Here is a 111509-nt window from a genome sequence, read left to right as displayed (position 1 = left end):
CATCCTCGGGCAGGGGCAAGGACGTGTTCGCGACCAACTGCGCGGTGTGTCACGGCACCGATGGCAAGGGCAGCCGCCAGTTCGGCGCGCCGAACCTGACCGACGCGATCTGGCTCGACGGCAGCAGCCGCGACGAGGTGGTGGCCCAGATTTCACACCCGCACATGGGCGTCATGCCGGCCTGGGGCACCCGCCTCGATCCGGTGACGATCAAGATGCTGGCGGCCTACGTCCACTCGCTGGGCGGCGGCGAGGCCTTTGCCGCGCCTGAGCAGCCGCAAGACCCATGAACCGTCCCGGGCCCGTGAAGCCGGCGCCGGTGTCGCTCTACGCCCGGCGCGAGCCGGTGTTCAACAAGCGCATCGACGGCCGGTTCCGGCGGCTCAAGTGGGCGGTCATGGCGCTGTGCCTGGCGGTGTACTGGATCACGCCGTGGATCCGCTGGAACCGCGGGCCCTATGCGCCGGACCAGGCGGTGCTGGTCGATCTTGCCCATCGCCGATTCTACATGTTCGGCATCGAGATCTGGCCGCACGAGTTCTACTTTGTCGCCGGTCTGCTGATCATGGCGGGCATCGGCCTGTTCCTGGTGACTTCGGCGGTGGGCCGGGCGTGGTGCGGCTATGCCTGTCCGCAGACGGTCTGGACCGACCTGTTCCAGCATGTCGACCGGCTGATCGACGGCGATCGCAATGCCCGCCTGCGCCTCTACAAGGCGCCGTGGACCGGGGCCAAGATCGCCCGGCGGCTACTCAAATGGGCGATCTATCTCGTCATCAGCTTCGCCACCGGCGGCGCCTGGATCTTCTACTTCGCCGATGCGCCGACGCTCCAGCACGCGTTCTGGACCGGCAGCGCCGCGCCTGTCGCCTACGCCACCGTCGGTGTGCTGACCGCCACGACATTCGTGCTCGGCGGCTTCATGCGCGAGCAGGTCTGCATCTACATGTGTCCCTGGCCGCGCATCCAGACGGCGATGCTCGACGAGAAAAGCCTGACCGTCACCTACAAGGACTGGCGCGGCGAGCCGCGGGCCAGCCTCAAGAAGGCGCTGGCCCGGCCCGGCAGCTGCGGCGACTGTGTCGACTGCAACCAGTGCGTCGCGGTCTGCCCCACCGGGATCGACATCCGGCAGGGCCCGCAGGTCGGCTGCATCACCTGCGGGCTGTGCATCGATGCCTGTGACCGGGTGATGAGGGAGGTCGGCCGGCCGCGCGGGCTCATCGATTACGCCACGCTGGAAGATGCCGAGCGAGAGAAGGCCGGGCAGCCGCCGAGCCGTCATCTCAAGCTGATCTGGCGCCCGCGCACGATCGTCTACTTCACGGTCTGGGCGGGCATCGGCCTCGCGCTGCTGTTCCTGCTGGGCACCCGCGTGCACACCGGGCTGACTGTCGCCAAGGACCGCAACCCTTCGTACATCCTCCTCAGCGACGGTTCGGTGCGCAATGCCTATACTCTGCGCCTGCGCAACATGGAGGGCCGCCCTCGCCGCATGACGATCTCGATCGAGGGGCTGCCGGGCGCGCGGATGTGGAGCGACGACATGGCGCGCGTGGCTGCCGCACCGCGCCTCGTGCGCGAAGTGCCCGCCGACGAGACGCGCGTGCTGCGCCTCTATGTGGTCGCCCCTGCAACGTCCGCCGCGCAGGAATTCCGCTTCCACGTGCAGGCCGAGGCGCAGGCGCGCGAGCAGGCCGCGGCGCCCGCCCAGTTCGACAGCCCCGGAGGTGCCTCATGACCCCGCCCGCATCCCCTTTCACCGGCCGGCACATGGCGGCGATCCTTGTTGCCGGGTTCGGCGTGGTGATCGCGGTCAACTTCACCATGGCGCATCTGGCGCTCTCGACTTTCGGCGGCGAGGTGGTGGAGAATTCCTATGTCGCCAGCCAGGACTTCAACCGCTGGCTGGATGAAGCCGCGCGCGAGAAGGCGCTGGGCTGGACGCTGGCGGCCCGGCGCATGGGCGACGGCCATGTGCGGGCCGAACTGCGCGGGGTTCCCGCCGGAGCGCGCCTGCAGGCCCAGGCGCGGCATCCGCTCGGCCGTCTGCCCGATACCCCGCTGACCTTCGGCAGCGACGGCGGCGGGCGTTTCGTGAGCCGGGAAGTGCTGCCTGCCGGGCGCTGGACGCTGCGATTCGAGGTCGAGGTCGATGGCCGCCGCTGGCGCGTCGAGGAACCGGTGGCATGAACGCGCCGCTGCCCCGTCCCGAGCCCGCCGAGCCATGCATCGACAGCCGCTTCACGGTGCCCGGCATGCGCTGCGCGGGCTGCATCGGCAAAGTCGAGCGCGGGCTTGCGCTGGTGCCGGGGGTAGCTGCGGCGCGGGTCAATTTCTCGGCCAAGCGGGTTGCGGTCAGCCATGCGCCGGACCTGACCGGCGAGGCGATCATCGCCGAACTGCGCAAGCTCGGCTTCGAGGCCGAACGCGCCGCCGACAATCCGCTCGCCCGCGACGATGCGGAAACCAAGCGTCTGCTGCGCGCCCTGGCCGTTGCCGGGTTCGGCATGATGAACATCATGCTGCTCTCGGTCTCGGTCTGGTCGGGCGCGGATGCGCCGACGCGGGCACTGTTCCACTGGCTTTCGGCGCTGATCGCGGTGCCGGTGATCGCTTATGCAGGGCGGCCCTTCTTCGCTTCGGCGCTGATGGCGCTGCGGCACCGGCGCACCAACATGGACGTGCCGATCTCGATCGGGGTGGTCCTGGCGACCGTGCTCAGCCTCTACGAGACGGCGACGAACGGCCCGCATGCCTATTTCGACGGCGCCGTCATGCTGCTGTTCTTCCTGCTCGCGGGCCGCGCGCTCGACGCGATGATGCGCAGCCGGGCCCGCTCGGGGATCGCCGCGCTGCTGGGGCGGATGGGGCGCGGCGCGCAGATCGTCCAGCCCGACGGTTCGACGCTCTATGTCGAGGCGGAGCGCATCGTGCCCGGCATGGTCATGTTGGTGGCGGCGGGCGAGGCGCTGGCGGCCGATGGCACCGTGCTTGAAGGCCGCACGCTGGTCGATGCTACGATGCTGACCGGCGAGAGCGCGCCGAGGCCTGCGGTGGCGGGTGATCTCGTCCATGCGGGCATGGTCAACCTCGGCAATCCGGTGCGGCTGACGGTGGTGGCGGCCGCGCGCGACACCGCGCTGGCCGATATCGCCAGGCTCATGGACGAGGCGGGACAGTCGCGCTCGCGCTACGTGCGCATCGCCGACCGGGCGGCGCGGCTCTACGCCCCGGCGGTCCATAGCCTGGCTTTCCTGTCGTTCTGCGGATGGCTGCTGGCGGGGGCGGGTCTCCACCAGGCGCTGCTCATCGCGGTCGCCGTGCTGATCATCACCTGTCCTTGCGCGCTGGGCCTCGCGGTGCCGGCCGCGCAAGTCGTGGCGGCCGGTGCGCTGATGAAGCGGGGCCTGCTGATCAAGGACGGTTCGGCGCTGGAGCGTCTGGCCGAAGTCGACGAGGTGATCTTCGACAAGACCGGCACCCTGACGCTGGGGGAACCGCGCCCGGTGGACCTGTCGGGGCTGGGCGAGGAGGCGCGGCGGATCGCGCTGGCGCTGGCGCAGGAGAGCCGCCACCCGCTGAGCCGGGGGCTCGCCCGGGCGCTGCGGCAAGAGGGCGTCGAACCGGCGGTGCTTGACGGTGTCGAGGAAACCGCCGGGCAGGGCATGAGCGCGCGTTTCCAGGGCAGGCCGGTGGCGCTGCTCCGGCCGGAAAGCGAAGTCGCCGGGCTGGCCGCGGATCTGGTGATCGCGGGCAAGGCAGCGCGTATCGCTTTTGCCGATCCGCTGCGCCCGGACGTGCAGGCAACGCTGGCGGCGCTTTCCGGGCAGGGGCTGGCCTGTTCGATCGCCTCCGGGGACCGGCCCGAATCGGTCGCGGCGGTGGCGCGTGAACTGCACCTTTTCGCGGCGGCCGGAATGCGGCCCGCGGGCAAACTGGCCTTGCTGGAGCGCCGCAAGGCCTCGGGCCATCGTCCGCTGATGGTCGGCGACGGCCTCAACGACGGTCCGGCGCTGGCCGGTGCCCATGTCTCGATCGCGCCGGGCAGCGCCAGCGACGTCAGCCAGCAGGCAGCCGATGCCGTCTTTGTCGGTGAGCGGCTGATGCCGGTGGCACTGGCGGTGCGGGTCGCGCGGCGGACAATGGCGATTGTACGGCAGAATTTCACGCTGGCGGTGCTATACAATATGCTGGCGGTGCCACTGGCGATCTGCGGTTTCGTCACCCCGCTGGTGGCAGCGCTGGCGATGTCGGCCAGTTCGCTGCTGGTGGTCGGCAATTCGCTGCGGCTCGCCCGCAGTGCCGGGAAGGAGGGCGCATGAACATTGTCGGGGTCTTGATCCCGCTGGCCCTGGCGATGGGGCTGGCCGGGCTCGGCACGTTCTTCTGGGCGATGCGCAGCGGCCAGTTCGAGGATCTCGACGGTGCCGCCCAGCGCATCCTGATCGAGGAGGACAGCGACGGGGAAGGGGCGACGTGAAGGCGGCACTGGCCCTGTTCGGCACGCTGGCGATGGTGCCGGCCATGATCGGCCCGCTCGAGGCCGAGGCGCGTGCGCTCGCCGCGCCGCTGTGCGGGGGCGGCATGGCCTTGATTCCGGTGCAGCCCGTCGACGCGCCGCCAGGACCGCAGCAGGGCCCGTGCTGCGCCAAGGGCTGCCACACCGGTTCCTCGCGCAAGCGTCTTGATCGAGCGCAATGACGATTCCCGGCAGGTGAGTGATTCTCCCCTGCATGTGGACCTATCATCCCGAATTGCTGGCCGTTCCCGTGCCGCGCTACACCAGCTTCCCCACCGCTGCGGAGTTCGGCGAGGGCGTGGGGGCATCGCAACTGGTCTCCGCGCTGGAGGAGACGAAGGGCGAAGTCTCGCTCTACGTCCACATCCCCTTCTGCGAGAAGATCTGCTGGTATTGCGGCTGCAACACCAGCGTCGCCAATCTGTCCGACCGGGTGGCGAGCTATCTCGATGCGCTGCACCGCGAGATCGCGCTGGTTTCCGAACTGCTGCCCAAGACCGCGCGGATCGCCCGCATCGCCTTTGGCGGGGGCAGTCCCAACGGGATCTCGCCAGTTGCCTTCGTGCGGCTCGTCGATGAGCTGACTCTGCATTTTGCCGCATCCAGCCCGGTCATCTCGATCGAGCTCGACCCGCGCACGCTGACGCCGGAATGGGCTGAGGTGATCGCCTCTGTCGGCATCAGCCGCGCGAGCATGGGCGTGCAGACCTTTGCGCCCGCACTCCAGGCGGCGATCGGCCGCGTGCAGCCGGCCGCGATGATCGAGACGGGCACGGCGATGCTGCGCAGCGCGGGTGTCGGTTCGATCAACTTCGACCTGATGTACGGGTTGCCCGGCCAGACCCTTGCGGACCTGCGCGATTCGCTCGAACGCACGGTTGCCCTGGGTGCCGATCGTATCGCCCTGTTCGGATATGCCCATGTGCCGCACCTGATCGCGCGCCAGCGCAAGATCGATGCCGCCGACCTGCCCGATGCGGAAGTGCGCTTTGCCATGGCGGCGTTCGGTTACCTCTTCCTGGTCGAGGCGGGGTATGTTCCGATCGGCTTCGATCACTTCGCAAAGCCGGGCGATGCGATCGCACAGGCCGCGCTGTCGGGGCGGCTGCACCGCAATTTCCAGGGCTTCACCGAGGACCAGGCGCCGGTCCTCGTGGGCCTCGGCGCCTCGGCGATCAGCAGCTTCCCCGGGCTTCTGGTGCAGAACGAGAAGAACACCGGGCGCTATCGGATGATGCTGTCGCAGGACCGCCTGAGTGCGGACCGAGGCATTCTGCGCGGCGCCGAGGACCGGCGGCGCGGGAAGGTGATCGAGGATCTGCTGTGCCGTGGCCGCGCCCAAATCGACCAGGACCTGCGGCGTGAGGCCTGGCCCATGCTCGCACCCTATTTTGCCGCCGGCCTTTGCGAAGGGGATGGCGACGATCTGGTGATCGCGCCCGACGGTTTGCCTTATGCACGTTCGATCGCGGCGCGATTCGATCCCTATCGCAAGGATTCGCTGCGGCGCTTCAGTTCGGCGGTGTGACCCTCACGCCGCCGGCGTTTCGAACTCCACGCCGAACAGGTTGCCCTCGGCCCAGCGCACGAGGCCCCACAGCTCGCGCCCATCCTCCAGTTTTGCCCGCACCACTGCATTCAGCGCGGGCGCGTCCCGCAAGGCGGCAGCGCTCAGCCCGCGCGCGGAGATGTCGCGGACGATCACTTCGATCGGCTGCCCTTGCGAGTCGGTCAGGGTGAAGCGGGTGAGCTGCCCGCGCCGGCGCGCGCGGGGGACCGGTGTCGGCTTGAAACGATGGGCGTCCATAGGCGCGCAAGGACGGCGGTGACCCGCGGATTTTAAGAGCAGCGGTCGATAAATCGAAAGCGCTGCTCCAATTTGACCGCGATCAATGGCGAAATCCGGAATGCCTGCAAGAGAAATGCCTGCCGGTCTTGCACCACCCGCCACGGCGGATGGTGCGAACCGCTTCTCCCCAACTTACAGGGCGGTCTTTCGGGACCGCCCATTTTTTCGGCTTCCGGTTCCCGCGGGCAGGCCCTTTTTACGCCCAGGTGTCGGTCAGCTTCGTTGCGATCTCGATGTCGTTGAGGAAGTCGACTTCGGCCCAGTTCATGCCCTCGATCGAGTTGGTGCCGACCTTGCCGGTGGGCGCGATCGAATCGATCACCTTCAGATACCAGTGCTGAACGCCTTCGGGGGTGCGCATCGCCTGGCGTACGGTTTCGCGGAACAGGTCCGCCCCTTCGCCGCGGAAGGCAAGGAAGCCGATCGATTCGGAATTCGACTGCTCGGCGGTCAGCGTCTTGCCGATGTGGACGAGACGGCCGTCACCGGTGCGCTCCACCTTCATGTCGTCGCTGTCGTAGCCGTCCTGCTTGACGTCGACGGTGACCGCGATCGGCCAGAGATTGCCGTCCTTGTCGGTCGCGCCCTGCTGGACCTTGTGGACGATCTCTTCCGAAACCAGCGTGTCGCCGTTGAGGATCAGGAAGTCGCCGCGCATCGCCTCGCGGGCGATCCAGCATGAACCGAGGTTGTCCGCCACCTTGAAGAAGGGGTTGAAGCGCACGGTGATCTCGACGCGCGGGTCCTTGATCGACTGGAGGTGGTCTTCGAGCATGTCGGTCATGAAGCCGGTGACGACGTCGATGCGCTTGACGCCGCCGCGTGCGAGCATCTCGATCTGCCATTCGATCAGTGAGCGACCGGAAAAGTCGATCATGCACTTGGGGCGCTCGGCGGTGAGCGGAAGCAGGCGCGAGCCCTGGCCGGCGCTGAGAAGAATGGCGTGTTCGATCATCGGGTTCACATTCATGTTCACGGGGGAGATGGGTCAGCATCTAGTGATCGCGGGGCAAAAGGGAAAGGTGCGGCGTGAAGGGCCGGGGCAGGCAAGCCTGCGCGGTTTGCGCGGTTGACGTTCATGCAAGGGCAATCGGGATTAGGCGACTGGCTTGCAAGTCGCCTTCCCCTCGTCCAATGCAGGCTCAATGTCTCCCAAACGCCCACCCAAAGAGAGCAGCTCTCCACTGGGCCGGATCCTTCAGAACACCGCCTGGTTGCTGGGCGGCAAGGGGTTCGGCGCGGTATGCGGCATCGGTTATCTCGCCATCCTCACGCGTACGCTGGGGCTCAAGGATTTCGGGCACTTCTCGCTGATCTTCGGCACCGCGCAGGCGCTCATCGCGATTGCCGGTTTCCAGACCTGGCGTGTGGTCGTGCGGTACGGCAGCGAGCATGTCCACAACCAGGACTGGGGCAAGTTCGGGCGTCTCGGCATGCTGTGCGGGGTGCTCGATGCGCTGGGCGCGGTCATGGGCTGCGGGCTTGCCGCGATCCTGATCTACGGCTTTGCGCATATGCTGGAGCTCAATCCCCAGTACATGGACGTGGCCTTCTGGTTCTGCTGTGCCTCGCTATGGGCGCTGGTTTCGGCGCCGACCGGGATCGTGCGTGCGCTGCACCGCTTCGACATGGCCGTCTACGTCGAGGCGATCGTGCCCACCGGGCGTCTCATCGCCGCCGTGGTGATCTGGCTGACGGGTCCGACGGTGGGTCGCTTCCTGTTCGCCTGGGCGGCGATCGACCTGCTCGAGGCGCTGCTCTACTGGATCATGGCACGCCGGCTCGCGCCCGCGGCGGTGAACTGGCGCACGGCGCTGCAATGGCGCCAGGCGCTGGCCGAAAACCCCGGCATCGGCCGCTTCTTCATGGTCACCTATGTCGGCTCGACGCTTGATGCCGCGGTCAAGAACGGCCCGCTGCTGGTCGTCGGTGCCTGGGTCGGCACCAAGGCGGCGGGTCTCTACCGGCTGGCCTCGCAGCTGTCGCAGGCGCTCACCAAGCTGTCCTCGTTGCTGACCCGTTCGGTCTACGCCGAAGTGGCGCGCGCCCGCGTTTCCTCACAGGCCGACGAGTTCCGCAAGCTGGCGATGCAGACCAGCAAGATCGCCGGTATCGGCGGCGTCGTCGTGGTGACGGTGGCGATCCTGCTCGGCAAGGAACTGCTGGCAATCATCGGCGGCGACGTGTTCGAGCGCGGCGAGGCGATCCTCGTGCCGCTGACTGTGGGGGCCTGCTTCGATTTCGCCAGCGTGGCTTTCGAGCCGGTGCTGCACTCCACCGGCCGCGCGCAGCACTCGCTGATCGCGCGCCTGCTTTCGGTGGTCGCCCTGGCGCTGGGCATGGTGTTCTTCATTCCGCTCGGGCCCAGCGGTGCGGCCTGGGCCGTGGCGCTGGCGGGCGCGGTCTCCTACCTCGCGATGGGGGCGATGGCCTGGCACACGCTCAACCTCATCGATCGCAAGCAGATCAGCATCATCGATCCGCAAGCGGAGGAGGAAGCGGAAGCGGCAACGGGGGCGGGGGCGGGCGAACCCGGCTCGACAGCCGGCTAACCCGCGGTATCATGGCGGGATGTCTGCTGATCTCCTGACGCGTGAAGCCTCCCGCCTGTCCGACCGCATCGTTGCCCTGCGCCGTGCGGTTCATGCCGAGCCCGAGATCGGGCTGCACAACCCGAAAACGCGCGACAAGATCCGCGCAGCGCTGGCTCACCTGCCGCTCGAATGGCGCGAAGGGCCATCGACCACCGGCCTCGTCGCCACGCTGAAAGGCGGTGCGGGAGAAGGCGGAGCGGTCCTGCTGCGCGGCGATACCGACGCCCTGCCGATGCCGGAGGAAACCGGGCTGCCCTTCGCCTCGACCGTTCCCGGGGTGATGCACGCCTGCGGCCACGACACCCACGTCGCCATGCTGGCGGGGGCGGCCGAGATCCTTGCGGGACAGGCGGAGCGGCTGAAGGGCGAAGTGCGCTTCATGTTCCAGCCGGGCGAGGAAGGCCACCACGGTGCCCGCTTCATGCTCAACGACGGGCTGCTGGGCGGCGAAGGGCTGGACCGTCCGCTGCCCGGTGCCGCTTTTGCGCTGCACATCATGCCCAATGCGCCGCATGGTCTGGTCGCCGGGCGCGCCGGGCCGCTGATGGCGGCGGCCGACGAACTGCGCATCACCGTCACCGGGCGCGGCGGCCATGCCTCGATGCCGCATGACACGGCCGATCCGGTGCCGGTCGCCTGCGAGATCGTGATGGCCATCCAGACCATGGTGGCGCGTCGTTACAGCGTGTTCGACCCGGTCGTGGTGACTATCGCGAAGATCGAGGCGGGCAGCGCCCACAACGTCATTCCCGATAGTGCAAGGCTCACCGGCACGATGCGCACGCTCTCGGCGGACACCCGCGCGCGACTGAAGGAGGAGCTGCCCCGGCTCGTCTCCGGCATCGCGGCGGCGCACGGCCTAACCGGGGAAGTGACCATCCGCGAAGGTTTCCCGGTGACCATGTGCGATCCCCGCGCGGTGACTTTCGGGGAAGGCGTGGCGCAGGCACTGTTCGGGCCGAGCGCGTTCCGCCGTCTGCCCGATCCGATCATGGGCGCGGAGGACTTTGCCTACGTGCTTGAAAAGGTGCCCGGCGCGATGTTTTTCCTTGGCGTCGCGCATGAGGGGGCCGACTGGCAGCATTGCTGCGGCATCCACTCGACCAAGATGATGGTCGACGAATCCGTGCTGCCGCGCGGCGCGGCCTTCCTGGCAGGTCTGGCGCAGAACTGGCTGGAGCGCGGTTTCGGCTGAGGCACTTTTGGCCTTCCCTCATGGCGCCCCCGCCGTCATGAAGCGGGGCCATGAGCACATGGCAATTCTGGGTCGATCGTGGTGGCACCTTTACCGACGTCGTGGCACGCGCGCCCGATGGACGGTTCGAGCGGCTGAAGCTGCTCTCCGAAGACCCCGGCCGTTATGACGATGCCGCCGTCGAGGCGATGCGGCGGCTGACCGGCACCGGCAAGGGCGCGCTTCCCGAATCCGAACTGCGCCTTGGCACGACCGTTGCCACCAATGCCCTGCTCGAAGGCAAGGGCGAGCCGGTGCTGCTGGCGATCACGCGCGGCTTTGGCGATGCGCTGAAGATCGGCACGCAGGAGCGGCCCGACATTTTCGCGCGCCATATCGTCCTGCCGCAGCCGCTCAATTCTGCGGTGCTGGAAATCGACGAGCGCGTCGGAGCCGATGGTACCGTCCACCGCCCGCTCGATCTGGACGCCGCGCGTGCGGGCCTGCAACGCCACTTCGACGCGGGTCTGCGCGCCGTGGCCGTGGTGCTGATGCACGGCTATCGCCACAAGGCGCATGAGGCGGCGCTGGCCGATCTCGCGCGGGAGATCGGTTTCACCCAGGTCTCGGTGAGTCACGAAGTCGCCCCGCTGATCAAGTTGATCGCGCGCGGCGACACCACGGTGGTGGACGCCAACCTCTCGCCGGTGCTCGCCCGCTATGTCGCCGGGCTGGAGGCGGGGCTGGGGCCCAAGGTCTCCGCGCTCTACATGCAGTCGAGCGGCGGGCTGACCACGGGGGACGCCTTTGCCGGCAAGGACGCGATCCTCTCCGGCCCGGCGGGTGGCATCGTCGGCATGGCGGCCATTGCCAAGGAGGCCGGGTTCGATCACGTGCTGGGCTTCGACATGGGCGGCACCTCTACCGACGTATCGCACTATGCCGGCGCCTATGAGCGCGACAGCGAGACGCGCGTGGCTGGCGCCCGCGTGCGCGTGCCGATGATGCGGATCGAGACGGTGGCGGCGGGCGGCGGATCGATCTGCCGCTTCGACGGCGCGCGCTTTCTCGTCGGACCGGAGAGCGCCGGCGCGGTGCCCGGCCCGGCCTGCTACCGGCGCGGCGGCCCGCTGGCGGTGACCGACTGCAACCTGCTGCTCGGCAAGCTGCGTCCCGAACATTTTCCGCATGTCTTCGGCCCTGAAGGCAACGAACCGCTCGATCTTGCCGCGGCCGAGGCGCGGATGGACGAAGTCCTGGCCGAAGTCCGCGCCGCTACGGGGCGCGAACTGACGCGCGAGCAGGCGGCGGAAGGGTTCCTCGAAATTGCCGTCGCCAACATGGCTAATGCGATCAAGACCGTCTCGCTGCGGCGCGGTCACGACATGACCCGCGCGGCGCTCGTGACGTTCGGGGGCGCGGGCGGCCAGCACGCGTGCAAGGTGGCCGATGCGCTGGGCGTGACCAGCGTGCTGTGCCACCCGCTCGCCTCGGTGCTGTCTGCCTATGGCATGGGCCTTGCGGACCGGCGGATGCTGCGTCAGCGCACTTTGGCGCTGCCGCTGGAGGGTGACGCCATGACGTCACTCGATGGCGCCGTTGCGGCGCTGGGCGATGAGGCACGGGCGGCGCTGGCCGCGCAGGGCATCGCTCCGGAGGAAATCGCGATCGAGGCGGCCCTCGCCGTGCGTCCCAAGGGCAGCGACAATGCCATCGAAGTGCCGGTCGGCCCGCTCGATGCCATGCGGGAGGCCTTCCGCGCCGGCTGGCACCAGCGCTTCGGCTTCGGCGCGGGGGAGCAGCTCATCGGCGAAACGCTGCGGGTGGAGGCGGTCCATGCGGGGCATTCGGGTGGCGGCGCGACGCTGGTTCTTCCCGCAGAGTCCTCGCCTGCGGCCGAACAGGTCGATCTCTGGACGCAGGGCGCACACCACCGCGTGCCGCTCTATCTGCGCGAGGGACTGGCCGAGGGATTCGAGGCCGATGGCCCGCTCCTGGTGGTGGATGACGTCTCCACCACCGTCGTCGAGCCCGGCTGGCGGGTGCGTGTCGATCATGTCGGCAATCTCATACTTACTCGCGATGTGCCGCAGCAGGTGCAGGCCGATCTTTCGACCGAATGCGATCCGGTGCGCCTCGAAATCATGGGCGCGCTGTTCATGGCGATTGCCGAGGAAATGGGCGCCGCGCTCCAGCACTCGGCCAGTTCGGTGAACATTCGCGAGCGGCTGGATTTCTCCTGCGCGCTGTTCGACCGTGAGGGCAATCTCGTCGCCAATGCGCCGCATATGCCGGTGCATCTGGGCTCGATGGGCGAGAGTGTGCGCACGATCCTCCAGCGGCGCGGCGATGCGAAGGATGGACGCGGTATCCTGTCCGGAGATGCCTACGTTTTGAACGCGCCTTACGATGGCGGTACGCACCTGCCTGATATTACCGTGGTCATGCCCGTCTTTATCGAGGGCGAGACGGTTCCGGCGTGGTTCGTCGCCGCGCGTGGGCACCATGCCGACATCGGCGGGATCAGCCCCGGCTCGATGCCGCCGGGTTCGCGCTCTCTCGATGAGGAAGGCGTGCTGATCGACAACGTGCTGCTGGTCGATCGCGGTACGCTGCAGGAAGCGCCGCTGCGCGATCTGCTGGCCTCCGGCCCACACCCCTCGCGGGCCATCGAGCAGAACCTTGCCGACTTGCGCGCCCAGCTTGCCGCCTGCCAGCGCGGCGCCTCCGAGCTGCGGCGCGTCGCGCGCGAGCAGGGGCGCGAGGTGGTGGACGCCTACATGGCCCACGCGCAGGCCCATGCCGAACAGGCCGTTCGCGCGCTGATCGAGCGGCTTCAGGAAGGCCATTTCCGCGTGCCGATGGATAATGGCGCCGAGATCGCGGTTTCGGTCACCATCGACCGCGCCGCACGCGGAGCGACCATCGACTTCGCGGGCACCAGCGCCCAGCTTCCCGACAATTTCAACGCTCCGCTGCCGGTCGTGCGCGCGGCCGTGCTCTATGTCGTGCGTACGCTGATCGACGATGCGGTGCCGATGAACGAGGGGTGCCTGCGGCCGATCACCTTGCGCGTGCCGGAAGGCTCGATGCTCTATCCCAAGGCTCCGGCCGCTGTGGTTGCGGGCAATGTCGAGACGAGTCAGGCGATTACCGATGCGCTGTTCGGCGCGTTGGGCGCCATGGCCGCTTCGCAGGGGACGATGAACAACTTCACCTTCGGCAATGCCCGCTATCAGTATTACGAGACGATCTCGGGCGGTTCCGGCGCGGGGCCGGATTTTGACGGCACGCCGGTGGTGCAGACCCATATGACCAACAGCCGCCTCACCGATCCCGAAGTGCTGGAAACCAATTATCCGGTGCTGCTGGAGGAGTTCTCGATCCGGCGCGGCTCGGGCGGTTCGGGCGCGCACAAGGGCGGCGATGGCGCCACCCGGCGTGTGCGCTTTCTGGAGCCGATGCAGGCGGGCATCCTCTCGCAGCGGCGCAAGACTTCGCCTTTCGGCCTTTCGGGCGGTGCGGATGGCGAGCCGGGACGGAACCGGATCGAGCGGGCCGACGGCTCGGTCGAGGAACTGGGCGCGACTGCCACGGCGCAGTTGGGGCCGGGGGATGTGTTTGTGATCGAGACGCCGGGCGGCGGGGGATTTGGGCGAGGGCAGTAAATCCGGGCCCCACTCTCCCCACCCCTACCTCGTCATCCCCGCGAAGGCGGGGATCCCGCTTGTTCTTTCAGGCCGCGCACAGGGAAAGCGGGGCCCCCGCCTTCGCGGGGGCGACGGGACTTTGGCGGGGAACGGTAGCGTTGACGCGCCTCAGGCCTTCACATCCGCCCACTCGGGGTGCCGTTTGAACGCGGCGGCGACATAGCTGCACGAAGGGCCGATCCTGAAGTGGTTCTCCCGTGCGTCGGCCACCATCGCCTCGACCAGCCGCGCGGCCACGCCGCGTCCGCCGATCGCGGGCGGCACCAGCGTATGCTCGGCATAGCGAATGCCGTCGCGTTGCGCCCATACAAGGCGCCCGGTGGCATCGCTGTCGGCGACGTGGGCGACATACTCGCCGGAATTTCCGTTTTCATGCGCAGTGATAGTCACGCCGACCATATGTGAGGGCTCCTGAAAAGGTCTGCTTGACGGCAAGTGTGTCCGCTCTAGGGCATATGGCCATGAAGTTCCTTTCCGACAACGCCGCACGGGTCCACCCGAGGGTCTGGGATGCCATGAAGGCTGCCGACGAGCCTGATTCGCCTTACGATGGCGACGGTCTCAGCAAGGCGCTGGACGCGCGCTTTTCCGCGCTGTTCGGGCATGACTGCGCGGCGCTCTGGGTGGCGACGGGCACGGCGGCGAACTGTCTGGCGCTTTCGGCCATGGTCGAGCCGCATGGCGCGGTGATCTGCCACCGGGAGGCGCATATCGAGATGGACGAAGGCGGCGCGCCCGGCTTCTATCTTCACGGCGCCAAGCTGCTGCTGGCCGATGGTGAGAGCGCGAAGATCACGCCCGAGGCGATTGCCCGCGTGATCGACCCGATCCGCGACGGCGTGCATCAGGTGCAGCCGCATGCCGTCTCGACTACGCAGGCCAGCGAATATGGCTGCGTCTATCGGCCCGAGGAATTGGCCGCGCTCTCCGCCTTCGTGAAGGGCAAGGGGCTCGGTCTGCATATGGACGGCGCGCGCTTCGGCAATGCCGTGGCGTTCCTCGGCGGCAGCGCGGCGGATGCGGCGCTGGGCGTCGATGCGCTGAGCTTCGGCATGGTCAAGAACGGGGCGATGAGCGCCGAGGCCATCGTTTTCTTCGACCCGGCGATGGCCGACAAGGTCCGCTTCCGCCGCAAGCGCGCTGGGCATCTGCAATCGAAGGGGCGTTATCTCGCCGCGCAGATTCTGGCGATGCTGGAAGGCGACCTCTGGCTAGGCAATGCGCGCGCCGCCAATGCTGCCGCTTCCGAGATCGCCGCCGCCGCTGGCACGCGCCTGCTGCACCCGGTCGAGGCGAACGAGATTTTCCTCACTTCCACCGCGGCCGAACGTGCGGCGCTGCGGGCGCAGGGCTTCGAGTTCTACGACTGGGGTGATGATGCGGCCCGGCTCGTGACCGCTTGGGATGCCCGCGAAGAGCACGTCTGTGCACTCGCCCGCGCGATTGCCGCGCTGTGAGCGGTGCCGATACCGCGCCGAGCTTCCTCAAGCCGGCGGTGGCGCTGCCGTTCCTGTTGGTGGCGCTGATCTGGGGATCGACGTGGTTCGTCATCACCGGGCAGATCGGCACGGTGCCGGCCAGCTGGTCGGTGGCGTGGCGCTTTGCACTGGCGACGCCGGCGATGTTCCTTGTGGCGATTGCCATGCGCAAGAGCCTGAAGCTGGGCAAGGCCGGGCAATTGCTGGCTTTCGCGGTCGGTCTCACGCAGTTCTGCGGCAATTACAACTTTGTCTACCGGGCGGAGATGCACCTGACTTCGGGCATCGTCGCGGTCATGATCGGGCTGCTGCTGGTGCCCAACGCAATTCTCGCGCGGGTGTTGCTGAAGCAGCCGATCACCTTGCGCTTCGCCGTCGGCAGTCTGATCGCCATTGGGGGGCTCGCGCTGCTGCTGCTGCACGAGGCGCATGAGGCGCCGCTGGGCGGCAAGGTGGTGCTGGGCACCGTCTTTGCGCTGATCGCGATGATGTGCGCCTCGGTCTCGAACGTGATTCAGGCGAACGATACCGGCAGGGCGCTGCCGATGGTAAGCCTGCTGTCCTGGGCGATGCTCTACGGCACGATCTGCGACGTGCTTCTGGCGCTCGTCTTCGCCGGCCCGCCGGTGATCCCGCACGATGCGCGCTACTGGATGGGCACGGCCTATCTCGCCATTCTCGGCTCGGTGGTGACGTTCCCGCTCTACTACACGCTGATCCGCCAGCTTGGGGCGGGCAAGGCGGCCTACAACGGCGTGGCGGTGATCGTGATCGCCATGTTCATCTCGACGCTGTTCGAGGGCTACCGCTGGTCGCCGCTGGCAATTGCCGGAGCCGGGCTGGCAACGGTGGGGCTGGTGGTGGCGCTGATGTCGCGCAGCCCTTCGCGGTAAGTCGCAAAGCGCGGTTTCCAGCCGAGTACCCGCCGCGCCTTGCCATTGGCGACGCGGCGGTTCTCCGCATAGAACGCCCGCGCCATCGGGGAGAGCGCGGCTTCTTCCAGCGTCTGCAAAGGGGGCAGCGGCGCGCCGGTGAGGCGGCAGGCTTCCTCCACCACCCGGTTCTGGGCGCAGGGCAGGTCGTCGGCGAGGTTGTAGGCTCCTGCGGGGCCCTGAAGCCCCGCGATCACGCCCGAGGCGATGTCCGACACGTGCACGCGGCTGAACACCTGCCCGGGCAGGTCGATGCGATGCGCCCGGCCCTCGCGCACGCGGTCGAGCATGGAGCGGCCCGGGCCGTAGATCCCGGGTAGCCGGTAGACCCGCGCACCCAGCGAGAACCATTCGTGGTCCGCCTGCGCCCGCGCGGTACGGCGGCCTGTGCCGATGGGGGCGCTCTCGTCCACCCAGGCGCCGCCGGCATCACCATAGACGCCGGTGGAGGACAGGTAGGACAGCGCCTTGCCCTTCAGCGCGTCGCCATAACGCTCCAGCACCGGATCGAGCGGTTCGCCGCGCCCTTCGCTTCCCGGAGGGACCGAGGAGAGCACATGATCGGCATCGGCCAGCGCGAGCCGCACATTGCCCTCGTCCTCGAAGGAAAGTGTGCCGTCGCGGCCGGTGGAGATCACTTCCCAGCCCATGCGGGACAGCCGCGCGGCCACCACAGAGGCGGTATAGCCAAGGCCGAAGATGAACAGGCGGGGCGGCATCGCTTTTGCTTTCTCTCAAAAATCGCCGCGGATTCGTAGCGGCACGGCTGGCAATCGCAAGGCGGGGGGCTTAACTCGATGCTTATGGACATCGCCAGCAACGCCGCCCACCCCGAAGCTGCTCCCGCCATCACGGCACCGCCCGTGATCCGCCGCGAGGATTACCGGCCGCCCGAATGGCTGGTGCCGCAGATCGCGCTGGACTTCCGGCTGGGCATCGATGCCACGCATGTGACTGCGAAGCTCTCGGTAACGCGTAATCCGGCCGGCGAGGGCAGTTCGACTCTGCGCCTCAACGGCGACCAGATCGCCCCGCTTGCCGTGCGGGTCGACGGCGAGGCGGTGAACGACTGGCGGCTCGACGGTCCCGACCTGCTGGTGGCGCTTTCGGGCGAGGCGCACGAGGTCGAAGTCGAAACGGCAATGAACCCGGCGGGCAACAGCCAGCTCATGGGCCTCTATGCGTCGAACGGCATGCTCTGCACCCAGTGCGAGGCCGAGGGTTTCCGCCGCATCACCTTTTTCCCCGATCGCCCCGACGTGCTCTCGACCTATTCGGTGCACATGGCGGGCGACAAGGCGCAGTTCCCGATCCTGCTTTCCAACGGCAACTGCACCGCCACGGGCGAGAATGCCGACGGCACGCACTGGGCGGAATGGCACGATCCCTGGCCCAAGCCGAGCTATCTTTTCGCGCTGGTGGCGGGCGACCTGGTGGCCAACCATGCGCAGTTCATCACGCAGTCCGGCCGCAAGGTCGATCTCAACATCTGGGTCCGCGCGGGCGACGAGCAGCGCACGCAGCATGCGATGGATTCGCTGATCGCCTCGATGAAGTGGGATGAAGAGGCCTTCGGGCGCGAATACGACCTTGACCTGTTCAATGTCGTTGCCGTGTCGGACTTCAACATGGGGGCGATGGAGAACAAGGGCCTCAACGTCTTCAACACCCGCTACGTCCTCGCCGAGCCGGAAACCGCCACCGATGCCGATTACGACGGGATCGAGAGCGTGATCGGCCACGAATACTTCCACAACTGGTCGGGCAACCGCGTGACCTGCCGCGACTGGTTCCAGCTTTCGCTGAAGGAGGGCTTCACGGTCCTGCGCGACCAGCTGTTCAGTGCCGACATGGGCAGCGAGCCGGTCAAGCGGATCGAGGATGTGCGCACCCTGCGGGGCGGCCAGTTCCCCGAGGATTCGGGCCCGCTCGCCCATCCGATCCGCCCGGATTCCTATCAGGAAATCAGCAATTTCTACACGGCGACCGTCTACAACAAGGGCGCCGAGGTGATCCGCATGATGCGGACGATGGCAGGCACCGAACGGTTCCGGCAGGGCACCGACCTCTACTTCGACCGCCACGACGGCGAGGCGGCGACGTGCGAGGACTTCGTCAAGGCGATCGAGCAGGGCGCCGGGCTGGACCTTACGCAGTTCCGCCTGTGGTATTCGCAGGCCGGCACACCGCAAGTCGCGGTCTCGCTCACCCACGAGGGCGATGTGGCGACGCTGACCCTGGCGCAGACCGTCCCCGCCACGCCGGGGCAGCCGGACAAGCAGCCAATGCCGATCCCGCTGCGCATCGCGCTCTATGACCGCGATACCGGCACCCATGCGGGCGAGCGGCTGATCGTGCTCGACAAGGCCGAGGACAGCTTCACGTTCGAAGGTTTCGCGCGCCTGCCGGTGCTGTCGATCAACCGCGGCTTCTCGGCCCCTGTCGCCATCGAGTTCGAACGCGATGCCGAGGATCTGGTGTTCCTCGCCGCGCGCGATGACGATCCCTTTGCCCGCTACGAGGCCATGCAGAGCCTGGTCGTCCAGCACCTTGTCGCGGCCGTGGGCGGCGGGCTGGCGGATGCCGACCGGGCCGCCGGGCGCGCGGCCATCGGCAAGGCCTTTGCCGCGATCATCGCCGACGAGGCGCTCGACGACCTGATGCGCGGCGAACTGATGATGCTGCCGACCGTCGCCTACCTGTCCGAGCAGGTGCTGGTGGCCGATCCTTACGCGATCCACGAGGAGCGCGAGGCGCTCAAGCACTGGCTGGGCGGCGAACTGGCAAGCGAACTCAAGGCGCTGCACGACCGCGTTTCGGCAGTATCCTATGGCCGCGATGCGGCAGCACGCGGGGCCCGCAAGGCCAAGGCGCAGGCGCTGATCCTGATCGCCTCGGGGGATGCCGCCGAGGGCGCGGCCCGCGCCATCGCCCAGTACCGCGCGGCCGACAACATGACCGACCGCCAGTCTGCGCTCACCGTCCTGTGCAACCTCGAGGGTCCCGAGCGGGACGAGGCCCTCGCCGACTTCCACCAGCGTTATCAGGGCAATGCCCTGGTGATCGACAAGTGGTTCCAGCTTCAGGCAAGCTGCTTCCACCCGCAGGTCCTGGACCATGTGAAGGCCTTGGCCGGGCATCCCGATTTCACGCTGTCCAACCCCAACCGGGTGCGGGCTCTGTTCATGTCGCTGGCGCTCAATCCCAAGGGTTTCCATGATGTGAGCGGCGAGGGCTACCGCCTGATCGGTGACCTGATCCGCCGCCTCGACCCGCTCAACCCGCAGACGACTGCGCGGTTCGTTCCGCATCTCGGCCGCTGGCGCCGGATCGAACCGGTGCGCGCGGCGATGATGCGCGCCGAACTGGAAGAGATCATGGCGCAGGGCGAACTCTCGCGCGATGTGCGCGAACAGGTGGGCAAGAGCCTTGGCTGAGCCCGCCCCGTTCCAATCCGTCGAAGTCCATCGCGCCGGGCTGCTCGAAGGTCTGCCGCACGGTTTCCTCGGCCGCCGCGGCGGGGTGAGCCTTGGGGAGGTTTCCGGGCTCAACGTCGGCCTCGGCTCGGGTGACGATCCGGAGGCGATTGCCGAGAACCGCCGCCGTGCGGTCGAAGCGGTACTGCCGGGCGGGCGGCTGGCGAGCCTCTACCAGGTCCATTCGCCCGATTGCGTGGTGGTGGAGGCAGATCCCTGGAGCGATGCCGAGCGGCCGCATGCCGATGCCCTCGTCACCGACCGTCCCGGCGTGGTGCTGGGGGTGCTGACGGCGGACTGCGCACCGGTCCTGCTGGCCGACCGCGAGGCGGGCGTGGTCGGTGCCGCCCACGCCGGCTGGAAAGGAGCGGTCGCGGGGGTGACGGACCGGACGATTGCGGCGATGGTGGCGCTTGGCGCGGAACCGTCACGCATCGTGGCCGCTGTCGGCCCCTGTATCGCTGCGGTTTCCTATGAGGTGGACGATGGGTTTCGCGCGCGTTTCCTGTCTGAGGCCGCCCGCAACGATGCCTTTTTTGCCGAAGGGCGGGCCGGGCACTGGCAGTTCGATCTCGAGGCCTATGTCGCCGCGCGTCTGCGCGCAGCCGGAATCTCCGGGGTCGAGTGTCTTGGCCTCGATACTTATGCGCAGCCGGAGCGATTCTATTCGTTTCGCCGCGCGACGCACCGCCATGAAGCGAGCTACGGGCGGCAGTTCTCGCTGATCGCTGCGGCCTGATCGCCCCGGGGATCGATGCCGCCTGCGCGAGGTTGCGGTGCGTTCCCCGAGTCGCCGGATTTTCGCGCCTGCTCGCCGCAGTGCCGATCGGCGGGCCCGGTTCGTGCCATCGTCGTGCCAAAAAGGCGATTGGCTTGCTGGATTTTCGTGTATATCAGCCCAATTAGGTCGGTATTCGATCCGGGGCAGGCACAGCGATGTGTCCGGATATCCAGACCCTCTGCGGGGGATACCAGACTAGAAAACAGAATGTGGTCAGGATCTGGGCTCGTTTTCCGGATTATGCCGGGGCGGGTTGTCGATAAGAACAAGTCAATAACGTAGGGCAAGGGCAAACATGGCTGAGGCAGACGGCGTGCGCCGGCGCGATTTCATCAATATCGCCGCAGTAAGCGCGGCGGGAGTTGCAGGCGTCGGGGTGGTCGTTCCGCTCGTCAGCCAGATGTCCGCTTCGGCAGACGTGCTTGCCGCAAGCTCCACGGAAGTCGACATTTCCTCGATCCAGCCGGGACAGGCGATCAAGGCGATCTTTCGCAAGCAGCCGGTCTTCGTGCGCAACCTCACCCCTCGCGAGATCGAGGAAGCCAACAAGGTCGACGTCTCCAGCCTGCGCGATCCGCAAACGCTGGAAGAGCGGACCAAGGAAGGCAAGGAGAACTGGCTGATCACCATGGGGGTCTGCACCCATCTGGGCTGTGTGCCGCTGGGCGCCGGGGAGGGGGAGCCGCGCGGCGAATTCGGCGGCTACTTCTGCCCCTGCCACGGCTCTTCCTACGATACCGCCGCCCGTATCCGTAAGGGCCCCGCGCCCAAGAACCTCGAGGTTCCGGCATACGAATTCTCCACTGACACGGTCGTCAAGATCGGCTGAGGCGAAGCGAGAGGATAACGAAAATGAGCTTTCCCTGGGCCAAGCAGTACACGCCAAGCCACCCCTTCATGCAGTGGATGGATGAAAAGCTTCCCATCCCCCGCCTCGTCTACAACGCGGTCGGTGGCGGCTACGAGGTCCCACGCAACCTCAACTATTTCTGGAACTTCGGTTTCCTTGCGGGGCTTTGCCTCGTGCTGCAGATCGTCACCGGTGTCGTCATGGCCATGCACTATGCGGCCAACACCGCCGTGGCCTTCGACACCATCGAGCAGACCATGCGCGACGTGAACTGGGGCTGGCTGATGCGCTATGCCCATGCCAACGGCGCCTCGGCCTTCTTTGTGGTCATCTACATCCACATCTTCCGCGGCTTCTTCTACGGTTCGTACAAGGCCCCGCGCGAGATGGTGTGGCTCCTGGGCGTGGTGATCTTCCTCTTGATGATGGCCACCGCTTTCATGGGCTACGTGCTGCCGTGGGGCCAGATGAGCTTCTGGGGCGCCAAGGTCATCACCGGCCTGTTCAGCGCCATTCCCTTCATCGGCGAGCCGCTCCAGCAGTGGCTGCTCGGCGGTTTCGCGCCGGACAACGCCGCGCTCAACCGCTTCTTCTCGCTCCACTTCCTGCTGCCCTTCGTGATCCTGGGCGTGGTGATCCTGCACATCTGGGCCCTGCACATTCCCGGCTCGTCGAACCCGACCGGCGTCGAGGTGAAGAGCAAGAGCGACACGGTTCCCTTCTATCCCTACTACGTCGCCAAGGACGGCTGGGCGATCGGCGCTTTTGCGATCCTGTTCTGCGCGGCGGTGTTCTTCTTCCCGAACTACCTCGGCCACCCGGACAACTACATTCCGGCCAACCCGATGAGCACGCCGGCACACATCGTCCCCGAATGGTACTTCTGGCCATTCTACGCGATCCTGCGCGCCTTCACCCAGGACTTCCTGTTCATCCCGGCCAAGCTGATGGGCGTGCTGGCGATGTTCGGCGCGATCATCGTGTGGTTCTTCCTGCCCTGGCTGGACAAGTCGCCGGTGCGTTCGGGGGCCTACCGCCCGCTCTACCGCAAGTTCTTCTGGATCCTGGTGCTGGACATGCTGGTGCTGTTCAAGTGCGGCGGCGCCCCGGCGGCGGAGCCCTACGTCATGATCAGCCAGCTTGCGGCGCTCTACTACTTCGCGCACTTCCTGATCATCATCCCGATCGTCTCGGCCATCGAGAAGCCGGATCCGCTGCCCTTCTCCATCACCGAGGCCGTTCTCGGCGCGGATGAAGAAGCCAAGCTCGCTCCCGCCGCCGCGCCGGAAGCCTGATCAACAGCTGGAACGAAAGACGAAAGACATGGCACGCATTCTCTCGATCCTCGTCGGGCTGTTCTTCACGGTGGCTCTGGCCTGGTCCTTCGGTGTGGGGTTCTACACCTGGGCCACCGAGCCGCCGGCGCCCACCGCCGAGCATGAATTCCACATCAAGCCCGAGGAATTCCATTTCGCCAGCGATGGGCCCTTCGGCAAGTTCGATCGCCAGCAGCTCCAGCGCGGCTTCCAGGTTTACAAGGAAGTCTGCTCGGTCTGCCACGCGCTGCGCCACGTTGCCTTCCGCGATCTTGCCGCGCTCGGCTACAACGAGGCGGAAGTGAAGGCGATCGCCAAGGGTTTCCAGGTTCCGGTCTACAACCCGGCGACCGGTGAAGTGGCGACGCGCGAAGGCACGGCGACCGATTACTTCCCGCCGGTGGTCTATGGCGGCCAGGGCAGCCCGCCGGATCTCTCGCTGATCGCCAAGGCCCGCGAGGAAGGTCCGCAATATGTCCGCTCGCTGCTCAACGGCTATCGCGACCAGCCGGCCGAGCTTCTGAAGCAGTTCCCGGATTCCAGGACTCCGGACGGCCTGCACTACAACCCGTACTTCGCGAACCTCAATCTCGCGATGCCGCCGCCGCTGACCGCCGATGGCCAGGTGACCTATTCGGATGGTACCAAGGCGACCAAGGAGCAGATGGCAACCGATGTGGCCGCCTTCCTGATCTGGACCGCCGAACCCAAACTGGAGAAGCGCAGGCAGACCGGTTGGGCGGTGCTGGGTTTCCTGCTCTTCGCTACCGTGCTGGGCTACATGTCCTACCGGAACATCTGGGCCGGCAAGAAGCACTGACGGCCCGGCCGCGCCATCAAATCGAAGGCCCCGCCTCCCCTTGGGACGGCGGGGCCTTTTGTTTGTCACGTATAGGGGGTAGGGGCCGGGGCCATGACACTCGATGAGATCAAGGCGATCGTCCGCACCGTTCCGGACTTTCCCAAGCCCGGCATCCTGTTCCGCGACGTGACAACGCTGGTCGGCAACGGACCAGGTTTTGCCGCTGCGGTCGAACTGATGGCCGAGCGGGCCCGTGCCGTCGGGGCCGAGGCCATCGCCGGGATCGAGGCGCGGGGCTTCATCTTCGGCGCCGCGATTGCCTCACGCCTGGGCTTGGGCTTTGTCTCGGTGCGCAAGCCGGGCAAGCTGCCGGTACCGGTGCTCGCCATCGATTACGCACTGGAATACGGTACCGACACGCTGGAGGTCGATCCCGAGGCGGTGGCGGAGGGGCAGCATGTCGTCCTGGTCGACGATCTGCTGGCGACCGGGGGCACGGCGCTGGCGGCAGTCGAACTGCTGCGCAAGGCGGGCGCACGGGTTGACCATGCGCTGTTCGCCATCGATCTGTTTGAACTGGGCGGCGGCGAACGGCTGAAGCGAGCGGGTGTCGCGGCCGATGGGCTGCTCGCCTTCGAGGGCCACTGACCCTCATTCACGAAATTTCACAAGAGAAGCGTTGACGAGCCGCCGCTTCTCGTGGCAAGCGCCTGCCTCTGGCGGCGCAAGCCCCATCGGCAGGTTCCGAGCGGGCGGGTATAGCTTAGTGGTAAAGCTCCAGCCTTCCAAGCTGGCTATGCGGGTTCGATTCCCGCTACCCGCTCCAGCCGCCCTTTACGACATCCTGGTTTTACTCCGGCGGCAGGGCCGCGGCAGTGATCACCATGCGCCCGAGGAACACCGGCTTGTCCGCACCGACCACGATTGGCTGGCCGGGCTGCGGGAGTGTGTCCTTGCGCTCCAGTCCGGGGGCAATGCCGTAAGCCAGCGAAGAGGATGCGGCGATGGCGGCGGCGGTCTGGAACAGGCGGAACATCCGGAAAAGCCCTTTGCGAACTGGCGACGTCTTTCCTTGTGAGGGGCAGCTGTCGCAGGGCTATGTTCGGTCCGCATCACTTTGTGTAAAAGTGTCTCCGTCCCGCGACCATGGCGAAAGCGCCTCGCAGTTTCAGTCGGCCTTGAGGCGATAATATGTTTTGGTGCGGCTTTCATTTACGAAACTGGGCATAGTGACGGGATGAATTCCAGCGCCTGGGCGGAATTCCGTGCGAATGCACGAAGTGTCGTTTTCCGATTGAGCATAATCCTGTAAGCGTTCGTTCCGTAAATCGTGTGGAGGATCGCCTTGGACAGTCAGGAGCCGCTTTTGCAGCCGCTGCGTATCGGTGAAAGGATGCCGCGTTTCGTGGCACGCAGCACGCAAGGGCCCTTCGATCTTGATGCCTATCGCGGGGAGTGGCTGATCCTGTTTTCCCACCCCGCCGACTTCACCCCTGTCTGCACCAGCGAAGTGCTGGCGCTTGCGCGTGCGGCGCCGCGATTCGAGGCGCTGGGCTGTCGACTGGCCGGGCTTTCTGTCGATAGCCTCTATTCGCATCTCGCCTGGATTCGCCTCATGCGAGACACGACGGGAGTGGCGATCAATTTCCCCATCATCGAGGATCCGACGATGGAGATCGCCCGGGGGTTCGGCATGGTCGGGGCGGGCGCGCATGATTCCGCGACGGTGCGGATGACCTATTTCATCGATCCGGACGGGGTGCTGCAGGCGCTCAACAGCTATCCGCTGACGGTCGGGCGTTCGATCCCGGAAATGCTGCGGCTGCTGACCGCGCTGCAAGGCGTGGGTGAGGGCGCGGGGCTGGCGCCGGCGGACTGGCAGCCGGGAGACGCCTTGTGGCCGGTTCCCGCCGAGACGGCGGAAGCAGCGCTGGCCAGCGCAGGGCCCGCAACCTGGTTCTACGCCCCTCAAGACAAGGGCCGCTGACATGGGGGCGCAAGGCGTACCGCCAGGCGGGGAGAGAATGGCGCTCGAACACATCGCCGAATTGCTGAGGGCGCTTGCCCATCCGCTGCGTTTGCAGATTCTGGATGCAGTATGCGAAGCGGAACTGTCGGTTGGGGAGATCGAGGAGGTCACGGGCATTGGCCAGCCGGGCCTTTCGCAGCAGCTGGCCGTGCTGCGGAAGGCGGAGCTGGTGGTGACCCAGCGGACCGGCAAGCAGGTGTTCTACCGCGTCGATGGTGAGCGCATGCAGGCACTCGCGCACTATCTCGGAGGGCGGCTGGGAGGCGCCGGTCCGGCGCTTCCAGCCGGTGGCGACTCGGCGGTGGCAGGCGAGACGGCGGTCACCGTGAGGGGCGGCGCGGCAGGCTTTGCGCGGGTCCTGAGGTGATCCAGACGGCGGACCACCCGTCCCACGCCGCCTAGCAGAGTGCGCGAACCTCGATCCGCGAATCACACAGGACAAGCGGTGCAGGGCGGTGCGAAACGAGGACAAGGCCCGTTTCCGACTGTGCCAGCCAAGAGGACAGGGCCGTTACCAGCGCCGCTTCCGTCTGTCCGTCAAGCCCTTCGGTCGGTTCGTCCAGCAGCAGCCAGGGGCGATTTGCCAGCAGCGCGCGCGCGAGCGACAGGCGTTTGCGTTCGCCGCCTGACAGGATTCCGCCTGCCTCGCCGATGGGGGTGGCAAGGCCGTGTTCGCTGCGTGCGACGCGGTCCTTGAGCTGGGCCACATCGAGCGCGGCCCACATTTCCGCCTCGCTCACGCCGGGGCGGGCCAGTCGCAGGTTGTCGGCGATCGTGCCGATCAGTAGCGGCGCATCCTGCGGCGCCAGCGCGAACTGGGCGGAAAGGCGGCGCGCCGCGCACTGGTCGACCGGGGTGCCGTCCACGCTCAGCGGTACGGTTGACGCGCGCATTCCTGCCAGGGCCAGCAGCACCCGGGTCTTGCCCGAGCCGGAAGGGCCCGTGAGGGCGATTCGCGAGCGTGCGGGAAAGTCGTGATGGCCGATGCCTAGCATCGCGGGCGGTGCCGATTCCTGCGGAGCCAGCACCGGGTCGAGCGCGTTGATCGCGGCAATCCGGTTCAGTCCGGCGTGGAGCGAGGCGCGGCGCAGCAGGCTGCGGGCAAAACCTCCCATGGCCTCGACCGCGGCGGCGGTTGCCAGCATGGCCAGTGCGACAATCGGGGCAGGCGCTGTTGCGAGCAGCAGGAGACCTGCCATCGCGAGGGCGCCGTAGAGTGTCATAAGCCCGCCTTGCAGCGCTTCGGCGCGAAACAGCGCGCTGCGGGCGCGATCGAGCTTGCGGGCCAGCGGCTCCAGCTCTCCGAACGCTCTTTCCGCGAGCCCGTAAGCGGTGATTTCGGCGCGCGAGGCGGCAAGCTCGATGTATCGGCTGCGCAAGTCGCCAAGCGCTTCGGCGGCCTGTTGTGCCGGTGCCCGGGTGAGTGCTGCCGAGATGCGGCCGAACAGCAGCGGCAGCAGGCCTAGCGCGGCCAGGAGGAACAGCAGGGCGGGAAGACCGGCAAGGCTTGCCGCGACGAGTCCCACGGCCGCCGACACAAGCGCCGCGTGGCGCGCCGGCTCACGGATGACGAGGTCTTCCAGCGCGGCGACATCGTCGATGAGGCGGGAGGCGGCCTCGCCAGGAGAAGCATCGGCAGCCTTGCGGCTGTCTTGTGCGGCCAGTTTGTCGAACAGCGATCCGCGCAGGTCCGCCATGCTTTCGAGGGCGACCTTGTGCGAGAGCAGCCGTTCTCCATAACGGGCCAGCGTGCGCACGATCGCCATCAGGCGAATGAGGGCGCTCGGGATCAGGTAGTTGAAGGCGGCCACGGCGAGGGTGCCTGCCGACCCGGCCAGGGCTGCTCCGGTCAGGAACCACCCCGAAACCCCCAGGAGGCCGATCGCCGCCACGGTCGCAAATCCGGCGCAGAGGCTGGCGAAGAGCAGCCGCCGGCGGGGCAGGCCGGCAATGGCGAGAGGATTTTCGGACGAGGCGGAAACGGAGGCGTTCACAGCGCGATCTCCTGCCGGGCGGCGGCGGTCATGGCGGGGTCATGGGTGGCCACGAGGATGCAGCGGCGACGTGACAGGTCGCTCAGCAGGGCGACGATGGCGGCGGCGGAGGCGGTGTCGAGGTCGGCGGTGGGCTCGTCGCAGAGCAGCAGTGGACGGTCCGAGAGGATCGCGCGGGCGAGGCCGATGCGGCGCCGCTCGCCGCCAGAGAGACCTGAGCCGTTATGGTCGATCGCCATGTCGAGGCCGCCGCGCCGGGCCAGCATGGCGCCGAGGCCGACACGTTCGGCCACCGCGAGGATCTCCTCGCGGGGGGCATCGGGGGCCGCCAGCGCCAGGTTTTCGCCCAGCGTTCCCGTCAGCAGCAGCGGCCGCTGGGCGGCCCAGGCGATCTGGCTGCTGACCAGCGGGGCACCGACCCGGTCGCATATCTGCCCGGAGTTGGGGGCGACCTGTCCGGCGATGGCGGCCAGCGTGCTGGTCTTGCCGCTGCCGGTGGGGCCGGTCAGCGCGACAAGGTCGTGACGGGACAGGCTGAAATCGAGGGGGCCGACGCTGATGCCGGGGAAGGCCAATGTCAGGTCCGCGACGCGCAGGCCGCTGAAAGGGGCGGGGGCGTTGCCCGGAAGGGGGCTGGCCGGCAAGGCATCGCGCAGCGGCTCGAGCGCCGTTTCGGCGGCCTCGCCCAGCTGCTTCTCGTGATAGGCGGCGGCGAGGCGGCGCATCGGCAGGTAGAATTCCGGGGCCATGGCCAGAACAAAAAAGGCGGGCACCAGCGTCAGCGTTTCCGGCGCGCGGAACGGCAGCAGGCCGAGCAGCGAGAAACCGCAATAGACCGCCACCAGCGCGATCGAGAGCGCGGAGAAGAACTCCAGCACGGCGTTGGAGAGGAAGGCGGCGCGCAGGACGGAAACCGTGCGGTCCGCAACTTCGTGGGTGGCATCGCGGACCTGGCGCGAGATGCGGGCTTCGGCGCCGAAATGGCGGATCAGCGGGAGATGCGTGAGACGGTCGACAAACAGGCCGGACAGTGCGGCGAGGGCTGCCAGTTGCCGCTCGGACGCCCGGCGCGCGGCGGTGCCGGCAAGGATCGAGCCCAGCACGAAGGGCAGCAGCGTTGCCAGCATGATCAGCGCGGCGACCCAGCTTGCGGGGGCGACGATCGCCGCCACCACCAGCGGGCCGATCACGGCATTGAGCCGCACAGGCGAAAAACGGACGTCGCGATTCTCGATCGCCATGGTATGGTCCAAGGCAAGTGTGGCGCTTTCTCCGATGCTTAGCGGCTTTGAAAGGCGCGATCCAAGGAGGGAAGTCCACAAGCCGCGACGGCGCTCGCGGCTGTTTGCCTGCGCGGCAGCCACGGCGTGGCGGTCAAGAGCGAAGGCGGAAATGGCGCGCAGGCACGCCCCTCCCAGGATGAGCGCGGCCGGTGCGAGCAGCGGGGCCTGCGTCGCGACGTGTCCAACGCCGCTGGCGAGACCCCAGGAGAGGACGGCGGCCCCGGCAATATCAAGCAGCCAGGGTACAGCCAATTTGACATAGATCAAATTAAAGAAACCATGTAAGTATCGTTTGACAGCCCTCTTGGGCGGGCCTAACGCGACCCTACGAAACCAACCTGCCCGAGGCAACCTCTCTCTCCCTCTCGGGCCGCTAAAAAGGCGGGATTCGACATGATCGACATGGCAGTTGTTGAATTGTCCCGGCTACAGTTCGCCCTCACGGCGCTGTACCATTTTCTCTTTGTACCCTTGACCCTCGGGCTTTCCTTCATTCTCGTAATTATGGAAAGTGTTTATGTGATTACGGACCGTCCCATCTGGCGGGACGTGACCCGTTTCTGGGGCAAGCTTTTCGGCATCAATTTTGTCCTCGGCGTGGCCACCGGCCTCACCATGGAGTTCGAGTTCGGCACCAACTGGGCCTACTACTCGCACTACGTCGGCGACATCTTCGGCGCTCCGCTGGCGATCGAGGGCCTGATGGCCTTCTTCCTCGAGGCGACTTTCGTGGGCCTGATGTTCTTCGGCTGGGACCGGCTTTCCAAGCGCGGCCACTTGCTGACGACCTTCATGGTTGCGCTCGGCTCGAATCTGTCGGCGCTCTGGATTCTCGTCGCCAACGGCTGGATGCAGCATCCTGCGGGTGCGGTGTTCAACCCCGAGACGATGCGCATGGAAGTCTCGAACTTCAAGGACGTGATCTTCAATCCGGTCGCGCAGGCGAAGTTCGTGCATACCGTGAGCGCAGGCTATGTCTGCGCCAGCCTCTTTGTGCTGGGTGTCTCGGCCTATTACCTGCTGCGTGGACGTCATCTGGAGCTTGCCAAGCGCAGCTTCACGGTGGCGGCGGCCTTCGGCCTTGCCTCCTCGCTCTCGGTCGTCGTGCTGGGTGACGAAAGCGGTTATGCCGTTTCCGACAACCAGAAGATGAAGATGGCGGCGATGGAGGCCATGTGGGAGACCGAAAAGGCTCCTGCCGGGCTCACGCTGGTCGGCTTGCCGTCGAACGAGAAGCACGAGACCGCTTACGAGATCCAGGTCCCCTATGTTCTCGGCCTGATCGCCACGCGCAGTCTGTCGGGCGAAGTGACCGGCATCATCCCGCTGGTCGAGCGCGCCGAACAGCGCATGCGCACCGGTATCGTTGCCTATGACGCGGTCGAGAAGCTCAAGGTCAACCGTAACGACCTTGCCGCGCGCGAAGCATGGGAGCGCAACAAGGACGATCTCGGTTACGCCCTGCTGCTCAAGCGCTTTGTCGCCGATCCGCGCCTGGCCGACGAGGCGACCATCACCAAGGCAGCCTGGACCACGGTTCCCAACGTGCCCGCGCTGTTCTGGATGTTCCGCGTGATGGCGGGGCTGGGCTTCTTCTTCATCGCCTTCTTCGCCACCGCTTTCGCCTTCTCGGTGCGCCGCCGGTTCAACGCCAGGTGGTTCCTGCGCGCCGCGGTGCTGGTCATGCCGCTGCCGTGGATCGCGATCGAAGTGGGCTGGCTGGTTGCCGAACTCGGGCGTCAGCCCTGGGCGGTGGACGGGGTGCTGCCGACGTTCCTGGCCGCATCGAGCCTGACCGTGCCGCAGATCTGGACCACCATCATCGGGTTCACGCTGCTCTATGGCACCATGGCGGTGATCGAGGTGAAGCTGATGCTGGCGACGATCCGCAAGGGTCCGGAAGTCTACGAGGGCCATGAAGGCGCGCCGGTTCGCGAACGCGCACCTGCCAGCACCTTCACTGCCATCCCGGCCGAGTAAGCAGGAGGCAAGAATGTCCATTCCCTTCGACTATGAAACGATGCGGGTGATCTGGTGGCTGCTGATGGGCGTGCTGCTCATCGGCTTCGCCCTCACCGACGGTTTCGACCTGGGCTCGGCTTCGCTCCTGCCCTTCGTCGGCCGCAGCGATGCCGAGCGCCGCATGGTGATCAATGCCATCGGTCCGACCTGGGAAGGCAACCAGGTCTGGTTCATCCTGGGTGGCGGCGCGATCTTCGCGGCATGGCCTTACGTCTATGCCGTCAGCTTCTCGGGCTTCTACATCGCGATGTTCCTGGTGCTGGCGGCCTTCATCCTGCGGCCCGTGGGCTTCAAGTACCGTTCGAAGAAGCCCGATCCGGCCTGGCGTTCGCGCTGGGACTGGGCGCTGTTTGTCGGCGGTTTCCTGCCTTCGCTCGTGTTCGGTGTGGCGGTCGGCAACGTGCTGCTGGGCGTACCCTTCCGGCTCGATAGCGACATGCGCAGCTTCTACGAAGGCACGCTGCTGGGCCTGTTCACGCCCTTCGCGCTGCTCTGCGGCGTGGTGTCGGTGGCGATGATCGTGCTGCACGGTGCCGGCTGGCTGACGCTCAAGCTCGAGCAGGGGCCGGCGCGTGACCGTGCGCAGCGTTATGGCCAGGTCGCGGCGCTGGTGGCCTTTGTGCTCTACGCCCTTGGCGGCGTCTGGCTGGCGATGGGCGATCTTGGCTACCAGTTGGTCGGCGCCGTCGATCCGCAAGGGCCGTCGAACCCGCGCTTTGCCGAAAGCGCCCACGTTGCCGGAGCATGGCTGGCCAATTACGCCGCCCATCCCTGGATGATCCTGGCCCCGGCGCTGGGCCTGGCCGGGCCGCTGGTGGCACTGGCGGGCATTCGCGGGCGCAAGGACACGCTGGTCTTTGCGGGCTCCTCGCTGGCGAACCTGGGCATCATCGCCTCGGTCGGCCTGTCGATGTTCCCCTTCATCCTGCCCAGTTCGATCGATGCGCGCTCCAGCCTGCTGGTGTGGAACGCCTCGTCCAGCCACACGACTCTGTTCATCATGCTGCTGGTGACGGTGATCTTCCTGCCGCTGGTGCTGACCTACACGGCCTGGGCCTACAAGGTCATGTTCGGCCGCGTGACCGAGCGTGAAGTGGGCATGAATCCCGACTTCTATTGAGGAACCGACTATGTGGTACTTTTCCTGGATCCTTGGCGTCGGCCTGGCGGTCGGCTTCGGTATCATCAACGGGGTGTGGCACGAGTTCCACACCGATCCGGCCGAAGAGAAGACGGTCCTCGACTGACGTCATGACAGCGGCGGCGCTCCACCAGGGAGTGCCGCCGTTTTCCTATCGGCGCGCCAGCCCATCCATGCACCAGGTCCGGGGCGATGCCGCAAGCGCCAGATGAGTCCGGAAAACGTGCCGAAAAATGTGGCTACGCTCCCGGCTTCCCCCGTCAATCGACCACGAGGTAGTAGTTCGCCAGATACTGGCCGCCGTTGTGGACCTCGATCCGGTAGCGCTGGGTGAACAGCGGCACCCAGTTGCAGGCCGGACCGTCCTTGCCGGACTGGCAGACGATACGCTTGTCGCCGTCGGTCACGCGCAGGCTGACGGGCTTGCCGCCTTGCGTGGCGACCGAGACGCTGGCCTTACGGCCGGAGAGGAACACCTGTTCGAAACTATCGCTCTGGCCGGCCGGGACTTTGCCGAGCCGGTAGCCGGGGCCGAGCGGGCTGCCGCGCAGCGGCGAACCGGCGGGGGCGACGGTGCTGCGCCATTCGGGCACGGGGTCGGCGCCGGTCCAGCCATCCAGCGGATGGGCGCCGGACCGATCGATCACGCCGAGCGCGCGGGCCAGGGTCTCGCTGTCGCCGCCGTCGCGGGCGGCCTGCGCCTGGGCCAGTGCCTCCGCCACGCGCTGTCCGCTAGTGGGGGCGGCGGCATAGGCGCTGGGCGCTAGTGACGTCATGGCGGCAACGCTGCCCATCAGGCTGCCCACCAGTCTGCCCATCAGGCTGACGGCCAGACAATCGCCAACAGGCAGGCAGAAACGCAGGTAACCGGTCTTGCTCACGGGCTATCGCCTGGCTTGCGGGGCTACCTTGAAGCAGGCGCCGCGCGTGGAGGGCAGGAGGGTGATTTCAAGCTGGTGGCGCTCGGCAATCGCCCGGCACAGCGCCAGCCCGAGGCCCGCGCCGTCCTGCGTTCCGGGCTCGCTGCCGCGGGCGAATTTGTCAAATATCTTTTCGCGATCGGCCAGGGGTACACCGGGACCGTCGTCGCAGACCGTCAGGCTGGGGCCGGGCGCGAGCCGAAGTTCGACGGTGCCGCCGACCGGTACGAACTTGAAGGCATTGTCGAGCAGGTTGGTGATGAGGCGGGTGATCTGCATTTCCTCCCCCTCGATCATGACGTCGGGGGCGATCGCCAGTTTCAGGGTGTGGCCCGATTCCTCCGCGCTGTCCGCGTAGAGTTCGCCGAGCCGGAGCGCGAGGGCACTGAGATCGACGGGGGCAAGGCCGTGGCGGTCGCCGCGGCGGGCCTGGCTGGCGGCAATGTCCAGCAGCGATTCGAGCATGCGCACGATGTGGCGGATCTCCTGCCTGGCATCGGCGATCCGCGCCGCGGTTTCCGCCTCCGGTGCGGCGGCCAGTGCCTTTACCAGCCGGTTGTCGAGATGCATCAGCGGGGTGCGCATCTCGTGGGCAAGCTGATCGGTCGTCTCGCGCTGGGCGCCCGCGAGGCGGCCCAGCCGGGCCAGTGCTTCGCTGGAATGGCGGGTCAGTTCGTCGATCTCGTCACGGTCGAGCGAGCCCTTTTCAAGCCGGGCCAGCGCTTCGTCGTCGGGATGGCGGAAGGCGGCATTGATGCGCTCGATCCGCGTGCGCAGCCGGTGCGCGGCGGTCATCCCGATCAGCGCCACCGCCAGCGTCGCCAGCAGGCCGCCGGTCACGTAGACCAGCGCCACTTGCCGGCGCAGCGCGTGGATGTCGTGGTCCTCGTGGGCTACCAGCAGCCTGAGGTCCGGGCCAAGCTGGGTGGCACGCGCAAAGGCGCTGCCGCCACCGGGAAGGGCAATCGGACCCGATTCCGAAACCCCGGCATGAAGCCCGGGCCACTGGCGCAGGTCGCCCGCCAGGCGCCGACCTGCCGTGTCGGCCAGCAGGTAATGCGCCAGCTGGCCGTCGCGCGGTTGCAGGGCGAGGCGATCGGCGATCCGCCGCGCCAGTTCCTCGCGTCCGCCGCTGGCGTGGATATCGACCATGCCGGCAAGATCGAGGTCGACCGCACGTTCCAGCGCGATCTGGTTGGTATTGCGGATGGTCGCGTCGGTCAGCAGCCAGAGACAGGCGGTGATGGCGGCGGCAATGATGATTGCCCAGAGCACGGTCCGCGCGAAGATCGAGCGGTGGAAGCGGGTCGGCGGCGAGGTGGACTGGTGCGGCACGCGCTTATCGGCGGCCGTCGAGCAGGCGATAGCCCGAGCCCCAGATGGTTTCGAGGGCAGGCCCGTCGAAGCCTTCCTCCAGTTTGCGGCGCAGACGGCCGATGTTGACGTCCACCACGTTGGTCTGCGGGTCGAAGTTCATCTTCCACACGTCGCGCAGCAGCATCTCGCGGGTCAGGACTTCACCGGCATTTTCCATGAAGTAGCGGAACAGCTCGAATTCCTTGGGGCTGAGCGCAAGGTGGCGGTTCTCGCGAAAGGCGGTGCGGGCCTTCACATGGCATTCGAAGGCGCCGTAGAGGATCACCGCGCTATGCGTGCGGCCCGAGGCCCGCCGGTGCAGCGCGCGCAGGCGGGCGAGCAGTTCCTCGGCCTCGAAGGGCTTGGCCAGATAGTCGTCGGCACCGCCATCGAGCCCTTCGGCGCGGTCGGAGCTGCGCCCAAGCGCGGAGAGCATCAGCACCGGCGTGCCGACCCCCGATTCGCGCAGGCGTTCGAGGATCGTCAGTCCCTCCAGATCGGGCAGCATGCGGTCGAGGATGATGACGTCGAAACGCTCCACCCCGGCGAGCTTGAGCCCGTCCTGCCCATTGGCCGCCCAGGTCAGTGCCAGGCCTGCTGTTTCGACGACTTCGCGCACCTGCCGGGCGGCGCGGGCATCGTCTTCGATGTAGAGGATGCGTGCGGCGCTCATGATCCCGTGCGCCGTGCCTGTGATGCCGAATTGCCTGTCAAAACCTGAGCCCCGTGATGACGGGGCCCCGGCATGGGCCGGGCCCCCGATCAGATAGCCATTGGCGGATGGGATTTCCGCTGACAATGCCTGTTATAGCACGAAATTTCAGGATGTTACTTCGCTGGTGGGGCTGCTGCCGAGGCGTTTTCGGGAAGCCCGCCGAGCTGGCTGACCAGCTTGGTATAGGCATCGAGGTAGGCGAGCACGATGATCTGGCCGATCTGGGTGTTCTGGTAGCCACCCCCGCCGACGCCGCCGAAGGTGCCCCCGAAGAAGCCGCCGCCGCCCGCGCCGAAGCTGACGTCGGACTTGCGGGCATAGCCCTCTGTCAGCGCCTCCTCGACCGTGGTGCGCGAATTGACGATCGAGAGGGTGACGTTGGCCTCGCCCTTCTTGATGTTGAGTCCGCCGGCGATCGCGCCGACGCCGTGGCCGAACAGACCGCCCACCCCGCCCAGCACGCCGCCGATGCCGCCGCCGCCGGAATTGTTGTTGGTCGAGACGATGTCCGGCTGGAGGAAGTAGTCCGCTGCCTTGATCTGGCCCTTGCCGATGTTGGAGCCGCCCTGCAGCTCGCCTTGTTCGGCCAGCGCGCGTTCCATCGCGCTGTTCTGGAGCGAGCGGCCGCGATTGACGAGGGTGAAGCAGCGCGACTGCTGCACGAAGACGCGCAGGATCGCCTCGGGACTGCCGAGGTTGAACTCGCGCCACCACTGGTTGTCAGGCTCGATGATGGCGACGGTGCCGAGATTTTTGCGGCAGACGGGAATCTGCCGGGTGCCATTGTCCTGGGCCTTGCGGGCCGATGACCGGTCTTCCGCAAAAGCTGCAGGAGCACTTGCCACGATGGCAAGCGCGGCGAGCGCGCATGCGAACGTTTTCATCGTTCTGGTCCCTCCGTTACGCCGCTCGGGCAATTGCCGCTGCGGCGATCTGGTCTCCGGCCGGTACACGGCCGGTATTTGGCCGTTTCACTGGAATAGTGTCGGCGCCAGACCTTAAGATGGAATCGATTGTGGGCAAATGACTAATTCTGTCAGATTCGATCCTTGAGGCCGGTGTCCATGCACCGAAGGGAGCATCAGCGCGGGGCGACCGCCATGTTGTCGATCAGGCGGGCCTTGCCGATCCGGGCGGCAACCAGCAGCCGCATCGGCCGGTCGGAGCGGGCATCGAGCAGGGCGAGATCGTCCGCGTCGCGCAGCTCGGCATAGTCGAGCGAGGCGAACCCACCGGAAAGCAGGGCCTTTTCGAGGTCCGCGAGCGCATCGGCAACGCGGGTGTCGCTTTCGATGGCGGCGATGGCGGCCTTCATCGCGGTGGGCAGGGTGACTGCGGCGGCGCGCTGCTCGGCGGTGAGGTAGGCATTGCGCGAGGACCGGGCGAGGCCGTCCGTCTCGCGCACGGTCTCGACGCCGATGATGGCACCGGCATGCGGCTGGGTCAGGTCGAGGTCACGTGCCATGCGGCGGATCACCGCGAGCTGCTGCCAGTCCTTGTCGCCGAACAGGGCGACGTCGGGCAGCACCTGGTGGAACAGCTTGCACACGACCGTGGCAACGCCGTCGAAATGGCCGGGGCGGGCGGCGCCGCACAGGCCTTCGGACACACCCGTCACCGAGATGTTGGTGGCAAAGCCCTGCGGGTACATTGCCTCCACGGTGGGCGCCCAGATCAGCGCCACGCCTTCGGGTTCCAGCAGGGCGCTGTCGCGCTCCAGCTGGCGCGGATAGGCGTCGAGATCCTCGTTGGCGCCGAACTGCAGCGGGTTCACGAAGATCGAGACGACCACGTGATCGGCGTGCTTGCGGGCCTCGCGCACCAGCGTCAAATGGCCTTCATGAAGCGCGCCCATGGTCGGCACCAGCGCCACGGTCCCGGTCTCTCGCAAGGTCGCGACGGCACGCCGCAGTGGATCAAGGCTGTGGACGGTTTGCATTGGGGGTGGCTGCTCCGTTAGAATGGACTTGACCGGTTCTCGCGCCCGCCCTTAGCGCCGGCGTGCCCCGGGCGGCAATTGATATCCGCTTCCGGTGGAAGCAGATCGGTATTCGCCAGTCAGGCAGGACCGGCGGCAACAGGGAAAGCGACAGGGTCCGTGACAACGCATCGCATCGTCTTCGCCAATGAAAAGGGCGGCACCGGCAAGTCCACGACGGCGGTCCATGTCGCCATCGCACTGGCCTATCAGGGCGCCAAGGTGGCCGCGATCGATCTCGATCCGCGCCAGCGCACGCTCTACCGCTATCTCGAGAACCGCATGGAGACCGAGCGCCAGCGCGAGATCGCGCTGCCCGGTGCCCGTTTCGCGGTCTACGACGGCGAGGATATCGACGAACTCGACGATCTTGCCGAGCAGATCGCCGAGGGCTACGATTTCCTGATCTTCGACACCCCCGGCCGCGACGACCAGTTCGCGCGCCACGTCGCCGCCACCGCCGACACGCTGGTGACGCCGCTCAACGACAGCTTTGTCGACTTCGACCTGATCGGCCAGGTGGAGAGCGATACCTTCCGGGTGAAGAAGCTCTCGTTCTATGCCGAACTCATGTGGGAAACCCGCAAGAAGCGCGGCCTCAAGACGATCAACGAAGGCCGCCGCGAACTGGACTGGGTGGTGGTGCGCAACCGTGTCCAGCACGTCGAGGCCAAGAACATGCGTCGCCTCGAAGGCGCGCTCAAGGAACTGTCGAAGCGCGTGGGCTTCCGCATCTCGCCGGGGCTTTCGGAACGCGTCATCTTCCGCGAGCTGTTCCCCTCGGGGCTGACCCTTCTCGACAAGGGCCACCTTGGCGAACTGGGCACCAGCCATCTGGTCGCCCGCCAGGAACTGCGCGGCCTCGTGGCCGGGCTTAACCTGCCGATGCCCGCGCGCCGCGAAGCGCAGCTCGCACTGAGCGACGAGGGCTGACGCTGCCGCCATGAAGCTGATCTGGCTCATCGCGCTGGGCTGCATTGCCTGCAAGATGCTGACGGGCCGCTGGCCTTGGAACTATCTGGGCTACGACTGGCCGGCGTCCGGGCGGCGCAAGCAGGGGGGCTTTGCCCGGATCCACGCCGAGGCGCAGGCGCGGGCTCTGCTGGGCCTGTCCGAAGGCGCCAGCCGCGAGGCGATCCTCGAGGCGCATCGCCGGCGGGTGGTCCAGGTCCATCCCGATCGCGGCGGCTCGAACGAGAAAGTCCACGAGGCCAATGCCGCGCGCGACCTGCTGATCGGCGCGCTGGATCAGGACACAGGATCCTGAGCGGCAGCGTACAGCGCGGTGAACTGCAGGGCTACCGCATCGACCCGACGATCCTGCGCGAATACGACATTCGCGGTGTGGTCGGCGAGAAGCCGGGAGGCAACCTTGGAGCCGGGGATGCCCGTGCCATCGGCCGCAGCTTCGCTACGCTGGTGCGGGCGCAAGGCGGCGGCAAGGTCGTGGTCGGGCGCGATGGCCGGCTCAGTTCGCCGATACTGGAAGCGGCTCTGGTCGAAGGGCTGACCGCCAGCGGCGTCGACGTCGTGCGGATCGGGATTTCGAGCAGCCCGATGCTCTATTTCGCCGAACTGTCAGCCGAAGATGTGCAGGGCGGCATTCAGATAACTGGCAGCCACAATCCCGCCGATCAGAATGGCTTCAAGATGGTAATGGCGGGTCGGCCCTTTTACGGGGCGGCGATCCAGCGGCTGGGGGAACTGGCCGCCGCCGGGGAATGGAGCCGCGGTGCCGGCCGCGTCGAAGACCGCAGCGTCATCGATGCCTATGTCGAGGGCATGCTGGGCGCACTTGCCGACTTGCCCGCCGACCGTCTTGCGGCGCTGAAGATCGGTTGGGATGCGGGTAACGGTGCCGCCGGTCCCGTGCTGGAACGATTGACCGCGCGATTGCCTGGCGAGCATCATCTTCTCCACACCGACGTTGACGGGACCTTCCCCAACCATCACCCGGATCCGAGCGAGGAGGCCAATCTTGCAGACCTGCGCGCGCTCGTCGCGGCGAAGAAGCTCGATTTCGGAGTGGCCTTCGATGGTGACGCCGATCGTATCGGGGTGATCGACGGGCAGGGGCGGGCATTGGCCGGGGATCAGTTGCTGCTGATCTATGCCGAGGATGTCTTACGCAAAAACCCGGGGGCGCGGGTGATCGCCGACGTGAAGGCCTCGCGCGTGCTGTTCGATCGGGTCGCGGCGCTGGGCGGGGTGCCGGACATGTGGAAGACCGGGCATGCGCTGATCAAGTCCAGAATGAAGCAGACCGGCGCCGTGCTGGCGGGTGAGATGACCGGGCACATGTTCTTCGCGGACGACTATCACGGCTTCGACGATGCCTTCTACGCGGCGCTGCGCCTGATGGCGGCCATCTTGCGGCTGGATCGCAGCGTCGCCGAGTTCCATGACGCCATGCCGCAACTTGTCTCCACGCCCGAACTGCGCTTCGCGGTTGGGGAAAGCCGCAAGTTCGCGGCCGTCGAGGAAGTGCGGGGACGACTGGCCGAGGCGGGCGCCGAGGTGGTCGCGGTCGACGGAGTGCGGGTGACGACGGCGGACGGCTGGTGGCTGCTGCGTGCGTCGAACACCCAGGCCATGCTGGTCGCACGGGCGGAAAGCGAAACGCCCGAAGGTCTGGCCCGGCTGGTCGGCGAGATCGACCGGCAACTCGCGGCCTCGGGGCTGTCGCGCTGATCGCACGCGACGATGACGTCAGGTCAGGGGAGGGCCAGCGCGGCGATGCCGATCCCGGCGGCGCTGGCGATGAGCGGCAAGGCCGCGGCCCGCCCCTGCTGCCATCCCGCCAGGCTGATCGATAAACCTGCCTTGAACAGGGTGTTGAGCGCGACGGGAACGGCCAGGACCAGTCCTGCCGTTCGCGCGTCGAGCGACTGTCCGGCAAGACCGCCCATAGTGATGATCGCGGAATCGACATCGACGCTTCCCGATATCGCCAGCACGACCGCAAGGCCGCGTTCCCCGAAGGTGTTCAGAACCCAGAGCGAGGCGACCGTCAGGACCATGACGAGGCCGGCCAGCACCAGCGCCGGTCCGATGTCGAAGGGATTGCGCACCGGCATGTCGCTCGCTGCCGGGGTGGGCGCCGGCGGTGCGGGCAATTGGAGGGCCGGAGATGGGAAGGCTGGAGATGGGGAGGCTGTAGATGGGGAGGCTGGCGCGGCCTTGCGGGTGCGGTGCAGCAACAAGGCCGCAGCGACCAGCGCGATCACCAGGCCCGGGACGACCAGCCGTGCGAACGTCGGCAAGGCGGCGGGGGCGAGGGCACTTGCCAGTAGCAGGACACGCACGAACATGATGGCCGAGGCGCAGGCGATCCCTGCCGGCAGCGCCGCATCGGCGTCGCCGGCCTGTTTCATCCGGCTGGCGAGCGAGGCGGTCACCGCGGTCGAGGAGACCAGCGATCCGGCGGCGGCGGTGGCGATCACGCCGCGCGTGGCACCCAGCAGGCGGGCGGCAAAATAGCCGGCGAAGGAGAAGCCGGAGACCAGCACGACGATCAGCCACAGCTTGCGGGGGTTCCAGGCCTGATAGGGGCCGAACGGCTGGTCCGGCAGGAGCGGCAGGATGACCAGCGCGATCAGCGCGAAGCGGGCGATCGACAGCACTTCGCGCTGGCTCAGCCGGTCGATCCAGCCATGGAGCTGATCGCGCAAGGTCAGCAGCAGCACCATCACCACGGCAATGGCCGTGCCGGTCAGCCGCTGGCCGAGGCCGACATAGAAGCCACTCGCCAGGGTCAGCAGTGCGACCAGGGCGCCGGTGCCGCTGACCGTCGCATTGATCCGGCTGTCCTTGAGATAGCCGATCAGCACAAGCAGCGCGGCGGCGGCAAGGACGACCGTGGACGGCCCGGGGGCCTGGATAAAAAGCTGACCGGAAATGCCGCCGCTCAGGCCCATCAGCGCGAATGTGCGCACGCCTGCAAAGCGGGTGCCGGCAGCCTGTTCGCGCAGTACCCAGCCGCGCTGGATGCCGACCAGCAGACCCAGCGCCAGCGATACGGCCAGCAGGGCGAGATGGGATTGGGCAAGATCGGTCGGCATGATCGGTCGGCGGGGGCCTTGCCTTTCGTGACACGGAAACGGTCATCGTGGCGGCAACGGGCGGCCCAGGCAACTCTTCGTTTCGGCGGGCTTTTCTCGGCGTGCGGGCTATGCTCCAAGGGACGGGTGATGGTTGTGAGACAAACCTGGCGATGACACCCGCGCTGCCCGCCGAGATTGCCGCTTGGTTCGCCGCGCGTGGCTGGCGCGTGCGGCGCCACCAGGCCGAGATGCTGGCGGCCTCCGATCGCGGCAACCACGTGCTGCTGGTCGCCGATACCGGTGCGGGCAAGACGCTGGCGGGGTTCCTGCCGACGCTGGCCGATTTCTGTCCCTCGCGGCTGGACGGTGGCTCGCCGCCCGAGGGCCTGCACACCATCTACGTCTCGCCGCTCAAGGCGCTGGCGCACGATGTGCAGCGCAACCTCTTGGCGCCGGTCGAGGAGATGGGCCTGCCGGTCCGCATCGAGACGCGCAGCGGCGATACCCCGTCCGACCGCAAGGCCCGCCAGCGCGCACGGCCTCCGCATGTCCTGCTGACGACGCCGGAATCGCTTTCGCTGCTGTTGACCTATCCCGAGGCGGGAGAGCTGTTCTCAGGGCTCAAGCGGATCGTCGTCGACGAGATCCACGCTTTCGCCACCGGCAAGCGCGGCGATCTGCTGGCCCTGTCGATGGCGCGGTTGCAGGCCTTGTCGCCGGGGCTCCGGCGGGTGGGACTGTCGGCGACCCTTGCCGATCCCGACGGGTTCCGCGGCTGGCTGGCGCCCTGGGGCGACATCGAGGCGGTGGAACTGGTCGAGGGCGAGGAGGGGGCCGAACCCGACGTCTCGATCCTGCTGCCGCAGCAGGAACGTATCCCATGGAGCGGTCATGCCGCGACCTGGGCGATCCCGCAGCTCATCGCGCAGATCGCGGCGCACCGCACGACGCTGATCTTCACCAACACCCGCTTCCTGGCCGAATATATCTTCCAGGAACTCTGGAACGCCAACGAGGACAACCTGCCGATCGGCATCCATCACGGCTCGCTGTCCCGGGAAGCGCGGCGCAAGGTGGAAGGCGCGATGGCCGAGGGGCGGCTTAGGGCGCTCGTGTGTACCGCCAGCCTCGATCTAGGTGTCGATTGGGGGGACATCGATCTGGTGGTGCAGATGGGGGCGCCCAAGGGCTCCTCGCGCCTGCTCCAGCGCATCGGGCGTGCCAATCACCGGCTGGACCAGCCGAGCAAGGCCATGCTGGTGCCGGGCAACCGCTTCGAGTTTCTCGAGGCTTTCGCCGCGCAGGAAGCGCTCCGCGAGGGGCAGCGCGACGGGGAACCGTTCCGACCGGGCGGTCTCGACGTCCTGGCGCAGCATGTGATGGGAAGCGCCTGTGCGGGGCCGTTCCGGGAAGCGGAACTGGCGGCGCAAGTGCGGTCCTGCTCGGCCTATGCCTGGGTGGACGACGCCAGATTCGCGCGGGTCCTCGAATTCGTCGCGACCGGGGGCTACGCCCTGCGCTCCTATGACCGGTTCCGGCGCATCGTGCGGGAAAAGGACGGTGCATTGGGCTGGCGCTGGCGGCTCACCCATCCCGAACACGCCGCCCGTCACCGCCTCAATGCCGGGATCATCGTGGATGCCGAGATGCTGGAGGTGCGCTTCCGCAATGGCCGCTCGCTGGGCAAGGTCGAGGAAGGTTTCGGTGCCAGCCTGAAGGCGGGCGATACCTTCCGCTTTGCGGGCATGGACCTGGAGGTCGAGGCGCTGCGGGAACTGGAACTGATCGTGCGGGCCGCCAGACGCTCGGCAACGATCCCCAGCTACATGGGCCAGCGCATGCCGATCTCGACCCATCTTGCCGACCGGGTAAGGGCGATGCTGTGCGATCGCGCGGGCTGGGCGCGGTTCCCGGACGACGTGCGCGAATGGCTGGAAGTGCAGGACTGGCGTTCGCACCTGCCGGCACCGGGACGGTTGCTGGTGGAGAGCTTCCCGCATCAGGGCTGCGCCTATACCACGTATTATACGTTCGAGGGCTGGCCGGCGAACCAGTCGCTCGGCATGCTGATTACCCGGCGCATGGAAGAGCGCGGGCTGGGGCCGCTCGGCTTTGTCGCCACCGACTATGCGCTGGTGGTATGGGGGCTGCGGCCGGTGGAGGACCCCGCCGCGCTGCTCTCGCCCGATATCCTGACCCACGAATTTGTCGACTGGGTTGAGCAGTCCTACCTGCTGCGCCGTGCCTTTCGGGAGGTGGCGGTGATTTCCGGTCTTGTCGAGCGCCAGCAGCCCGGCACCCGCAAGTCGGGCCGGCAGGTCACGTTCTCGACTGACCTGATCTACGACGTGCTGTGCAAGTACGAGCCGGATCACCTGTTGATCGAGGCGGCCTGGGCAGATGCCCGCGCGCGCATGACCGACGTTGCCCGTGTCGCCGATGTGCTTGATCGGGCGGCCAGGGAGGTGGACCATGTCCGTCTGGACCGGATCAGCCCGCTGTCGGTGCCGGCCCTGTCGATGATCGGGCGCGAATCGCTGCCGGCAGGATCGGCGGACGAGGATCTGCTGATGGAGGCGGAGAGCCTGGCCTCGCTGGCGATGCGGGTCGATCCGCCCGCCAGCAAGGACTGAGCGTCTTGCAACGGCCGGCTATTGTTCGAAGTGGCCGAAACGATCGTTGTCGACGAAGCCGAAATTGGTCACCCCCGATGCCTTGATGGCGGCGAGCACTTGTGCGGCGCGGTCGTAGCTGGCGCCGGCGTCGGGCCGGAAACGGAGTTGCGGTTCGGTCGGCATCCGGGTGGTGCTGTAGAGCAGTTTGGCCAGGTCGGCGCTTTCCACCGCCTCGCCGTTCCAGCGTATCGTTCCATTGGCGTCGAGAGAGACGGTGTTCTGCAGCGGCTGCACCACCTGGGTGGTCAGGCCCGAAGGCAGGTCGATGGGAACAGAGTTGGTGGCAACCGGGATGGTGATCACGAACATGATCAGCAGCACCAGCATGACATCGATCAGCGGGGTGGTGTTGATGGTGCTGATCGGGGTTTCTGAAACGGCCTCTCCAGTGGTCAAAGTCCTCTCTATCGGGTCTTTTCCGCACTGGCATGAGATCTAACGCGAAACCGTCAGGGCTCCAAGTGAACATCCTGTCCGCGCGCCGACTTGGAGGCGGCCACGGATCGCGGACATAGAAAGCGCACATAGAAAAAGGGGCGGATTTCTCCGCCCCTTCCCTGGTCCCGAAGGTCCTGTTCGCGCTTTCGGCTTACTTGCCGAAGGTGCTGAACTGTTCGTTGCCGACGAAGCCGAACTTGGTCACGTTCGCAGCCTTGATGAGCTGGAGAACCTGAGCCGAAAGTTCGTACGACGCCTGCGGTTCCGGCTGGTACTGCAGTTCGGGCTCGACCTTGTAGGTCAGCGACTGCGCCAGCAGGTTCTGCAGGGTGCCCTGGTCGACGGCATTGCCGTTCCACAGGATCCGCGCATCCGCGGTGAGCACGATCTTGTTCTTGATCGGGTCCACCGGCGGCGGGTTGTTCGTCGGAGGGGTTGCAACCGGCAGGTCGATGTCGATCGAGTTGGTCGCAACCGGAATGGTGATGATGAACATGATGAGGAGAACGAGCATGACGTCGATCAACGGCGTCGTGTTCATTTCCATCATCGGCGCGCCATCATCCTTGCCGCCTGACATTGCCATGGAATGTTACTCCTTCTCGAACGTCAGGCGTTCGGGTCGACCGGGTTGGAGATGAAGCCAACCGTCGGGTAACCCGCAATCTGAACGTTGTAGATCGCGCCGGCCACGCAACGCCACGGGGCGTTCACGTCACCACGGATGTGGACCTGCGGGACCAGATCCGGGTTGTCCTTCAGGGCTTCCGGACCACCAGCACGCTTCACGATAGCGTCGAGACGCTTGAAGGCCTGGTCGTAGAGTTCCTTGGAGGTAACCGGCGTGATGTTGTTGAAGTAAACGCGGCATTCGCCATTGCGCGAAGCGCCCTGGTAGCCGGGTTGACCCGCGCTGAGACCCGCATCGTCGGTGGTCGTGACAGTGAGGAGGAGGTTCTCCACCTTGTCCTTCGATTCTTCCGACTTGATGATGGGGATCTTCAGCTTTTCGATCGTCTGGATCGCGACCGGGACCGCGATCAGGAAGATGATCAGAAGCACCAGCATGACGTCGACGAGCGGCGTCGTGTTGATGTCGGACATCGGTGTTTCGGCACCGCCTCCGCCCGAGGATATCGCCATAGTCTTATCCTATTCCTTGCGTTGCCCTGGGGAGGCGGCGGACGCAGCCTGCGCCGCCACCTGGGTTCCCCGTGGGCACGCCGCCCTGAAGCGGCGTACCCCGTGCTGCTTACGGCTTGGCCGGAGCAGCAGCCGGCTTGGCCGGAGCAGCGGCGGGCTTCGCCGGGGCAGCAGCAACCGCGGGCTTCACAGCGCCCTTCGAGTTGATGTTGGCAAGCAGATCGCTGGAGAAGCCGGTCAGCACTTCGGCGATGCGCTTGTTGCGGCTCTGCAGGTAGTTGTAGGCAAGAACGGCGGGAACGGCGACGATCAGGCCGAGGGCGGTCATGATCAGCGATTCACCGACGGGGCCGGCAACCTTGTCGATCGAGGCCGAACCGGCGATGCCGATGGCGATCAGGGCGCGGTAGATGCCGACGACGGTACCGAACAGACCGATGAACGGAGCGGTTGCACCGACGGTGGCGAGGAAGGGCAGGCCCTGGGCCAGGCGCGAGTTGATCGAGGCTTCCGAACGCGCGAGCGAAGCGTGCATCCAGTCGTGGGCTTCGAGCGAGTCGGTCATCTTCGAGTGCTGTTCTTCAGCAGCGATGCCGTCGTCGACGATCTGGCGCCATGCGCTGTTCTTTTCCAGCTTGGCAGCGCCTTCACGAAGGGTCGGGGCCTTCCAGAACTGGGTGCGGACGGCACCGAACTGGCGCATGATCTTGGCCTGTTCGAACCACTTGGTGAACAGGATGTAGAACGAACCGAACGACATCACGCCCATGATGATCACGGTCGCGTACGAAATGAAACCACCGGCCTGAAGAGCTTCGACGAAGCCGAACTTGTTCTGCGGCGCGGCTTCGCCAGCGGCGGCAAGGATGTCAACGATAAGCATGCGAATTACCTCTCAAGAAGAATGCAGGATTTGGCGGGACCCAGCGTCTGGTAGTCCCGGCCGTGCCGTGGATTAACTGAGCTTGTAGACGATCGACGTCGCGAAGGAGCCGCTGGTCGGGTTACCCGCGTCATCAAGAGCGGGGTTGAAACGACCGAAACGGTTCATACCTTCACAGGCGGCGGAATCGAGCTCGGGGCTGCCGCTGGAGCTGGTGACGGTGCAGCTCGAAACACGGCCATCGGGACCGATGCTGACACGCACGCCAACACGACCTTCACGTTCTTCGCGCAGGGCCTTTGCAGGGTATTCCTGGTTGAAACGCTGGGTCCAGTTGCCCTTGACCGAAGCGCCACGCGCCTTGGAGGGAGCCGGGGGAGCCGGAGGTGCCGGCGGGGCCGGAGCGGCCGGAGCCGGGATCGGAACCGCGGGCAGCGGAACCGGCGGCGGCGTGTTGACAGTCGTCACCGGCGGCGGGGCCGGCGCGATGTTGATAGGCGGCGGCGGCGCCACGATCGGCGGCGGCGGCGTATCCTGCTGCTTGGGAGGCGGCGGCGGGGGCTCTTCCTCCTTCGGTTTCTCTTCCTTGATGTCGACTGTGGTCACCTTGTTGATGACCTTTTGCGCGGCTTCGTATGCCAGACCCGTGACGAGTGCATAGCCTACAAAGACGTGAATCAGCGCGACAATGACAAGCGCGGTAATCTTGTTACCGCTCATTTGCTGGTCAGCGTAAGCCATTCAAACGCATCACTCCATTACCAAGCCCAGAACCCGCCCGGGTGCGGGACAGGTCCAAAGGCGCCCATGGCCCGCCCCGTGAGGAGAGGTCCATGACGAAACTCCAAATTACCCACCCTGACGGCTAACAGTCTGCCGATCCGTAAACGATGCAACGGGTTGGCGAACCGCGGGGCATTTTCGTTTTTTTGCCCCATTTTGCGAGTTTCCTTAGCGGTACCGTTGCTCCTGTGCAACGCCTTATCGGCAGCGGAACCGTTAACGCCCGATTCAGGGCATATAAGTTCCAAGGGTAAAAAGGGGATTTTGTCTGAGGAATGCGGCGACGAATTTGTGCCGCATGTCCCTGGCGGCTATGGCCAGCCCCCAACGTTTCCCAGAGTGAGACACCGATGCCTGCGAATCCGACCCGCGTTGCCCTCAGACTGGCATGCCTTGCCCTTGCCGCGCAGACGCTTCCGGCCCATGCGCAAGTGCAGGTCGGTGCGGCCGTGCCGGCGCGCGGGGAGCCGACTTTCGCGGATGTCGCCGATCTTGCCGATTCGTCGGCTCTGGTGGTGCGCGCGACGGTCCGCAAGATCGTGCGGGTCGAGGATGCCCGGGCGCCGGGACTGACGGCGGGCATGGGCCGTTTCTACATCAATGCCCAGACCGTGGCCTTGCTGACGGGCTCCTCGCCGATCGGCGAATCGATCGCCTATCTGGTCGACCTGCCGCTCGATGCCCGTGGCAAGCCGCCCGCGCTCAAGAAGCAGGACGTGCTGCTCTTTGCCCGCGCCGTGCCCGGCCGTCCGGGCGAGCTGCAGCTGATCACGCCGACCGCTCAGCAGCTCTGGAGCGAAGCGGCCGATGCGCGCCTGCGCGGCATCCTCAAGGCGCTCATTTCGCCCGATGCGCCGGCGCGAATCACCGGCGTGCGCGAGCTGCTCTATGTCCCGGGCAATTTGGCCGGGCAGGGCGAGACGCAGATTTTCCTCAACACCGCCAATGGCTCGGCAGCGTCGATCACCGTCGTTCACGCGCCCGGCGCGGCCCCGGCATGGGGGGTGTCGTTCTCCGAACTCGTGGCAGACGTCGGTCATCCGCCGCAGGCCGACACGCTGGAATGGTACCGCCTGGCCTGCTTCCTGCCGGCCAATCCGCCCCCGCGCGCCAATGTCTCGGAAGGTGTCGAGGCGATGCGTCAGGCCGCTGCCGACTACCGCCTCGTCCTTGCGCAACTCGGCGGTTGTCGCCGCAATCTTCGCTGAGGGCGGGGGAAGAGGCGTGAAGGTACTGGAATTTCGCGTGCGGCTCGCTTAGGGCCCGCACGCGAAAGGGAAGTCCATGGTTGAACCGCTGAATATTGCGCTGGCCGGTCTCGGCACGGTCGGGGCGGGCGTTGTCCGTCTCATCGAGACCAATGCCGAACTGATTGCCCGGCGTGCGCGCCGCCCCATCCGTATCGCCGCCGTGAGCGCGCGTGATCGCAGCAAGGACCGCGGGGTCGACCTCTCGGGCTACGACTGGGTGGACGATACCGCTGCCCTGGCCGCCCGGCCGGACGTGGACGTGGTTGTCGAGATGGTCGGCGGCTCGGACGGTCCGGCGCTGGCGCTGGCCCGCAACGCCATTGCGCAGGGCAAGGGTTTTGTCACCGCCAACAAGGCAATGATCGCGCACCACGGCCTTGAACTGGCCTCGGCGGCGGAGGCCGCGGGGGTGGCGCTCAAGTTCGAGGCGGCGGTCGCGGGGGGCATTCCGGTCATCAAGGGGCTTGCCGAAGGGGCCGCTGCCAATGCCATAGAGCGGGTCTACGGCATCCTGAACGGCACCTGCAACTACATCCTTTCGACCATGGAAGACACCGGGCGGGACTTTGGCGACGTTCTCGCCGAAGCCCAGCGCATGGGGTATGCCGAGGCCGATCCCACGTTCGACATCGAAGGTGTCGACGCCGCGCACAAGCTTTCGATCCTGGCCGCGATCGCCTTTGGTTCGCGCCTGCGTTTCGATGCGGTGGAGACCTCCGGGATCTCGCGCGTGAAAGCGGCGGATATCGAACAGGCGCGCTCGCTTGGCTACGTGATTCGCCTGATCGGCATGGGCGAGATCGACCGGACCGGTGGCGCGCCGCGCCTGTTCCAGCGGGTGCGCCCGCACCTGGTGCCGTTCGACCACCCGCTGGCCAGTGTCGACGGGGCGACCAATGCGGTCGTAGCCGAGGGCAACTTCATGGGCCGGCTGCTGTTCCAGGGGGCCGGTGCCGGCGACGGTCCGACCGCCAGCGCGGTGGTTGCCGACATCATCGACATTGCGCGCGGCGAAAAAGGCGCGGCGTTCTCCATGCCGGCAGGCGAGCTCGAGGCGATGGAGCCGGCCGAGACCGGCCATCGCCGCAGCCGCAGCTACATCCGTTTCACCGTGCCGGACCGTCCGGGCGTGCTGGCCGACATCACCGCGGCCATGCGTGATGCCGGGGTGTCGATCGCCAGCATGATCCAGAAGGGGCTCGCCGGGCAGGAGGGCGAGGTGATCCTTGCCATCGTCACCCATGAAGGGCCGGAATCGGCGGTCTGCGAGGCGATGCGGGTGCTGGAGGGGTCGCAGAGCCTGACCGCCGCGCCGCTGGTGATGCAGATCATCGAGGGATAGATGGGCCGTTTGGAAATTCGCTGAAGGGCGATTTTCGACGGGCCGGTCCAGAACCGTCGCGGACGCCCCGGCTCCTCCCAGAGCCGGGGCGTCCGTCCTTCCGGCGGCGCCTCAATGCGCGCGCAGTTCGCCCTTGGCGACGAGATCGGCGTCCGATCCGGCAGGAGCCTCGGGAATCTGCGAAAGGTCGATGATCAGCGGCTGGGCGGGCGGGCAGGGCGGAATGAAGCAGCCCTTGGCCACCGTCACGCCGGGCATGTGCTTTTCGAAATCGGGTGCGCGCAGCCGTCCGTCGTTGGTCCCGGCCTTGCCGGTCGGATCGCTGTCCGCCGTCGATTCGACGCGGAACTGGTCTTCATCGGGGGCGCAGACGACGATTTCCCCGGCGCGCGTGTTGCGCACGCAGGCGCGGTGGCTGCGATCCGGGGTGATCCGGCCGCCACCTGCCATCATCTTTTCGGCGATGGCCTTGTCCGCATCCGAGATGGTGCTGCCCGTCGTCGCGGCGGTGCCGGACGAGGCCGTTGCGGCCGCCGAACCGGCCGGGTTTTCCTGCGCCATCGCGGCAGCGGGAGAGAGGGTCGCGATTGCGAATAGCGCGCGCCATATCCTCGACAAGTGGTATTCCTCTGTCTAATCCCCCTCCCCGAACCTTATCCCTCCACGCCTTCATGCGGAGTGTTCATGCCCGAAGCAAGCAAAGTCCTCGATCGCGTCCTCGTTCTCGAGATGGTGCGCGTGACCGAGGCGGCGGCCATCGCGGCTTCGGAGCTGGTCGGCAGGGGCGACGAGAAGGCGGCGGACCATGCCGCGGTGGAGGCCATGCGCAAGGCCTTCGACACGCTCTACATGGACGGCACCGTGGTGATCGGCGAGGGTGAGCGCGACGAGGCGCCGATGCTGTTCATCGGCGAGAAGGTCGGCGGCGCTCCCGGGCGCGGCCCGAAGATCGACATCGCGCTCGATCCGCTGGAGGGCACCACGATCACTGCCAAGGCCGGTCCCAATGCGCTGGCGGTGCTGGCGGCGGCGGAAGAGGGCGGCCTGCTCAACGCGCCCGACGTTTACATGGAAAAGCTGGCGATCGGCCCGGGCTATCCCGAGGACCTGATCGACCTCACCAGGAGCCCGACCGAGAACGTCCAGGCGGTCGCCGCCGCCAAGGGCGTGAAGCCCGAGGAAATCATCGTCTGCGTGCTCGATCGTCCGCGCCATGCCGGACTGATCGCCGAACTGCGCGGTATCGGCTGCGGTGTCGTGCTGATCGGCGACGGCGACGTCGCCGGGGTGATTGCGGTGACCGACGAGAACACCACGATCGACATGTACATGGGTTCGGGCGGGGCACCGGAAGGCGTGCTGGCGGCCGCGGCGCTGCGCTGCGTCGGCGGCCAGATGCAGGGGCGCCTGCTGTTCCGCAACGACGACGAGCGGGCCCGTGCCCGCAAGTGGGGCATCGAGGACCTCGACAAGATCTACAAGCTGCGCGATCTCGCCAAGGGCGACTGCATCTTCGCGGCGACCGGCGTGACCGACGGTTCGCTGCTGGCGGGCGTCAAGCGCCTCAAGGGCGGTACGATGACGACCGAGAGCGTGGTCATGCGCGCGAGCTCCGGCACGGTCCGCTGGATCAAGGGCGAGCACCGCCTTCGCGGCTGAATTTCAGGTGCTTGACGGCAGGAAGGCCGGCCCGCGCAAGGCTGCGGGCCGGCCTTCCTGCGTCCGGGTCACGGTGACGCGGCGTCGCTTTGATGTTGCAATCCGATGACTCATGGCTAGAGGCGGGCGCGTTCAGCCACCCATCACTTCCACGCCGTCTCGGGGATTCGCCATGAAGATCATGTCCGGCAACAGCAACCTTCCGCTCGCGCGGGCCATCGCAGCCTATCTCGAGCTGCCGCTGACGGACGCGGCCGTACGCCGCTTCGCCGACGAGGAAATCTTCGTCGAAATCCACGAGAACGTCCGCGGCGAGGACGTGTTCATCGTGCAGCCGACCAGCTATCCGGTGAACGACAACCTGATGGAGCTGCTGATCTGCATCGATGCGCTGCGCCGCGCGTCTGCCAAGCGGATCACCGCCGTGGTGCCTTACTTCGGTTATGCCCGCCAGGACCGCAAGCCCGGCCCGCGTACGCCGATCTCGGCCAAGCTGGTCGCCAACCTGCTGACCGAGGCGGGTGCCGACCGCGTCCTCTCGGTCGACCTGCACGCCGGCCAGATCCAGGGCTTCTTCGACATCCCGACCGACAACCTGTTTGCCGCGCCGGTCATGGCTGCCGACATCCAGGCCCGCTACGGCGACCAGTCGCTGATGGTGGTCTCGCCCGACGTCGGCGGTGTGGTTCGCGCCCGCGCGCTGGCCAAGCGTCTCGACAACGCCCCGCTCGCCATCGTCGACAAGCGCCGTGACAAGCCCGGCCAGTCGGAAGTGATGAACATCATCGGCGACGTGAAGGGCCGCGCCTGCATCCTGATCGACGACATCATCGATTCGGGCGGCACCCTGTGCAACGCGGCCCAGGCGCTGATGGACGAGGGCGCCACCAGCGTCACCGCCTACATCACCCACGGCGTGCTGTCGGGTGCGGCGGTCAGCCGCGTCACCAACTCGGCGCTCAAGGAACTGGTCATCACCGATTCGATCCAGGCCACCGAGGACGCCAAGGCTTCGGACAAGATCCGCATCCTGACGATCGCCCCGCTGATCGGCGAGGCGATCCGCCGCATCGCCGACGAAAGCTCGGTCTCGAGCCTGTTCGACTGAGGACCGGTCTCCGGATCGAAGGCATTCAGGGCCCGGGACGCAAGTTCCGGGCCTTTCCTTTGTTGGCTACTGCCAGGGGCGCGTCTGCCCCGGCTGCAGGCGCTTGAGCATTTCCAGCCGCCGCGCCTGGCGCGCCTCCAGGATCAGCGTGAGGATCGGCTGCGGGCGCTTCACGAATTGGCTGGGCGACATGCCGAACAGTTCGGTGAACTCGTGGATCAGGTGGCTTTCGTCGTAATAGCGCAGGGCGATCTCGTCGGCCTCCTCGGCATCGACAACACCGCGCAGATAGCTTGCCATGTCCAGCGCGCGGGCGCGGCGCAGGACCTGCTTGGGGGACATCCCGAAGTCACGGTTGACCACACGTTCGAGAGTACGCCGCTCCACCCCGCATTCGCGCGCGGCATCGGCGACGGTGATCGAGGGGGAGCGGTAAGTGATCGTCTCGAAGCGGGCGGTGACCGGATCGGGCGGCGGACAGTCCATCTGCTCGATGCGGTGGCGGAAGGTCTGCTCCAGCCGTTGCAGCCATGCCTCGGGACATCCATCCGGCCCAAGCATCGCCAAGTAGCATTCCGAGGGAATCGACACCGCGCTGGTCGAGACCAGCCTGTCCACGTAGTCGCTTATGCGCGGGCCCTGCATGGCGGTGCAGGCACCGGGGCGAAAGGCAATGCCCACGCTGGTGAAACTGCCGGTCACCGTGATCGGCATGCGGTGGGTCTGCGGGCCGAGGAACAGGGCGGCCTTCTCGAATGCATGTTCGCCGTCCGCTGCCTTGGCGGTCCACTTGCCGTCGATCTGGATGCGCAGGGTAGCCGTGTCGCTGAACAGCCCGCACGACAGGGTGTATCCGGCGGGGGCGGCGACGCGCGACACGTAGAGGCGCGCGATCCACGGCGCGAGGTCGACTGCCGGGGCGCGATTGTACGACAGTGGCTGGCCGTTACGGGCAAACCCCTGCTCCGGCGCCAGGGCCGGGTCGACGGCTGGAATGGATCTTTGCAGCATGCCCCTACTCTTGCAGAAGGTGTGCTTCTGCCATGCCGGGATAAATGGGGCGGCATGGCGCTGCAATGTGTGAAAAACACATAAGGTCCGGTTCAGGGGTGATTTCCGGGTGCGGGGATGCGGCGTGGGGACGGGCTCGACGCTGGCCGGACGCTGGCCCGATGCTGGCTGGGAGGGGATCGCGTGCCGCTTGACCGCGCCGGGCTGGAAAAGGCACAGGAGCGGCATGAAACTCGATCAGGATATCGCTCTCGCCATGCGACTCGCCGATGCGGCGGGCGAGGCGATCCGCCCGCATTTCCGCTCCGGCCTTACCGCCGAGCGCAAGTCCGACGCGTCTCCCGTCACCATCGCCGACCAGGCGGCCGAGGAGGCGATGCGCCGCATCCTCAAGGCCGAGGTGCCGCAGGACGGGATCATCGGTGAGGAGTTCGGCACCGAGGAAGGCACGTCGCGGCGGACCTGGGTGCTCGATCCGATCGACGGCACCGTCTCGTTCATTGCCGGGCGTCCGATCTTCGGCACGCTGATCGCGCTGCTGGTCGACGGCTGGCCGGTGCTGGGGGTCATCGACCAGCCGATCCTGCGTGAGCGCTGGGTCGGCGCCAGCGGGGCGGCGACGACGTTCAACGGCCAGCAAGTGCGCACCCGCGCCTGCCGCGAACTGTCGGAGGCGATGCTGGCGACGACCGGGCCGCAGTACTTCAACGACCACGAGGGCGAGCACTTCATGGCGTTGGCCGCCAGAACCGATCACAAGCGCATGATGATGGGCGGCGACTGCTACAATTATGGCCTGCTTGCCTCGGGCCAACTCGACCTGATCTGCGAAGCCGGGCTCAAGCTGCACGACTGGGCGGCGCTGGTGCCCATCGTCGAGGGTGCGGGCGGGACGATGTGCGACTGGAACGGCGACCCGCTGCATCAGCAGTCCGAAGGCCATGTGCTGGCCATCGGCGATGCGGCGCGGCTCGAGGATGTGGTCGAGGCGATGGCCTGCCACCACCACTGAGCCGATCTTGGCGCAGGACCTGTTTGTCTACGGTACGCTCCAGCCCCATGCCGGAACGCGCATGGGGGAGTGGATCGCGGCGCGCTTGGTCCATGCCGAGCCGGCATGGGCGCCGGGCCGGATTTTTGCCGTGAAGGGCGGAAATGGCTGGTTCCCTGCGCTTCTGCCGGCGCGCTCCGGCGCCAGGGTGCGGGGCACGCTGTGCCGACTGGACTTGCGGCCGGGCGATCTTGCCCGGCTGGACCGCTACGAGGGGCGCGAGTATCGCCGGATCTGCCTGCCGGTACGTCTTGCCTCGGGGCGCCGGGCGCCGGCGCAAATCTATGTCTGGCGTGCCCCGCAGCCCAAGGCCGCGCCGGTGATCCGCGATGGGGATTACCTCGGCTGGCTGGCCAGGACCGGCCGGCAGCCTTTCACCACGCTGCGCAATGGCACCTGAGGCCGCGAAATCCGCGAGGACGGCGCGAGATGGTCGGCAGGGCTTGCGCTGCGGGCCATCTCCCCCTAAAGGCGCGCCCTTCAATCGACACGGTTGAGTCTCCGCAAGGGGATTCGCTCGTCCGCCTGGCGAAAAGGGCTGCCATGGCTGACTGGACGTGTCTGCTGCGAAAGGAAACGAAATGCCCAAGCTGAAGACCAAGAGCGGTGTGAAGAAGCGCTTCAAGCTCACCGCCACCGGCAAGGTGAAGCACGGCGTCGCCGGCAAGCGTCACCGCCTCATGAGCCACAACGGCAAGTACATCCGCCAGAATCGCGGCACCGAAGTCATCTCTGACGCCGATGCAAAGACGATCAAGAAGTGGGCGCCCTACGGGCTCAACTGAGGAGTACTGACCTATGAGCCGTATTAAGAGGGGTGTTACCACCCGCGCCAAGCACAAGCGTATTCTGGACCAGGCCAAGGGTTACCGCGGCCGTCGGAAGAACACGATCCGCGTTGCCCGCCAGGCCGTCGAAAAGGCTGGCCAGTACGCGTACCGCGACCGCAAGGTCAAGAAGCGCACCTTCCGCGCCCTGTGGATCCAGCGTATCAACGCTGCCGTCCGCGCCGAAGGCCTGACCTACTCGCAGTTCATCCACGGCGCCAAGCTCGCCGGTATCGAACTGGATCGTAAGTCGATGGCCGACCTCGCCATGAACGAGGGTTCGGTGTTCTCGGCCGTGATCGCTCAGGCAAAGGCTGCTCTGCCGGCCTAAGTCGATCGTTTCGGGGCCTTTCGAGGCTCTGAAATCGCGATCCGCGAAACAGTTACGGGGCGCGGGCGCTATGGCGTCCGCGCCCCGAATTGTTTCTGCTTTCATTGTTTTAACGGCACGGGCGCGCCGAATTGCTTTGCGCGCTTGGTCAAGAGCCTGTAATTTTTCGGCGCGAGGGGCAGTCGACATTGCCGTGACGACAAGCAGGGGCAGTGACAAGAAGCAGGGAATGGCAGCCAGGCGGGTCATCATCCAGTACTGCCCGGTCCCTCCGGGGCTTGAGCGCTACGTAACCGCCTTGTTCTACTGCGACGTCGATCTCGGCGCCGATGAGCGCCTGCACGACGTCCTGTGCCCCGATTGGGCGACCTTCCGGTTCCATTATGGCTCACCCGTGCGGGCAAGCACCCGATCCGGCTGCCGGATCGATGGCAGTCGCTTCACCGTGAGCGGGCCGCGCGCCCAGGAAGTGCGTTTCTCGATGGGAACGGCGCGGCAATGGGGGTTCCGGGTAACCCCGCTGGGTTGGGCCGCCCTCATCGATGCCCCGGCCTATCTTTATGCCGACAGGTTGGTGGACGGCGATGTCGATGCGGTATTTGCGCGGTTCCTGCCGCTCCATGGCCTGCTGTCCGATGTTGATGTTTCGCCCGGGGTCCATCTCGATTGCCTGATCGCGTTCCTGGCCGGGCTGGAACTGCGGGAGGTGGCGCACGAGGCGTTGATCGTCGCGATCGGCGATGCCGTCCTCGATCCGGAGCTGCGCACCGCGGTTGACCTTGCCGCGGCAGTGGGCGCGCATCCGCGCATGGTCGAGCGGGTGTGCCGGGCCGCTTTCGGTTTCTCGCCCAAGCTGCTGCTGCGTCGCCAGCGTTTCCTGCGCAGTGTCGAGCAGTTTACCGAGGCGCCGGCGCTGAAGTGGATCGGGGCGATGGACGAGGCCTACCACGATCAGGCCCAGTTCGTTCGCGATTTCAAGGCCTTCATGGGGATGACCCCGCGCGAGTATGCAGCGCTTGAAAAGCCCTTGACGGAAACGCTCATGCGCGAGCGGGTTCGGCTCGGCCGGACGGGCATGGGGCGGCGGTTCCGGGCGGGCTGATCGGGGGGCAGCCATGCTGCCCCTGCAGGCGCGGCGCGCTCTCGCCGTTGCGATTCTCGCGCGCTCCCCCTAAGGACCGCGCTTCCAGATATCAGCAACAGTCAGGCAGACACCAGTGGACTACGCAGCAACCGGCCAGGAGGCGCTCTCGCGGATCGCGGAAGCATCCGATCTCGATACGCTGGAGGCACTGCGTGTCGAGTTTCTGGGCAAGCAGGGTTCGATCTCCGGCCTGCTCAAGACGCTGGGCAAGCTCGATCCCGAAGAGCGCAAGGTCGAAGGCCCCAAGATCCATGGTCTGCGCGAGAGCGTGAACGATGCGCTCGGCGCCCGCAAGGACGTGCTGGAGACGGCGGCGCTGAACGCCCGTCTTGCCTCCGAGACCATCGATCTCTCGCTGCCCGCGCCCGAAGCGCCGCGCGGCACCGTTCACCCGATCTCGCAAGTGATGGACGAGATCGCCGAAATCTTCGCCGACCTCGGCTTCTCGGTCGCCACCGGGCCGGAGATCGAGGACGACTGGCATAACTTCACCGCGCTCAACATGCCGGAAAGCCATCCGGCACGCGCGATGCACGACACGTTCTATTTCCCGGACCGCGACGCCAAGAACCGCGAGATGCTGCTGCGCACGCACACCTCCCCGGTGCAGATGCGCACCATGCTCGCGCAAGGCGCCCCTCTGCGCATCATCGCGCCGGGCCGCGTCTACCGTTCGGACAGCGACGCCACCCACACGCCGATGTTCCACCAGGTCGAAGGTCTGGTGATCGACAAGGACGTCCACCTCGGCCACCTCAAGTGGACGCTGGAGACCTTCCTGAAGGCGTTCTTCGAGCGTGAGGACATCGTCCTGCGCCTGCGCCCCAGCTACTTCCCCTTCACCGAGCCTTCGGTGGAAGCGGACATCGGCTTCACCCTGATCGACGGCAAGCGCGTGATCGGCGGCGACCCGTCGAAGGGCGAGGGCGGCTGGATGGAAGTGCTCGGCTCGGGCATGGTCAACCGCCGCGTCATCGAATTTGCCGGGCTCGATCCCGACGAATGGCAGGGTTTCGCCTTCGGCATCGGCATCGATCGCCTTGCCATGCTGAAGTACGGCATGGACGACTTGCGCGCCTTCTTTGACGGCGATGTGCGCTGGCTCTCCCACTACGGTTTCTCCGCCCTCGACGTGCCGACCCTTTCGGGCGGCGTTGGCACTCCGGCCTGAGCGCGGGAAGGATCTAGAAAATGAAGTTCTCGCTTTCCTGGCTCAAGCAGTACCTTGAGACCGACGCCTCGCTTGAGGATATCGCCCTGAAGCTCAACGCCATCGGCCTTGAGGTCGAAGGCATCGAAGACCCTGCCGCCAAGCTGGCCGGTTTCCGTGTGGCCAAGGTGCTGACCGCGGACAAGCATCCGCAGGCGGACAAGCTGCAGGTCCTCACCGTCGATACGGGTGAGGGCGTGCTGCAGGTCGTCTGCGGCGCACCCAATGCGCGTGCGGGCCTTGTCGGCGTGCTGGGCCTTGCCGGTGCGACCGTGCCCGCCAATGGCATGGTGCTGAAGGTCGCCGCCGTGCGCGGCGTCGAATCGAACGGCATGATGTGCTCCACGCGCGAGCTGGAGCTTGGCGAAGACCACGACGGCATCATCGAACTGCCCGAGGACGCGCCGGTCGGCACGCCTTTCGCGGACTACCACGGCGCCGATCCGGTGATCGAGGTCGCCATCACCCCCAACCGCCCGGACTGCATGGGCGTCTACGGCATCGCCCGCGATCTGGCCGCCTCCGGCCTCGGCACGCTGAAGCCGATCGAGGTGCTGGACATCGCCGGCAGCTTCCCCTGCCCGGTGGACGTGCGCACCGACGATGCCGAGGGTTGCCCGGCGTTCTACGGCCGCGTGATCAAGGGCGTGAAGAACGGCCCTTCGCCGCAGTGGCTGCAGGACCGGTTGAAGGCGGCAGGGCAGCGTCCGATCTCGGCGCTGGTCGATGCCACCAACTACCTGATGCTGGCCTATGGTCGCCCGGCCCACGCCTATGACTTTGCCAAGCTGAGCGGCGCCGTCGTCGCGCGCCGCGCCAAGGACGGTGAGACGGTCGTCGCGCTGAACGAGAAGACCTACACGCTCGACGCCGAGATGACCGTGATCGCCGACGATTCAGGCGTGCACGACATCGCCGGGATCATGGGCGGCGAGCATTCGGGCTGCGGCGACGAGACCACCGATGTCCTGCTCGAAATCGCCTATTTCGATCCCGAGCGCATCGCCAAGACCGGCCGCAAGCTCAACCTCACCTCGGACGCGCGCAGCCGTTTCGAGCGTGGGATCGATCCGAATTTCCTCGATACCGGCCTCGACCACCTCACCAAGCTGATCCAGACGCTGTGCGGCGGTGAAGCTTCGCAGGCGGTGCGCAGCGGTGCGGCTCCGTCGACGCCGAAGATCGTGCACTTCGATCGGGCGCTGACCGAGAAGCTGGGCGGGGTGGCCATCGAGCCGGCCGAACAGCAGCGTATCCTGGAGAGCCTTGGCTTCGCTGTCGTCGGGCAAGAAGCCGGCTTTGATAAGGCATGGGCCGTGACCGTTCCCGGCTGGCGTCCCGATGTGGACGGCGCCCCCGACATCGTCGAGGAAGTCGTCCGCATTCACGGTCTCGACAAGGTTGCCAGCGTCGCCTTGCCGCGCGTTGACGGCGTTGCCCGTCCGACCGCCACGCCGACGCAGGCGCTGGAACGCCGCGTTCGCCGCGCCGCTGCCGCGCGCGGTCTGCACGAAGCGGTTACCTGGTCGTTCCTGCCCTTGGCCGAAGCCGATGCTTTCGCGGAAGGTAACGGCGCGCTCTGGACGCTGGCCAACCCGATCAGCGAGGACATGAAGGTCATGCGGCCGTCGCTGCTGCCGGGCCTGCTGATGGCGGCCAAGCGCAACCTCGATCGCGGTGCGGCCTCGCTGCGCCTGTTCGAACTCGGCCGTCGCTATCTGCGCGGCGAGGGCGGTGCGAGCGACGAGCGTCTGGCGCTGGGCTTCGTGCTGGCCGGCGAGAAGGTCGCGCGCGGCTGGGCAACCGGCAAGGCGGCGATGTTCGACGCCTACGACGCCAAGGCCGAAGTCACCGCGCTGCTGGCTGAGGCCGGTGCTCCGGTCGAAAAGCTGCAGGTCATGGGTGAGGCTGGTTCGCAGTTCCACCCCGGCCAGTCGGCCACGCTGCGCCTTGGGCCCAAGAACGTGCTGGCGCGCTTCGGTATGCTGCACCCGGCGGTTGCCAAGCAGTTCGATATCGAAGGCCCGGTGGCGATTGCCGAGATCTATCTCGACGCCATCCCCGGCAAGAAGGGCGCCGCCACCTTCGCCCGTACCCGCTACGCGCCCCCGGCGCTGCAGGCGGTGACGCGCGACTATGCGTTCCTGGTGCCGGCGGAACTGCCCGCTGGTGACCTCGTCCGCATGGTTGCGGGTGCGGACAAGGTGAACATCGTCTCGGCCCGCCTCTTCGACGATTTCCGCGGGACCGGCGTGCCGGAAGGGCAGAAGTCGCTCGCGCTCGAAGTCACTCTCCAGCCGCTCGAAAAGAGCTACAAGGAAGAGGACCTCAAGGCGATCAGCGACAAGGTGACCGCCGCCGCCGCCAAGCTCGGAGCCGTGCTGCGCGGTTGAACGGGCGGCTGAAGGGGCTGCTGGGGAAAAAGGGAAGATCGCCGGTGACAGACGTGGAATTCGTGACCATCACCGCCGGCGATCTGACCGCGCGCATCGCCACGTTCGGGGCGGAACTCTGGTCGCTGGCCGACCGGACCGGCCGCGAATACATGACCGATGCCGATCCGGCATTCTGGACCGGCCATGCGCCGATCCTGTTCCCGATCGTTGGCGCGCTCAATGGCGATCGCTATCGGCTGGACGGGCAGGATTACAAACTGCCCCGCCACGGCTTTGCCCGCCATTCGACCTTCGAAGTGGTCGAGCAGGACGAGGGCGCGGTTCGCCTGCGCCTGCGCGACAGCGAGGGCACGCGCAAAGCTTATCCTTTCGCTTTCGTGCTCGACCTCGTGTTCCGCATCGACGGCGCGACGCTGCATGTGGCGGCGGAAGTCTCCAACTCCGGCGATGCGCCGATGCCGTTCAGCCTTGGCTATCACCCCGCCTTCGCCTGGCCGCTGCCCGGCGGCGCACCCAAGGCGGAACACACGATCGCTTTCGAACAGGCCGAACCGCAGCCGGTCCGCCGCATCGATCCGGCCACCGGCCTCGTCCTGCCGGAGCCGGTGCCGACGCTGGTGGAAGGCCACCTCTACCGTCCCGATGCCGTGCATTTCGTCGAGGACGCGGTGATCTGGGACCGGCTTGCCAGCCGCGCGCTGACTTTCGGCGCGCCCGGTGGCGGCCAGCTTGCGGTGGCTTTCCCGGACATGCCGATGCTGGGCATCTGGCAGAAGCCGGGCGCCAATTACCTCTGCATCGAGCCCTGGCAGGGCCACGCCGACCCGCTGGGCTATTCCGGCGATTTCCGCGCCAAGCCGGGCATGCTCTCGCTGGCGCCCGGCGCCAGCCGCCGTTTTCGCATGGACGTGACCGTCCTGACCGCTGATTGAAGGAGACCTCCATGAAGACCGCACTCGTAACCGGCGCCACCTCCGGTATCGGCGAAGCCTGTGCCCGCGCGTTCGTGGCGGCGGGCTGGCGCGTGATCGGCACCGGCCGCCGGGCCGAGCGCCTGGACGCCCTGAAGGCCGAACTGGGTGCGGACAAGTTCGACGCCGCCGTCTTCGACGTGCGCGATGAAGCGGCGCGCGATGCCGCGCTGGCGGCGCTCCCGGCGGAGTTCGCCGGTATCGACTGCCTCGTCAACAATGCCGGCCTCGCGCTCGGCACGGAACCGGCCCAGAGCGCCTCGCTCGACAGCTGGAAGACGATGATCGACACCAACGTCACCGCGCTGGTCTCGCTCACCCATAAGCTGCTGCCGGCGCTGGTGGAGCGCAAGGGCGCGATCGTGAACCTGTCATCGGTGGCGGCGACTTATCCTTACACCGGCGGCAACGTCTACGGCGGCACCAAGGCTTTCGTGCACCAGTTCTCGCTGGGCCTGCGTTCGGACCTTGCCGGGACCGGCGTGCGCGTCACCTCGATCGAGCCGGGCATGGTGGAAACCGAATTCACGCTGGTACGCACGGGCGGCAACCAGCAGGCCTCGGACACGCTCTATGGCGGTGCCAATCCGATGACGGGTGAGGATATTGCGCAGACGGTGCTGTGGGTGGCCACGCTGCCGGCGCACCTCAATATCAACACGCTGGAACTGATGCCGGTTAGCCAGTCCTTTGCTGGTTTTCAGGTTGCTCGCGCCGGATAAGGCTCCGGCAGGGGAGGGATGAGCGAGGGAGGGCGCCGCCGCCGCGCGTTCCCTCGATCCTCTTTCCTTCTGGGGCAGTCCCCAGTAAAGGGCGCCGATGACCAATTCCCGCCGCACTTTCGCAATCATTTCGCACCCTGACGCCGGTAAGACCACGCTCACCGAAAAGCTGCTGCTGCAGGGCGGCGCGATTCACCTGGCAGGTCAGGTCAAGGCACGCGGCGCGGCCCGGCGTGCGCGTTCGGACTGGATGAAGATCGAGCAGCAGCGCGGAATCTCGGTCACCAGCTCGGTGATGACCTTCGAGCGGACCGATGCCGATGGCAATACGGTCACCTTCAACCTGCTGGACACGCCGGGCCACGAGGACTTCTCGGAAGACACTTACCGCACGCTGACGGCGGTCGATTCGGCGATCATGGTCATCGACGCGGCCAAGGGCATCGAGCCGCAGACACGCAAACTGTTCGAAGTCTGCCGCCTGCGTTCGGTGCCGATCATCACCTTCATCAACAAGGTCGACCGCGAAGGCCGTGCCTGCTTCGACCTGATGGACGAAGTGGCCGACATGCTGGCGCTGGATGTCTGCCCGATGTCCTGGCCGGTCGGCATGGGTGGCATGTTCGAGGGCATTCTCGACATCGCCAGCGGACGGATCAGCCGCCCGGAAGGGCCGAGCAAGGAATATCTCGGCCATGTTGACGAAAACGCCGCGCTCCCCGATGCGGTGGCCGAGGAACTGGAGCTGGCGCAGGCCGGGTATCCGGAATTCGACGTCGAGGCCTATCGCGGCGGTGACCTGACGCCGGTCTACTTCGGCTCGGCGCTCAAGAACTTCGGTGTCGCCGAGCTTATCGATGCAATTGCCAGGTTCGCCCCACCGCCCCGCCCGCAGCCTTCGGAGGCAGGCACGATCGAGCCGGACAACAAGGAAGTCACCGGCTTCATCTTCAAAGTCCAGGCCAACATGGACCCGATGCACCGTGACCGTATTGCCTTCATGCGTCTGGTCTCGGGCACCTTCAAGCGCGGCATGAAGCTGACGCCTTCGGGCCTCGGCAAGCCGATCGCGGTCCATTCGCCGATCCTGTTCTTCGCGCAGGACCGCGAGATCGCCGACAGCGCCGAGCCCGGCGATATCATCGGCATTCCCAACCATGGCACCTTGCGGGTGGGCGATACGCTTTCGGAGAAGAATCAGGTTCGTTTTACCGGCTTGCCGAACTTTGCCCCGGAAATCCTGCGCCGCGTCGCGCTCAAGGACCCGACCAAGACCAAGCAGCTGCGCAAGGCGCTGGACGACCTGTCGGAAGAGGGCGTCATCCAGGTCTTCTATCCCGAGATCGGCTCGCAGTGGGTCGTGGGGGTTGTCGGCCAGCTGCAGCTTGACGTGCTGATCAGCCGCCTCGAAGCCGAATACAAGGTCGAGGCGGTGCTGGAGCCTGCTCCCTTCGATACGGCCCGCTGGCTCAAGGGCGATGACAAGGCGCTGCGCGATTTCGGCGAATTCAACAAGATGAACCTCGCCCGCGACCGGGACGGCGACCCGGTGTTCATGGCCCGCTCGGCCTGGGACGTGAGCTACCAGCAAGAGCGCAATCCCGACCTGACTTTCAGCGCCACCAAGGAGCGCTGACGGGAACCGCGAGGACACCTTGCGGATTGGACTTATCTCCGCCTTGGCAGTGCCGCGGCGGTCGGCTTAAGTTCCGGTAGCCAAGCTCTCGCGAAAGTTCCCCGTGCAGATCACCTTCGCCAGCTACAATATCCGCAAGGCCGTGGGGTTGGACCGGCGGCGCGATCCCGAACGGATTCTCTCGGTCCTGCGCGAGATCGATGCGGATGTCGTTGCGCTGCAGGAGGCGGACCGCCGTTTCGGCCGCCGGATGAGCGCCTTGCCGCTCGATGCGATCCATACCTCCACCGACTATGTGCCGGTGCCGCTATCGATGAAGCCCGACAGTCTGGGCTGGCACGGCAATGCCTTGCTGGTGCGCAAGGGCATCGAACTGCTCGATGCTGCGCCGGTGCCCTTGCCGGTGCTGGAGCCGCGGGGCGCCGTTCGCGCTGACCTTGCGCTGGACGGAACCCGCTTCCGGGTCGTGGGCATGCATCTCGATCTGTCGGGTCTGCGGCGCCGGTTGCAGGTGCGAAGCGTACTCTCGCACGTCGAGGACTGTGGCCAGCCGATGCCCACCGTCTTGATGGGCGACCTCAACGAATGGTCGGCCCACGGCGGTTGTTTCCGGGAGTTTCAGGCGCCTTGGCAGGTGCTTTCACCTGGCCGGAGTTTCCCCTCTCGCCGGCCACTGGCGCTGCTGGACCGCATCATAGTGTCCGAACAATGGGCGGTTCGTGGAACAAAGGTCCATCATAGCCCATTATCGGCGATAGGATCTGACCATCTGCCGGTATTTGCTGCGCTCGAACTGCCTAAAAAATAGGCAGTTGCTCAGGAATCGGGCGATGGCCCATGCTGCAGTTGACCGCATCTTGTAAAAATGTGGCGGAATCTTGCCTTTTGGTAAATTGGCACGCCCCTTGCTTTACCTAGGAACGACCGGTGCTGGGACCGGTGGCAAGCAGGGGATAGGCATGAAGTTCATCATAGCCATCATCAAGCCCTTCAAACTCGACGAAGTTCGGGAAGCTTTGGGCGCGATTGGCGTCGCCGGCATGACCGTGACCGAGGTGAAGGGCTTCGGCCGTCAGAAGGGGCAGACGGAAATCTATCGTGGGGCCGAGTATTCGACCAACATGCTCCCGAAGGTGAAGATCGAGGTCGCCGCGCCGGACGATCTGGCGCCCAAGATCGTCGAGACGATCCAGCAGGTCGCCAGCACCGAAGCCATCGGCGATGGCAAGATCTTTGTCCTCGATCTCGCATCCGCGGTGCGCATCCGCACCGGCGAATCCGGCGATACCGCGCTTTGACCGGCGCCTCCCACAGAAGGGATTCCACGATGAACCGCAAACTTCTTTGCGGCGCCGGCGCTCTGGGAGCGTCGCTGTTCGCCGCCATGCCTGCCTTTGCGCAGGCCGCTGCCACCCCTGTCCCCAACCCCGGCAACAACGCCTGGATGATGACCTCGACCCTGCTGGTCCTGCTCATGATCCTGCCTGGCCTTGCGCTGTTCTACGGCGGCCTGACCCGCTCGAAGAACATGCTCTCGACGATGACGCAGATTGGCGCCGTGGCGTGTCTCGCCATGCTGCTCTGGGTGATTTACGGCTACGGCCTCGCCTTCGGTCCTGAAGGCAATGCCTTCATTTCGTGGGGCAAGTTCTTCCTCGCCGGCGTTACGCCTGAGAGCACGGCGGCAACCTTCACCAGCGAAGTGATCAGCGAATATGTGTTCATCTGCTTCCAGATGACCTTTGCCGCCATCACCATCGCGCTGGTGCTCGGTTCGACGGTTGAGCGCATCAAGTTCTCGGCGGTCATGGTATTCGGCCTGGTCTGGCTGACGATCACGTATTTCCCGATCGCCCACATGGTCTGGGCTGCCGGCGGCTTCCTGTTCGCAGGCAAGATGTTCGGTACCGATCTGCCTGCCGCGCTGGACTTTGCCGGCGGTACTGTCGTTCACATCAACGCGGGCGTTTCCGCGCTGGTCCTCGCCATGATCCTCGGCAAGCGCAAGGGTTACCCCTCGGAGCCGATGCCGCCCCACTCGCTGACGCTGACCATGGTAGGCACCGGCCTGCTCTGGGTGGGCTGGTTCGGTTTCAACGCCGGTTCGGCACTGGAGGCCAACGGCTCGGCTGGCCTTGCCATGATCAACACATTTGTCGCCACTGCTTCGGCCGGCCTGTTCTGGATGCTCGCAGAGCGCTTCAGCGGCCACAAGGGGTCGGCTCTGGGCTTCTGCTCGGGCATCGTCGCCGGTCTGGTTGCCGTGACCCCGGCTGCCGGCAATTCTGGCCCGTTCGGTGCGATCGTGCTCGGCGCCGTGGCTTCGATCATCTGCTTCTTCGCCGTCAGCAAGCTCAAGCCCGCACTTGGCTATGACGATGCCCTCGACGCCTTCGGCGTGCACGGCATCGGCGGCATGGTTGGCGCCGTGGGCACCGGTATCGTCTACGCTCCGAGCCTCGGTGGCCCCGGCGCCGCTGATTTCTCGATGGGCGCCCAGGTTGCCACACAGGTCATCGCGGTTCTGGTCGCTATCGTCTGGGCTGCAGTCGGCACCGTGATCGCCGCCTATGTCGCCAAGGCTGTCACCGGCCTGCGGGTTGCACCGGAAGTCGAGCAGGAAGGCCTCGACATCGGTGAGCACGGCGAGCGCGCCTACAACTAAGTTCTCGAGTTTGGCGGCGGCGGGATCTTTCCTCTCCTCCTTCCCGTCGCCGCCTGCCAGTGTTCCTCCTGCGAACACAAACTTAAAGGGCCGGAGCCAGCCGCTCCGGCCCATTTTTCTTTGTCGTGGAGGAGGGTTTGTGGGATGCTTGCGGCATCCGCCAGCCGGCCAGGGAGATACGCGTGAAATACATCGTCGCGATCATCAAGCCGTTCAAGTTCACCGAAGTGAAGGATGCGCTGGCCAGTGCCGGAGTGTCGGGCCTGACGGTTTCCGAGGTGAGCGGCTTTGGCCGGCAGAAAGGGCAGACCGAGATCTATCGCGGCGCTGAATACGCTTCGAGTCTGGTGCCCAAGATCAAGCTGGAAATTGCCGTTTCGGACGCCTTTGCCGATACCGTTATCGAGATCATCGGCAAGGGCGCGAGTACCGACGAGATCGGTGATGGCAAGATCTTCGTGTTCGAACTCGCCGAAGTCCTGCGCGTCAGGACCGGTGAGCAGGGCGATATCGCCCTTTAGGTCTCAGCCGCCGGCCGAAAGCATCTCGATCAATTGACGGACCGGCGATACGTCGTAGCCTGCGGCGGCGGCTTTCGATGCGATCACGGCGGGATTGTCACCGGCCTTGGCGCGGGCGAGCGCCCAGAGCAGGGTCGAGCGGGTTCCCGATCGGCAATAGGCCAGGACCGGACCGTCCAGACCGTCGAGAGCGGCACTCATGGCGTCGACTTGTGCCTGGCTGAAACCGCCGTGGCCCACGGGAATGGCCACATAGTCGATCCCGGCGGCGCGCGCTGCCGCCTCGATTTCGGCGCCGGGCGTCTGGTCGTCGCTTTCGCCCTCGGGGCGGTTGTTGATGATGCGCACGATCCCCAGGTCCTTGGCTTCGGCAACGGCCTCCACGGTGATTTGCGGGCTAGCGAAGACGGTTTCGGTGACCTGGCGGAACATCAGACTTTTCCTCGCGATCATGCGGTTGTCCGGCAGCGGTTGAGCCTGAAATTATCTGCCGTCAAGCGCATAGTTCAGGCAACAGGATCACGCGCGAGCCATAGAAAAGCGGTGTTTCGGTCAGATCGCCGGAAAATCCCGCTTATTTGTATTCGCAATGGGCATATGAGTCGTGTATGAGTCACCGCTGCAGGTACCGGGAGAGTTATGTCTCTTCCGCTCGTCTGACAGTCGGCACGGCTCGTCCACGTGTCCGGGTGAATACTTTTTGGGGCGCAGCGAAGGTACGTTCGTAAACATGGGTTTTGACAGAGGTCGTCGCGGAAGGGGACGCGACAAGCGAGATCGGTTTGGAGAGGACGAGTTCGACCCGTTCTTTGCCGGGCAGGATCGTTTCGGTGGCGGTGACCGTTTCGGCGGTGGCGATCGCTTTGGCGGCGGTGACCGTTTCGGCGGCGGTGATGACCGTGGCGGTTTCGGCGGCGGCGCTCCTCGTAGCGGCGGCTTCGGCGGCCCGCGTGGCGGCGGCGGTGGTGGCTTCGGCGGTCCCCGCGGCGGCGGCATGCCGGCCCAGGTCGTCGGCCAGGGCAAGGGCGTCGTGAAGTTCTTCAACGGCGCCAAGGGTTTCGGCTTCATTCAGCGCGATGAAGGCGGCGAAGATGTGTTCGTGCACATCAGCGCGGTCGAGCGGGCAGGCCTCGAAGGTCTTGCCGAGGGCCAGCAGCTCGAATTCCAGCTTGTCGATCGTGGCGGCAAGATCTCGGCCAGCGACCTCGTTGTGGTCGGCGACGTGATCCCCGTCCAGAAGCGGGAGCCTGCGCCGCAGCGTCAGCTGACTGGCGAAAAGGCCAGCGGTACGGTCAAGTTCTTCAACTCCATGAAGGGCTTCGGCTTCATCACCCGTGACGATGGCCAGCCGGATGCGTTTGTTCACATCAGCGCGGTTGAACGCTCGGGCCTTGCCGGCCTGAACGAAGGCGATCGCGTGGAGTTCGACATCGAGGTCGATCGACGAGGCAAGTACTCGGCGGTCAACCTTTCGTCGCTCCAGGGTTGATCAAGCCTGCACTCCCCCCGGGCGTTTGACCGGGGGGCTGCAAAAGCCTAGAAGCGCGCAGATGGCGGTCCGACAGGGCCGCCATTTGTCGTTTTCAGATTCCCCGTTTTTCGCTTCACAGATTTGTTTCGAGGAATAACGTCATGTCGATCACTCCACTGATGCCCGTGTACCCCCGGTGCGGCGTTCGGCCGGTTCGCGGCGAGCACTGTCACCTGATCAGTGAAGACGGTCGCCGATTCCTCGATTTCGCCAGCGGCATTGCGGTCAACCTGCTTGGGCATTCGCATGCCGGTCTGGTCGGTGCGATCCAGAAGCAGGCGGAAACCCTGATGCATGTCTCGAACCTGTACGGCAGCCCGCAAGGGGAGGTGATTGCGCAGCGGCTTATCGATCTGACTTTTGCGGATACGGTTTTCTTCACGAATTCGGGCGCTGAAGCCGTCGAATGCGCGATCAAGACGGCGCGCGCCTATCATCAGCATGTCGGCAATACCGAAAAGTATGAACTGATTACGTTCAGCAACGCTTTTCATGGCCGGACGATGGGCACGATCAGCGCGTCCAACCAGGAAAAGATGCACAAGGGCTTCCTGCCTCTGCTACCCGGTTTCAAGTATGTCGAGTTCGACGACCTGGAGGCGGCAAAGGCAGCCATTGGCCCGAATACGGCAGGCTTCCTGGTCGAGCCGATTCAAGGTGAAGGCGGCATTCGCATTGCTTCGCAGGCGTTCCTCGAAGGCTTGCGTGCGCTCTGCGATGAGCATGACCTGATTCTGGTGCTGGACGAAGTGCAGAGTGGCGTGGGCCGTGCGGGAACGTTCTATGCTTACGAGCAGTATGGGATCGTTCCCGACGTGGTGGCGACCGCAAAGGGTATCGGCGGCGGGTTCCCGGTCGGCGCTTGCCTTGCCACCGAAAAGGCGGCTCGCGGCATGGTCGTGGGAACGCATGGCTCGACGTATGGCGGCAATCCTTTTGCCATGGCGGCGATCGGCGCTGTGCTCGACGCGGTCGCCAACGAAGAGTTTCTTGCCGATGTGCGTGCCAAGGGTGAGCGCCTGATGGCGCGCCTTGAGCAATTTATCGGCAATTACCCCGAACTGTTCGACTCGGTGCGTGGCAAGGGGCTGTTCATCGGCCTTAAGATGAAGGTCGAGCCGCGGGCCTTTGTTGCGCATATGCGCGACAATCATCAACTGCTGACGGTTTCGGCTGGCGACAATGTCGTCCGGGTTCTGCCGCCTCTCGTTATCGACGACAGCCACATGGACGAATTCATGGAAAAGCTCTCGGCTGCGGCGGCCAGCTATCAGCCGGAAGGAGTTGCCTGATGGCTCGGGATTTCCTCAACCTGGGCGATGCGGGCGGCGATGGAATCGCGAGCATGATCGCCGACGCCATCGACCGCAAGGCGGCGCGTAAGACCTGGCCGAAGGCGCAGCCGGATGCGGACCAGCCGCTCGCGGGACATACCCTTGCCATGATCTTTGAGAAGAATTCCACGCGTACGCGTGTTTCTTTCGACATGGCCATGCGGCAACTGGGCGGAAGCGCGTTGATCATGGAGGCGGGCAGCACCCAGATCGGCAGAGGGGAGACGATTGCCGATACCGCTCGCGTGCTCAGCCGGATGGTTGATGCAATCATGATCCGGACCGACGATCATGCCAAGATCGAGGAACTTGCCCATTACGCCGAGGTGCCGGTCATCAATGGCCTGACCGACCTTTCGCACCCCTGCCAGATCGTCGCGGATCTGCTCACGATCGTGGAGCAGGGGTTTGCGTTGCCGGGTCTGCAACTGGCGTGGCTGGGCGATGGCAACAACGTCGCCAATTCGCTGATCGAGGCTGCAGGCCTGATGAAGTTCACGATCCGGATCGGTGGGCCTGCCGGTTATGAGCCGGACGCCGGTTTTGTCGCACGTGCCCGTGCTGCCGGCGGTGAGGTGATTCTCACGCAGGATCCCGCAGAGGCGGCTGCAGGTGCGCAGATCGTTGTCACCGATACCTGGGTTTCCATGGGGCAGGCGGGCGGCGAAAAGCACATCGCGGCCATGCAACCCTATCAGGTCAATGCCGGACTGATGGCAAAGGCTGCGCCGGGAGCCAAGTTCCTGCACTGTCTTCCCGCCCACCGTGAAGAGGAAGTGACCAACGAGGTTATCGATGGGCCTGCTTCTGTAGTATGGGATGAGGCCGAAAACCGGATTCACGGTCAGAAGTCGGTTCTACTTTGGGCATTGGGCAAGCTGTGACGGATGACGTGCTGACGCGGGATGACGATACCGGGTTCGACCGGGTGCTGGCCTTCACGGTGCCTGCGCGTCATGCGCGGGGCCGTGTGGTCAGGCTGGGGCCGGTACTCGAGACCGTGCTTTCGGCTCACACCTATCCCAGGGTGGTCAAGCATGTCCTGGCGGAAGCACTCGTTCTGACAGCCTTGATGGGCTCGTTGCTCAAGGAAGACGGTGCGCAATTGACCTTCCAGGCTCAGGCCGAGGGCGGCGCGGTCGATCTTCTGGTCTGCGATTACCGAGACGGGGAGTTGCGGGGATACCTGCGGCATGATCCCGATCTCGCCACGCGTCTTGAAGAGGATTGTTCGCTCGAGGCGATCTTCGGCAAGGGGTATCTGGCGATCACTTTCGACCTTGCGGTTTCGAACGAGCGTTATCAGGGGGTTGTTCCTCTTGAGGGGACTTCGCTGGCGCATGCGTGCGAGAGCTATTTCGCCATGTCCGAGCAAGTTCCGACACTCATCCGGGTCAGCGTGCGCTCCAGCGATGCACGCTGCGTCGCTGGCGGGTTGCTGGTCCAGCACTTGCCGGACGGCGAGGAAGGCAAGGAACGTCTCCACGCCAAGGAACAGCATCCCGACTGGGAGCATGTTTCGATCATGGCGGGAAGTGTCCGTCCGGAGGAACTGGTCGATCCGGTCCTCAATCTCGAGCAGCTGGTCTGGCGGCTCTTCCATGAGGAAGAGGAGGTTCGCGTCGAACCGCTGGAGCCGCTTCAGCGCGGATGCCGCTGCTCGGTATCGTATTACCAGAACATCCTGTCCCGCTTTCCCGAAAGCGAACGCATCGATATGCGGGATGAAACTGGCCTGATACCGGTGGATTGCGCCTTTTGCTCGAAGATCCTTCATATTCCGGCCTGAAACCGACACCGAAACCGAAATCGGGGCCGGTCCGGGCAGGCCGGCCCTGCTTCTTTCAGAGGTCAAAACGTATGAAGCATCCAGCACGTGCACTACTTGTGGCGGGGTGTGGAATTACCCTCTGTTCGGCCGCTGTCTTCGCTGAAACGCGCCCGCTCCTGATGCTTGATCAATTGGCTGCGGGGCAGTGGGAGCTGCGTGAGCATGGCGAGGGCATCCAGCCCAGGAAGGTTTGCTTGCACGGCGGGCGAGACCTCATCCAGTTGCGCCACCCCAGGGCGGCATGCAGCCTTGTGGTGATAGACGACAGGCCGAACGAAGTCACCGTGCAGTATACATGTGCCGGGCGCGGATATGGGCGTACCCACGTCCGACGCGAAACCAATGGATTGGTGCAGATCGATGGGCAGGGCATTGCCGGTGGCCAGCCTTTTGCCTTTGCTGCCGAGGGTCGACGGACAGGCGCTTGTGGCGGTTGAAGGTTGTCAGCGCCGGTGAGAGCGCCTAGCGCAGAGGTCATGCAAGACACGTCTATAGCGACTGAGGGCAGGAAGGCTGTGGTCCTTCTGTCCGGTGGTCTCGATTCGATGGTATCCGGCGGACTGGCCCGTGAGGCGGGCTATTCGGTCAATGCCTTGACCATCGACTATAATCAGCGGCACCGGCGCGAGATCGACGCTGCGCGGCAGATCGCGCAGGTGCTGGGGGCGGAGCGCCATGTGGTGTTGCCCCTCGATCTTCGCCAGTTCGGCGGATCGGCGCTGACCGACGATATTTCGGTTCCCAAGGACGGACTGGAGCCCGGGATTCCGGTGACGTATGTACCGGCCCGCAATCTGGTGTTCCTGTCGCTCACGCTGGCCTGGGCTGAGGCGATCGGTGCCTCCGACATCTTCATCGGCGTCAATGCGCTGGACTATTCCGGCTATCCCGATTGCCGCCCCGAATTCATTTCCGCATTCGAGAACATCGCCACGCTGGCAACCAAGGGGGGGGATGAGGGGACCAAGTTCCGTATCCATGCACCTCTGCAGTTCATGGGGAAGGCGGATATCGCGCGCGAAGCCTATCGCCTGGGCTTTGACGTAGGCATGAGCTGGTCGTGTTATGATCCTCAGCCGGACGGGAGCGCTTGCGGTCTGTGTGACAGCTGCCGGTTGCGGCGAGCGGGTTTCGCCGATGCAGGATTGGAAGATACCACGCATTACGCGGCCTGATCCAAGCTTTCCGTACGACTCCAAAAACAAAGCCCCGCTCGATCGAGCGGGGCTTTGTTTTTGCCATCGGGCCATCGCCATGTTCGATGGCAAAAGAAAAGGGGGCGGATCGCTCCGCCCCCAATCCATTTACCGTTACCGGTACACTTACATGCCCGAACCCGGACCGTAGGTGATTTCGACGCGACGGTTCTGCAGTTCGCGCACGCCGTCGGCGGTCGGAACGCGGGGCTGCGTCTCACCGAAGGCCTGGCTCGAGATCGCGCCATCGGGCACGCCGTGGCTGGTCAGGTAAGCGCGGACCGAGTCGTTACGACGGCTCGAGAGACCCATGTTGTACTTGGGCGTACCCGAACGGTCGGTGTGGCCGGCCAGCATGATCGGCACGCTGTTGCAGTTGCCGTAAGCGGTGATCGCGCTGTCGAGGATGGTTGCAGCCTCAGGCGTGATGTCCGACTTATCCCAGTCGAAGAACACGATGTACGGGCCCTTGTTGCAGACCACAGCCGGGGGCGGCGGGGGCGGCGGGGGCGGCGGAGGCGGCGGCGGCGGCGGGGGCGGCGGCGGCGGCGGAGCGGCCGGTTCGCCGAAGTTGTACGCCAGCGTACCCATCAGCGAGTGCGAGCGCCAGCGGGTCTTGTACGACGAACCGTCGTCACCAACCAGCTTGACGTTGTCGACGTTCATGAAGCGGTACTTCAGGCCGACATCGACATGGCTGGAGATCGGCGCGCGAATGCCCGCGATTGCCTGCCAGGCGAAGCCGGTGTCCGAATCGTCGATCGCGTCGACGTCGACGCGGCCAACGCCGGCACCACCGCCGACAAAGCCCTGAAGGCCGTCGTCGGGACCGAAGTCGAGCAGGCCGTTGACCATGAAGGTCAGGTTGCTGGCGTGACCGCCAACATACTTCACCGCAGCCTGACGATAGCTGGCTTCGGTTTCAAGACGGAACCCACCGAAGTCGTAACCGATGGTGGCGCCGCCATCCCAACCGGTCTTGAAATCAAGCTGGTCGTCAGCCTTGACGCCGTCGACCTTAACGCTGGCGTCTTCGACGATCATCGGGCCGAAGTCGAGTTCCAGATACCAAGCGTCGTCGCGTGCGAACGCGGGCGTGGCGATGGCTGTCGAAGCCAGCGCCAGTCCGATGACGAGTTTCCTCATACGTTTCCCCTACTAAGAGATTTGGAGCCACCGAGTGCCGTAAGTGTCTACCCCCTCAATAAACAGCGTGCAAGCGCACAATGACGACATGTGTTGCAAGAATGTCGCGTTTTCGGGGCCTTGGCGCCGTCTTGTGACTCCGTTCTTCGAAATCGACGACATCTTGTTGACCCCGGTTGCATTGGCACTTGTCACGCCGAAGGCAGGATACCCACGGCTTGCAGGGAAACCATCAGTTCAGTGATGGCTGCCCGAGCTTGGACGTCAACGGTCGTACCGCCAAGTGGTTCCACGAATTGCGAAGCTTTTCTCCAGATGCCGAAAAAAAGTCGCTCCTGACTGCTGGCCTTGTCAAACACCCGCAGCCCGTCACGCGGCTCCAGGAACAGCCAGGCGCCGTTCTGGCGACAGGCGAGGCTTGCCGGGTGGCCGGTCCATTCGCCGGTCGGGTTTTCTCCCACCAGCCAGACATCACCCTCGGCCGCTTCTTCCGCGGGTTCGTCGCGCTCACCTTCGACCGCGCAATGGAGCAGGGCATCGGTGCGGGAGAATGCTTCGTTGACGAAGGCTTCCTTGCCGGCTTGCCCGGTGTGGAGCAGCGGCAAGGCAAACTTCGCGGTGACGGTCTCGAAGGCGAAAGGATCGGTCATGTCATGTCTTCCCGAGATGGCGGATGGAGGTTGCCGCAGGTCGCTGCGCGTCAGGCTATGGGGCCGAGATCCAGTTGATCGGACAATGCGAAAGTTCCCTTTTGCACCACATGGAATCGTTCATCCGGGGCCTGGGCGGCGAGCGCGGCATGGACCTGCGGTGCGATGTCGAGCGAGGCCTGGCCGGTCGTCCATTGGGCAAGGGGGGAACCGGGAGGGCCGTAACTGACAATATAGCTCTCGGTTTCCTCGATCAGCGGAACGTCGACGCCGTCGCGCCAGTCATGCAGTCCGCGCGCGCGCCGGGTCCATTCGAAGCGCCGGGTGCCATCGGCGAGGATACGCTTGCGGGCATGGACGGGGGCGGGCGGGCGCAAGGTGAGACCGGACAGGGCCACGCCCGTTCCCACGCCTTGCGGATCGCCCAGGCCGATCGCCACGATCCGGCGCGTACTGTTGCTGCCAAGCTTGGCCGGATCCAGCGATGTCAGGCGCGAGTCGACCAGGACGAACGTTTCGCCTGCCGCGTGTGTCGCAATTCCGTTCTCGGTCGCGCCGCGACCACGCAGCAATCCGGTCAAACGCCATGTCCCGCCGGAGAGGAGTGTCGCTTGCGCGAACTGGATAAGCTCCTCGCCGACAAGCGCCACGTTTGCGCCTTCGGCAAGCTGGCGTGCCGTAGCCGAGGCCAGTTGCATGTCATTGTCGGCCAATTGCACGATGATCTCCGAGCCCCGGTCGTAACGAAGCGGCGATGCGGCGGCCACCAGGTTCGTGACACGTCCCATGACGCAGCGGGTTCGCCCGCTCGGCCCGAGCGGCAGCAGGGAACCGTCTCCTCGGTCGGCATATAGCGCCGCGCCGTTCCAGTTGGCTTGGCCGGATGATACGGCGGCGAGGGGCCGCGCCGTAGCGGGCGAACCGATCGCCGGATCATAGGGCAATTCGAAGGCGGCAAGCAGGGTCGGGGCGGAAGGCAGGTCTTCCTGCTGGTGCGCCTGCCCAGGATCCGTGGGCAACGCCAGAGACCAGGCGCTTTCGGTCGGAGGCATGCGCTCGGCGGTGATTTCAATGCCGGTATCGCGCCATTCCCATTCGCGCACGCGCCATCGTCCCGGCATCTGGTCGAAACTGACGCAGGCTCCAGGCGCAATGTCGCCATCGAGTTCCGCGGTGCGCCAGGTGACCGTGTCACGGCTCCAGTCGAGCCGGCCGGAAACACGTTCGACAAGCGCGCGCGCGCGGGATGCCTCGAGCGCGGCAGGAAGTTCGAGGGTGCGGGGCTGTCCCGGCGTTGCCCGGCCGGTCGCGTGCTGGACGCCGGGAAGATAATCGCGCGACACGTCATAGTAGCGCAGGCTCGACACCGGTTGCTCGGCGCGCGGCGCACGGCGCCGGGACATGCCGGTGGCGGCGCTGAATTCGTCATCGCCCACAGCGCGCGTCGCTTCGCTGACGGTTTTGGGTGCGCTCTGATAACGTTCGCGTGCAATGACGAGGCGTGTGCCGGCACAATCGATGTCGAGCGGATAGACGCAATCAAGCGTCGCCAGCGCATCTGCCAAGGCGCCGTCACTGGTGAAACCGGCCAGTTCGTCGAATGTCGTTTGCGTGTCGACCTGGTCGATGACCTCGCCGAGAATGTCGGCAAGGTCGAAGCCTGCGTCGGCGATGACCTCGAATGTCAGCGACGGGATGTGATTGTAGAATCCCGAGAGGTCGAGATCCTCGAAAACGACATAGGCAAGGTCGCGGTGGGCCGGGCACTGTCCGGCACCTTGTGCCGCAGCGAGCAGGGGGTCCAGTTCGCCGTCACCGGTTCCGCGGTGGATGCGCAGGGTGCCGCCGGCCTTGAGATCGCCGGCTTCGCCGCGCAGCAGCTTGCCATCGGCCCAGATCCTGCCGAGGCCGAGAATCGGGCGGCTGGACAGGGCAACCGCGAAGCTGGCCGTATAGCTGTAGGCCGTGACCGATGCGGCACCCTTGCCGCCGCCGGTGACTTCGCTGTGTTCGACCAGGTTGGCGGCCCAGATCATCTGTCCGCCGACACGCATGCGGCCGAAATGGCGGGCGATCGGCTGGCCATAGCTGGACGTGGTGACGTCCAGTTCCTTGAGCCGCGCGCCCTGACGATTGGGGGAGCCGAACAGGGCGGCGTCGACCTGGCTGCCCACCAATGATCCCACGGCCCCTCCGACCGGACCGGCGACCATCGTGCCGACCGCGCTGAAAACGAGCGTTGCCATTTCAATTCCTCGGATTTTGCACGCGCCAATGGCCGATCAGGGGCCAGTGGTCGGGGCAGGGGCCTGCGACCACCCGGCGCAGACCGGCGTGGGCGTGAACGATGAGGTTCCCCTTCGCGGCGATCGCGAAATGGAACTGGGCGGGGCCGGGGCGGAACAGCAGCACGTCTCCGGGGAGGACCTTGCCCCCGGCTGGTACCAGCCCCAGCGCCGATGCCAGGCGCTCGATCGCCTCCAGGTTTCCTCCGCGCAGGGCATAGCCGTTGGGGAAGGCGGCAGTCCTGCCGATGGCGAGAGCCAGCACGCCGACACAGTCGAGCCCGCAGCGGGGATCGCGGCCATGCAGACGAAACGGCGTGCCCACGAGGGCCGACGCGGCGCGAGCTATCTCGTCACCGGTCATGAACCGGGAGTTGGATAGCGGGTCAGCAGATCGTTGCCGGGCAGGAATGGCTCGCCGCGAAAGTTCACGGCATTGCCGAAACGCGATGCGCAGGTCGCCAGCGTGTGGTCGCAGCCTTCGCGGACAAGCGCCCGCGCACCCGCGGGGATCGGCGGGACGAGCGGCGTGTCAAGTATCACGCCCTGGCCGGTGCTGGCGGCCTGGATGCCCATGGTCATGCCTGCCATGGGCCCATCAAGCCAGCGCAGCGTTCCCCCGGCATGGCCGGTTGAATCGAAGGCACCACCGAACAGGACGGCATTGCTGTCCAGATCGACGTCCAGAACCTGCCGCTCGCGGGTGAAGGCGGCCGGGGAAAGGTTGCAGCCCGGTCCGCAGAACCGGGCGCGGCAGGTGGGGCTGGTGCGCGGCACCGGATCGCGCAGCAGTTCGGCCTTGCGCGAGACGAGTTCGGCGCCAAAGCGTCCATCCTCTTCGCGGACCGTGCCGATGGTTCCGGCGTAGAGGACGCTCGCCTCCAGGGTTTCCCAGTCGACGAGGCCGATATGCACGCCGGCGTCGTCGAAACGGCCCGCCGCAAGGTCACCGGCTGCAATGGCATCGTGGGTGAGCGTTCCCTGCACTTCGGCGCTGTCCGCCTCGAAGCCTGCCGATTTGCGGATCGAGGAGGGGACCATGCCGGGGGAGGCGTGGTGGCGGACACCGTCGAACCACAGGTCGACGTCGTGCGTGGTGAAACCCAGCGTCACGCCGTCGCTGCGCAAGATGCGCCAGAACGTCGCGACGGTTTCGAGCTCGGTGGCGAACCAGGCGCGGGTCATGCGGCCTCCCGGATCTCGACGACGGGAACGCTGGGGGCCTCACCGGCCGCAAAGGCGGACCCGGCGATTTCGAGGCTGTCCTCGGCAAAGCGCACCGGCACGTCGAACTCGAAACCGGCGCTGATGCGGGCGCCGGCCGGGGGCGCCGTTTCGAACACGATCACGCCGAGCGGCAACAGCCTCCAGTTGCCGACCTGCACGGTGCCGTCGAGCGCAACGGTCAGGCTGGAGACATCGGGCCGGGTGATGCGGCGGACCTGCAGGGCCTCTTCGCTTCCATAATGCTTGATCAGCGCAAAGTCGGCGCGCAGGCCGTCGCCGATACCGAGCAGCTGATCGGCGGCGGCGGGCAGGCCGGTCATGCCATTGGAGCTGAAGTCGCTGGGATCGCGCAGGCGAAAACCGCGGGCCGGGCCCCGGCGTGCGCGGAAGAAGGCGATCAGTTCGCCCAGTTCCGCATCCGAGCGAACGCCGGGGCCGACATCGAAGCGCAGGCGCGCGTTCGACCAGAGGCTGTTACGACGCTCGAAACCGGAGGCGGTGACCGAGATCGTCGTCGAAAATTCGGGTATCACGGTGGCGTCGCGGCCCAGCGCGATCGGATAGAGTACATCGTCGAAGGCCTGCATCGGATCGGTTCCTGAACTGTCGGAGGGTGGCGGCGGCAGGCGGACAAAGCCGTCGCGGGCGATCTGGGGGAGCGCCCAGACCACGATTTCGTGGGGGGCGCGGGTGAGGGCTTCGTCGATACCGGCATCGATGCGCTGCCATTGGGCGGCCTCATCGCCGCTCAGCACGAAGCCGGCGAGGTAGTCCTGCTGTTCCGGCGGGTAGCCAAGCCGGGCATCGATGGTGGCATAGGCTTCCCGCCGCAAGGCATCGGCACCGGCGGTGAGCCAGTCGTAGTCTTCCACCTGCAGCCGGTCGAAGGCCGGGGCTGCCCAGCCGACCGGCAGATTGGCGCGGCGCAGTTCGGGCATGGCCGGATCCAGCACGGTCGGCGTGAAGACCAGCGCCAGGGCTTCCACCGGGGAGGGCGCCACATCGGCGCGGATCGCGGCGACAAGGGCGGCGGTCGACTGGGCCAGCAGCGCGCCGGCGGCATCGAGAAGCGCGGTCTGGGCGCCATCGAGCGGCGCGCGCATGTCGGTGATGGCGGGCGGGGAACCGCCGAACGCGCTCCGGGCCGCTTCGTCATAAAGGCAGATGCGGCCGTCGGCAAAAGTCCACCACCAGGGTTCGCCGACCTGGAAGCGGACGGGGGCACCGGCTGCCACCATCAGCCCGGCCACCGCCTTGCCGACCGACTGGAGCCAGAGCATCGCCGGCGCGCAAGCGGGCGAAAGCAGGGTGGAGGGCGGATCCCAGCCGGTCAGCGCGGCATGGCCGTCCAGATCGCGCTGCTTCCAGCCGGCGGGGGCATGCTGGTCGAGCACTTCGTAGGACAGCGAGGCAATCGGGCTGAGGCCCCGGGCGACGCATTCGGTAAAGAAGGCCTTGTGCCAGGCACGGGTCGGGGTGTTCAGCGGATCGCTGCCGGTGCCGACACGATAGCCGCTCTCGCCATGGGTGAGCCGGAAATGGTGGCTCATGCCGAGGTAATGGACGATCGAGCCGCGATAGCCGAGCTGGACGGCGTTGCGGATCAGCCGTCTTGGGCATTGCACGCCCTGATCGTCGAAACCGGTGGCGATGGCGAGGCCGTGCGGCGGCACGATCACGTCGCCGATCTCCAGCATGGCGCGGGCACCGTCGGCGCGGATTTCGCTCAGTTCGATCCAGCCTTCGGCTTCGGCGGCGAGCGGCTCGGTGCTGGTGCCGTCGTAGCCGGGCGGGGCGAACGAGATGAACAGGCGCTCGATCGCGCGCGGCCAGACCGGATCGGCTTCGGCCGGAAGCATGAAGCCGCCGTCGAGGTCGGAGAATCGCAAGGTCACCACGGCATCCTCGCCGGTGCCCTCGGCATAGTTCCAGAGGCGCACGTACCAGGTGCGCGCGGTGCCGGTCTCGTCGCGGCCCTCGATGGTCAGGGTCGGGCCGTTGACCGCATCGAGCGGCACCACGCCTGCCGAGCGCCAGCGGAAACGCAGCGCGGTATGGGCATAGTCGCGGTCGGTGCGGTAGGCGAGCAGGGGGTGGTCGAAGCGGTCCTCGCTTTCCCAGATCAGCCCGCCAAGGTCGGCCTTGCGCAGGAAGGCGGCATCGACGCGCAGGCTGTCTGCGGACGTCGAGACCAGCGCGGCCATCATCGGGCGGGGGAAGTTGACCGTCCAGAAACGCGGATCGAAACGCTGGATCCAGTCGCTGGCCTGCCCTTCGCGCCTGTTCGCGAGCCAGAATGCCATGGGAATTCTCCGGTATGTCAGCGGGTGGAAAGCGCGCGGCGCACGGTGCTGGCGACCTGGCGCGAGGAGCGCTGCAGCGACTGCGGAACGCTGCTGCCGCGCGGGCTGGAAAGGTGGATCGAGACTTTCACATCTCGACCGGCGCCGCTGCCGTTCCCGGTCTCGATCCGACCCGCCGACGTCGGCACGAACATTTCCGGTCCGCGTTCGCCGACGATATAGCCCCGTCCTGGAGAGACATTGCCGCCGGTCGCGCGGCCCGGCAGGCCGAGCAGGCCCGAGAACAGACCGGACAGGCTCGCGGTGCTGCTGCCGGGCGAGGAGGAGCCGCCCAGCGAGGAGAACAGGCCCTGCACCGACTGCGCGGCGATGTCGGACAGCGTGCCGAGGGCCACGCGCTTGAGATCGTCGAAGCCGAGACTGCCGCGTTGGATGGCGCCGGTCAGCCCTTTTTCCAGGGCCTGTCCGGCCTGGGTGAATCCGGAGACGAGGTTGCTATCGACGCTGGAACGCATCCGGGCGATGTCGCGCGTGAAGCCATCGGTGCTGGCGCGCACGTCCACCAGCAGGCTGTCGATTTCATCGCTCATGGTCGTTTTCCATCAGTTTCTGGAGGGTCTCGCGGTCGATTCCGGGGGCGTCGGTGACGGCGGGCAGGCCAAGGGCGGCGGCGAGTTCGGCGGGGGTGGCTGCCCAGAACTCGCCGGGGCGCCAGCCGAGCGTGCGCGCGGCGAGACCGCAAAGGGCAAGGGCTGCCGAAGCGAACCGCTCCCCGCTCATCCTGCGCCCTTGAGAATCTGGCCGAGCAAAGTGCGCAGCGGCGCGGCGCAGGCGGCAAGCCCGGCGGCGAGGACGGCTTCGCCTACCGCCTCTCGTGGCGGTCGGCCCTGTGCATCGAGGCAGTGCCAGAACAGTGCCGCCATCTCCGAAAGGCGCAGCTGCCCCGCCCCGGCCCGCTCGACGAGGGCGAAAAGCGGGCCGAGTTCCTCTTCGGCGGCCACCAGCGCGGTGAAGGTCGGTCGCAGCCGGTGGGAGGCATCGCCGATGGCGAGCATGGCCTCGCCGCGCAGGCCATTGGCCGGAGACGCGGCCCCCGTCATCCCGAGTTCCGTCATCCCGAGCTCCGTCATGCCGATGCGACCGTGCCGGAGCTTTCGAGCTGGATCGTGTAATTGCGCTCGCCGTTGAAGTCGCCGGCGTAGTCCAGCCGCTGGACGAGGAACTTGCCGCGCAGCTTGTCGCCGTCCTCGAAGCTCAGTTCGTAGTCGGCAAGCGTGCCCGCCATGGCATTGGTGCGGATGCGGGCTTCGGCGGCGCTGCCGAGGAAAATTCCCGCAGCGCTGACCGAAACCGAACGCACGCCCGCGCCCGACAGCAGTTCGCGCCAGCCGCCGCTGTCCTTGCTGGTGATGACGACAGTATCGCTGGTGACCGACATCTGCGTGGTGCGCAGACCGGCGACGGTCTGATAGACGGCGGGCGTTGCGCCGTCGGAGATCTTGAGAAGGAAGGCGCTGCCTTTCTGGGCGGGCATGGAATGTCTCCTGTGATCGGGGCTGGATCGGTGAGGCTTCGACAGGCTCAGCCTGAGCGGGAGGAGAGCAGGCACCCAGCTCCGCTCATCCTGAGCTTGTCGAAGGATTGCCTGAGGGTCAGGCCGCCATGAGGCGGAAGCGGTATTCGAGCAGGATCGCGCGGCGGCTTTCGCCGCGCTGCTCGGCGCGGGCGCGCAGGAACTGGGCGGTGACGATCTGGAACGCGGGCTGCGTGCGCGGCAGGCTCTCGACCCGCGCTTCGATTCCACGGACGAGGGTTCCCGCGGCATCGGGGGCATCGCCCCGGCAATGGAGCTCCAGCGCCACGCGGATCTCGCGGCCGGGAGCGGTCTTGCAGCTCCAGTCGGCACTCGCGCTCGAAGCGATGGCGAGCCAGGGCAGGCTGGTGCGCGCGGGGGCTTCCTCGGCCACCGCGTTGAGTTCGGCGGCCAGCACGGGATCGGCGGCAAGCCAGTCGATCAGCGCGGCGCGAAGGGCGATTTCCATGGACTATCCTTTCGCGAAAAGCGGCCAGAGGAGATCCGCGCGGCGCCACCGGCTTTTGTCCCCGCGCGCGGCGAGGGCCTGCGATTCGGCGTTGGCGGCGGTAACGGCAGTCGCGATGGCGGCGGCGCGGGCGGTGAGGCGCCGGGCGAGGGCGTCGAAGGCCTTGTCCACCCGGGTCTCGATCAGGCCGCTGCTCATGCCAGCCGCATCCGGCGCCAGGGCCGCCAGAGCGCGGCGACCGAGGCGGGCGGCAGCGGCGAAGCGCCCTCGTTCTCGCGTTCGCGGTGCTGGTGGGCGGCAAGGCGGATCATGCCGTGGCGCAGGGCATCGGGCAGGCCATCCCAGTTGGCGGCGAGGCCCGCCGTGAAGCGGACGGCGACGCGGCTGGCTGCGGCGGGCATCGGCAGCCGCACCCGGCCGCTGCCATCGGCACCGAGGTCGACCTCGTACATGCCGGAGGAAAGCGGAAAGCGAGTGCCGTCGGCGGCAATTCCGTCGAGCGCGGCGATGGCCTGAACCGGACGCGTGGCCAGTACGTTCCAGCCGGGGTAGGCAGGCAGCGTTTCCTCGCACGAGGCGGCGAGCGGCATGACGCCGGTAAAGGCCTCGAACATGTCGAGTGTGCTCGCAAGGAGCTGCGCAAGCGGAGCGTCGTCGCGCGCGGTGGTGATGCCGAGCCACTGCTTGAGCTCGGCAAGCGCCGAGGACGGCAGGGTGGCCGGCGTAAGGATGACCCGGTGCATGGGTGTCTCCGATCAGGAGGAAAACAGGCGCAGGGGGCGGCCCGGTGAGGGGCGGCACCAGACCACCCCCTGCGTGAAAGCGGGGCCTCGGGGAGGGAGGAGGGCCCCCCGAGGCATGCCGCTTCCGTCAGGCCGAGATCTTGAGCAGCTTGATCGCGTCCGAATCGAGCACCTGCCCGCCGATCCGCTTCGTTGCGTAGAAGTTGACGAAGGGCTTGTTGGTATAGGGATCGCGCAGGATCGAGGTCGTGCTGCGCTCCGTGATCAGGTAGCCGGCGCGGAAGTTGCCGAAGGCGATCGGGAAGGCATTGGCGGCGACATCGGGCATGTCCTCGGCCTCGACCACCGGATAACCCAGCAGGCGGTTGGGCTGGCCTTCCATCAGCCCGGGCTGCCACAGGAACGAGCCGTCGGCGGCCTTGAGCTTGCGCACCACCGCCAGCGTCTTGGAGTTCATCACCCAGCTGGCGCCCTGGCGGTGGCCGCCCTTCAGTGAATGGACAAGGTCGATCAGTTTCAGTTCCGGCGCGGTGTCGAAGCCGCCGGCATTGCCGGAGACGAGGAACTGCAGGGTGCCGAACGCGCGGGCGCCGTCAGCCGTCGCGGCGGTGGGAGCGGCCAGAAAGCCCTTGGGCTGGTTGGTGCCGGTGCCGGTGATGAAGGCGGCGCCTTCGGCGCGGGCGAATTCCATCGCGATCTCGTCCGCCAGCCAGGTCTGGATGTCGAACATGGCATCGTCGAGCATGGCCTGGCTTGCCGAGGGATTGGCGTAGAGTTCGCCGGAGGGCGGCACGATCTCGGCAAGGCTGGGGCTGGCGGTCTCGACGCGGGCGCCGGTCTCGCTGACCCAGCCCGAGGCGGTGCCGCCGGTGTTGATCAGCTTGCGATAACCGGCCGTACCGGTCTGCACGACCTGGGCGATCGAGCGGATCGGGCTGACGTTCTTGAGGCGGCTGGAAATCAGCGCGTCGATCTCGCGCGGGACCGCATAGCCGCCGTCCGCGGCGACGAGGCCCGACATCGATTTCAGCTCGGTCTCGCGGCCCATGCGCAAGTAGCCGTCGACAAAGCCCTTCACTTCGACCGAGGCGGCGGTGGCGGCGCCCTCGATCAGCGGGCGGGCGGCGGCGCGGCCGACGCGGTCGAGCCGCGACTTCACGTCCTCGACATCGCCGCGCAGCGCTTCGACGGCGGCTTCGGTGGCGTCCTGGCGGGTGACAAGATCGAACGAGGAGTCGAGCGCTTCGACCGGGTTCGTGGATTCCATGGGGCATTCACCTTTCGCTTGGGAGCCGCCGGACGGGCGGCGGAAAACTGTCGGGAGGACGGGAAGGCAGAGTCAGGAAACGAGGTGCACCCGCGCGCCGTGCTGCATCGGGTGGGTGACGAGGCTGACTTCGAACAGTTCGAGGTCGAGCAGTTCGCGTCCCGCCGCATCCTGGCGGCTGGAGCGCGCGCGGTAGCCGAACGACAGGCCGTTGACGGTGCCGCGCCTGAGCGCGAGGCCGGCGGCGCCGTCGGGATTGTCGATCCTGGCCACCACCCGCAGGCCGCGCGCGTCCTCGGCAGCGGTCTCGACCCAGCCGATGCGCACGTCTGGCCGGTGCTGCCAGTAGAGCGGCAGCGGATCGCGGCGCTCGGCCAGGGTGCGGGCAAAGGCGCCGGGGCGGATGGTGTCGCGGCCGGAATCGCGCCGATCGAACAGCGCGGCATAGCCAGCGAAGCGCAAGTCGCGGCTCAACGCAGCAGCTCCGTGGTGCCGCAGCGCACCGCCAGGCCAAGCAGCAGCGCGGCCAGCACCGCGCGCACAAACCAGCCGATGGCGGCGGCCCGGGCGCTGGACTTGGCGTCGCGCCAGGCCTGCAGCAGTTCGCGCAGTTCGGTGAGGTCGCCGGGCGCGGTGGCATCGTCGAGGCCGATCCGCGACAGCATCCGCCGCGCGCCGACTTCGCTCGCTTCCTCGACCACGGCGCGCAGGGTCACCAGATCGCCGCCTTCGGAGGCCGCCTGTGCCAGCAGACCGGCAAGCATGTCCTTCTGGTTCATGATTTGTTCTCCACTTCCTTCCCGGAATGGGGGCGTTCGGGCAGGCCGAGCAGCGCGCGCTTCTCGTCGCCATCGAGGAAATCGGCGGCGCTCACTTGCGACCAGAGCCGCTCGCGGTCCTCGGCCAGCGCGGGGACCTGATCGAGGTCGATGGCAAGGCAGGCCTCGGGGAACCACGGCGCCAGTCCTTCGCAGAGCGCCGCGAAGATCTTGGCGGCCAGCGGCAGCAGCGTCAGCCGCCAGAGCGCGCGGTTGGCCTCGCGGTAATTGGCATAGGTGGCATCGCCCGGCAGGCCGAGCAGCATCGGCGGCACCCCGAAGGCCAGCGCCACGTCGCGGGCGGCGGCGGCCTTGAGCGTGGCGAAGTCCATGTCGGCAGGCGTCAGCGCGATGGCCTGCCACTTGAGCCCGCCTTCCAGCAGCATCGGCCGCCCGGCGTTGTGCGATCCGGCATAGGCCTGGCTCAGTTCGGTCTTGAGCCGGTCGAACTGTTCGGGGGTGAGGGTATCGCCGTCCCCGGTCTCGTAGACCAGCGCGCCGGAGGGGCGGGCGGCGTTTTCGAGAAGCTGGCGGTTCCACCGCGCGGCGGCATTGTGGGTGGCGATCGCCTCGTCGGCGGCGGCAAGGCAACCGGCACCGTAATGATCGTCCGCCGGGTGGAAGTGGCGGATATGGATCACGTTGGGCGAGGCATCCTCGCCGTGCAGCGGGATGGTCATGCGCCGTCCCGCCACGTCATAGGCATAGGCGGCGGGCCAGCCGTCCTCGCCCGCGACGACGGTCACGCGCTCGGGCCTCAGCGCAAAGAGTTCGACCGGGCGCCCGCGCGCGTCCTTGAGCACCTGCACATAGGCATTGCCGTGCAGCAGCAGGTGGCAGGCGAGCGTTTCCAGCAGCGACTGCCCGGCGCTGGTCTCGCCGATGAGCGCGGCGAGCTTCGGATCGGCGGCCTTGAGCGGGGCGCCGGCGATCCCTTCGGCCACCAGCCGCACCGCGCGCTGGGCGACGGGATTCTCGAGATAGGCCCGGCGCACCGCCGAGGCATATTCGAAGGGGGCTCGCCCGCCGTCGCCTTCGGCGAAGAACCAGGGTGAGGCGGGCCCCCGCGCCAAAGGCACGCGGGCACTCTCGCCCTTGAAGGCGGCGACGAGCGTATCGATGAAGGACACGTGGGGTTCCTTTCCAGGCGGGAGGGAGCGGCCGGAGCCGCGCAAGGTTCGTGTTTCAGGGCAAGCGCACTTGCGGGGCCGAAGCCTTGCCGAGCATCAGCTCGGTGAGGGCCCAGACCAGCGCGTCGGCGCGGTCGGGCGAGCGCCCCGGTCCCTGGTAGGAACCACCGGCGACAAGCCCGCAGATCTCGTCTTCCAGCGCCGGGAACAGTCCGGCATGGCGCACGCGTCCGGCCTCGTAGAGCGCGGCCACGGGCTCGGCGCGGGCGACTTTGCCGCGGCTGGCGTGGACCAGCCGCAGCGGCAGCGAAACTTCCGCCGCGCGCAGCACCGAGGCGACCATGGCGCCGCCCTGGTTGGCCTCGGCGATGACGCGGTCGGCGGACCAGGCCGCTGCCGCCTCGGCGACGGCGCGGGCCCAGCGCTCGGGGCCGGCCTTCTCGGCCGAGGCATCGGCCAGCACATGGGCGTTGCCGTCCGCCGAGAGGCCGACGACGACGATGCCGCAGGCGTCTCCGCCCGCAGAAGCGGGCGGATCGACGCCGACGACCACGCGGCAACATGCAGGCGCGCGCGCCTCGCGGCAGCGTTCCAGCAAGGCGCGGCTCCACAGCGCGCCCTCGATGTCGGCGATCAGCTCGCCGTCGATCTCCTGCCTGCCGAGCAGGCTGCGGCCGAAATTGCGGCGCATTGCCGAGAGAAAGCGCGCGGGCAGGTTGGCGGCATTGTCGAAGGTGCTCCCCCGCGTGACGACGACCTCGCCCGAGGCGCTATCCGCCAGCAGCCGCGTGACCAGCGGCATGCTGCGCGGCGTGGTGGTGGCGACCACGCGCGGATCGCGGCCGAGGCGCAGGCCCATCAGCAGGTTGTCCCAGGCCGACGTGGCCCGCCCCGCGGCATTGTCCCACTTGGCGATCTCGTCGCACCAGGCGTGGCTGTGCTGGGGGCCGCGCAGCGATTCGGGCTCGGCGGCCGAATAGAGCGTGGCCTGCGCGCCGCCCGGCCAGGTCAGCCGCCTGAGCGAGGGTTCGAACACCGGGCGGCGCCACGGCGCACCGACCGCGAGCAGTCCGCTCTCGCCCTCGACCATGACCGAGCGCGCCTCGCCCAGATTGGCGGCGACCAGCGCGATGCGGGCATCGGGATTCTCCTCGGCGACAAGGCGCACCCATTCGGCGCCGCAGCGGGTCTTGCCGAAGCCGCGCCCGGCCATGACCAGCCAGACGCGCCAGTCGCCGGCCGGGGCGAGCTGCGAGGGCCGCGCCCGGATCGACCAGTCCCAGCGCCATTCGCGGCGCTCGTTCCGGTCGAGGCTGGCCATGAACGCCTCGATCTCCCCGCTTTCGGCCTCGGTCAGCCAGTCCAGCGGGTCGGCCTCAGCCATCCTGGGGGCCTTCCTCTGCCGCGCGGCGGGCGATAACCTGTTCGCGCAGCTGCGCGATCTTGGCCTGGAGCGAGGCGCGCACGGCGCCGATGTCCTCGTCCTCGCGCATGGCCCGCTCGCGTGCCACGGTCTCGCGGTGGAGGCCGAGCAGGCGCAGGGCATTGGCGTTGTCGAACCTCATCTCGCCGTCCTTGGTTTCGCCGAAGCGCAACCGGTGGAGCAGTTCCAGTTCGAGGTTCTCGTATCCTTCCAGCAGGGCGCCGCGCCAGTCGCGGGCGAAGTCGGGGTCATTGCGGCGCAGCTTGTAGGGGCGGCTGAGGTGGACCCCGGCGGCGAGGGCGGCGGCGCTGACATTCGAGGTTTCCGCCAGCACGGCGAGGAAGGCGGTGCGCCAGTGGCGGTTCAGCTTGTCCTCGCTCCTGGCAAGATCGGCATTGAGCCTCGTCCGACGCTTGCACGGGGCAGCAGCGGACGAAGCGCGCTTCGGCTCGGCCATCCGGAACATCCTGTTGCTGTGAGTGGGGGCGCGAAGGAGCCGCCGGAGCGACTCGGAATTTCGCGATGTTCCTGATATGTACCTAATCGGCGTTACGCTGTCAATAGGAAATAACCAAATAGGTTATTGCTTGCCGCCCGAACCCGTGCCCACTAAGCACGCGGCCATACCTTATTGCGGAGAATTCGATGCTGCGCCGCCTTTACGACTGGACCATGGCCAAGGCGTCGCACCGCCATGCCGGCTGGTGGCTGGCACTCTTCGCGTTCATGGAAGCCAGCTTCTTCCCGGTGCCGCCGCATCCGCTGCTGGGCCTGATGTGTCTGGCCGAACCGAAAAAGGCGATTCGTTATGCGGTGATCGCCACCGCGGCCTCGGTCGTCGGCGGGCTGCTTGGGTATGCCATCGGTCACTTTGCCTATGCCGCCTTCGGCGAGGCGCTGCTGCGCGCGCTGCATCTGGCCGACAGCTTCCCCAAGGCGGCGTGCTATTTGCGCGAATACGGCGCGGAGATCATCATCGTGAAGGGCGCGACGCCGATCCCCTTCAAGCTGCTGACGATCACCGCGGGGTTCATCGGCATGAACCTCTTCGTGTTCCTCGGGGCCTCGGTGATCTCGCGCTCGATCAGCTTCCTGATCGTCGGCGTGCTGTTCCGCCTGTTCGGCGCGCCGATCAAGGCAGTGATCGACAAGCACCTGGGCAAGGTGACGGTGGCCTTCGTGGTGGCGGTGCTCGCCGGGTTCCTGGCGGTTTCGCTGCTGGGCGGCGGCGCCCGGGAAGCCAACCAGAAGTGCGACATGATCGCGGCGGCGAACCAGGCCTGAGCGAGCCTCTGGCAATTCGCGAAACGCGAATTTCGCGGCACCAGCCCGCTCCCCGCTCCCCGCTCCCCGCCCCCCACTCCCGCGCATGCCGGGGGATGCCGTGCCGGGTCTCGTTCAGATCGCGTGTTCAGATCGCGTATTCAGATCGCCTGGGCAAGATGCTCGACGCAAGGCGGCGCCGTGAAGAACGGGCCCGCCAGCGAACGCCAGACCTGAAAACCCTCGGACTCGCGGAAGTCCGTCATGTGGGCCTCGACGCTGTCCCAGCCGACGACGAGGTGATACCGCGCGGGGTTCTCCACCGAGCGGTGCAGCGCGAAGGAGACAAACCCCCCGGCCGCCTCGAAATGCGGGCGCGCCTCGGCAACCGCGGCCTCGAACGCGGCGGCGCGGGCCGGGTCGATGGTGAGTGTGGCCAGTTCGTGGATCACAGGTCCGGCTCCTCGACGAATTCGATCAGGTTGCCCGCGCAGTCGCGGATGAAGCAGCCCTTGCCGAAGGCCTCGCGCACGACAAAGGCGACGTCGGCCTGCTTCTCCTCCATCTCGGCCAGGAAGGCCTCGAGGTCTTCCACCCGGAAGGCGATGTGCTTGTTGCCGTGGGTCTTGAGATCGCGCGGCGGGGAGCGGCGGTCCTCGGGGAGGGGGGCGGCGCCTTCCACCTCGAAGATCTCGAAGCGCAGCGGGCCCTTGCGGACCATGGCGGTGCGGGACCTGGCCGCTTCGATGTAGAACGTCTTCTCGACCGTGAAGCCCAGCACGCGGCCGTACCAGTCGATCGCCTCGTCAAGACTGGGAACGGAGACGCCGCCGTGGTGGAAGGTGAATTCGGCCATCGCGCTCAGCCCATTTCCGCAAAGGTTTCGGCGCACCAGTCGGCGATATAGTCGCGCATGCCGGTGCCGTTGTCGGCGCCGCAGTGCTCGACCTCGAAATCCTTCCTGGTGAAGACGCGGAGCGTGCGCTTGGGGCTGTTCACCGCCTGATCGTAGCTGAGCTGCGCATTGAAGGCGGGGATCTGGCGGTCGTTCTCGCCGTGAGTGATCAGGAAGGGCACGCGGATCTTCTCCACCTGCCCGTCGAGCGTGATCCGGTCGGCGTATTCGAGGAAGGCGTCGCGCCCCCCATTTTGGGCTTCGATGCCGAAGACCCACATGACATGGTCCCAGTAGTGCGGCACCGGGTTCTCGCCTTCGTTGGCCACGCGCTCGCGCTGGCGGCGGCCCCAGACGTGGTTGGCGCCCATCACCGCGCAGAGCGCATAGCGCGGCTCGTTGGCGGCGATGCGCGGTGCGTGATAGCCGCCGAAGGAGAGGCCGAAAATGCCGATCCGGTCATGGATCACGTCATCGCGCGTCAGCAGGTATTCGAGCGCAGGGGTGCCCCAGCGCTCGCCGTCGAACACGGCGGGAAGGCCGCGCTTGCGGATCGCCTCGCCGGTGCCGGGCTGGTCGACGAACAGGGTGTTCATGCCCCGCTCCAGATTCGATTGGCCATGGCCCGCCATGCAGACCTGCTCCTTCATCGAATCGAGCCCGTTGACCGAGACCAGCGTCGGGCGCGGCGTGCCCGAACCGTCGTGGACAAAAATGGCGGTATAGGCGCTGTCCTCGTAGGGGATTTCGACCCTGTCGACATGCAGCCCGCGCAGCTTCGCGCCCTTGTGGAACAGCTCCAGCCCCTTGTCATAGGCGGCCCAGCGCGGGGCATAGTCGCGGCTCTGCATGCGCTCGGCCGCGAGATAATAGCCCGAGGCGCGCAAGTACTTGGTGCCGGCGGAAAGCAGGTAACCGGCCGCCTCATCGCCTTGGGCATTGGCGGTGACCTGATCGGCGACCGCGATCCAGCTGTCGAACATCTGCGCGGAGCCGGCATCGGCGCCGGCCTTGCTCGCGTCCATGATCGGGCGGTTGGCCGCGTCGATCTCGCCGTAATTGCCCCCGCAGGCGAGCGCGAGGTTGGTGGCGAGGTTCCAGACGTAGTTTCCGGGGAACGGTTCGAACATGATCTATCCTGCGGGAAGTTTTGGTTTGTCGCGTTTTCCGAGGCATCAGGTGTTCCACCTGATTAGAAAACGCTTGGGGCGATTATTCGGCGGTCCAGCCGCCATCGACGACAAGGCTGGTGCCGGTCATGAGCGCGGAGGCGTCGGAGGCGAGGAACAGCACCGCGCCCATCAGGTCCTCCACCTGGCCGATGCGGCCGAGCTTGATCTTCGAAAGCACGCTGGCCTTGAAGGCTTCGTCCTCGAAGAAGGGTTTGGTCAGCGGGGTTTCGATGAATGTCGGGGCGATCGTGTTGGAGCGGATGCCATGTGGGGCAAGGTCCAGCGCCATGGCCTTGTTCATGCCCTCCAGCGCCCACTTGCTGGCGCAGTAGAGCGAGCGGTTCGGCCCGCCGACATGCCCCATCTGGCTGCCCATGTGGATCAGGCTGCCCCTGGTGCCGGTACCTGTCATCCGCTTCACGCAGGCCTGCGCCACGAAAAAGGCGGACTTGAGATTGAGGTCGAGCACGGCATCGTAATCCTGCTCGCTCACCTCCCACATCGGCTTGGGGCGGTTGGTGCCGGCATTGTTGACGAGCACGTGGAACGGCGCGCGGTCCGCGAAGAACGCGGCCACGGCGCCGAGGTCGGAAACGTCGAGCGTCGCGGCGCATGCACCATTGCCGATCTCGGCGGCAGCCGCCTCGATCTCCCCCGAGGTGCGGGCAACCAGCGTGACCTCGGCGCCCGCCGCCGCCAGCGCGGCGGCGGCGCCGAGGCCGATGCCCCGGCCCGCGCCGGTCACCACAGCCCGGCGTCCATCAAGGCGCAGGCTCGGGGTCTGCGGGATCGCCATGGTCAGGCCGCCGTCTCGGGCGTCGGTTCGGCCTGCCCGGCATAGGGCACGTTGCGCCCGCCGAAGCGCCGCACGCGGATATTCGCCTGCTCGCCGTGGCCTGCGAAGCCCTCCAGCGCGCAGAGGCGCGAGCAATATTCGCCGATCAGCGCCGAGGCCTCGTCGGTGGTGACGCGCTGGTAGGTGCAGGTCTTCAGGAACTTGCCGACCCACAGGCCGCCGGTGTAGCGCGACGACTTCTTCGTGGGCAGCGTGTGGTTGGTGCCGATCACCTTGTCGCCGAAGCTGACATTGGTGCGGCTCCCCAGGAACAGCGCGCCGTAGTTGGTCATGGTGCTCAGGAAATAGTCCGGATCGGCGGTCATCACCTGCACGTGCTCGCTGGCGATCTCGTCGGCGACCCTGACCATCTCCTCGTAGCTGTCCGCCACGATCACTTCGCCGAAGTTTTCCCAGGCCTTGCGGGCATGGTCGGCGGTGGGGAGGATCTGCAGCAGGCGCTCGATCTCGGCCATTGTGGCGCGGGCGAATTTCTCGGAATTGGTCAGCAGCACGCCGGGGCTGTCCGGCCCGTGCTCGACTTGCCCGAGGATATCGGTGGCGGCGATTTCGGGATCGCAGCCGATCTCGTCGGCAATGATCAGGGTTTCGGTCGGCCCGGCGAACAGGTCGATGCCGACACGCCCGAAAAGCTGGCGCTTGGCTTCGGCGACAAAGGCATTGCCGGGACCGACAAGGATATCGACCGGATCGATGCTCTGCGTGCCGATCGCCATGGCGCCGACCGCCTGGATGCCGCCCAGCGCATAGATCGCATCGGCCCCGGCCATGGCCTGCGCGGCGACGATCGCGCGCGCCGGCTGGCCCTGAAACGGCGGGGCGCAGGTGACGACGCGCTTCACGCCCGCGACCTTGGCGGTGATCACCGACATGTGCGCGGAGGCCAGCAGCGGATACTTGCCGCCGGGCACATAGCAGCCTGCGGAATTCAGAGGGATGTTCCGGTGGCCCAGCACGACGCCGGGCAGCGTCTCGACTTCCACGTCCTGCATCGAAGCGCGCTGGATCTGGGCGAAGTTCTTCACCTGCGCCTGCGCGAACTCGATGTCCTTGCGTTCCTGCGGGGTCAGGCTGTCGACGCAGGCGTCGATTTCGGCTTGGCTGAGGCGGTAGTCGTCGCGGTCCCAGCCGTCGAACCGGATCGACATCTCGCGCACCGCTTCGTCGCCGCGCTTCTCGATATCGGCAAGCGCCGCCTCGACGATGTCGCGAACCTTGCGGTCCGCGTCTGCCTTTGCCTCGGCAGTGGCGCCGCGCTTCAGCCAGGTGGCCATGATATTCTCCCGATCCGGTGTGACGTGATTTTCACCGGACCTAGCGCCGGGGGGCGAGCGGGGACCATCGCATGTTATCGATGGCTTGCTATCGATCCTATGCCGTTGTTGCCGCAGGAGGGCTTCGCTAGCCCGGTTCTCAAGGAAAGAGCATTCCGGGAGAGAACCAAGACATGCGCCTCGCAACCCTCGATGACGGCACCCCCGACGGGCGCCTCGTCGTCGTTTCGCCCGAGGGCGACCGTTTTGCGCCCGCGCCGGTGGATACGCTGCAGCAGGCGATGGAAAGCTGGGCCTTTGTCGCGCCGGTGCTGGCCGGGATTTCGGAGTTTCCCGAGGCGCTGGACGCCGCGTTGCTGCGCGCACCGCTGCCGCGTGCCTGGCAATGGCTCGATGGCTCCGCGTTCGCCTGCCACGGCGAACTGATGGACAAGGCGCTGGGCGTCGTGCCGGTGAAGACCGGCAAGCCGCTGATGTATCAGGGCACGTCTGACAAGTTTTACGGCCCGGCCGAGGATGTGCGCTTCCTTACCGAAGAGAACGGTATCGATTTCGAGGGCGAGTTCGGCGTGATCGTCGACGGCGTACCGATGGGGACCTGCGCCGAAGACTGCATGCAGCACATTCGCCTGATCGTGCAGATCAACGACTGGTCGCTGCGCAAGCTGGCCGGGCCGGAGATGAAGACCGGCTTCGGCTGGGTCCAGGCCAAGCCGCCCTGTTCGATGGCGCCCTTTGCGGTGACGCCGGAGGAACTGGGCGACCAGTGGCGGGGTGGCCGCGTCTGCATGGACCTCTTGGTGGACTGGAACGGCCAGCGCTTCGGCGCCGCCAATGGCGAGCCGATGGGGCACGGCTTCCACGAACTGGTCGCCCACGCCTGCGCCACGCGCGATCTGGTGGCGGGTACGGTGATCGGCTCGGGCACCGTCTCCAACGCAAACTACCGCGAGATCGGCTCCTCCTGCATCGCCGAGCGGCGCGGCATCGAGCTGGTCGATTTCGGCGCGCCGCGCACCGAATTCATGCGCTTCGGCGATACCGTGCGCATGCAGGGAACCCTTGCCGACGGCCGCGCGCCGTTCGGCGTCATCGAACAGAAGGTTGTACAGGCATGAGCGAAGTCCTTTCCGATTCCGGCCTGCCGCCCATCCAGCGTGTCGTCACCGGCCACGACGGGAACGGGCGCGCGGTGTTCCGCTCCGAAGACGTGACGCCGACGAAAATGATCCTCTCGGGCGATGCCTCGTTCCTGACGATCTGGACCACCGCCTCCGTCCCTGCCGACAACAACGACGAAACCGAAGGTCGCGAACGCCCCACTGGCACGACGCTCGAAGGCGGCTCGGTGATCCGCGTGGTGGACATGCTGCCGGGCAAGCAGAGCCCGATGCACCGCACCAACTCGATCGACTACGGGGTGGTGATGAAGGGCGAGATCGAGCTGGAACTGGAGGACGGCCGCAAGACGACCGTGCGCGAGGGCGGCATCATCGTCCAGCGCGGCACCAACCACCTCTGGCGCAACACCAGCGACGCGGTCTGCCGGATCGCCTTCATCCTGATCGAGGCACCCGCTTACCTCCATAACGGCGTACCGCTGGATGAGGCCAAGCCCGAACAGGTCGATCCCGTCTACAACGCGGCGGCAAACGAGGACTGAGCATGGTCGACCTCTCGGGCCAGTTTGACCTCGCGGGGCGGAGCGCCATCGTCACCGGCTCCACGCGCGGGATCGGACGCGCGATTGCCGAGGGGCTGATCGCGCAGGGCGCGCGCGTGGTGATCTCCAGCGAGGATGCGCAGGACACCGCGCGCGTCGCTGCCGAACTCGGCATGCCCGGGCAGCCCTGCGATGTGACCGATGACGGGGCGCTTGCGGCCTTGGTGGATCGCGCAGTGGCGGAATTCGGCGGGCTGGACGTGCTGGTCTGCAATGCCGGGATCACCGGCAGGGCAGGGGCTTTTGCCGATCTCGACATGGCTGACTATGCCCGCGTCATGGCGATCAACCTCACCAGTCAGGTCGCGCTCTGCAACCTGGCCCTGCCAAAAATCGCGGAGCGTGGGGGCGGGGTGGCAGTGCTGGTCTCCAGCCTCTCGGGCCTCAGGGGCAACGGGCGCATCAACGCCTATGCGCTTGCCAAGGCGGGCGTCGCGCAGCTGGCGCGCAATCTGGCGGTGGAGTGGGGACCGCGCGGCGTACGCGTCAACGCGATCTCGCCGGGTTTCATCGCCACCGAACTGTCCGGCCCCTTGCTGGCGGACGAGGCCTTCATGGCCCGCCGCATGGCCATGACCCCGCTGCGCCGCCCCGGCATGCCGCGGGAGGTGGCAGGCGCTGCCGTCTTCCTTGCATCGGATGCCGGGGCCTTTGTCACCGGGCACAATCTGGTGGTGGATGGCGGGACGCTGATTACCGACGGCTCGTGAGCGGCACGTTCCCCCCGCCCCGCCGCGAATCGGTCTGTCCCCCATCGAGCCGATCAACGCCGCAGCGAAAGGCTGGGCATTTCCCGTTTTGCCGGCAGCAAGCCCCGACCCATTGATGCCGCGCACCATGGTGAGCGGCACGCGCGAAAACCGCCGCGCACGCCGCACGAGGCCGTGAGAGCTCGGGAACTATCCCGCAATTTCATCGATTTGGGGAAGATTGGATGCCCCGCGAGGATTCGAACCTCGATAGACGGAATCAGAATCCGTAGTCTTACCATTAGACGACGGGGCATCGGGAGGCGCCCCTCTAGTAGCGGTCGTGATTCGGGTCAACACCCTTTTTTACCGCCCTTGCTCCTTTCTCGTCTGGGCGTTAGCATCGGCGCAGGTATCCGCCACGCATGGCGGCAGATTTTTTGAAGAGATTTTGAAATATGGCGGAGCACGATCCGCCGGCAGCAAGAGTCGACGTGCCAGGCCGCCCAAGCAGGCGGCGCAAGGCGAGGAGGGGCAAATCGCGCCCGTCCGGCCCGGGCACGGCCAAGGCGAAGGGGCAGGCAAAGGATGCCGGCGCCGTCGCGGCAGGCGGAGCGCCGCGCGAAGAATCAGCAAACCGGGCGTCGGCACCGCCGCGCCGGGCGAAGTCGCGTACGGCCCGCAAATCGGGCAAGTCGCGCAAACCCGGCAAGAAGGTTGAGGGCGCGCAGGCGCGCTCGGCCGAAGCGCGCTCCCCCGAGGTCGCCGCGCCGGCTGCCGCCGAATCGCGTATTCTCGAAGTGCGCGGGCTCGAAGTACGGGGCACCGGTGGTCTGCCGCTGATCCGCGATTCGCTGCTGGCTCATCCCGCCGGGCGTCCGTCCGGGCGGCAGTCCTATGCCGCGATCGACCTTGGCACCAACAATTGCCGCCTGCTGATCGCCCGTCCTTCGGGCGAGAACTTCACGGTGATCGATGCCTTCAGCCGCGTCGTCCGGCTGGGCGAGGGGCTGGCGCAGTCCGGGCGTCTTTCCGATGCGGCGATGGAGCGCACGCTCGGCGCGCTGCGCGTCTGCGCGGACAAGCTGATGCGGCGCAACGTCTACCTCGCCCGCTCGGTGGCGACCGAGGCCTGCCGCCGCGCGGTCAACGGGCCCGAGTTCATCGAGCGCGTGCGCGCGGAAACCGGGATTGCGCTCGACATCATCAGCGCCCGCGAGGAAGCGCGGCTGGCGGTGCTGGGCTGCCATGTCCTGCTCGAATCGGGGCTGGGCCCGGCGATGATCTTCGACATCGGCGGCGGTTCCACCGAACTCGTGCTGATCGAGAGCACCGGCACGGTGCCGCGCATCCTCGACTGGCAGTCGGTGCCCTGGGGCGTGGTCTCGCTCACCGAAAGCTGCCCGCCCGAAGGCTCGACGCTGGAAGAGCGGCTGGCGCGCTATCGCCACATGCACGGCATCGTCGCGGACAGCTTCGCCGCATTTTCCAAGCGCGTTTCCGGGGCCCGCGAAAGCGCCGCGCAGACCGGGCCGCTGCGCCTGCTGGGGACCAGCGGCACGGTGACGACGCTGGCAAGCCTTCATCTCGAACTGCCGCAGTACGACCGCCGCATGGTGGACGGCCTGATCGTGCCCGCCGAATCGATGCGCGGGATCAGCGCCAGGCTGTCCTCGATGTCGATCGAGGAGCGCCGCGAACTCAACTGCATCGGGCGGGAGAGGGCCGATCTCGTGGTGGCCGGATGTGCTATCCTCGAGGCGATTCTCGATCTCTGGCCGGCCGCCCGCCTCGGCGTTGCCGACCGCGGCATTCGCGAAGGCATCCTGCGCAGCCTCATCGCTTCGCATTCATCGAACAAGACCATGCTCGCCACCGCGGGCGCACAAGCATTGGAGGCCCGGCCGTGAGCCGATCCGGACGCGATCCCAAGGAGCGGCTTCGTACCGCCAAGAAGCGCACGACCAGTTCGGCGCGCTGGCTGACCCGCCAGCTCAACGACCCTTACGTGAAGAAGGCCAAGGCCGACGGCTATCGCAGCCGCGCTGCCTACAAGCTGGTCGAGCTCGACGAGAAGTTCGACCTGTTCAAGGGTGTCGAGCGCGCGGTCGACCTCGGCATCGCGCCGGGCGGCTGGAGCCAGGTGCTGCGCCTCAAGCGCCCGCAGGCGAAGATCGTGGGCATCGACCTGCTGCCCACCGACCCGATCGAGGGGGTGACGATCTTCGAGATGGACTTCATGGCCGACGAGGCGCCCGCCGCGCTGGAAGGTGCGCTCGACGGGCCGCCCGACCTCGTGCTGTCGGACATGGCGGCGAACACCGTGGGCCACAAGCAGACCGACCACTTGCGCACGATGGGCCTGGTCGAGACTGCCGCCGACTTCGCGATCCAGACCCTGGCGCCGGGCGGTACTTTTGTGGCCAAGGTCTTTGCGGGCGGCACCGATACCGAACTGCTGAACCTGCTCAAGCGCCGCTTTTCGAGCGTCAAGCATGCCAAGCCGCCGGCGAGCCGCAAGGATTCGTCCGAGTGGTACGTGATCGCCAAGGGCTTCAAGGGGCGCGAGGAGGCGTAATCGCCTTTATCGTCCTGCCCGTATATTCGCGGGCCGGGTTCCTGGCAGCCCCCGAATGACGAAAACGGCCCGACAGGCGACTCGGTGAAGCCTGCGGACCGTTTTCTGCCGGCCGGAGCCGGATCTGGGAATTACTGCGCGGCGGCCGAGGCTTCGCCGGCCGGTGCTGCCGAGGCATCGCCCGCAGGCGCGTCGGCGGCGGGTGCGGCAGCGGGCGCAGCGGCGGTCGGCAGCGGCAGGTTGGAGCCCTGGGCGTTGAGATAGGCGATCACGTTGGCGCGGTCTTCCGGCTTGGGAAGCCCCGCGAAGGTCATCTTGGTGCCGGGCGCCATTGCCTTGGGGCTCTTGAGCCACTGGTTCAGCTTGTCGAAGTCCCACTTGCCGCCCACGCCCTTGAGCGCGTCGGAGAAGGCGAAGCCGCCCACGCCCTTGCCCACGTCCTCGCCGACGACGCCGTAGAGGTTGGGGCCGATGCCGTTGGCGCCGCCCTGGTTGACCGTGTGGCACGACTGGCACTTGGCGAACGTGGCCTGGCCCTTGGCGACGTCGGCGCTGGCGAGCAGCGTGGCGATCGGCGGCTCGGCGCCGCCCTCGGCGGTCTGTTCCACGCCTTCGATCGCATAGCCCATCGTCGCCGGACGGTCATGCTTGTCGGCGCGAAAATACATGCCACTGGCAATCGAAAGACCGAGACCTACGACCCCGGCGAACAGAGTCCACCCGGCAATTGTATTGAAACGATCGTCCATGTCCTGTCTGCCCCGGGTATTGTTATGATGATCCTCTTGGCTTCGAGGTCGTAATGTTGCCCGCAAGTTAGCGCAAGAGCCATTGCGGTCGCGCGCAATGCCGCCTAATCGCGCGGACGCTATGAACTCCTATCCCAAACCCGCACTCGAACTCGTTTCGCGCATGGCTGACGCGGCCGCGGCAGATCCCGCCCGGGCGATGGCGTTCCAGGGCGCGCCCGGATGCAATTCGCATCGCGCCGCGCTGGAATACGATTCCAATGCCCTGCCGCTGCCGTGCTTCTCGTTCGAGGACGCGCTCGACGCGGTGAAGGAAGGGCGCGCCGAGCGGGCGATCATCCCGATCGAGAACTCGCAGCACGGGCGCGTGGCCGACATCCACTTCCTGCTGCCCGAAAGCGGGCTGTCGATCGTGGGCGAGCATTTCATGGCGATCCACCATGCGCTGATGGCGCTGCCCCATGCCGATGGCAGCACCGGTCCGTTCTCGGCCGCCTACAGCCATCCGCAGGGCCTCGGCCAGTCGCGCCATTACTTGCGCGAGCGGGGCATCGTGCCGATGGCCTATGCCGATACCGCCGGCGCCGCGGCGCTGGTGCGCGAACTGGGCGATACCGGCGCCTGCGCCATCGCCCCCAAGCTGGCGGCCGAACTCTACGACCTCAGGGTCGTCGAGGAAAACGTCGAGGACGCGGCGAACAACACCACGCGCTTCGTGGTGCTGGCGCGCGAGCCGCTCGATCCCTTCGCGCTCAAGGGCGAGAAGGCGATGACGACCTTCATCTTCGAGGTGAAGAACATTGCCGCCGCGCTCTACAAGGCGCTGGGCGGGTTCGCGACCAACGGCGTCAACATGACCAAGCTGGAAAGCTACCAGATCGGCGCCAGTTTCGCGGCGACGACGTTCTATGCCGACATCGAGGGCGCGCCGGGCGATCCGCGCGTGGATTCGGCGCTGCAGGAACTGGCCTTCCACTGCAAGTACGTGCGCCCGCTCGGCACGTATCGCCAGGCGCGCGCGCGGGGCTGAACTAAATTGAACGGGGCCGGTCCCGGACTGGCCCTGAGATTTCGCCTGCGACGCCGCCGGACAGGTCGCGGGCGTCCGGGCGAAATCATGAAAAGCGCTGTTCGGACAACTTGTTAAGCGACACTGGCTTGCCTGCCGGTCCACCCCGTGCCAATCATCGGCGCGGTGGTAGCAGATAGGGCTTGAGTGGCGGGGCAAGCAGCAGCAGCGGCGGCAGCAAAGGCGGGTGAGGACTGGGCGGAGGTGCGCGGCGCGTCCGACATCCAGTACGCGCCCTTGCCGCATGTCCGGGTGCCGCCGGCGCAGACGCCCGAATGGCTGCGCGCACTCGGCCGCTGGCTCGAATGGCTGCTGGCCCCGGTCGGGCGGGCGCTGGGCATGTCCTGGCCGATCTTCCAGTATGTGCTGATCGCGCTTGCCGCGGTGCTGGCGCTGTTTGTGCTCTGGCGGGTGCTGGGGCCGATGCTGCTGGATCGCCGGCCGAAGGACGCGGATGAGGGCGTGGCGGCATGGGTGCCCGACCGGGCCGAGGCCGCCGCCCTCCTCGAGGATGCCGACCGGCTGGCCGCCGAAGGCCGGTTCGCCGAGGCGACCCATCTCCTCCTGCGCCGCAGCGTGCAGCAGATCCGCGCCAGCCGTCCGGACTGGATCCACCCGGCCAGCACCGCGCGCGAGATTTCGGTGCTGGCGGCGCTGCCCGAGGCCGGTCGCCATGCCTTTGCCACGATCGCCGAGCGGGTGGAGCGCAGCCGCTTTGCCCTGCGCGATCTGGGCGCGCCGGACTGGGTGGCCGCGCGCGAGGCCTATGCCGCCTTTGCGCAAGTGCGGCTGGCGGCATGAACGGCAACGACCTGCATCCCGAAACCGTCGAAGTCGGCGCCAATCCCTTCTCGCGCCGGGCGGTGCTGGCGCTCGTCCTGCTGGGCACCGCGCTGTTCATGGCGCTGCTGTGGATGATCGGCACCGGTATCGGGTTCAGCGAGACCAATGACGGTGAGGCCCATGCCGAGGGACGCGGGCTCAACGGCTATGCGGCGATGGCGCAATATCTCGAACTGCGCGGCCATCCGGTGCATAAGTCACGCAATGCCGGCTCGCTCGACAAGCGGGGGCTGCTGGTGCTGACGCCGCCGAGCATGAGCGACGGCAAGGCAATCGACAAGATCGTCTCCAAACGGCGCTATACCGGCCCGACGCTGGTCATCGCTCCCAAGTGGCTGGCCTATCCCGCATCGCGCGAGCAGGAGCAGAAGGGCGCGCAGAAGGGCTGGGTCAATATCGATGACGTCGCGCCGTTCGAGTGGAAGGGTTTTCTCGACGATGTCACCGTGGGAACCGGGCAGGCGAACGGCGGCGCCCGGCCGCTGAACTGGAAGGGGCTCGGCCTCACCGGCACGTTGCCCAGCCGCAAGGCGGTGCAGTGGGGCAAGGGGGAAAACCTCGTGCCGCTGGTCGAGGATGAAAAGGGCCGGATTCTGGCTGGTTTCATTGCCGACGGCGGCGATTATCCGGGACTGGCACAGGCTGCCGGTGTCTCGCTGGAAATCGATGAAGAGGTCGGTGCCATCTACCCGATCGTTGTGGTGTTCGAGCCCGATCTCGTCGACAACTGGGGCATGGCGGACCGCCGCTCGGCGCAGCTGATCGATGCGCTGGTCGCGGCCAGCGAGGTCGGCCCCAGCCAGGACGTCACTTTCGATCTTACGCTGAACGGCTTCGGACGGGCGCAGAACCTGCTGACGCTGGCCTTCACGCCGCCGTTCCTGGCGGCCACGCTGTGTCTCCTGCTGGCCGCGCTGGTGCTCGGCTGGCGCGCGTTCCTGCGCTTCGGTCCCCCGGCGGTTTCCGGGCGGGCGATCGCCTTCGGCAAGCGCGCGCTGGTGGCCAATGCGGCAGGTCTGGTGCGCCGCACCGGGCGGCTTCACCTGATTTCCCGGCCTTATGCCGATCACGCGCGCGACCGGCTGGTGCGCGCGCTCGGCTTGCCCCGCACGCTCGACGGCGCCGATGCCGATGCCGCCATCGACCGCGCCCTTGCCGCGCGTGATCCCGGCGCCGAACCCTTTTCACGGATCGCCGCGCGCCTGAGGCTGGCGCGGCGTTCGCAGGAACTCGTCAAGGCTGCGCGCGATCTCCACGCGCTCGAAAGGAAGCTTACCCGATGACCGACGCCCAGACCCTCGACCTCGCGCAAGTCGCCGCGCTGGCCGCGGACATCCGCGAGCAGATCGCCAAGGCGGTGGTCGGCCAGCACGCGGCGGTGGAGCACATGCTGATCGCGCTGATGGCGCGCGGCCATGTCCTGCTCGAAGGCCCTCCGGGAACCGCCAAGACGTTCCTCGCGCAGTCGTTCGCGGCGGCGATCGGGCTCGATTTCGGGCGGATCCAGTTCACCCCGGACCTGATGCCGGGCGACATCCTGGGGTCGAACCTGTTCAATTTCCAGACCAGCCAGTTCACCCTGACCCACGGCCCGATCTTCTGCGACCTGCTGCTGGCGGACGAGATCAACCGCACCCCGCCCAAGACCCAGGCGGCGCTGCTCGAAGCGATGCAGGAGCGGCGGGTGACGCTCGACGGCACCGCCCATCCGCTGCCCGACCAGTTCATGGTGGTGGCAACGCAGAACCCGATCGAGAGCCAGGGCGTCTATCCGCTGCCCGAAGCCCAGCTCGACCGTTTCCTGTTCAAGCTCGACATCGCCTATCCCAGCCTCGAGGAGGAACTGCGCATCGTCACCCGCTTCGGCGAGAATCGCGGCGCGCCGAGCCCGGCGGACTGCGGCATCCTTGCGGTGGCCAGCCCCGCGCTGCTGGAGGCGGCGACCCGCGCGGTCTCGGCCGTAACGCTGGCGGAAAGCGTGACCGACTATATCGTGCGGCTGGTCCGCGCCACCCGCGAAAGCCCCGATCTTGCCGGCGGCGCCTCGCCGCGCGCGGCGGTGCTGCTGGCAGGGGCAGCCCGCGCGCGCGCCGCGCTCGACGGGCGTGACTACGTGGTGCCCGACGATGTGAAGGCGCTGGCGCCCAGCGTGCTGCGCCACCGCCTGCTGCTGAGCCCGGCGGCCGAGATCGAGGGCAAGCAGGTGGAAGCGCTGGTCGCCCACCTCGTGGAGCAGACCGAGGCGCCGCGCTGACGCGATGAGCCTGCGTTTCGCCCCCCTGGTTCCCACCGCCCGCGCGGCGGCGCTGCTGGCGATCGCCGCGCCGGTCGCGCTGGTGATCGGCGCGGCGCGGCCGGAGGCGTGGATCGCGGCGCCTCTGGTCGGTCTTGCGGTCTTTGTGCTGGTGTTCTGTGACGCCTTGCTCGCCGGGCGGCTGGAGCGGTTCCGGGTCACCGTGCCGGGCGATGTCGAAGTGGGCGCCGAGGCGGTCATCGCGGTCGAAGCGGCGCTGCGCGGCGGGCGGGCATCGCGCATCGAGGTTGCGCTGGGCTGCGATCCGCGTCTGGCAGAAGGGGGGCGCGGGCAGTTTTCGCTCCGCCGTGATGGCGAGGAATGGCGCGGAAATCTGCCGTTTCGACCCTCGCGCCGCGGCACCGGCAAAGTCAGCCGCACCTGGCTGCGCTGGACCGGACCGCTGGGGCTCGGCGCGCGGCAACTGGCGGGCGATCTCGATGAGGAGGTGCGGGTCTGGCCCAATGTCGCGGCGGTGCGTTCGCCGGCATTGCAGGTCTTTCTCAAGGACGCGCAGTTCGGCGTCCTCGCCCGCCGGATTCGCGGCGAGGGCACGCAGTTCGAATCGCTCGCCGAATACGAACCGGGCATGGATCGCCGCCGGATCGACTGGAAGTCCTCGGCCCGCCACGTCCATCTCTACGCCAAGGAATACGAGGTCGAACGCAACAACCAGATCGTCTTCGCCTTCGACTGCGGGCAGTCGATGTGCGAGCCGGTCGACGGCGTGCCGCGGCTCGACCGGGCGGTCTCGGCCGCACTGGCGACGGGCTATGTCGCGCTCAAGGGCGGCGACCGCGTGGCCCTGTTCGGATTTGCCGCGCATCCGGAAGTCTCGACGCCGTTCATCGCCGCCTCGCGCGATTTCCACCGCCTGCAGCGGGCTGCCGCCGGGCTCGAATACCGCTCGGAAGAACCGAACTTCACGCTTGCGCTGGCGACACTCGCGGCGCGGCTGCAGCGCCGCTCGCTGATCGTGGTCTTTTCCGAATTTGCCGATCCTACCAGCGCGCAGCTGATGATCGAATCGATCGGCCGCCTGGTCTCGCGCCATCTGGTGCTGTTCGTGGCGATCGCCGACGAGGAACTGGAAGGCATCTCGTCGGCGGCACCCGATGACATGGAGGCGCTGTCGATGGCGGTTTCCGCGGATCTGCTGCTGCGCCAGCGGGCGCTGGTCCTGCGCGAACTGCGGCAGATGGGCGTTGAAGTGATCGAGGCACCCTATGCGGCGATCGGCACGCGGCTGATCGATGCCTATCTGGCGATCAAGCGTTCGGGAGCAATCGGATGAACGCGATGTCGACAGGGACGGATATGGCCGCAGGACAGGCCAGCGCTATCGCCAGCGTGGCCTTGCGCTCCGACCGGTTCCGGCTCGAGCGCGAGGGCGACTGGCAGCGGCTCGAGGCCATCGTCACGCGTATGGAAAAGGGGCGGCTGCGCAGCCTTTCCGACGAGGACCTGCTGGCCTTGCCGGGGCTCTACCGCACGGTGGCCTCCAGCCTCTCGATCGCCCGCGAAACCTCGCTCGACGCGGCCACGCTGGCCTATCTCGAGGCGCTGGTGCAGCGGGCTTGGTTCGTGGTCTACGGCCCGCGTTCCTCGCTGTGGGACTGGCTGCGCGGCTTCCTGGGCGGCGGCTGGAGCGCGGCGGTGCGGGCCATGTGGGTGGACGTGCTGGTGGCGCTGGCGGTCATGGTCGCAGGGACGCTGGTCGGCTGGTTGCTCGTCGCCCACGATACCGAGTGGTATGCGGCGTTGGTCTCGCCCGAAATGGCGGGATCGCGCGTCCCCGGCGCCACGCGCGAGGCGCTGCACGCCACGCTGTTCGGCCAATCCGGCCGTTCGGGCATGAGCGTGTTTGCCGCCAGCCTGTTCAGCAACAATGCCCAGGTCTGCATCCTCTCCTTCGCGCTCGGTTTTGCACTGGGCGTGCCGACACTCCTGCTGCTGGTGCAGAACACCGCGCTGCTCGGGGCGATGCTGTGGCTCTACAGCGGCAAGGGGCTGCTGCTCGACTTCACCGGCTGGCTGGCGATCCACGGCACCACCGAACTCTTCGCGATCCTGCTGGCGGGGGCCGCGGGGCTGCATATTGGCCGTTCCATGGCATTTCCCGGACGGCGCTCGGTGCTGGCTGCGGCTTCCGAGGCTGGACGCCGCGCGGCGACGGTGATGACCGGGGTGGTGCTGATGCTGATCCTGGCCGCGCTGCTGGAAGGTTTTGCCCGCCAGCTGGTCGATCAGACGTTTGGACGGCTGGCGATCGGCGGCTTCATGCTGGCGCTATGGTGCGCCTACTTCTTCGCCTTTCGCGGCAATCACCCGCGCATCGGCAAACGGGGGCGCAAGGCGTGAGCGCGATGCCCAACCGCCATCGCCGCTCCTCGCGCGATCGCCTGCTGGTCACCCCGGAAGGCATCTCGGTGCCGGTCACCGTCGCCAGCCGGGGCGCCCGCTTCGGCGCTGTCGCGATCGACTTCATCGTCATGATCGTGCTCATGGTGGCAACCACCTGGGCGCTGATCTACATTGCCGGCGGGGTCACCACGTTCGATCGCAGGCTGGAGGAAAATTCCGCCGCCGGCCACGCCCTGCAGTTCCTCATGATCGTGTGGCTCATCGCGATCTTCCTGTTCCGCAACGCCTATTTCCTGTTCTTCGAACTCGGTCCGCGCGGTGCCACGCCCGGCAAGCGACTGGCCGGGATTCGCATTGCCGCGCGCGACGGTGGCCGGTTGACCGCAGAGATGGTGATTGCGCGCAATCTGCTGCGCGATGTCGAACTGTTCCTGCCGGTCGTCTTTATCCTCCAGGCGGGCGCGGACAGCGGCATCGGCTGGCTGACGGCCTGCGGCTGGTTCGCGATCTTCCTGCTGTTTCCCCTGTTCAACCGCGACAACTTGCGCGCCGGTGACGTGATCGCGGGATCCTGGGTGCTGGAGCGGCCCCGCCGGAAGCTGGAAGCGGCGCTGTCGCTGGAGGTGGAGCCCCGGAGCGAGGACGAGGACTTTGGCACCGCCCCGGCGCGCGAGTATCGCTTCACCGAGGCCGAACTGGCAGTCTATGGCGAGTACGAGCTTCAGGCGCTGGAACGGGTGCTGCGCGAGAACCGTCTGCAGGCGCTGGAAAGCGTCTATCAGACGATTGCCCACAAGATCGACCGCAACGATGGCTGGAACGACGAACGCGCGTTTCTCGAGGCCTATTACACCCAGTTGCGCGCGCGGCTCGAAGCGGGCATGCGCATGGGCCGCCGCAAGGCCGACAAGTTTGCAGGGGATGCCCGTTGACGCTCGCGCTCACCATTGTCGAGGATGACCTCGCGGCCCCTGCCGTGCTTGAACTGCTCCAGTTCCATCTGGACGAGATGCACCAGTGGTCGCCGCCCGAAAGCGTGCACGCCATGCCGGCCGAGCGCCTGCGCCAGAGCGACGTGACGTTCTTCTCGGCCTGGGACGGTGAAACCCTCGCCGGCTGCGGGGCGATCAAGCACCTCGGCGAAGGGCACGGGGAACTGAAGTCGATGCGGGCGGCACCGGCCTATCGCGGCAAGGGGGTGGGCAAGGCGATCCTGCTGCGCCTGCTCGAGGAAGCGCGCGCGCGCGGTTATGTTCGCGTCAGCCTGGAAACCGGCAGGCCCGAGCCGTTCCATCCCGCGCACGGCCTCTACCGCGCCCACGGCTTTGCCGAATGCCCGCCGTTTGGCGACTATGTTTCCGATGATTTCTCGATCTGCATGACGAAAGACCTGTGATGAACCTGCGACCCGCCGTTCCCGCCGATGCCGCCGCCCTGGCCGACCTTGGCCGCCGCAGTTTTGTCGTCAAGTTCGGGCACATGTACCGGGCGGAGGATCTCGCCAATTTCCTCGCCGAATCGCACAGCGAGGCCAAGATCGGCAAGGAGATCGCCGATCCGGAGATGCGGGTGATGCTGGCCGAGGCGGACGGCAGGTTGCTGGGTTTCTGCAAGCTGGTGATGACTTGCGGTTGGCCCGAACATGCGCGCGGCGGGCAGGTGATCGAACTCAAGCAGCTTTACACCGATCCCGATGCGACCGGACAGGGCATCGGCGCCCGGCTGATGGACTGGGCGCTGGAGGTGGCAGGCAACCACGAGGCCGACGAAGTGCAGCTCTCGGTCTGGAGCGGCAATGAGGGGGCGCAGAAATTCTATGCGCGCTATGGTTTCGCCAAGGTCGCCGACATCCACTTCATGGTCGGCGAGCAGCGCGACGAGGAATTCCTGTTCGCGCGGATGATGCAAGGATCCTGAAGCGATGGCCTATCGGACGCTGATCTCGGTTGCCGAACTGCATGCGCTACTGGCGGCGGGCGAGGAGGTACTGATCCTCGATTGCGAATTCGAACTGGGGGCGCCGGACAAGGGGCGGGAGGCCTATCTTGCCGGGCACCTGCCGGGCGCGCGTTATGCCCACCTCGATGATGATCTGGCGGCGCCTTCGGATGGCGCGAATGGCCGTCATCCCTTGCCTTCGCCGGTGGCCTTTGCCGCCTGGCTGCGCCGGCAGGGACTGAAGCAGGGGCAGCAGGTGGTGGCCTGCGATTCCAGCGGCGGAGCCTGGGCGGCGCGGGCCTGGTGGCTGCTCAACTGGGTCGGGCATGACGTGGTCGCCGTGCTTGATGGCGGCAAGCAGGCCTGGGCGCAGGCAGGACTTCCTGCCGAGACGGGGCCGGCCGGTCCGGTACGGCCGGGCGATTTCGCGGCGCAGCCGCCTCTGGTCGCCGCGCCGGTGAGCGCGGCCGAGGTCCTGGCCAATATCGAGGGCGCCGCCGCGCAAGTGCTAGATGCCCGGGATCCTTTGCGGTTCCGGGGCGATCCCAACCCGATAGATCCCGTCGCCGGGCATATCCCGGGCGCGCGCAACCGCTATTTCCGCGACAATCTCGGGCCGGACGGGCGTTTCCGTCCGGCCGCCGAACTGGCCGAGGCGTTTTTGCGACTGCTCGACGGCAAGCCTGCGGTGCTGTCCTGCGGATCCGGCGTCACCGCCTGCCACAATGCCCTCGCCATGGCCCATGCCGGGCTTGCAGGGGCGCGGCTCTATCCCGGATCGTGGAGCGAGTGGATCGCCGATCCTGCTCGCCCGGTGGAGACCGGCGCCTGCTGACTTTTCCAATCTGCCTTGCAAGCGGCTGAAATATCAACTGCTTGCGTTCTTGCTTCGGGCGGACAAAACTGTCTTCAGGCGAAGCGAGTGCCATGGCCGGTGGCGACCCTGTAAGATGGGGTTCGGCGGCGGCGTGAGGGGCGATTATGGTGCGGTTGCGGACAGGCGTTCTGGCGCCGCTACTCGGAGCAATACTGGCATTCCAGGGAACACCGGTGCGGGCGCGCACTGCGGTCGACGTGGATCTGCAGGCGCTGGCCGCCCTCGATACCTCGGGTGACCCGGCCTCCGCGCTCGCCCGCATCGATGCGGGGCTTGAACGGGCCCGCAAGGAGGCGCGGCGGGACCGCACGGCGGAACTGCTGGCCGAGGCCAACCGGGGCGAAGCGCTGTTCTGGCTGTCCCGCTACCGGGAGGCGCTGGCCAGCTTCGAGCATGTCGACCAGGGACTGGCTGCGCTTGGCGGGCCGATGACGCCGCGTTGGGCGGAAGTGGTCAACAATATCGGCTCGGTCCATTCCAGCCTTGGCGAACTCGACGAGGCGGCGCGTTACAAGCAGCGTGCGCTGGACCTCAGTGCTCGGCTGACGGGCACCGCGAGCAGCGAATATGCCGCCGCGCTTTATGGCGCGGCGCTGGTCGATTACCGCCGGGGCAGGGTGCTCGAGGCGGTGCCGCGGATCGAGCAGGCCATCGCCATTGCCGGCCCGGCCGCGCAGCGCACCGGTCACAACGTCGAATTGCCGACAGTTGCCGGGATCACCCTCGCCTCCATCGAGATGCAGGCGGGCGATTCCGCATCGGCCGTCGCGGCGGCGCGCGGTGCGGCGCTGTGGGCCGAAGCCCATCTCGGCAGCGAGCATCGACTGACCCTCGCCGCGCTCAACCAGCTTGGCGCCGCGCTCAATGACGGCGGCCTCTACGGGCAGGCGACCCCGATCCTGCGCCGCACGCTGGACTTGCGCGTGAAGTTACTGCCGCGCGATCATCCTGACATCGCCTATTCTCTCAACGCCTTGGCGTTTGCGCTGGAGCATGGCGGCTATCCGGACGAGGCGCTGCCTTTCTACGAACGCTCGGCCGCGATGTTCGAGGCGCTTCCGCGCGAATCGCAGCCGATGTCGGGTGCCAATACCTTTGGGCAGATCGGCCGCATCGCCGCGCGTAATGGCGAGACCGAGCGGGCTCTGGCGCTGTTTCGCAAGGCGCTGGCCCTCGCGCGGCGTAACGCATCGTCGCCGGACGACCTCGAGGTGCTCTGGGCCGAAGTGAACCTGGCGACGGCGCTTGGCGGCCGCGGCGAACTGGGGGCGGCGCGGGTGCTGCTTGACCATGCGGTTGCAGGTTATGCGCTGCGGGCGCAGCCGAGCAACCCGGACCGGGTGACGGCATCGGTCCGGCGCGCGGCACTGCTGGGCCCGCACGGCGCGCCGCAGCAGGCGCTGGACGAGGTGCGCCGGGCGGTGGCGCCGCTGCGCGATCACCTTCTGGACCGGGCCGATCCCCAGGCTGAGGTCTCGCGCCTGCGCCTGGATGTGGCCGCTGTCTTTGTCGAGGAAGCGCGCGTGGCACTGGCGGCAGGCGACAGCGGGACCGCTTTCGATGCCTTGCAGATGGCGACCATGGGTGACTTGCAGGCCTCGATGCTCTCGCTCGGTGCCCTCGGTGCGGATGCGGCAGGCGGTCAAGTCGGCCAGGCACTCGGCGATTACCGTGCGGCCAAGGCGCGTCTGCGCGAAGTGGCCCGTAACCGCGACAGGGCGATTGGCCTCGGCGAAAGCGCGGGGCTTTCGGCCTTGCAGCGGGAGGTCGAGGCCGCACAGGAGGACGTTCGCCGCCGCGATGGACGGCTGGCGGCGCTGGTTCCCGGTTATGCGGCGCTGACCGGATTCGCGCCGACCAGCCTTGCCGATGCACGCGCTGGACTGCGCCGCGACGAGGGCATGGTGCTTTACGGACAGGACACGCAAGGGCTGGTGGTGATGGCCGTCACCGGCCGCGGGGTGACACAGGCCAGCGTGCCGGTCGTCCCGCGTCATCTGCTGGACCTGCAGCGCAAGATACGCGCCTCGATCGACGATGGCATGCTGGCTGGTGGCCTGGCGCCGTTCGACCGGAAATCGGCCCATGCGCTCTATTCGCTGTTGTTCCCGCCACCGGTGGAGCGTGCGCTGAAGGGCGTTCGCAAGGTGCGGGTGCTGGCGGCGGGGACGCTCGCGGCCTTGCCGTTCGACGCCCTGGTGACCGCGCCGCCACGCGGGGACGACAACGATCCTGAAGCGCTGCGACGTACCGCCTGGTTCGTGCGTCGCCATGCCGTCTCGATGATCGTCAGTATGGCACCTCCCGTTCGGCGATCGGCGCGGCCACCGCGCGGCGAGGATGCCGCGACCGGGTTCGCGGGGATCGGCGCCTTGCGTTCGGGCGCCTGGAAGGCGGCGTTGGCGGGGCAGGCGGCGAAGGGAATAACCGCCGAGGCGAATCCGCGGCTGGTGCAACTGGCCGCGCTCCCCGACCTTCCCGGCGCGCAGGGTGAGTTGACGGCGATGGCTCGGCGCTTTGGCCGCGACAGCCTCCTGCTGACCGGTGACGCGGCGAGCGAGGCCGCGGTGAAGGCCGCGCCGCTGGACCGGATGCGGGTCTTGGCCTTTGCGACGCATGGTCTGGTCGGCGGGGCGCAGCGCAATCTCGTCGAACCTGCACTGGTGCTGGCACCGCCGGGCCCTGGCGATACGGGTGATGACGGCCTGCTGACGGCCTCGGAAATCGCGCGTCTGCGGCTGGATGCGGATTGGGTGATCCTATCCGCCTGCGATACCAGCGCGGGTGAGAGCGAAAATGCGCCGACCTATTCGGGATTGGCGCGGGCTTTCATAGCGGCCGGAGCGCGCGCAATGCTGCTGTCACACTGGCCGGTGCGCGATGAAGTGGCCGGGCGTATAACGCTGTATACGGTAAAGGCGGCGGGCGGCGGAGCGGTTCGTCGCGGTTCCGGGCGGGCGGAGGCCTTGCGCCGCGCCGAGCTCAGGATCATTGCCGATCGCACGCTGGCCGGTTCAGCCCATCCCGCCATCTGGGCGCCCTTCGTGCTGGTGGGCGATTGAGGGGCTGTCGCGCTGCCGTGCCGGTGGTGCGAAAACCCCTCCGCAGCGTCATTTCGCCAGTTCGGCCTCGATCGCACCGACCAGCAGCGGATCCTGCGGGGCGGTGCCCGGCGCGAACCGGCCAACGACCGCGCCGTCGCGCGCGATGAGGAACTTTTCGAAGTTCCACAGCACCTCGGGATCGTCATTGGGCGTCATGCCGTACCC

114 protein-coding genes and 2 tRNA genes (2 of these 116 running past the window's edge) are annotated in these 111509 nt (G+C 66.9%); 68 read left to right on the top strand and 48 right to left on the bottom strand.

All coding sequences use genetic code 11. The features are described from left to right. The 7 genes in view from ccoP to hemN are tightly spaced (at most 32 nt apart) and all read left to right on the top strand, a layout consistent with a single transcriptional unit that may run on beyond the window. Window positions 1–290, top strand: the 3' portion of a protein-coding gene (gene ccoP, locus CA833_RS06240; protein WP_207079559.1) for a cytochrome-c oxidase, cbb3-type subunit III. The gene continues 613 nt to the left of window position 1, outside the view; 290 of the gene's 903 nt are visible here — the last part of the coding sequence; the start codon falls outside the window, past its left edge; its stop codon occupies window positions 288–290. Beyond that, window positions 287–1741, top strand: a complete 1455-nt coding sequence (gene ccoG, locus CA833_RS06235) for a cytochrome c oxidase accessory protein CcoG (protein WP_207079558.1) — start codon at window positions 287–289, stop codon at window positions 1739–1741. Before ccoP ends, ccoG begins: the two co-directional genes overlap by 4 nt. Then, window positions 1738–2193 carry a FixH family protein gene (locus tag CA833_RS06230; protein ID WP_207079557.1) on the top strand — a complete coding sequence of 152 codons (456 nt, stop codon included), beginning with the start codon at window positions 1738–1740 and terminating at the stop codon, window positions 2191–2193. The genes ccoG and CA833_RS06230 overlap by 4 nt, the downstream gene beginning before the upstream one ends. Next, window positions 2190–4325, top strand: coding sequence for a heavy metal translocating P-type ATPase (locus CA833_RS06225; RefSeq protein ID WP_207079556.1), 2136 nt, complete (start codon window positions 2190–2192; stop codon window positions 4323–4325). Before CA833_RS06230 ends, CA833_RS06225 begins: the two co-directional genes overlap by 4 nt. Beyond that, window positions 4322–4483: a cbb3-type cytochrome oxidase assembly protein CcoS gene (gene ccoS, locus CA833_RS06220; RefSeq protein WP_142636742.1), complete on the top strand. Its 162-nt coding sequence runs from the start codon at window positions 4322–4324 to the stop codon at window positions 4481–4483. Before CA833_RS06225 ends, ccoS begins: the two co-directional genes overlap by 4 nt. Further along, window positions 4480–4704 (top strand): hypothetical protein, encoded by a 225-nt coding sequence (locus CA833_RS06215; RefSeq protein ID WP_207079555.1) that lies wholly within the window; start codon window positions 4480–4482, stop codon window positions 4702–4704. The genes ccoS and CA833_RS06215 overlap by 4 nt, the downstream gene beginning before the upstream one ends. A gap of 32 nt (window positions 4705–4736) precedes the next feature. Beyond that, complete coding sequence (gene hemN, locus CA833_RS06210) at window positions 4737–6050, top strand: oxygen-independent coproporphyrinogen III oxidase (RefSeq protein ID WP_207079976.1); 1314 nt, start codon at window positions 4737–4739, stop codon at window positions 6048–6050. A gap of 3 nt (window positions 6051–6053) precedes the next feature. On the opposite strand, the gene CA833_RS06205 is transcribed toward hemN, so the two are convergent. Together CA833_RS06205 and CA833_RS06200 are read right to left on the bottom strand one after the other, a co-directional pair. Next, window positions 6054–6329 carry a histidine kinase gene (locus CA833_RS06205; protein WP_207079554.1) on the bottom strand — a complete coding sequence of 92 codons (276 nt, stop codon included), beginning with the start codon at window positions 6327–6329 and terminating at the stop codon, window positions 6054–6056. Window positions 6330–6567: 238 nt separating this feature from the next. Next, window positions 6568–7326, bottom strand: coding sequence for a sugar phosphate nucleotidyltransferase (locus CA833_RS06200; protein ID WP_142636750.1), 759 nt, complete (start codon window positions 7324–7326; stop codon window positions 6568–6570). A 190-nt stretch (window positions 7327–7516) separates the two neighbouring features. Between CA833_RS06200 and CA833_RS06195 the strand changes: the two genes are divergently transcribed. The 3 genes from CA833_RS06195 to CA833_RS06185 are packed head-to-tail and all read left to right on the top strand — an operon-like array spanning window position 7517 to window position 13807. Beyond that, entirely contained in the window at window positions 7517–8923 is a 1407-nt protein-coding gene (locus tag CA833_RS06195; RefSeq protein ID WP_207079553.1) for a lipopolysaccharide biosynthesis protein, read from the top strand. Window positions 8924–8942: 19 nt separating this feature from the next. Continuing rightward, window positions 8943–10160 carry a M20 family metallopeptidase gene (locus CA833_RS06190; RefSeq protein WP_207079552.1) on the top strand — a complete coding sequence of 406 codons (1218 nt, stop codon included), beginning with the start codon at window positions 8943–8945 and terminating at the stop codon, window positions 10158–10160. A 50-nt stretch (window positions 10161–10210) separates the two neighbouring features. Next, window positions 10211–13807, top strand: coding sequence for a hydantoinase B/oxoprolinase family protein (locus CA833_RS06185; RefSeq protein ID WP_207079551.1), 3597 nt, complete (start codon window positions 10211–10213; stop codon window positions 13805–13807). Between the two features lie 150 nt (window positions 13808–13957). Here CA833_RS06185 and CA833_RS06180 read toward each other — a convergent pair whose 3' ends face one another. After that, window positions 13958–14248 carry a GNAT family N-acetyltransferase gene (locus CA833_RS06180; RefSeq protein WP_207079550.1) on the bottom strand — a complete coding sequence of 97 codons (291 nt, stop codon included), beginning with the start codon at window positions 14246–14248 and terminating at the stop codon, window positions 13958–13960. A gap of 62 nt (window positions 14249–14310) precedes the next feature. Here CA833_RS06180 and CA833_RS06175 point away from each other — a divergent pair, with 62 nt between their 5' ends. Then, a complete protein-coding gene (locus CA833_RS06175; RefSeq protein ID WP_207079549.1) occupies window positions 14311–15306 on the top strand; it encodes a low specificity L-threonine aldolase in 996 nt (331 codons plus the stop codon). Beyond that, on the top strand, window positions 15303–16220 hold the full coding sequence (locus CA833_RS06170) for a DMT family transporter (protein WP_207079548.1): 918 nt from the start codon (window positions 15303–15305) through the stop codon (window positions 16218–16220). The genes CA833_RS06175 and CA833_RS06170 overlap by 4 nt, the downstream gene beginning before the upstream one ends. Here the strand turns inward: CA833_RS06170 and CA833_RS06165 are convergent. Next, window positions 16130–16978 (bottom strand): SDR family NAD(P)-dependent oxidoreductase, encoded by an 849-nt coding sequence (locus tag CA833_RS06165; protein WP_207079547.1) that lies wholly within the window; start codon window positions 16976–16978, stop codon window positions 16130–16132. The two genes, CA833_RS06170 and CA833_RS06165, sit on opposite strands and share 91 nt — an antisense overlap. 84 nt (window positions 16979–17062) lie before the next feature. Here CA833_RS06165 and pepN point away from each other — a divergent pair, with 84 nt between their 5' ends. The 7 genes from pepN to CA833_RS06130 all read left to right on the top strand — a co-directional run bounded on the left by pepN (window position 17063) and on the right by CA833_RS06130 (window position 24310). Next, entirely contained in the window at window positions 17063–19696 is a 2634-nt protein-coding gene (pepN, locus tag CA833_RS06160) for an aminopeptidase N (protein ID WP_207079546.1), read from the top strand. Then, a complete protein-coding gene (gene pgeF / locus CA833_RS06155) occupies window positions 19689–20474 on the top strand; it encodes a peptidoglycan editing factor PgeF (RefSeq protein ID WP_242526297.1) in 786 nt (261 codons plus the stop codon). The genes pepN and pgeF overlap by 8 nt, the downstream gene beginning before the upstream one ends. Window positions 20475–20811: 337 nt before the next feature. Continuing rightward, the gene (gene petA / locus CA833_RS06150; RefSeq protein WP_207079544.1) at window positions 20812–21345 is read left to right on the top strand and encodes a ubiquinol-cytochrome c reductase iron-sulfur subunit; all 534 of its coding nucleotides are present in this window, start codon (window positions 20812–20814) and stop codon (window positions 21343–21345) included. A gap of 23 nt (window positions 21346–21368) precedes the next feature. Next, window positions 21369–22661 (top strand): cytochrome b N-terminal domain-containing protein, encoded by a 1293-nt coding sequence (locus CA833_RS06145; protein WP_142636770.1) that lies wholly within the window; start codon window positions 21369–21371, stop codon window positions 22659–22661. Window positions 22662–22689: 28 nt separating this feature from the next. After that, window positions 22690–23502: a cytochrome c1 gene (locus tag CA833_RS06140; RefSeq protein WP_207079543.1), complete on the top strand. Its 813-nt coding sequence runs from the start codon at window positions 22690–22692 to the stop codon at window positions 23500–23502. Between the two features lie 93 nt (window positions 23503–23595). Then, window positions 23596–24132 (top strand): adenine phosphoribosyltransferase, encoded by a 537-nt coding sequence (locus tag CA833_RS06135; RefSeq protein ID WP_142636774.1) that lies wholly within the window; start codon window positions 23596–23598, stop codon window positions 24130–24132. A 104-nt stretch (window positions 24133–24236) separates the two neighbouring features. Beyond that, a tRNA-Gly gene (locus CA833_RS06130) sits at window positions 24237–24310 on the top strand. A gap of 24 nt (window positions 24311–24334) precedes the next feature. Here CA833_RS06130 and CA833_RS06125 read toward each other — a convergent pair. Further along, a complete protein-coding gene (locus tag CA833_RS06125; protein WP_207079542.1) occupies window positions 24335–24520 on the bottom strand; it encodes a hypothetical protein in 186 nt (61 codons plus the stop codon). 357 nt (window positions 24521–24877) lie between these two features. Between CA833_RS06125 and CA833_RS06120 the strand changes: the two genes are divergently transcribed. Next, entirely contained in the window at window positions 24878–25471 is a 594-nt protein-coding gene (locus CA833_RS06120) for a peroxiredoxin (protein WP_207079975.1), read from the top strand. Between the two features lie 37 nt (window positions 25472–25508). Continuing rightward, window positions 25509–25880 (top strand): helix-turn-helix transcriptional regulator, encoded by a 372-nt coding sequence (locus CA833_RS06115; protein WP_142636778.1) that lies wholly within the window; start codon window positions 25509–25511, stop codon window positions 25878–25880. A 31-nt stretch (window positions 25881–25911) separates the two neighbouring features. Here the strand turns inward: CA833_RS06115 and CA833_RS06110 are convergent, their stop codons facing one another. Beyond that, window positions 25912–27507 (bottom strand): amino acid ABC transporter ATP-binding/permease protein, encoded by a 1596-nt coding sequence (locus tag CA833_RS06110; RefSeq protein WP_242526295.1) that lies wholly within the window; start codon window positions 27505–27507, stop codon window positions 25912–25914. Next, window positions 27504–28748, bottom strand: a complete 1245-nt coding sequence (locus tag CA833_RS06105; protein ID WP_242526294.1) for an ABC transporter ATP-binding protein/permease — start codon at window positions 28746–28748, stop codon at window positions 27504–27506. Before CA833_RS06105 ends, CA833_RS06110 begins: the two co-directional genes overlap by 4 nt. 435 nt (window positions 28749–29183) lie before the next feature. On the opposite strand from CA833_RS06105, the gene CA833_RS06100 reads away from it, so the two are divergent. Genes CA833_RS06100 through cydX form a run of 3 tightly spaced genes read left to right on the top strand, consistent with a single transcriptional unit; the run spans window position 29184 to window position 32059 of the window. Next, window positions 29184–30770, top strand: coding sequence for a cytochrome ubiquinol oxidase subunit I (locus CA833_RS06100; protein ID WP_142636782.1), 1587 nt, complete (start codon window positions 29184–29186; stop codon window positions 30768–30770). Between the two features lie 13 nt (window positions 30771–30783). Beyond that, window positions 30784–31932, top strand: a complete 1149-nt coding sequence (gene cydB, locus CA833_RS06095) for a cytochrome d ubiquinol oxidase subunit II (RefSeq protein ID WP_142636784.1) — start codon at window positions 30784–30786, stop codon at window positions 31930–31932. 10 nt (window positions 31933–31942) lie between these two features. Next, window positions 31943–32059, top strand: a complete 117-nt coding sequence (gene cydX / locus CA833_RS06090; RefSeq protein WP_142636787.1) for a cytochrome bd-I oxidase subunit CydX — start codon at window positions 31943–31945, stop codon at window positions 32057–32059. A gap of 154 nt (window positions 32060–32213) precedes the next feature. Here cydX and CA833_RS06085 read toward each other — a convergent pair whose 3' ends face one another. From CA833_RS06085 to panC, 5 genes are all read right to left on the bottom strand, one after another. Next, window positions 32214–32834, bottom strand: a complete 621-nt coding sequence (locus tag CA833_RS06085) for a hypothetical protein (RefSeq protein ID WP_242526293.1) — start codon at window positions 32832–32834, stop codon at window positions 32214–32216. Window positions 32835–32837: 3 nt separating this feature from the next. After that, window positions 32838–34208 carry a sensor histidine kinase KdpD gene (locus CA833_RS06080; protein ID WP_207079540.1) on the bottom strand — a complete coding sequence of 457 codons (1371 nt, stop codon included), beginning with the start codon at window positions 34206–34208 and terminating at the stop codon, window positions 32838–32840. 4 nt (window positions 34209–34212) lie between these two features. Beyond that, window positions 34213–34902: a response regulator transcription factor gene (locus CA833_RS06075; RefSeq protein ID WP_207079539.1), complete on the bottom strand. Its 690-nt coding sequence runs from the start codon at window positions 34900–34902 to the stop codon at window positions 34213–34215. Window positions 34903–35057: 155 nt separating this feature from the next. Beyond that, window positions 35058–35828, bottom strand: coding sequence for a CsgG/HfaB family protein (locus tag CA833_RS06070; RefSeq protein WP_142636791.1), 771 nt, complete (start codon window positions 35826–35828; stop codon window positions 35058–35060). A gap of 197 nt (window positions 35829–36025) precedes the next feature. After that, entirely contained in the window at window positions 36026–36883 is an 858-nt protein-coding gene (gene panC, locus CA833_RS06065; protein ID WP_207079538.1) for a pantoate--beta-alanine ligase, read from the bottom strand. A gap of 159 nt (window positions 36884–37042) precedes the next feature. Between panC and CA833_RS06060 the strand changes: the two genes are divergently transcribed. From CA833_RS06060 to pgmG, 3 genes are read left to right on the top strand one after another with little or no spacing between them, the layout of a single operon-like run. Beyond that, window positions 37043–37855: a division plane positioning ATPase MipZ gene (locus tag CA833_RS06060; protein ID WP_142636796.1), complete on the top strand. Its 813-nt coding sequence runs from the start codon at window positions 37043–37045 to the stop codon at window positions 37853–37855. A gap of 10 nt (window positions 37856–37865) precedes the next feature. Then, window positions 37866–38189 carry a molecular chaperone DnaJ gene (locus CA833_RS06055; RefSeq protein ID WP_142636798.1) on the top strand — a complete coding sequence of 108 codons (324 nt, stop codon included), beginning with the start codon at window positions 37866–37868 and terminating at the stop codon, window positions 38187–38189. Between the two features lie 23 nt (window positions 38190–38212). Beyond that, the gene (gene pgmG / locus CA833_RS06050; protein WP_207079971.1) at window positions 38213–39613 is read left to right on the top strand and encodes a phosphoglucomutase/phosphomannomutase PgmG; all 1401 of its coding nucleotides are present in this window, start codon (window positions 38213–38215) and stop codon (window positions 39611–39613) included. 23 nt (window positions 39614–39636) lie between these two features. Here pgmG and CA833_RS06045 read toward each other — a convergent pair whose 3' ends face one another. After that, window positions 39637–40983, bottom strand: coding sequence for a DUF4010 domain-containing protein (locus CA833_RS06045; RefSeq protein WP_207079537.1), 1347 nt, complete (start codon window positions 40981–40983; stop codon window positions 39637–39639). Between the two features lie 152 nt (window positions 40984–41135). Between CA833_RS06045 and CA833_RS06040 the strand changes: the two genes are divergently transcribed. Next, on the top strand, window positions 41136–43598 hold the full coding sequence (locus tag CA833_RS06040) for a ligase-associated DNA damage response DEXH box helicase (RefSeq protein ID WP_207079536.1): 2463 nt from the start codon (window positions 41136–41138) through the stop codon (window positions 43596–43598). An 18-nt stretch (window positions 43599–43616) separates the two neighbouring features. On the opposite strand, the gene CA833_RS06035 is transcribed toward CA833_RS06040, so the two are convergent. The 5 genes from CA833_RS06035 to CA833_RS06015 all read right to left on the bottom strand — a co-directional run bounded on the left by CA833_RS06035 (window position 43617) and on the right by CA833_RS06015 (window position 46845). Beyond that, complete coding sequence (locus tag CA833_RS06035) at window positions 43617–44036, bottom strand: biopolymer transporter ExbD (RefSeq protein ID WP_255535874.1); 420 nt, start codon at window positions 44034–44036, stop codon at window positions 43617–43619. A gap of 193 nt (window positions 44037–44229) precedes the next feature. Further along, complete coding sequence (locus tag CA833_RS06030; RefSeq protein WP_142636806.1) at window positions 44230–44664, bottom strand: biopolymer transporter ExbD; 435 nt, start codon at window positions 44662–44664, stop codon at window positions 44230–44232. Between the two features lie 23 nt (window positions 44665–44687). Further along, window positions 44688–45221 (bottom strand): biopolymer transporter ExbD, encoded by a 534-nt coding sequence (locus tag CA833_RS06025; protein ID WP_185928641.1) that lies wholly within the window; start codon window positions 45219–45221, stop codon window positions 44688–44690. 109 nt (window positions 45222–45330) lie between these two features. Further along, window positions 45331–46104: a MotA/TolQ/ExbB proton channel family protein gene (locus CA833_RS06020; RefSeq protein WP_142636810.1), complete on the bottom strand. Its 774-nt coding sequence runs from the start codon at window positions 46102–46104 to the stop codon at window positions 45331–45333. A 72-nt stretch (window positions 46105–46176) separates the two neighbouring features. Then, window positions 46177–46845 carry a TonB family protein gene (locus tag CA833_RS06015; protein WP_142636812.1) on the bottom strand — a complete coding sequence of 223 codons (669 nt, stop codon included), beginning with the start codon at window positions 46843–46845 and terminating at the stop codon, window positions 46177–46179. Between the two features lie 392 nt (window positions 46846–47237). On the opposite strand from CA833_RS06015, the gene CA833_RS06010 reads away from it, so the two are divergent. Both CA833_RS06010 and CA833_RS06005 read left to right on the top strand, forming a co-directional pair. Further along, on the top strand, window positions 47238–48095 hold the full coding sequence (locus CA833_RS06010; protein WP_207079535.1) for a hypothetical protein: 858 nt from the start codon (window positions 47238–47240) through the stop codon (window positions 48093–48095). A 76-nt stretch (window positions 48096–48171) separates the two neighbouring features. After that, the gene (locus CA833_RS06005) at window positions 48172–49479 is read left to right on the top strand and encodes a homoserine dehydrogenase (RefSeq protein WP_142636816.1); all 1308 of its coding nucleotides are present in this window, start codon (window positions 48172–48174) and stop codon (window positions 49477–49479) included. Window positions 49480–49590: 111 nt separating this feature from the next. Here the strand turns inward: CA833_RS06005 and CA833_RS06000 are convergent, their stop codons facing one another. Continuing rightward, on the bottom strand, window positions 49591–50040 hold the full coding sequence (locus CA833_RS06000) for a hypothetical protein (protein ID WP_242526291.1): 450 nt from the start codon (window positions 50038–50040) through the stop codon (window positions 49591–49593). Window positions 50041–50163: 123 nt separating this feature from the next. Here CA833_RS06000 and glpX point away from each other — a divergent pair, with 123 nt between their 5' ends. Both glpX and CA833_RS05990 read left to right on the top strand, forming a co-directional pair. Continuing rightward, window positions 50164–51138, top strand: coding sequence for a class II fructose-bisphosphatase (glpX, locus tag CA833_RS05995; RefSeq protein ID WP_142636819.1), 975 nt, complete (start codon window positions 50164–50166; stop codon window positions 51136–51138). 172 nt (window positions 51139–51310) lie between these two features. Then, on the top strand, window positions 51311–52246 hold the full coding sequence (locus tag CA833_RS05990; RefSeq protein ID WP_142636821.1) for a ribose-phosphate pyrophosphokinase: 936 nt from the start codon (window positions 51311–51313) through the stop codon (window positions 52244–52246). A 66-nt stretch (window positions 52247–52312) separates the two neighbouring features. Here CA833_RS05990 and CA833_RS05985 read toward each other — a convergent pair whose 3' ends face one another. Next, window positions 52313–53257 (bottom strand): helix-turn-helix domain-containing protein, encoded by a 945-nt coding sequence (locus tag CA833_RS05985; RefSeq protein WP_142636823.1) that lies wholly within the window; start codon window positions 53255–53257, stop codon window positions 52313–52315. 226 nt (window positions 53258–53483) lie between these two features. Here CA833_RS05985 and hisN point away from each other — a divergent pair, with 226 nt between their 5' ends. The 14 genes from hisN (at window position 53484) to CA833_RS05915 (ending at window position 66731) form a co-directional block, all read left to right on the top strand. Continuing rightward, on the top strand, window positions 53484–54269 hold the full coding sequence (gene hisN, locus CA833_RS05980) for a histidinol-phosphatase (RefSeq protein ID WP_142636825.1): 786 nt from the start codon (window positions 53484–53486) through the stop codon (window positions 54267–54269). 7 nt (window positions 54270–54276) lie between these two features. Further along, window positions 54277–54708, top strand: coding sequence for a gamma-glutamylcyclotransferase family protein (locus CA833_RS05975; protein ID WP_242526290.1), 432 nt, complete (start codon window positions 54277–54279; stop codon window positions 54706–54708). A gap of 181 nt (window positions 54709–54889) precedes the next feature. After that, window positions 54890–55093: a 50S ribosomal protein L35 gene (gene rpmI, locus CA833_RS05970; RefSeq protein ID WP_021232722.1), complete on the top strand. Its 204-nt coding sequence runs from the start codon at window positions 54890–54892 to the stop codon at window positions 55091–55093. Window positions 55094–55106: 13 nt separating this feature from the next. After that, window positions 55107–55466, top strand: coding sequence for a 50S ribosomal protein L20 (gene rplT / locus CA833_RS05965; RefSeq protein ID WP_142636829.1), 360 nt, complete (start codon window positions 55107–55109; stop codon window positions 55464–55466). A gap of 229 nt (window positions 55467–55695) precedes the next feature. Beyond that, window positions 55696–56568 (top strand): AraC family transcriptional regulator, encoded by an 873-nt coding sequence (locus CA833_RS05960; RefSeq protein ID WP_207079533.1) that lies wholly within the window; start codon window positions 55696–55698, stop codon window positions 56566–56568. Between the two features lie 115 nt (window positions 56569–56683). Next, window positions 56684–57781 carry a phenylalanine--tRNA ligase subunit alpha gene (pheS, locus tag CA833_RS05955; protein WP_207079532.1) on the top strand — a complete coding sequence of 366 codons (1098 nt, stop codon included), beginning with the start codon at window positions 56684–56686 and terminating at the stop codon, window positions 57779–57781. Window positions 57782–57801: 20 nt separating this feature from the next. Further along, window positions 57802–60213, top strand: coding sequence for a phenylalanine--tRNA ligase subunit beta (pheT, locus tag CA833_RS05950; protein WP_207079531.1), 2412 nt, complete (start codon window positions 57802–57804; stop codon window positions 60211–60213). A gap of 44 nt (window positions 60214–60257) precedes the next feature. Beyond that, window positions 60258–61148, top strand: coding sequence for an aldose 1-epimerase family protein (locus CA833_RS05945; RefSeq protein ID WP_207079530.1), 891 nt, complete (start codon window positions 60258–60260; stop codon window positions 61146–61148). A gap of 11 nt (window positions 61149–61159) precedes the next feature. Next, window positions 61160–61909 (top strand): SDR family NAD(P)-dependent oxidoreductase, encoded by a 750-nt coding sequence (locus CA833_RS05940; RefSeq protein WP_207079529.1) that lies wholly within the window; start codon window positions 61160–61162, stop codon window positions 61907–61909. A gap of 97 nt (window positions 61910–62006) precedes the next feature. Beyond that, on the top strand, window positions 62007–63545 hold the full coding sequence (locus CA833_RS05935; RefSeq protein WP_142636841.1) for a peptide chain release factor 3: 1539 nt from the start codon (window positions 62007–62009) through the stop codon (window positions 63543–63545). Window positions 63546–63648: 103 nt separating this feature from the next. Then, a complete protein-coding gene (locus CA833_RS05930; RefSeq protein WP_207079528.1) occupies window positions 63649–64353 on the top strand; it encodes an endonuclease/exonuclease/phosphatase family protein in 705 nt (234 codons plus the stop codon). A 151-nt stretch (window positions 64354–64504) separates the two neighbouring features. Then, window positions 64505–64843, top strand: a complete 339-nt coding sequence (locus CA833_RS05925) for a P-II family nitrogen regulator (protein WP_021232713.1) — start codon at window positions 64505–64507, stop codon at window positions 64841–64843. A gap of 29 nt (window positions 64844–64872) precedes the next feature. Beyond that, complete coding sequence (locus tag CA833_RS05920; protein ID WP_142636845.1) at window positions 64873–66210, top strand: ammonium transporter; 1338 nt, start codon at window positions 64873–64875, stop codon at window positions 66208–66210. A gap of 182 nt (window positions 66211–66392) precedes the next feature. Then, complete coding sequence (locus tag CA833_RS05915) at window positions 66393–66731, top strand: P-II family nitrogen regulator (protein ID WP_142636847.1); 339 nt, start codon at window positions 66393–66395, stop codon at window positions 66729–66731. A gap of 3 nt (window positions 66732–66734) precedes the next feature. On the opposite strand, the gene CA833_RS05910 is transcribed toward CA833_RS05915, so the two are convergent. Continuing rightward, on the bottom strand, window positions 66735–67163 hold the full coding sequence (locus CA833_RS05910) for a TIGR01244 family sulfur transferase (protein ID WP_207079527.1): 429 nt from the start codon (window positions 67161–67163) through the stop codon (window positions 66735–66737). Window positions 67164–67461: 298 nt separating this feature from the next. On the opposite strand from CA833_RS05910, the gene CA833_RS27245 reads away from it, so the two are divergent. From CA833_RS27245 to queC, 5 genes are all read left to right on the top strand, one after another. Then, complete coding sequence (locus CA833_RS27245; protein ID WP_142636851.1) at window positions 67462–68220, top strand: cold-shock protein; 759 nt, start codon at window positions 67462–67464, stop codon at window positions 68218–68220. Window positions 68221–68363: 143 nt separating this feature from the next. Continuing rightward, complete coding sequence (locus tag CA833_RS05900; RefSeq protein WP_207079526.1) at window positions 68364–69554, top strand: aspartate aminotransferase family protein; 1191 nt, start codon at window positions 68364–68366, stop codon at window positions 69552–69554. Next, on the top strand, window positions 69554–70480 hold the full coding sequence (argF, locus tag CA833_RS05895) for an ornithine carbamoyltransferase (protein WP_207079525.1): 927 nt from the start codon (window positions 69554–69556) through the stop codon (window positions 70478–70480). Before CA833_RS05900 ends, argF begins: the two co-directional genes overlap by 1 nt. Beyond that, complete coding sequence (locus tag CA833_RS05890) at window positions 70477–71385, top strand: Hsp33 family molecular chaperone HslO (RefSeq protein ID WP_207079524.1); 909 nt, start codon at window positions 70477–70479, stop codon at window positions 71383–71385. Before argF ends, CA833_RS05890 begins: the two co-directional genes overlap by 4 nt. A gap of 518 nt (window positions 71386–71903) precedes the next feature. Further along, window positions 71904–72602, top strand: coding sequence for a 7-cyano-7-deazaguanine synthase QueC (queC, locus tag CA833_RS05885; RefSeq protein WP_142636859.1), 699 nt, complete (start codon window positions 71904–71906; stop codon window positions 72600–72602). 147 nt (window positions 72603–72749) lie between these two features. On the opposite strand, the gene CA833_RS05880 is transcribed toward queC, so the two are convergent. The 19 genes from CA833_RS05880 to CA833_RS05790 form a co-directional block, all read right to left on the bottom strand. Continuing rightward, window positions 72750–73769 carry an OmpA family protein gene (locus tag CA833_RS05880; protein WP_207079523.1) on the bottom strand — a complete coding sequence of 340 codons (1020 nt, stop codon included), beginning with the start codon at window positions 73767–73769 and terminating at the stop codon, window positions 72750–72752. Window positions 73770–73960: 191 nt separating this feature from the next. Further along, window positions 73961–74419, bottom strand: coding sequence for a DUF2793 domain-containing protein (locus CA833_RS05875; protein WP_142636863.1), 459 nt, complete (start codon window positions 74417–74419; stop codon window positions 73961–73963). Between the two features lie 50 nt (window positions 74420–74469). Further along, the gene (locus CA833_RS05870) at window positions 74470–76665 is read right to left on the bottom strand and encodes a phage tail protein (RefSeq protein ID WP_207079522.1); all 2196 of its coding nucleotides are present in this window, start codon (window positions 76663–76665) and stop codon (window positions 74470–74472) included. 1 nt (window position 76666) lies between these two features. Then, window positions 76667–77068 carry a hypothetical protein gene (locus CA833_RS05865; RefSeq protein WP_207079521.1) on the bottom strand — a complete coding sequence of 134 codons (402 nt, stop codon included), beginning with the start codon at window positions 77066–77068 and terminating at the stop codon, window positions 76667–76669. Continuing rightward, window positions 77065–77889, bottom strand: a complete 825-nt coding sequence (locus CA833_RS05860) for a DUF2163 domain-containing protein (protein ID WP_207079520.1) — start codon at window positions 77887–77889, stop codon at window positions 77065–77067. Before CA833_RS05860 ends, CA833_RS05865 begins: the two co-directional genes overlap by 4 nt. After that, window positions 77886–80234, bottom strand: coding sequence for a DUF2460 domain-containing protein (locus CA833_RS05855; RefSeq protein ID WP_207079519.1), 2349 nt, complete (start codon window positions 80232–80234; stop codon window positions 77886–77888). The genes CA833_RS05860 and CA833_RS05855 overlap by 4 nt, the downstream gene beginning before the upstream one ends. A 17-nt stretch (window positions 80235–80251) precedes the next feature. Continuing rightward, window positions 80252–80824, bottom strand: coding sequence for a tail tape measure protein (locus CA833_RS05850; RefSeq protein ID WP_207079518.1), 573 nt, complete (start codon window positions 80822–80824; stop codon window positions 80252–80254). Beyond that, entirely contained in the window at window positions 80814–81014 is a 201-nt protein-coding gene (locus CA833_RS05845) for a phage tail assembly chaperone (RefSeq protein WP_207079517.1), read from the bottom strand. Before CA833_RS05845 ends, CA833_RS05850 begins: the two co-directional genes overlap by 11 nt. Next, complete coding sequence (locus tag CA833_RS05840) at window positions 81011–81349, bottom strand: gene transfer agent family protein (RefSeq protein ID WP_242526289.1); 339 nt, start codon at window positions 81347–81349, stop codon at window positions 81011–81013. The genes CA833_RS05845 and CA833_RS05840 overlap by 4 nt, the downstream gene beginning before the upstream one ends. Before the next feature lie 11 nt (window positions 81350–81360). Then, a complete protein-coding gene (locus CA833_RS05835) occupies window positions 81361–81768 on the bottom strand; it encodes a phage major tail protein, TP901-1 family (protein ID WP_142636875.1) in 408 nt (135 codons plus the stop codon). A 118-nt stretch (window positions 81769–81886) separates the two neighbouring features. Further along, complete coding sequence (locus tag CA833_RS05830) at window positions 81887–82276, bottom strand: DUF3168 domain-containing protein (RefSeq protein ID WP_142636877.1); 390 nt, start codon at window positions 82274–82276, stop codon at window positions 81887–81889. Between the two features lie 3 nt (window positions 82277–82279). Continuing rightward, window positions 82280–82474 carry a hypothetical protein gene (locus CA833_RS05825; RefSeq protein WP_207079516.1) on the bottom strand — a complete coding sequence of 65 codons (195 nt, stop codon included), beginning with the start codon at window positions 82472–82474 and terminating at the stop codon, window positions 82280–82282. Next, window positions 82471–83019, bottom strand: coding sequence for a hypothetical protein (locus tag CA833_RS05820; RefSeq protein ID WP_207079515.1), 549 nt, complete (start codon window positions 83017–83019; stop codon window positions 82471–82473). Before CA833_RS05820 ends, CA833_RS05825 begins: the two co-directional genes overlap by 4 nt. A 127-nt stretch (window positions 83020–83146) precedes the next feature. Further along, window positions 83147–84286, bottom strand: a complete 1140-nt coding sequence (locus CA833_RS05815; RefSeq protein ID WP_207079514.1) for a phage major capsid protein — start codon at window positions 84284–84286, stop codon at window positions 83147–83149. A 72-nt stretch (window positions 84287–84358) separates the two neighbouring features. Continuing rightward, window positions 84359–84760, bottom strand: coding sequence for an HK97 family phage prohead protease (locus CA833_RS05810; RefSeq protein ID WP_242526288.1), 402 nt, complete (start codon window positions 84758–84760; stop codon window positions 84359–84361). After that, entirely contained in the window at window positions 84757–85065 is a 309-nt protein-coding gene (locus CA833_RS05805) for a DUF6127 family protein (RefSeq protein ID WP_142636885.1), read from the bottom strand. Before CA833_RS05805 ends, CA833_RS05810 begins: the two co-directional genes overlap by 4 nt. Continuing rightward, a complete protein-coding gene (locus tag CA833_RS05800) occupies window positions 85062–86234 on the bottom strand; it encodes a phage portal protein (RefSeq protein ID WP_207079513.1) in 1173 nt (390 codons plus the stop codon). The genes CA833_RS05805 and CA833_RS05800 overlap by 4 nt, the downstream gene beginning before the upstream one ends. A gap of 55 nt (window positions 86235–86289) precedes the next feature. Continuing rightward, window positions 86290–87618, bottom strand: a complete 1329-nt coding sequence (locus tag CA833_RS05795; protein ID WP_207079512.1) for a DNA-packaging protein — start codon at window positions 87616–87618, stop codon at window positions 86290–86292. Continuing rightward, window positions 87611–88114, bottom strand: a complete 504-nt coding sequence (locus tag CA833_RS05790) for a hypothetical protein (RefSeq protein WP_207079511.1) — start codon at window positions 88112–88114, stop codon at window positions 87611–87613. Before CA833_RS05790 ends, CA833_RS05795 begins: the two co-directional genes overlap by 8 nt. A gap of 188 nt (window positions 88115–88302) precedes the next feature. Between CA833_RS05790 and CA833_RS05785 the strand changes: the two genes are divergently transcribed. Next, the gene (locus tag CA833_RS05785; protein WP_207079510.1) at window positions 88303–88941 is read left to right on the top strand and encodes a YqaA family protein; all 639 of its coding nucleotides are present in this window, start codon (window positions 88303–88305) and stop codon (window positions 88939–88941) included. Window positions 88942–89081: 140 nt separating this feature from the next. On the opposite strand, the gene CA833_RS05780 is transcribed toward CA833_RS05785, so the two are convergent. The 5 genes from CA833_RS05780 to hisD all read right to left on the bottom strand — a co-directional run bounded on the left by CA833_RS05780 (window position 89082) and on the right by hisD (window position 93117). Then, complete coding sequence (locus tag CA833_RS05780) at window positions 89082–89372, bottom strand: antibiotic biosynthesis monooxygenase (protein ID WP_207079509.1); 291 nt, start codon at window positions 89370–89372, stop codon at window positions 89082–89084. Beyond that, window positions 89369–89776, bottom strand: a complete 408-nt coding sequence (locus CA833_RS05775) for a VOC family protein (RefSeq protein WP_207079508.1) — start codon at window positions 89774–89776, stop codon at window positions 89369–89371. Before CA833_RS05775 ends, CA833_RS05780 begins: the two co-directional genes overlap by 4 nt. Before the next feature lie 5 nt (window positions 89777–89781). Further along, window positions 89782–90945: a S9 family peptidase gene (locus CA833_RS05770; protein WP_207079507.1), complete on the bottom strand. Its 1164-nt coding sequence runs from the start codon at window positions 90943–90945 to the stop codon at window positions 89782–89784. Between the two features lie 82 nt (window positions 90946–91027). Beyond that, on the bottom strand, window positions 91028–91783 hold the full coding sequence (locus tag CA833_RS05765) for an SDR family NAD(P)-dependent oxidoreductase (protein WP_207079506.1): 756 nt from the start codon (window positions 91781–91783) through the stop codon (window positions 91028–91030). A gap of 2 nt (window positions 91784–91785) precedes the next feature. Next, window positions 91786–93117, bottom strand: coding sequence for a histidinol dehydrogenase (gene hisD / locus CA833_RS05760; RefSeq protein ID WP_207079505.1), 1332 nt, complete (start codon window positions 93115–93117; stop codon window positions 91786–91788). 173 nt (window positions 93118–93290) lie between these two features. Between hisD and CA833_RS05755 the strand changes: the two genes are divergently transcribed. Genes CA833_RS05755 through CA833_RS05745 form a run of 3 tightly spaced genes read left to right on the top strand, consistent with a single transcriptional unit; the run spans window position 93291 to window position 95550 of the window. Beyond that, a complete protein-coding gene (locus CA833_RS05755) occupies window positions 93291–94235 on the top strand; it encodes a fumarylacetoacetate hydrolase family protein (protein ID WP_207079504.1) in 945 nt (314 codons plus the stop codon). Continuing rightward, window positions 94232–94780, top strand: coding sequence for a cupin domain-containing protein (locus CA833_RS05750; protein ID WP_207079503.1), 549 nt, complete (start codon window positions 94232–94234; stop codon window positions 94778–94780). Before CA833_RS05755 ends, CA833_RS05750 begins: the two co-directional genes overlap by 4 nt. A gap of 2 nt (window positions 94781–94782) precedes the next feature. Continuing rightward, window positions 94783–95550 (top strand): SDR family NAD(P)-dependent oxidoreductase, encoded by a 768-nt coding sequence (locus CA833_RS05745; protein ID WP_207079502.1) that lies wholly within the window; start codon window positions 94783–94785, stop codon window positions 95548–95550. A gap of 221 nt (window positions 95551–95771) precedes the next feature. On the opposite strand, the gene CA833_RS05740 is transcribed toward CA833_RS05745, so the two are convergent. Beyond that, window positions 95772–95845 (bottom strand) — tRNA-Gln (locus CA833_RS05740). Window positions 95846–95987: 142 nt separating this feature from the next. Here CA833_RS05740 and CA833_RS05735 point away from each other — a divergent pair. Both CA833_RS05735 and CA833_RS05730 read left to right on the top strand, forming a co-directional pair. After that, window positions 95988–97439 (top strand): Ppx/GppA phosphatase family protein, encoded by a 1452-nt coding sequence (locus CA833_RS05735; protein WP_207079501.1) that lies wholly within the window; start codon window positions 95988–95990, stop codon window positions 97437–97439. Then, window positions 97436–98107, top strand: coding sequence for an RlmE family RNA methyltransferase (locus CA833_RS05730; protein ID WP_142636990.1), 672 nt, complete (start codon window positions 97436–97438; stop codon window positions 98105–98107). The genes CA833_RS05735 and CA833_RS05730 overlap by 4 nt, the downstream gene beginning before the upstream one ends. A gap of 131 nt (window positions 98108–98238) precedes the next feature. Here the strand turns inward: CA833_RS05730 and CA833_RS05725 are convergent, their stop codons facing one another. After that, the gene (locus CA833_RS05725) at window positions 98239–98856 is read right to left on the bottom strand and encodes a cytochrome c family protein (protein ID WP_207079500.1); all 618 of its coding nucleotides are present in this window, start codon (window positions 98854–98856) and stop codon (window positions 98239–98241) included. A 121-nt stretch (window positions 98857–98977) separates the two neighbouring features. Between CA833_RS05725 and CA833_RS05720 the strand changes: the two genes are divergently transcribed. From CA833_RS05720 to CA833_RS05670, 11 genes are all read left to right on the top strand, one after another. After that, window positions 98978–99886: a prephenate dehydratase gene (locus CA833_RS05720; RefSeq protein ID WP_142636992.1), complete on the top strand. Its 909-nt coding sequence runs from the start codon at window positions 98978–98980 to the stop codon at window positions 99884–99886. A gap of 186 nt (window positions 99887–100072) precedes the next feature. Continuing rightward, window positions 100073–100726, top strand: a complete 654-nt coding sequence (locus CA833_RS05715) for a hypothetical protein (protein WP_142636993.1) — start codon at window positions 100073–100075, stop codon at window positions 100724–100726. Continuing rightward, window positions 100723–102051: a DUF4350 domain-containing protein gene (locus tag CA833_RS05710; protein WP_207079499.1), complete on the top strand. Its 1329-nt coding sequence runs from the start codon at window positions 100723–100725 to the stop codon at window positions 102049–102051. Before CA833_RS05715 ends, CA833_RS05710 begins: the two co-directional genes overlap by 4 nt. Continuing rightward, window positions 102048–103022, top strand: coding sequence for a MoxR family ATPase (locus tag CA833_RS05705; protein WP_207079498.1), 975 nt, complete (start codon window positions 102048–102050; stop codon window positions 103020–103022). The genes CA833_RS05710 and CA833_RS05705 overlap by 4 nt, the downstream gene beginning before the upstream one ends. A 4-nt stretch (window positions 103023–103026) precedes the next feature. Next, the gene (locus CA833_RS05700; RefSeq protein ID WP_207079497.1) at window positions 103027–104355 is read left to right on the top strand and encodes a DUF58 domain-containing protein; all 1329 of its coding nucleotides are present in this window, start codon (window positions 103027–103029) and stop codon (window positions 104353–104355) included. After that, window positions 104352–105422: a stage II sporulation protein M gene (locus CA833_RS05695; protein WP_207079496.1), complete on the top strand. Its 1071-nt coding sequence runs from the start codon at window positions 104352–104354 to the stop codon at window positions 105420–105422. Before CA833_RS05700 ends, CA833_RS05695 begins: the two co-directional genes overlap by 4 nt. A gap of 5 nt (window positions 105423–105427) precedes the next feature. After that, complete coding sequence (locus tag CA833_RS05690; RefSeq protein WP_207079968.1) at window positions 105428–106357, top strand: RDD family protein; 930 nt, start codon at window positions 105428–105430, stop codon at window positions 106355–106357. Continuing rightward, a complete protein-coding gene (locus CA833_RS05685; protein ID WP_142637006.1) occupies window positions 106354–106821 on the top strand; it encodes a GNAT family N-acetyltransferase in 468 nt (155 codons plus the stop codon). The genes CA833_RS05690 and CA833_RS05685 overlap by 4 nt, the downstream gene beginning before the upstream one ends. Next, window positions 106821–107342: a GNAT family N-acetyltransferase gene (locus tag CA833_RS05680; RefSeq protein ID WP_207079495.1), complete on the top strand. Its 522-nt coding sequence runs from the start codon at window positions 106821–106823 to the stop codon at window positions 107340–107342. The genes CA833_RS05685 and CA833_RS05680 overlap by 1 nt, the downstream gene beginning before the upstream one ends. Before the next feature lie 4 nt (window positions 107343–107346). Further along, window positions 107347–108198: a sulfurtransferase gene (locus tag CA833_RS05675; RefSeq protein ID WP_207079494.1), complete on the top strand. Its 852-nt coding sequence runs from the start codon at window positions 107347–107349 to the stop codon at window positions 108196–108198. 215 nt (window positions 108199–108413) lie between these two features. Next, window positions 108414–111302, top strand: a complete 2889-nt coding sequence (locus CA833_RS05670) for a CHAT domain-containing tetratricopeptide repeat protein (RefSeq protein WP_207079493.1) — start codon at window positions 108414–108416, stop codon at window positions 111300–111302. A 48-nt stretch (window positions 111303–111350) separates the two neighbouring features. Here the strand turns inward: CA833_RS05670 and CA833_RS05665 are convergent, their stop codons facing one another. Then, on the bottom strand, window positions 111351–111509 hold the 3' end of the coding sequence (locus CA833_RS05665) for a glutathione peroxidase (RefSeq protein ID WP_142637015.1). 387 nt of this gene lie beyond the right edge of the window; the window shows 159 of its 546 coding nt (coding positions 388–546); the start codon falls outside the window, past its right edge — the gene reads right to left on this strand; its stop codon occupies window positions 111351–111353.

The organism is Novosphingobium sp. KA1, from assembly GCF_017309955.1.
In the GTDB taxonomy this organism is placed as follows: domain Bacteria; phylum Pseudomonadota; class Alphaproteobacteria; order Sphingomonadales; family Sphingomonadaceae; genus Novosphingobium.
The sequence above is the reverse complement of the archived record's forward strand: the minus strand, read 5'-3'. Positions and strand labels throughout refer to the sequence as shown.

Bases quoted from the DNA above. Each gene is read 5' to 3' on its own strand.
- cydX (WP_142636787.1), top strand. From the start codon at position 31,943: ATGTGGTACTTTTCCTGGATCCTTGGCGTCGGCCTGGCGGTCGGCTTC.
- CA833_RS06230 (WP_207079557.1), top strand. From the start codon at position 1,738: ATGACCCCGCCCGCATCCCCTTTCACCGGCCGGCACATGGCGGCGATC.
- CA833_RS05820 (WP_207079515.1), bottom strand. From the start codon at position 83,019: ATGCACCGGGTCATCCTTACGCCGGCCACCCTGCCGTCCTCGGCGCTT.
- CA833_RS05695 (WP_207079496.1), top strand. From the start codon at position 104,352: ATGAACGCGATGTCGACAGGGACGGATATGGCCGCAGGACAGGCCAGC.
- CA833_RS05880 (WP_207079523.1), bottom strand. From the start codon at position 73,769: ATGAGGAAACTCGTCATCGGACTGGCGCTGGCTTCGACAGCCATCGCC.
- glpX (WP_142636819.1), top strand. From the start codon at position 50,164: ATGCCCGAAGCAAGCAAAGTCCTCGATCGCGTCCTCGTTCTCGAGATG.
- CA833_RS06200 (WP_142636750.1), bottom strand. From the start codon at position 7,326: ATGATCGAACACGCCATTCTTCTCAGCGCCGGCCAGGGCTCGCGCCTG.
- CA833_RS05825 (WP_207079516.1), bottom strand. From the start codon at position 82,474: ATGAGCAGCGGCCTGATCGAGACCCGGGTGGACAAGGCCTTCGACGCC.
- CA833_RS05855 (WP_207079519.1), bottom strand. From the start codon at position 80,234: ATGGCATTCTGGCTCGCGAACAGGCGCGAAGGGCAGGCCAGCGACTGG.
- CA833_RS05690 (WP_207079968.1), top strand. From the start codon at position 105,428: ATGCCCAACCGCCATCGCCGCTCCTCGCGCGATCGCCTGCTGGTCACC.
- rplT (WP_142636829.1), top strand. From the start codon at position 55,107: ATGAGCCGTATTAAGAGGGGTGTTACCACCCGCGCCAAGCACAAGCGT.
- CA833_RS05680 (WP_207079495.1), top strand. From the start codon at position 106,821: ATGAACCTGCGACCCGCCGTTCCCGCCGATGCCGCCGCCCTGGCCGAC.
- CA833_RS06015 (WP_142636812.1), bottom strand. From the start codon at position 46,845: ATGGCTTACGCTGACCAGCAAATGAGCGGTAACAAGATTACCGCGCTT.
- CA833_RS06100 (WP_142636782.1), top strand. From the start codon at position 29,184: ATGATCGACATGGCAGTTGTTGAATTGTCCCGGCTACAGTTCGCCCTC.
- CA833_RS06120 (WP_207079975.1), top strand. From the start codon at position 24,878: ATGCCGCGTTTCGTGGCACGCAGCACGCAAGGGCCCTTCGATCTTGAT.
- CA833_RS05765 (WP_207079506.1), bottom strand. From the start codon at position 91,783: ATGGCGATCCCGCAGACCCCGAGCCTGCGCCTTGATGGACGCCGGGCT.
- CA833_RS05785 (WP_207079510.1), top strand. From the start codon at position 88,303: ATGCTGCGCCGCCTTTACGACTGGACCATGGCCAAGGCGTCGCACCGC.
- CA833_RS05815 (WP_207079514.1), bottom strand. From the start codon at position 84,286: ATGGAATCCACGAACCCGGTCGAAGCGCTCGACTCCTCGTTCGATCTT.
- CA833_RS05755 (WP_207079504.1), top strand. From the start codon at position 93,291: ATGCGCCTCGCAACCCTCGATGACGGCACCCCCGACGGGCGCCTCGTC.
- CA833_RS06115 (WP_142636778.1), top strand. From the start codon at position 25,509: ATGGCGCTCGAACACATCGCCGAATTGCTGAGGGCGCTTGCCCATCCG.
- CA833_RS05775 (WP_207079508.1), bottom strand. From the start codon at position 89,776: ATGGCCGAATTCACCTTCCACCACGGCGGCGTCTCCGTTCCCAGTCTT.
- CA833_RS06020 (WP_142636810.1), bottom strand. From the start codon at position 46,104: ATGCTTATCGTTGACATCCTTGCCGCCGCTGGCGAAGCCGCGCCGCAG.
- CA833_RS06140 (WP_207079543.1), top strand. From the start codon at position 22,690: ATGGCACGCATTCTCTCGATCCTCGTCGGGCTGTTCTTCACGGTGGCT.
- CA833_RS06075 (WP_207079539.1), bottom strand. From the start codon at position 34,902: ATGAGCGCCGCACGCATCCTCTACATCGAAGACGATGCCCGCGCCGCC.
- CA833_RS05845 (WP_207079517.1), bottom strand. From the start codon at position 81,014: ATGAGCGGGGAGCGGTTCGCTTCGGCAGCCCTTGCCCTTTGCGGTCTC.
- queC (WP_142636859.1), top strand. From the start codon at position 71,904: ATGCAAGACACGTCTATAGCGACTGAGGGCAGGAAGGCTGTGGTCCTT.
- CA833_RS06165 (WP_207079547.1), bottom strand. From the start codon at position 16,978: ATGCCGCCCCGCCTGTTCATCTTCGGCCTTGGCTATACCGCCTCTGTG.
- CA833_RS05705 (WP_207079498.1), top strand. From the start codon at position 102,048: ATGACCGACGCCCAGACCCTCGACCTCGCGCAAGTCGCCGCGCTGGCC.
- CA833_RS06195 (WP_207079553.1), top strand. From the start codon at position 7,517: ATGTCTCCCAAACGCCCACCCAAAGAGAGCAGCTCTCCACTGGGCCGG.
- CA833_RS05675 (WP_207079494.1), top strand. From the start codon at position 107,347: ATGGCCTATCGGACGCTGATCTCGGTTGCCGAACTGCATGCGCTACTG.
- CA833_RS06010 (WP_207079535.1), top strand. From the start codon at position 47,238: ATGCCTGCGAATCCGACCCGCGTTGCCCTCAGACTGGCATGCCTTGCC.
- CA833_RS05875 (WP_142636863.1), bottom strand. From the start codon at position 74,419: ATGACCGATCCTTTCGCCTTCGAGACCGTCACCGCGAAGTTTGCCTTG.
- CA833_RS05910 (WP_207079527.1), bottom strand. From the start codon at position 67,163: ATGTTCCGCCAGGTCACCGAAACCGTCTTCGCTAGCCCGCAAATCACC.
- CA833_RS06205 (WP_207079554.1), bottom strand. From the start codon at position 6,329: ATGGACGCCCATCGTTTCAAGCCGACACCGGTCCCCCGCGCGCGCCGG.
- rpmI (WP_021232722.1), top strand. From the start codon at position 54,890: ATGCCCAAGCTGAAGACCAAGAGCGGTGTGAAGAAGCGCTTCAAGCTC.
- hemN (WP_207079976.1), top strand. From the start codon at position 4,737: ATGTGGACCTATCATCCCGAATTGCTGGCCGTTCCCGTGCCGCGCTAC.
- CA833_RS06225 (WP_207079556.1), top strand. From the start codon at position 2,190: ATGAACGCGCCGCTGCCCCGTCCCGAGCCCGCCGAGCCATGCATCGAC.
- CA833_RS05750 (WP_207079503.1), top strand. From the start codon at position 94,232: ATGAGCGAAGTCCTTTCCGATTCCGGCCTGCCGCCCATCCAGCGTGTC.
- CA833_RS06185 (WP_207079551.1), top strand. From the start codon at position 10,211: ATGAGCACATGGCAATTCTGGGTCGATCGTGGTGGCACCTTTACCGAC.
- CA833_RS06055 (WP_142636798.1), top strand. From the start codon at position 37,866: ATGAAGCTGATCTGGCTCATCGCGCTGGGCTGCATTGCCTGCAAGATG.
- CA833_RS05865 (WP_207079521.1), bottom strand. From the start codon at position 77,068: ATGACCGGTGACGAGATAGCTCGCGCCGCGTCGGCCCTCGTGGGCACG.
- panC (WP_207079538.1), bottom strand. From the start codon at position 36,883: ATGCAAACCGTCCACAGCCTTGATCCACTGCGGCGTGCCGTCGCGACC.
- cydB (WP_142636784.1), top strand. From the start codon at position 30,784: ATGTCCATTCCCTTCGACTATGAAACGATGCGGGTGATCTGGTGGCTG.
- CA833_RS05870 (WP_207079522.1), bottom strand. From the start codon at position 76,665: ATGGCAACGCTCGTTTTCAGCGCGGTCGGCACGATGGTCGCCGGTCCG.
- CA833_RS05990 (WP_142636821.1), top strand. From the start codon at position 51,311: ATGAAGATCATGTCCGGCAACAGCAACCTTCCGCTCGCGCGGGCCATC.
- CA833_RS06145 (WP_142636770.1), top strand. From the start codon at position 21,369: ATGAGCTTTCCCTGGGCCAAGCAGTACACGCCAAGCCACCCCTTCATG.
- CA833_RS05940 (WP_207079529.1), top strand. From the start codon at position 61,160: ATGAAGACCGCACTCGTAACCGGCGCCACCTCCGGTATCGGCGAAGCC.
- CA833_RS06070 (WP_142636791.1), bottom strand. From the start codon at position 35,828: ATGAAAACGTTCGCATGCGCGCTCGCCGCGCTTGCCATCGTGGCAAGT.
- CA833_RS06040 (WP_207079536.1), top strand. From the start codon at position 41,136: ATGACACCCGCGCTGCCCGCCGAGATTGCCGCTTGGTTCGCCGCGCGT.
- CA833_RS05835 (WP_142636875.1), bottom strand. From the start codon at position 81,768: ATGCCCGCCCAGAAAGGCAGCGCCTTCCTTCTCAAGATCTCCGACGGC.
- hisN (WP_142636825.1), top strand. From the start codon at position 53,484: ATGAAACTCGATCAGGATATCGCTCTCGCCATGCGACTCGCCGATGCG.
- CA833_RS05860 (WP_207079520.1), bottom strand. From the start codon at position 77,889: ATGACCCGCGCCTGGTTCGCCACCGAGCTCGAAACCGTCGCGACGTTC.
- CA833_RS06005 (WP_142636816.1), top strand. From the start codon at position 48,172: ATGGTTGAACCGCTGAATATTGCGCTGGCCGGTCTCGGCACGGTCGGG.
- ccoG (WP_207079558.1), top strand. From the start codon at position 287: ATGAACCGTCCCGGGCCCGTGAAGCCGGCGCCGGTGTCGCTCTACGCC.
- CA833_RS05790 (WP_207079511.1), bottom strand. From the start codon at position 88,114: ATGGCCGAGCCGAAGCGCGCTTCGTCCGCTGCTGCCCCGTGCAAGCGT.
- CA833_RS05700 (WP_207079497.1), top strand. From the start codon at position 103,027: ATGAGCCTGCGTTTCGCCCCCCTGGTTCCCACCGCCCGCGCGGCGGCG.
- CA833_RS06190 (WP_207079552.1), top strand. From the start codon at position 8,943: ATGTCTGCTGATCTCCTGACGCGTGAAGCCTCCCGCCTGTCCGACCGC.
- CA833_RS06045 (WP_207079537.1), bottom strand. From the start codon at position 40,983: ATGCCGACCGATCTTGCCCAATCCCATCTCGCCCTGCTGGCCGTATCG.
- CA833_RS05710 (WP_207079499.1), top strand. From the start codon at position 100,723: ATGAACGGCAACGACCTGCATCCCGAAACCGTCGAAGTCGGCGCCAAT.
- CA833_RS05745 (WP_207079502.1), top strand. From the start codon at position 94,783: ATGGTCGACCTCTCGGGCCAGTTTGACCTCGCGGGGCGGAGCGCCATC.
- CA833_RS06175 (WP_207079549.1), top strand. From the start codon at position 14,311: ATGAAGTTCCTTTCCGACAACGCCGCACGGGTCCACCCGAGGGTCTGG.
- CA833_RS05900 (WP_207079526.1), top strand. From the start codon at position 68,364: ATGTCGATCACTCCACTGATGCCCGTGTACCCCCGGTGCGGCGTTCGG.
- CA833_RS05795 (WP_207079512.1), bottom strand. From the start codon at position 87,618: ATGGCTGAGGCCGACCCGCTGGACTGGCTGACCGAGGCCGAAAGCGGG.
- petA (WP_207079544.1), top strand. From the start codon at position 20,812: ATGGCTGAGGCAGACGGCGTGCGCCGGCGCGATTTCATCAATATCGCC.
- CA833_RS06025 (WP_185928641.1), bottom strand. From the start codon at position 45,221: ATGGCGATATCCTCGGGCGGAGGCGGTGCCGAAACACCGATGTCCGAC.
- argF (WP_207079525.1), top strand. From the start codon at position 69,554: ATGGCTCGGGATTTCCTCAACCTGGGCGATGCGGGCGGCGATGGAATC.
- hisD (WP_207079505.1), bottom strand. From the start codon at position 93,117: ATGGCCACCTGGCTGAAGCGCGGCGCCACTGCCGAGGCAAAGGCAGAC.
- pepN (WP_207079546.1), top strand. From the start codon at position 17,063: ATGGACATCGCCAGCAACGCCGCCCACCCCGAAGCTGCTCCCGCCATC.
- CA833_RS05840 (WP_242526289.1), bottom strand. From the start codon at position 81,349: ATGACGGAACTCGGGATGACGGGGGCCGCGTCTCCGGCCAATGGCCTG.
- CA833_RS06180 (WP_207079550.1), bottom strand. From the start codon at position 14,248: ATGGTCGGCGTGACTATCACTGCGCATGAAAACGGAAATTCCGGCGAG.
- CA833_RS05985 (WP_142636823.1), bottom strand. From the start codon at position 53,257: ATGCTGCAAAGATCCATTCCAGCCGTCGACCCGGCCCTGGCGCCGGAG.
- CA833_RS27245 (WP_142636851.1), top strand. From the start codon at position 67,462: ATGGGTTTTGACAGAGGTCGTCGCGGAAGGGGACGCGACAAGCGAGAT.
- ccoS (WP_142636742.1), top strand. From the start codon at position 4,322: ATGAACATTGTCGGGGTCTTGATCCCGCTGGCCCTGGCGATGGGGCTG.
- CA833_RS05725 (WP_207079500.1), bottom strand. From the start codon at position 98,856: ATGGACGATCGTTTCAATACAATTGCCGGGTGGACTCTGTTCGCCGGG.
- CA833_RS06030 (WP_142636806.1), bottom strand. From the start codon at position 44,664: ATGGCAATGTCAGGCGGCAAGGATGATGGCGCGCCGATGATGGAAATG.
- CA833_RS05925 (WP_021232713.1), top strand. From the start codon at position 64,505: ATGAAGTTCATCATAGCCATCATCAAGCCCTTCAAACTCGACGAAGTT.
- pheT (WP_207079531.1), top strand. From the start codon at position 57,802: ATGAAGTTCTCGCTTTCCTGGCTCAAGCAGTACCTTGAGACCGACGCC.
- CA833_RS05850 (WP_207079518.1), bottom strand. From the start codon at position 80,824: ATGAGCGATGAAATCGACAGCCTGCTGGTGGACGTGCGCGCCAGCACC.
- CA833_RS06105 (WP_242526294.1), bottom strand. From the start codon at position 28,748: ATGGCGATCGAGAATCGCGACGTCCGTTTTTCGCCTGTGCGGCTCAAT.
- CA833_RS06135 (WP_142636774.1), top strand. From the start codon at position 23,596: ATGACACTCGATGAGATCAAGGCGATCGTCCGCACCGTTCCGGACTTT.
- CA833_RS06125 (WP_207079542.1), bottom strand. From the start codon at position 24,520: ATGTTCCGCCTGTTCCAGACCGCCGCCGCCATCGCCGCATCCTCTTCG.
- CA833_RS05935 (WP_142636841.1), top strand. From the start codon at position 62,007: ATGACCAATTCCCGCCGCACTTTCGCAATCATTTCGCACCCTGACGCC.
- CA833_RS05830 (WP_142636877.1), bottom strand. From the start codon at position 82,276: ATGGAAATCGCCCTTCGCGCCGCGCTGATCGACTGGCTTGCCGCCGAT.
- CA833_RS05735 (WP_207079501.1), top strand. From the start codon at position 95,988: ATGGCGGAGCACGATCCGCCGGCAGCAAGAGTCGACGTGCCAGGCCGC.
- CA833_RS05960 (WP_207079533.1), top strand. From the start codon at position 55,696: ATGGCAGCCAGGCGGGTCATCATCCAGTACTGCCCGGTCCCTCCGGGG.
- CA833_RS06000 (WP_242526291.1), bottom strand. From the start codon at position 50,040: ATGGCGCAGGAAAACCCGGCCGGTTCGGCGGCCGCAACGGCCTCGTCC.
- CA833_RS05720 (WP_142636992.1), top strand. From the start codon at position 98,978: ATGAACTCCTATCCCAAACCCGCACTCGAACTCGTTTCGCGCATGGCT.
- CA833_RS05770 (WP_207079507.1), bottom strand. From the start codon at position 90,945: ATGTTCGAACCGTTCCCCGGAAACTACGTCTGGAACCTCGCCACCAAC.
- CA833_RS05805 (WP_142636885.1), bottom strand. From the start codon at position 85,065: ATGAACCAGAAGGACATGCTTGCCGGTCTGCTGGCACAGGCGGCCTCC.
- CA833_RS05920 (WP_142636845.1), top strand. From the start codon at position 64,873: ATGAACCGCAAACTTCTTTGCGGCGCCGGCGCTCTGGGAGCGTCGCTG.